This is a genomic window from Geothrix sp. (assembly GCF_020622065.1).
Classification (GTDB): domain Bacteria; phylum Acidobacteriota; class Holophagae; order Holophagales; family Holophagaceae; genus Geothrix.
In genome coordinates this window covers 174,783-286,372 of record NZ_JAHRYQ010000002.1, presented here as the reverse complement: position 1 = coordinate 286,372, position 111,590 = coordinate 174,783, and the positions used below count along the sequence as shown (strand labels likewise).

Genomic DNA, 111,590 nt, shown 5'->3' with positions numbered 1-111,590 from the left:
GCTCTCTGCCTTCCTGAGGGCCATGGGCGATGCCCGGGTGGAGCACTGGGGTCGGTTGGCGGAACGCCTGAACCGCCGCATGAATGATGTCCGGGACGGCAACCGCTACACGACCCTCTTCGCCGCCAGCCTCAACCCCCAGACCGGCGACCTCCGCTTCGTGAACGGCGGCCACAACCCGCCACTGCTGGTGCGGGCCGGCGGCGAGGTCGTGCGGCTCTCCCCCACGGGGCCCATGGTGGGCCTGCTGCCGGGCGTGAAGTTCGCGGAGGGCCGCGCAGCCATGGGGCTGGGCGATGTGCTGGTGACCTTCACGGACGGCCTGGTGGAGGCGGAGAACGCCGCAGGGGAAGAACTGAGCGATGGTCCCCTGGCCGAGGTGGTTCTCCGGCGGCCCCATGCCGGAGCGGACGAGCTGTTCGAGGCCCTGCTGGTGGAGGCCTTCCAGCACCTGGGGGAGGGACGCTTCCGGGACGATGTGACGCTGGTGGTCGTCAAGCGGATGGGTGCTTGATCGAGTCCGTATCCTGGAAGGTGGAGGAAGCTTCATGAACCAGGCGAAAACCCTTCTCATCATCGTGGCCATGACGGGGCTGCTGGTGTGGATCGGCGACTACTTCGGGGGCCAGTCGGGCATGGTGATGGCCCTCGCCATCGGCCTCGTGATGAACGGAATCAGCTACTTCTTCTCGGACAAGATCGTCCTGGCCAGCTACGGCGCGCGGGTGGTGACCCAGGCCGAGGCCCCCGAGCTCTATGCCATCGTGGCGAACCTCGCCCAGCGGGCCGGCCTGCCCATGCCTCGCATCGCCATCATCCCCGAGGACACCCCCAACGCCTTCGCCACGGGCCGGAACCCCGAGCATGCCGTGGTGGCCGTCACCGAGGGCATCATGCGGATTCTGAGTCGGCCTGAGCTGGAGGCTGTCCTCGGCCACGAACTCGGCCATGTGAAGCACCGGGACATCCTCATCGGCAGCATGGCGGCTGTGCTGGCCCAGGCCATCATGTTCCTGTCCCGCATGGCCATGTGGGTGAGTCCCCGGGACGAGGAGGGCCGCTCCAACCCGCTGGCGGGGATCGCCATCATGATCCTCGGGCCCCTGGCGGCCATCCTGCTCCAGATGGCCGTGAGCCGGTCGCGGGAATACCTGGCCGACGACTACAGCGCCCACCTGACGGGCCGCCCCGACATGTTGGCCTCGGCCCTGGAGCGCCTGCAGAGCTACAACGAGCAGCTGCCCATGCAGTCCGCTCAGCCCGCCACGGCCCACATGATGATCGTGAACCCGCTGAGCGCGGGCGGCCTTATGAGCCTGTTCTCCACCCACCCCCCCATGGCCGTCCGGGTGGAGCGCCTGCGGCGCATGCCCATCGAGGCGAGGTAAGCAGCCATCCGGCTTTGCCGGGGGCTGCGCGGGGATCCCGGGGGTGTGCGAGCATCGTGGAACCCCCGGAGAGGATTAGCCCGAACTGAACGCGGACCGGGTGGGTGCCGATAGGAGACCCATGCGGGAACGGCTCGGCAAATTCGAGGTGGTGCGCCTTCTGGGGAAGGGCGCCATGGGTGAGGTCTACCTGGGGCGCGATCCCAAGCTGGGTCGGGAGGTGGCCCTGAAGGTCATCTCCGCCGGTTCGGCCTTCGGCGAGGAGGCCCAGGCGCGGTTCGAGCGGGAGGCGCGGGCCGCCGCCATGCTGAACCACCCCCACATCGTCACGGTCTACGAGTTCGGCGAGGACGAGGGCGTCCACTACCTGGCCATGGAGCACATCCAGGGCGATGAGCTGGAGGCCTTGATCCGGGCGGGTCAGACCCCCAAGGCCGAGCTTCTGGAAGTGCTGATCCAGGTCTGCGAGGGCCTGGGTTATGCCCACGATCGGGGGGTGATCCACCGGGACATCAAGCCCGCGAACATCCTGGTGACCCGGCACGGGAAGCGCCCCCACGCCAAGCTCATGGACTTCGGGGTCGCCCAGATGGGTCCCTCGGGCCTGACCCAGACCGGCACCTGGATGGGCACTGCCAGCTACATGGCGCCGGAATACCTGGACACGGGCAAGTCTTCGACGAGTTCCGACCTCTTCGCCCTGGGCGTGATCCTCTACGAGATCCTCACAGGGGGGCGGAAGCCCTTCCAGGGTGAAACCACCACCTCGGTGCTGAACCGCATCCTCCTCCATCCTCCGGAGCCCCTGCGGCCGACGGACATGAAGGACCTCTCCGGCCGTCTGCTGGCCGTGGTGGAGCGGGCCCTGTCCAAGCAGCCCGGCGACCGGTATCCGGGTGCGGAGGCCCTGGGCATGGCCATCCGCGAGGCCATGAGCGTCCTGGTCGAGCCCCCCCCGGCGTCCGCTCCCGCCGCGGCCCCGGTTCCAGTCTCGGCCCCCGCGCCCGCTGCCGTCCCCCCTCCGCCGGCCGCTGAGACCTCCGGCCACCTGATCCGGGTCGGCAAAGGTGGACAGGGGCAGTGCCTCAGCTTGAAGGTGGCCCTCCGGCAGGCCAAGCCCGGCATGGAGATTCTGATCCTGCCCGGCGCCTACCGGGAATCGGTGGTGGTGGACAAGGCCGTCACGATCCTGGCCCAGGGGGAAGCTGGCGAGGTGGTGCTGGAGGGCGCCACGGGGGCGGCCATGGTGATCCAGGCCCGCGGCGCGGTACTTCGGGGGATCACCCTCCGGGGGATGGAAGGCGAGGCCGCCTTGAAGATCTCGGGAGGCGCGCCCCTCGTGGAGCATTGCATCATCGAAGGCGGCTTGGCGGGCGCGGTGGTGGATGGTGCCGGAACCTCGGCACTGTTCCGGGACTGTATCTTCACCGGTCAGGGGGCCTGGGGCCTGGTGACCGAGCAGGGGGCCCAGGCCCGGGCGGAAGGAGGGACCCTCACGGGGTTCCGGGAGGCCGGCATCCTGGTGAGGCCCGGGGCCCAGGTCTCCCTTTCCGGAGTTCAGGTCGGGCCCGGCGATGGCGTGGCCTTGCGGGTCCAGGGGCGCGGCCAGGCCGAGGTGCAGGACTGCGGACTGACCGCCGCCGCGGGATCGGTGGAGGTGGAACCCGAGGGCCGGGTGCAACTGACCCGGTGCCGCCTGATGGACAGCCGCTACGCGGGCCTGCTGGCCCTGGAACGCAGCCACGCGGTGCTCGATGCCTGCGAGCTGGGCGGCCACGAGTGCTCGGGCGCGCATGTGCTGGCCGGGGCCAATGTCCTGCTCCGCCAGTGCCGGCTGGTGGGGAACGCCGGTTTTGGCCTGTCGGTCATGGACCGGGGGCTGGCGACGCTGGAGGGCTGCACCGTCCAGGCGAATGGGGGTGCGGGTCTGCTCATCCACCACGGAGCCACGATCCAGGCCCGGAACAGTTCATTCTCCGAGGGCCGATCCCTGGGCGTGGACTGTGCCGAAGGAGGCCAGGGCGTGCTCGACGGCTGCGAGATCCTGGGCAATGCCGGGGCCGGAGTGCAGGTGGAGCCCGGTGGCAGCCTGCTGCTGGTGCGCTGCACCCTCAAGGACGGCCTGGACACAGGGCTGCTCCTCCTGGAGGACTCCCAGGCCACGCTGGAGGAGTGCGTGGTGCACCGCAACGCCCGGGGCGGCATCCTGCTGGCGAAGGATGCCGCGGATCCGGTGATGCGCGGGGCCAACCGCATCGAGGACGGTTTCCAGCGCGTGGACGGAAACGGCCAGCTGGTGAAGGTCGCGCCACTTTAAGTGCAGCGCCGGGCGCTGCCCTGGGCGCGGCTACAGACCCGCGAGTTCGTCCAGAAGGGGCAGCCAGGCAGTCTCTCCGCCTCCGGGCCAGGGGAGGGGGCGGATCAGGGGATCCTCGGTCTCGGCGGGCATGCCTCCGGACCGGATGAGCGCCACGGGCAGTTCCCGGAGTTCGCCCAACTCGCGCTGGAGGTTGCGGAGGTCGGTCACCGGGGGCTCGGAGCCCGGGGGAACCTCGAGGACCAGCAGCCGGCTGGCGGCCCCGGAGTCGGTCCGCAGGCGGTCCAGGGCCTGCTCCAGGGTGTCCACCGGATCCAGACGGAGGTAACCCGCAGCCCTCAGGGCAGCCTGGGCCTCCTCGCGGGCCGGCCCGGGGGTCATGGCCAGCACCAGGCAGGTGCCTCGGCGCCCCAACCGGGTCAGGGCATCCGGCGTCTCGGCCCCTGCCGGATTCATGCGGCTTCCAGGTCCCTTGTTCTCCACCCCGGCCTTGGCCTTGGCCTTGGCCTCCCGGCCGCCGGAAGGGGTCGAGGGTGTCGAGCTGGACACGCGCTGCATCTGTTCCCGGATGGTCAGGACATCCTGGATCTGGTTGAGTTCCGAGTCCTTGAGATCCAGGAACTGGACCCCGATGATGATCTCCCCATCCCGCTCCCAGGCATTGGCCACCCGTCCCCGGGCCTCGAAGAGGGGGTGCTTGGGCAGATCCCGGATCTTCAGCATGGGAAGTTCCTTCCCCTTTTCGAAGAAGCCCACGCCCGGGGTGACGCGCATGTGGTCATCCAGCCGCATGACCCGATCCACCCGGAAGGCGAGCCCGCCGAGGGAGAGGTTCACCAGGGGCCCCGCGAAGCCGAAGCCCGGCAGGCCCGAATCCTGGGCCAGCACATAGGCCTTCTCCCGAGGCCGGAAGGGATACCGCTTGTGGGTGCGCCGGTCCGACTGCGTCATTCGGAGGGGAACGGAGAATCGGTACAGGAGATAGGATTCCCGGCCCAGGAAGGTGAGGGGGGCCTCGAAGCGCTGCTCTCCGACCGCGAAGAGCATCTCGAAAGGAGCGCCGCTCACCATCTCGTGGGGGAGGGGGCGGATGAGCTTCAGATGGAGAACGCCCTTCTCGAAGTCCAGGTGCTGGACCCAGGCGGTGTAGGGCAGCGTGTGCGTGCCCTCCACCTTGATGGGGAACTCCGATTCAGCGCGCTGCAGGTCGGTCAGGGCCCGGCGGATCTGCATGGGATCTTCGACGGTCGATTCCCGTCCGGACCCCCCGCTTGACCTGACCAGGCTCATCGATCCTCACCCGTTCCCAAGGCATCGGGAAAAGGCGCCGGAAGAATGAGTTCAGACATTGAACAGGAAGTTCATGAGGTCCCCATCTTTCACCACATAGTCCTTGCCCTCAGTGCGCATCTTCCCGGCATCCTTGGCCCCCTGCTCGCCCCGGTACTGGATGAAGTCCTCGTAGGCGATGACCTGGGCCCGGATGAAGCCCTTCTCGAAGTCGGTGTGGATGACGCCCGCGGCCTGGGGGGCCGTGTCCCCCTTGTGGATGGTCCAGGCCCGCACTTCCTTCACCCCGGCGGTGAAGTAGGTCTGGAGGCCCAGCAGGTCGTAGCTGGCGTGGATGAGGACATTGAGGCCCGGTTCCGACAGGCCGGCCTCCTCCAGGAAGAGGGGACGGTCCTCCTCGGGGAGGTCCTGAATCTCGGCTTCGAGCTTGGAGCAGATGGGGATGCAGGGGGCCTGGCGCTCGGCGGCGAGCGCCAGGAGCTTCTGGTAGTGGGCATTGCCCTCGGGGTTCCGGATGTCCTCCTCCCCGATGTTGCCCACGAAGAGGGTGGGCTTGAGGGTGAGCAGGCCGTAGGACTTGATGAGGGCCTTGTCCTCGGGCGACAGGCCCGCGGTGCGGGCCCACTTGCCGCCGTCCAGGGCCGCGAAGACCCGCTCCAGCACCGCCACCAGGGCCAGGGATTCCTTGTTGCCGGTCTTGGCGACCTTCCGGTGGCGCTCCAGGCCCTTCTCGACGGCGTCCAGGTCCTTGATGACCAGTTCCGTCTCGATGATGCTGAGGTCCCGCTCCGGGTCCACGCCACCCTCCACATGGGTGACATTGCCGTCCTCGAAGCAGCGCACCACCTGGACGATGGCATCGGTCTCCCGGATGTGGCCCAGGAAGGCGTTGCCCAGGCCCTCGCCCTTGCTGGCGCCCCGGACCAGGCCCGCGATATCCACGAATTCCTGGGCCGCCGGCAGGACCCGCTGGGGGTTCACGATCTCGGCCAGGGCCGCCAGGCGGGGATCGGGCACATCCACCACGCCCGTATTGGGCTCGATGGTGCAGAAGGGATAGTTGGCCGAAGCCGCGCCCGCACGGGTGAGAGCGTTGAAAAGGGTGGATTTTCCCACATTGGGGAGCCCCACGATGCCACAAGCCACAGCCATTCCATCCTCCAAGCCTTTCAGTATCTCAGAGAGCAGATGTGACGAAAAGAACGGCTTCCGGGACTTGCGCGGGGCCGCAGGGCGCCATACTCTCCCCGCCAAGGTCGTGGAGCGAAGACGGGGAGGCAGCATGATCGTGCGGGCGGAATGGCCGGGCTATGTGGTGGATGTACTCGTCCGCCCCGGCCAGGAAGTGGAAGAGGACGAGCCCCTCTTGATCCTTGAGGGCACGGACTCCTCCCGCACCTCCTTCTACATCAATGCCCCCGAATGCGGGAAGGTCCGAGAGATCCTCATCGAGGAGGGCGACTTCGCCTACGAGGACGACGACCTGGTGGTCATCGGCGACACCGACAAGGACGAGTAGCCGGGTAGACTGGAGCCATCGTCCTCATGAGGTGACTGAATGGCTGTAGTGCGTGCCGAGATGGCGGGGAAGGTTCTGGAGGTCTGCGTCGCGGCAGGCGATGCGGTGAACGAGGACCAGGACCTGGTCATCATCGAGTCGATGAAGATGCAGATTCCCGTGGGCAGCCCCGAGGAGGGCACGGTCCAGAAGGTCTTCGTGACCCCCGACCAGTTCCTCAACGAAGGGGACCCAATCGTCGAGCTGGGCTGATGGAGGTCCGCCTCGAACACCTGGCAGGGGCGGATGCGGGCATCGTCCTTCTGGGCCTGGACCGCCCCGCTGCCAAGAATGCCCTGGGCCGCCAGCTCATGGCGGAGTTCCGGCAGGCCCTGGCAGACCTGGGCTCTGACGCTTCGGTCCGGGTCGTGGTCCTGCACAGCCTCGTGCCCGGGGTGTTCTGCGCAGGGGCAGACCTGAAAGAGCGGGCCGAGATGACCCCTGCCGAGGTGGCGGTCTTCGTTCAGGGCCTGCGCTCGGCCTTCTCGGGGCTGGCGGATCTGCCCATGCCGGTGGTCGCCGCCCTGGAAGGTGCGGCCTTCGGCGGTGGACTGGAGCTGGCCCTGTGTGCGGATCTCCGCATCGCCGGGGCCGATGCCAGGCTGGGCCTCGTGGAGACGGCCCTGGCCATCATCCCGGGCGCCGGGGGCACTCAGCGCCTGCCTCGGCTCATCGGGGCAGCCCGGGCCAAGGAATTGATCTTCACGGCCCGGCGCCTCGGCGCCGAGGAAGCCGGGCGTCTGGGCATGGTGGACCGGGTGGTCCCCGCGGGGCAAGCCCTGGACTCGGCGCTGGCGCTGGCCCGGGAGATCCTGCCCAACGGCCCGGTGGCCGTCCGCATGGCCAAGCTCGCCGTGAACCGGGGGCAGGGTCTGGACCTGGGCGCCGGCCTTGCATTCGAGCAGGCCTGCTACGCCCAGGTGATCCCCACCCAGGATCGCCTGGAGGGACTGGCCGCCTTCCGCGAGAAGCGCAGGCCCCAGTACCGGGGCCGATGATGGCCGGCTCCCACGAGCATGGGCCCAGCACCACGGGCCGCCTGGCCTGGAGCGCGGCGATCTTCTTCGTGAGCTTCGTCCTTCAGGGCGTGGGCGGCCTCTGGACGGGTTCCATCGGCCTGGTCAGCGACAGCCTGGAGAACCTGAATGATGTGCTGGTGAACAGCCTCGGGATTCTGAGCCTCTGGCTGGCCAACCGGCGGGCTCCCGATGACCGGTGGACCTTCGGCTGGCATCGTCTCGAAGTCTTCAACAGCCTGGTGGGTGTGGGGTTCCTCCTGTTCCTGGCGGGGGCGGTGGGCTGGGAGGCCCTGGCCCGCTTCCGCCATCCTGTGCCCATCCAGACCGGCTGGGTGCTGGTGTTCTCGGGCATCGGCCTCTTATTGAACATCGCGGCCACGGTGGTGCTGGTACCGCGTGATCGCAGCCTGCTGGAGCGCGATGCCAGCCTGCGGGCGGCCTACACGCACGCCTTCGCCGACAGCCTCACCAGCGTCTCCCTGGTGGTGAGCATGATCCTCATCCGCCTCACGGGCTGGCGCTGGGTGGATCCCGCCATCGCCCTGGTGATCCTGGGGGTCATCCTGCGGGGGGCGGTGCTCCTCCTCCGCGACGCGGTGGGCATCCTCATGCACCGCGCCGCCTTCGAGCACGAGGCGGTGAAGGCCGAATTGATGGCGCTCCCGGGCGTCCTCGGAGTGGAGGACTTCCGCAGTTGGAAGATGTGCAGCCACCTCACCATCGCCTCGGCCCACATCATCGTGGCCACTGACCGGCTGGAGGACACGGAGGCGTTCCTGGAGCGCATCGAGCGCCTGCTGTGGGAACGGCACGGCGTCCGCCACCTCACGGTGCACTTCGAGACCCGGGACATGGCGGATCGCCATCACCACCGGTTCATCCACCAGCACGATGCGGAAGCGGACCACCACCACTAAGGGGGGGCTTCAGTCCGAAGCCTTCAGTCTTGAAGAAAGGGCGGCCGAAGCCGCCCTTTCTTCCGTTACCTGAAGACTTAAGACTGGAGTCTCAATTCCCCATGCCGAACTTCTTCATGACCGCGGCGCGCTGGGTGTCGTATTCGGCCTGAGTGATGAGCTGGCCGTCGAAAAGCTCCTTGAGCTCGGTGAGTTCCTCTTTCAAGGACTTCGCGGGAGCCATGGATGCCGCAGGGGCCGCGGGGGCATTGCCCGCCGGGAATCCCTGCTGGCTCATCTGCTGGGCGGCGCCGGTCATCTGCTGCCCCATCATGTTGCCCATGCCAAAGCCCAGGCCCACGCCCATACCCATGCCGGCGACGCCGCCGGGGTTCTGGGCCGCGAGGGGGATGCTGTCGGCCACCTGCATCTGCGTGTAGGCGCCCATGACGGGAGCCATCATGCCCACGCCCGTGCGCTTGTCCATCATGGCTTCCACTTCCTCGGGAAGGCTGATGTTCTCCACGAAGAACTTGGAGAGCTCAAGGCCCATGGTCTTGAACTCGTCCTGCAGCTTCTGCTTCACGAGGTCGGAGATCTCGTCGTACTTCGCGGCCAGGTCCAGGGCGGGAATCTTGGATTCGCCCAGGGTGTCCGTGAAGCGGCTCATGATGGTCTTGCGGAGCTGCTCGCTGATGTCGGGCACGGTGTAGACGCCGTTGGTGCCTACCAGCTGCTTGAGGAAGGTGCCGCTGTCCACCACCTTGATGGAGTAGATCCCGAAGGCCCGGATGCGCAGCATGCCGAAGTCGGCGTCGCGCATCATGATCGGGTTCGAGGTGCCCCACTTCAGGTCGTTGTAGAGCTTGGTGGAGATGAAGTAGACATCGCTCTTGAAGGGGCTCTCGAAGCCGTACTTCCAGCCCTTCAGGGTGGCGAGGATGGGCAGGTTCTGGGTGGTGAGGTTGTGCGTGCCGGGCTTGAACACATCCGCCAGCTGGCCCTCGTTGACGAAGACGGCCTCCTGGCTTTCCCGCACGACGAGCTTGCCGCCGTTCTGGATCTCCTGGCCCCGCATGGGGAAGCGCCAAGCCAGCGTGTCGTTGGAATCGTCAAGCCACTCAAGAATGTCCAGGAATTGGGCTTTGCCCCAGTCCATCAGACCCATGTGTCGTTCTCCTCGCGGCATTGGCCGCAGGTACGATTCTAGGCCGGGCTGTCAAGCAGGGCAGGGCTCCGGGCGGGAAAAACCGGCGAACGGTCGCCGCGGGTCGGGGAGCCTCCTTCAGCGGCTCCCCTTGACCATGCGCACCGGGCCGTCCGCCTTGGATCTGGCGCCTGGCTGGTCGATGCGCGCCTTGCTGTGGACCATGTGCGTGTCCGAGTCGATGATGCACCGCCAGCCGCGGTCCTCGTTCGGCATCCGCAAGTCCACCTCCCAGCCGCTGGAAGCGCCGTTCAGGGAGATGCGGCGGGCATGAACGGCCCTGCCGCCCGTTTCCCGCTCGGCGATGGCCTTGGCTTCCCCGGCAGTCTTCACGGGGCCCCCCGAATGCTTGCGGGATTTAGGAGTGCCGGCGGACAGGATGAGGGCGGGGATCAGCGCCAGGGCGGCGCCGAGGGCCAGGGGGCGGAAACGCATGGGGACTCCGGAGTTTCCAGGATTCTAGCCCTGGCTCGACGGGCGCGCAATCAGGCTTGGTAGAGCGCCGCCCCCCAGTGCAGGCCGGATCCCAGCGCGGTGAAGGCCACCCGCATGCCGGGCTGGATCCGTCCGTCCTCCTGGCACTCATGGAAGAGGATGGGCAGGGTGGCGGCGGTGGTGTTGCCGTAGCGCTCGATGTTGTGCGGCACCCGTTCCGGTGGCAGGCCCAGGGCCTTCTGCACGCCTTCGATGATGCGGAGGTTGGCCTGGTGGACCAGCACCAGGTCCAGAGCCTCCACGGCCATCCCGGCCTCCGCGCAGACCTGGCGCACCGCCTGCGGCATGAGGGTCACGGCGGCCTTGAAGACCTCCTTGCCGGACATGACGGGGAGGGTCTCGCCGGCCTGGATCTGCTCGATGCTCACGAAGGGGCGCCGCTTGAAGCTGACCCCCGTCATGGTGAGCACGCCCGCGCCGGTGCCATCGGTGAAGAGCCGGGTCTTCAGGAGCCCGGCTTGGCCCTCCCGGGCCTCGATCACCACCGCCCCGGCGCCGTCCCCGAAGAGGACGGTGCGGTCGCGGCTGGCGGTGTTCTCCGTCTTCTCCGCTGCGGTGACTTCCCGGGTGGACTGGCCGATCAGGGTGTCCCAACCCAGGTGCCAGGGCATGAAGGCCGTATGCACCTCGGCGCCCACCAGGAGGATGCGGCGGTACCGGCCGCTCTGGATGAGGAGGTCGGCCAGTTCCAGGCCATAGAGGAAGCCGCTGCACTGCTGCCGGAGGTCGAAGGTGGGCAGGGTGGTGCGGAGGCCCAGCGCCGTCTGCAGCAGCGGGCCGTTGCCCGGAAGGAGGTGGTCCGGCGTCATGGTGGCGAAGATGACCGCGTCGATCTCCTCGACGCCCAGGCCCGCCTTGGCGATGGCGGCCCGGGCCGCCAGCACCCCGAGATCGGTGGAGCCCTGGCCCGATTCCGCGTAGCGGCGCTCCTGAATGCCGCTGCGGGTGCGGATCCACTCGTCCGAGGTGTCCATGATCCCGGCCAGGGCGGCGTTGGTGACGACATGGGTGGGCAGGCCGACGCCGGTTCCGGTGATCACGCTGCGCATGAAGGCTCCTGGGGGGTGGGGCCGACAGGATATCCAGAAGCCGCAACCCCGACGAATGCCGCGTGACGCGGGTTATGGCCCCGGGCGGGGGGATCAGGCCTCTGGAAGGCCCAGGTCTCGGAGCATTTCCGCCTGCTCAGTGGGCCGTTCCACCCGCAGGCCGTCCCTCCGGAGGGTGCGGAGGCTGAGCGCGCCATCGGCGAAGCCCACCAGCACGCCATCCCGCGTCAGGCGGAAGTGGCCGGCGGGGCAGACCTCGTGGCTGGGCAGGGCCCAGGCCACCTTGACGGTGCCGCGGCCCGTTTCGAGGAAGGCGTTGGGCCAGGGGTCAGCCACGGCGCGGATCTGGTTGAAGGCCTCCTGCACGCCCATGGTGAACGCCAGCCTGGAATCCGCGGGCTTGCGCCCTCCGAAGTAGGTGGAGGGGCCAAGGGTCTTCTGATCGAGGCGGGCGATGCTCCCGTCCACCAATCCGGGAATGGCTCCGCGCACCAGGTCCCGCCCGGCGTCCGCAGCCTTCAGGGTGAGGCTGAGGGCGGTCTCGTCCCAGTCGATGGGCAACCGGGCCTGGGCCACGATGTGGCCGTCGTCGGGCTTGGGGGTCATGGCGTGGAGGGTGATGCCGGTTTCCGTCTCGCCCTTTACCAGCACCCAGTTGAGTGGGGCTCGGCCCCGGTATTTCGGCAGGAGGCTGCCGTGCAGATTATAGGCACCCAGCCGTGGCAGCTCGAGGAACCGGGCCTGGATCATTTCCCGGAAGTAGAAACTGAACAGGAAATCGGGACTGAGCGCGCGGATGGACTCGAAGACGCCATCGTCGTTGAAGGCGGGGGCCAGGTGGACGGGAATGCCCTGGGCTCGGGCCACGGCCGCGGGGGGGGTGAACCACAGCTCGTCGGGGCCCTGGGCATAGGTGTACAGGGCCTTTACCTCGATGCCGGCCTCGAGCAGCCCCTCGAGCGCGGCGGTCCCCACGCTGGAATAGGCACACACGACGGCGCTTGGATTCGGCATAATCCCTCCGAGCTCATCAGCATCTCATAACCCGTTGAACTTCCTGTCCGTAGACCTATGTTGTGCCGGGAGGTCCCCTGTGCGCCTGCGAATTCTGCCCCTCCTGCTGGGAGCCGCGTTGCTGGTCGGCGGAGAGGATCCCTTCGAGGCGCCTCCGGAGCTGCAGACCTTCGCGCGTCAGCACACCATCGGCCAGATGGGGGTCTCGGCGAAGGTCTCGGCCCTGCTCAAGGCCTTCTTCGCCCCGCCGGAGGAGGGGGGCCTGGGCATCGTCTACGACAATGCCTACACGAGGACGCCTGTCGAGGCCTGGCGGGACCGCAAGGCGAACTGCCTCTCCCTGACCGCGCTCTATGTGGCGGCCTGCCGCTCCATCGGTCTCGAGGCCCGCTACGGCGAGTCGCTCCGGGTCAGCCGCTGGCGGCGGGTGGGCACCACCGTCCGCTACGAACGCCATGTGGTGGCCGTGGTGCCGACCGGCACCATCGGCCAGGAGCTCGTCGCCGATTTCCTGCCGGAAGTCCGCCGGGATTCCCAGCTCATTGCATCCCTCGAGCCCAAGCGGGTGGTGGCCCTCTTCCACAGCAACCGCGCCGTGGAGCTGCTGGCCGAAGGCAAACCGGAGGAGGCCCTGCACTACGCGCACCACTCGATCGAGGTGGACCCTGGCCTTGGCGTGGGCTGGAACATCCTGGGGGTCGTCCAGCGGGCCAAGGATCAGGACAAGGAGGCGGAGGTCTCATTCCGGAAGGCCCTGGAGGTCGATCCCCGGGATGGTGCGCCCTGCGGGAACATGGAAAACCTCATGCGCGCCCAGGGGCGGGAGGAGGAGGCCCGCCGCTTCCGGGAGCGGGGGCTGGAGATCCGCAAGCGCGACCCGTTCTTCAATGCCTTCCTGGCTGAGGAGGCGCTGGCCGATGATCAATGGAGCGAGGCGGAGAAGCGCATCAAGCAGGCCATCAAGCTCCTGCCCCGGGAGCCCGAGTTCTACCTGATCCAGGCCCGGGTGTGCCTGGCCCAGGGACAGACGAAGGATGCCATCAAGGCCCTGGAGAAGGCGCGGAAGTGGTCCCTCCCCGAAGCGCAATCCCGCTACGACAGCAAGCTGGCCCTGCTCAGGAGCCTGAAACCCGTCTGAAGGTTCAGTTGGCCTCCAGCTCGGCCAGCCGTGCCTGCGCGTCCGCGCTGTCGGGGTGGTGCAGCAGGCATTCGCGCAGGTAGCGGCGGGCACCGTCGAGGTCCTCCAGTTCCCGCCGCGCCTCGGCCAGGTGGATGAGGGCCTCCTCGGACCGGCCATCGACTTGCAGGGCCTGGCGCCAGTGGCCCTCGGCACGGTCCCAGTCCCCCAGCTCGGCACAGCCGTGGCCCGCATCCAGCAGGTACCTCAGGTGCTGGGGATCCAGGCGGACGGCGCGCTCGAGATCGAGGCGGGCCGGCAGGTGATCGCCCAGGTTGGCCTGGGCCAGGCCCCGCAGGTGCCAGAAGGCCGGGTATTCCCGGCAGGCCTCGCCCAGGCCGTTCAGGTAGGGCAGCAGGGCTTCCCAGGTCTCCATGCCCGCCAGGCAGTCCGCCTGGAGCAGCAGGAGCTCCGGGTTGCCGGGCTCGGCTTTGAGGAGGTTGATCACCTCGGCGTAGGCGGTTTCGTACTCGCCCAGGGCCACCTCGACCTGCAGGAGGAGGGGCGGGTGGTGAGGGCCCTGCTGTTCTGGCGGAAGCTTCTCGAGAAGCGACTTCGCCAGGTCCGGCTGGTCCTCCCACCAGAAGGCGAACTCGGCTCGCCGGAGCTGCCATTCCTGCCGGAGGGATTCCCCCTCGGCGCCGCCCGGGATGACCTTCCAGGCCCGCTCCAGGCTGCGGAGCGCCTCGTCGTCGCGGCGGAGTTCCAGCGCGATCTGGTGACGCTCCATCCAGAGGCGGAAGGCCTCCGGAAGCTGGCGGACCGCGGCTTCGGCCACCTGCCAGGAACCTTCGAGATCTCCGAGCCGGCGCCGGGAGATGCTCTCCACCAGCCAGTGCTGGGGCTGCGTGCGCCGCTCCGGAGGCAGGGCCTGGATGAGGGCCAGGGCTTCGGCGGGGTGGCCGCTGCGCAGCAGGTGCATGCCGGCGGCCCCGCGATCCCAAGGCAGGCGCGGATCACCGTGGCGGGCCATGAGCACGGCCAGGGCCCGCTCGGCCACATCCTCGCGGCCATGCTGCAGGCCGGCCAGCATCAGATCGTCGAGGACCAGGGGATCGTCCCAGGCCAGCGGCAGGGCGGCTTCGAAGTGGGCCCAGGCCTGGTGCAGCGCCTCGGCCCCGCCAGACCGGAGCAGGAGGATGCCCTGCAGGTGGCGTAGCCGCGCCATGCGGGGAGCCAGCCGGATGAGGCGCTCGCCCCAGGCGAGGCGGCGCGCCGAGGGAAGGTCCGGAACCTTGCGGAAAGCCCGCGCCACCTCGAGGCGCTTCCACCGCGGCACGCGGGACAACTGCCCCTCCAGGAGATCCAGCCAGGCCCGGTCTCGGTAGCCGAGTGCCTGATGGGCGGCGCTGCGGAGGAGGTGGATGCGGTAGCCCAGCTCCCCGGTGGCCAGGGGGGCCCGGTCCAGGCATTCCGCCACGGACGAGGCCGGCTCGCCCGCACTCCACAGAATCTCGGCCCGGGCCAGGACGGTCGGATAGATCCAGACCTGCCGGATGGCCCAGCCCAGCCACACCCCGGCGATGAGGGTTCCCGTCAGGATCCACCCGAACCGGGGCTCCTGCCGGAAGCCTTCCACGGAAAGGACGACCACCAGGAGGATCAGGAGGAGGCCCAGGACCGGGCGGAGGCGCGCAGAGAGCATGGGCCCATGGTACGCGACACGGGTACGCAACGAGCCCCGGCCGGGACCGGGGCTCGGAAAAGGGGCGGGTTCAGATCTTGTTCACATTCGCGGCCTGAGGCCCCTTGGGGCCCTGCACCACCTCGAAGCTGACGCGCTGCTTCTCGTCCAGGGAACGGAATCCCTTGGTCTGCACGGCGGAGTAGTGGACGAAGATGTCGGGCCCACCCTCATCGGGGGTGATGAAGCCGAAACCCTTCTCGGCGTTGAACCACTTGACGGTACCTTCGGACATGTCCTTCTTCCCGGGGGCCAAGCCCCTCGCGCCTGGAGGTTGATCGCGCGACGCGCGCCAGGCGCGCGAGTCGCGGGGGCTTGCGCCCGAGTGAAACCGGGATCCCCGGCGGGAGTCCCACCCCACTTTCACGGCTGTTGGGCTGGTAAAGATGGTTGGTTGAAAGGGATTCTAGGGATGGGCGGGGAGGTCTTCAAGCCCCAAAATCCCCCCGCGGGAAGGGTCCGGTCCCCCAGCGGTAGAGCTTAGGCCGTGGTCGCCTTCAGGCCCATGACCGCCACCATGAGCAGGACGAGAAAGAAGATCCGGCCGGGCGTCACCGGCTCCTTGAAGAGGACCATGCCCAGCACGGCCGCCCCGAAGGCCCCGATGCCCACCCACACCGGGTAGGCGGTGCCGATGGGCAGCTCCTTGGCGGCCAGTCCCAGCAGGACCATGCTCCCCACGATGGCCAGTCCTGTGAGGACCGAGGCCAGGGGCCGCGTGAAGCCCTGGGTGTATTTCAGGCCGATGGCCCAGCCCGTCTCCAGGAGACCGGCCACGAGGAGGAGGATCCAGCTGCGCATGGGGGCTCCAGGAACTCAGAAGGCGGCCAGGGGCCGCCTTCTGAGGATAGGGCGATCTCTGACGATCAGTTCCCCTGCTGGATTTCCTTGGCGATCACCAGCCGCTGGATCTGGTTCGTTCCTTCATAGATCTGCAGGAGCTTGGCGTCGCGCATGCACTTCTCGACCAGGTAGTCGCGGCTGTAGCCGTTGCCGCCGAGGATCTGCACGGCGTCGGTGCTGACTTCCATGGCGGTGTCGGTGGCGAAGGTCTTGGCGATGGCACTCTGCTTGGAGTTCTTGATGCCGTTGTCGGTCATCCAGGCGGCCTGCCAGGTGAGCAGGCGGCTGGCCTCGATCTTCTTGGCCATGTCCGCCAGCATGAAGCTGATGGCCTGGTTCGCGAAGATGGGCTGGCCGAACTGGATGCGGGTCTTGGCGTACTCCAGGGCGATCTCGAAGGCGGCCCGGGCCACGCCCACGCCTCCGGCGGCCACGGCTGCGCGGGTCTGATCCAGGGTCTTCATGGCGATGACGAAGCCCATGCCCTCCTTGCCCAGGAGGTTCTCCACGGGCACTTCGGCGTCGTTGAAGTAGAGCTCCACCTGGTTGGAGGCGCGCTGGCCCATCTTGTCCATGGCCTTGCCCACCACCAGGCCCGGCGTGTCGCGGGGCACCACGATGCAGCTGGTGCCGCGGGCACCCTTGGTGGGATCGGTGCTGGCGAAGAGGGCGTACCAATCCGCGTAACCGCCGTTGGTGCAGTAGCACTTCGTGCCGTTGATGATGTACTTGTCGCCCTTCTTCTCGGCGCGGCAGCTCATGCCGCCGGCATCGGAACCGGCGTTGGGCTCGGACAGGGAGAAGGCCGCGAACTTGGGCTCTTCCGCGAGCATGCCCAGCCACTTCTTCTTCTGTTCGGGGGAGGCCGCGACCAGCAGGGGCGTCATGGCCAGGCCGTTGGCCATGATGGAGGTGTAGAGGCCGGCGCAGCCCCAGGCCAGCTCCTCGCAGACGATGGCTTCCTCGATCTGCTTGGCGCCGGGACCGCCGCAGTCCTCAGGCACCAGGGCCTGGAGGTAGCCCTGGTCCCAGGCCGCCTTGTAGACATCCACGGCCCACTCGCCCGTCTCGTCGTACTTGCGGGCCACGGGGCGCATGATCTTCTCGGCGAAGGTATGGGCCCGTTCTTTTTCGGCCAGCTGTTCAGGGGAAAGCGAGAAACCGAGCATGAAAGCCTCTTCTGAAAAGGAGGGGAGGTGGCGTGACTGTGTGAATCTGGAATCTCCAGTCTATCTGGCCGCCTGTCCCCGCCCAAGGCCGGAGGCCCTGACGCGGAGTAGGATGACGGCGGTCACAGGGCGGGCTGAGGTTAAACTCAAGGGTTGGAGCGCCCATGACCATCCGTTTGACTGACCTCGGGAAAGCCGTCCTCGAAACGGAATACGCCGTGCGGGGCCCCATCGTGGCCCGGGCCGGGGAGCTGGAGAAGCAGGGCCGCGAGATCATCTACTGCAACATCGGGAACCCACAGTCGTTGGGGCAGAAGGCCCTCACCTGGAACCGCCAGATCCTGGCCCTCTGTGAATATCCGGCCCTCCTGGACCTGGCTCCGGGCACCTTCCCCACGGATGTGGTCGAAACGGCCAAGGCCATCCTCGCCGGCACCCGGCACGGGCTCGGCGCCTACAGCGAAAGCCGCGGCGTGCGGTTCATCCGCGAGGCCGTGGCCGAATTCATCCTGGAGCGCGACCACATCGGGGTGGATCCCGATGCCATCTTCCTCACGGACGGCGCCAGCAAAGGCGTGCAGACCATCCTGCGGCTGCTGCTCAGCGGACCCCAGGACGGCATCATGGTGCCCATCCCCCAGTACCCGCTGTATTCAGCCACCATCACCCTCTATGAAGGACGCATGGTGCCCTACTACCTGGACGAGGCGAACGGCTGGAAGCTGAGCCGCCCCATGCTGGAGGCCTCCCTGGCCCAGGCGAAGGCGGAGGGCACACGCGTGAAGGCCATCTGCGTGATCAACCCCGGCAACCCCACAGGGGCAGTGCTGGACGAGGCCAACATCGCGATGGTCATCGACTTCGCGAAGGCCCACGGCCTCTCGATCCTGGCGGACGAGGTCTACCAGGAGAACATCTACCTGCCCGGCGATGAGTTTGTCTCTTTCGCGAAGGTGCTGCACCAGGCGGAGGCGAAGGAGGTCTCCCTCTTCAGCTTCCACTCCTGCTCCAAGGGTTTCCTGGGCGAGTGCGGTGTGCGGGGCGGCTACTTCGAGTACCGCCATGTGCCGGAGGATGTGGCTGCCCAGATCCTCAAGCTCCAGAGCGTGAGCCTTTGTGCCAACCTCGCGGGCCAGGTCGCCACCTATGCCATGGTGCGTCCGCCGAAGCCGGGCATGCCCTCCCACGCCCGGTACACCGCGGAGAAGGGCGCCATCCTCGAAACCCTGAAGCAGCGGGCCATCCTGCTGGCCGAAGGGTTGAACCGCATCGAAGGCATCGCCTGCAACGAGATCGCGGGGGCCATGTACGCCTTCCCCAGCATCACCCTGCCGGCGGGCCGCACGGACTTCGACTACGCCATGGCCCTGCTGGAGGCGACGGGCATCTGCGTGGTGCCTGGGTCTGGCTTCGGACAAGCCGAGGGCACCGCCCACTTCCGCACTACCATCCTGCCGCCCACCGACAAGATCCAGAAAGTGGTGGATGCGCTCGGCGAGTTCCACAGGAATTACCGCTAGACCCATCTCTCCAGGAGTTCTCATGCGCCCCGAGCATCCCATCGTCCTCATCACCGGCGCGTCCAGCGGCTTCGGCGAAGCCATGGCGCGGCTGTTGGCCTCGCAGGGCTGCCACCTGGCCCTGGGCGCCCGTCGCGTGGAGCGCGTGCGGGCCCTGGCGGACGAGCTGACGAAGGCCCACGGCATCAAGGCCTTCGCGGGCACCGTGGACACCTGCCACACGGCCAGTGTGGATACTTTCGTGGCGGAGGCCGCTGCGGCGCTCGGAGGCCTGCATGTGGTGGTGGCCAACGCGGGCCTGGCCAGCGGCACCTACAAGCTGTGGGAGACGCCGGACGAGGATCTCGAAGCCATGATGCGGACCAATGTGGAGGGCGTGGTGAAGACCATCCGCGCGGGCCTCCCCCACCTCCGCAAGGCCGGCTGGGGCCATGTCTTCTTCATCGGCTCCACCGCCGGCCATCAGCCCTATGAGGGCGGCAGCGTCTACTGCGCCTCCAAGTTCGGCGTGAAGGCCATGGCCCAGAGCCTGCGCCTGGAGCTGAACGGCGAACAGATCCGCGTCACTTCCGTGGATCCCGGCATGGCCGTGACCGAGTTCTCCGATGTCCGGCTGAAGGACGGCGACAAGGCCAAGGCCGTCTACCAGGGCGTGAAGCCCCTCACCGCCTTCGATGTGGCCGAGTGCGTGCGGTGGAGCCTCATGGCGCCCGACCATGTGAACATCGACGAGATCCTGGTGAAGTGCGTGGACCAGGCCTCCGTCCACAAGGTCCACCGGCGGGTCTGATCAGTCCCGGCTCAGCTTCAGGGCCAGGGGCAGCGAGACGAGGATGGCGAGGGCGCCCAGGGCCCAGCCGGCGCGGTAGCCGTAGGCGCCGATGGCCCACCCGAGGCTGAAGCTGCCGAGGCCGATGCCGGCGTCGAAGGCGAAGAGGAGAACGCCGAAGGCCGAGCCCCGGCGCTTCGGATCGGCGGAGGCCATCAGCTTCGCGTTGATGAGGGTGTGCATCATGCTGTAGCCCGCGCCGTAGAGCAGGGCCGACAGCACATGGCGTACCGTGCCGCCGGGCAGGGCCGCCAGGAGGGCCATCCCCGCGAAGGCCCCCAGCAGCATGGCCGGCAGCTTGCGGATGGGCCGCTTCCCGAATCCGCGCCGGAGCATGGCCAGGCGCATGAGCACCATGCCCACGGCCATGAAGGAGAGGAAGGCCGAGGGCACGGGCATCCCCAGGGCCAGGGCCTCCTGGGCCGTGTAAGTGCCCAGCGCGCCATAACCCAGGGCCACGCAGAAGAGGACGAGGCTGGGGATCAGCACGGAGGCATCGGGCCACTTGAAGCCCTCGGCGCGGCCGTGCGGATGATCCTTCGGGAGGGTGGTGCCCAGGGCCCCCAGCAGGAGGAAGAGGACCGCCAGATACCACCCGATGGGCGCAAAGCCCCAGCGCTGCTGAATCCACAGGCCCAGCAGAGGACCGACGATGACGCCGCCGGGACTGGCCAAGCCATAGAGACTGAGGCCATCCGCATGGCGGTCGGCGGGCAGCACATGGGCCAGAGAGGCCATGGTGGCTGTCAGCAGGCCGGACCACACGATGCCGTGGGGGAAGGCGAGCAGGTAGAAGCCCCAGCGGGTGGGCATCACAGCGTAGGCCGCGAGGAAGGCCGCGTAGAGCATCGCCGAGCTGATCACCAGTCGGCGGTGCCCCACCCGATCCCCGAGCGGGCCCGTGAACAACGCGCCCAGGGCGCTGCCCAGGGTGAAGAGGCTCATGAAGCGGCCGCTTTCCGCCAGGCTCGCCCCGAGATCCCTCAGGCGCAGGGGCACCGTGGGGAAGAGCTGGAACGCGGCGAAGAAGGTGACGAAGGTCAGCGCCCACACCAGGGCGAATTGCCGGGTGACGAGGCTGGGGCGGGGATTGGAAAGAGCCTTCATGATCCCAGAATGGCAGGGAGCTCCGCCTCGGGTGTCACGGCCGGCCGCTTCCCCACGACGCGTTGGGCCACGGGAATGGCCAGGGTCATCAGGCCGGCCCCGATGGCCCAGCCCCAGCGGAACCCCCCGTGCTGCATGACCCAGCCCAGGCCGAGCGCACCCAAGGCGGTGGCGGCGTCGAAGGCGAAGAAGAAGGCCCCTGCGGCCGATCCGCGCCGCTGGGGCGCCGTGGTCTCCAGCAGGTGGGTCAGCATCAGGGTGTGGACCATCCCGTAGCCGGCGCCGTAGACGAGGCCCGCGGAAAGATGGCGGACGAGCCCCCCCGGCAGGAAGGCCAGCATCCCGTAGCCCACGGCCGTCAGGGCGGCCATGCCCGGCATCAGGGCCACGGGTCGCCGTCCCATGCCGGTGAGGGCGAGCAGGCCGCGCATGGCCATCATCCCCAGGGCGAAGCAGGTCAGGAAGGCGGAAGGCCAGGCCAGGCCCAGGGCCTTGGCCTCCTGGGCGCTGTAGGGCGTCATCGGGCCGAAGCTGAGGCCCACCAGACCCATGACGGCCACGGGCCCCCACACCGACCGATCCGGCCACTGGAACACCGTTCCGGCGATTTCCCGGGGGGTCTCGCGGGGCAGGACACCGATCAGCGAATGCAGCAGCGCGAAGACGCCTGCGAGCAGAACCATCATCCAGGTGAACCCCAGGTGGGGCATCAGCCAGAGGCCCACGAGGGGGCCCACCGCCACGCCGCCTGGCCCCGTGAGGCCGAAGATCGAAAGCCCCTGCGCCCGATGCTCCAGGGGGAGGATGCCCCCCACCTTGGAGATGGAGGCGGTGCGCAAGGCCGACCACAACAGGCCGTGCACCGGCGCCAACAGGTAGAACACCCAACGCACCCTCAGCAGCGCGTAGACCACCAGGATGCCGACCACCGCGAGGGAAGCCACCCGGAGCACGCGGCGGGGCCCCAGGCGGTCGCCCAGGGGCCCCGTGAACAGCGCGCCGAAGCCCGAGCCCAGCATGAAGGCCGTCTGGAATCGCCCGCTTTCCGCCAGGCTCGCGCCCAGGTCCCGCAAGCGCAACGGCACCACGGGGAAGAGTTGGTAGCCGGCCGCGAAGACCAGGAAGTAGAACGAACAGACGATGAGAAAGGGCACCGTCAGGAACCCGGGCCGCTTCGATCCATCCCCGTCCAGCATCCATCCAGGATCGCATATGCTGAAGGATCCATCCGAGGTCCCCATGCAGCTGGAGCACTTTCATTCGGAAGTTGATCGCGTCAAGAAAGGCGGCTCGCCCAAGGCTCACGAGAAGAACGCCGAAGCAGGCAAGCTCTTCGCCCGGGAGCGCATCCGACGGCTGGTGGACGAGGGGAGCTTCGTCGAGGACGGCCTCTTCGCCAATGCCCTGCACAAGGAACTTCCCGCGGATGGCGTCATCACGGGCACGGCCCTGGTGGGTGGCCGCCCGGTGGCCCTGATGGCCAACGACAGCACCATCAAGGCCGGGAGTTGGGGCGCCCGCACGGTGGAGAAGATCATCCGCATCCAGGAAGTGGCCATGCGGATGAAGGTCCCCATGCTCTACCTGGTGGACTCGGCCGGGGCCCGCATCACCGACCAGCTCGACATGTTCCCCGGCCGCCGCCACGCCGGGACCATCTTCCACATGGAGGTGGCGCTGTCGGGCCTGGTGCCGCAGATCTGCCTGCTCTTCGGCCCGTCGGCCGCGGGCGGCGCCTACATTCCGGCCTTCTGCGATGTGGTGATGATGGTGGAGGGCAACGCCAGCATGTACCTGGGGTCGCCCCGCATGGCGGAGATGGTGATCGGCGAGAAAATCTCGCTCGAGGATCTCGGCGGCGCGAAGATGCACTGCTCCGTGAGCGGCTGCGGCGACTTTCTCTGCAAGACCGAGGTGGAGGCCATCGAGCTCTGCCGACAGTACCTGTCCTACTTTCCCCAGCACTGCGAAGATGCCCTGCCCGCGGCCCCGCCGAAGGCGGTCTCGCCCAAAGCGAAGGCTCTGGGTGCGCTCGTCCCCAAGGACATCAACTCCCCCTTCCAAATGAAGGACTTCATCGAGGGCCTGGTGGATGAGGGCAGCTTCCTGGAGGTGAAGAAGCTCTTCGCAGGAGAGATCATCACCGGCCTGGCCCGGTTGGATGGCAAGCCCGTGGGCATCCTGGCCAACCAGCCCCGGGTGAAGGGCGGCGTGCTGTTCGTGGACAGCGCCGACAAGGCCACCCGCTTCATGACCCTCTGCGACGCCTTCGGCATTCCCCTCGTGTTCCTCAGCGATGTGCCGGGCTTCATGATCGGCAGTGCCGTGGAGAAGCAGGGCATCATCCGCCACGGCGCCAAGATGATCAGCGCCATGGCCAGCTGCAGCACGCCGCGCATCTGCGTCGTGGTGCGCAAGGCTTATGGGGCCGGCCTCTACGCCATGAGCGGGCCGGGCTTCGATCCGGATGCCACGCTGGCGCTGCCCACGGCCAGCATCGCCGTCATGGGCGCCGAGGCCGCCGTGAACGCCGTCTTCGCCAACAAGATCGCGGAGAAGCCGGAAGAAGAGCGGGTCGCCTATGTCCAGCAGCTCCGGGACGAATACAACGAGGACATCAACCTGAAGAAGCTGGGTGCGGACCTGCATGTGGACGCCATCGTGGATCCTGCCGATCTCCGCACCGAACTCGTCACCCGACTCGCCCGGGCCCGCCGCCGGGAAGCCTGGCCCACCAAACGCCGCAGCGTCACGCCCGTCTGACCTTCCTCCTCCCGGGCCCCATTGCGCTATGCTTCCGGGGACCTTTCCGGAGGCTGGCATGTTCCGTCGCGTGGATGACTTCAAGACCATCTGGCAGCAGGAGGCGGAGAAGACCCTGGCGGTCTTCGCGGCCATTCCCGATGCGGCGGCCCATCAGGCCGTGGACGACCAGCATCGCGACCTGCGGCGCATGGCCTGGCACCTGGTGGAAACCGTCCTGGAACTGCCCCAGAACCTGGGCCTGAAGGTGAAGGGGCCTGTGGGCCTGGGGCCCGACGGATTCATCGCCACGCCCCCCCCGCCCACCATGGCCGAGGTCGCCGCCGCTTACCGCGCCGTGAGCGAGTCCCTGCTGGATCACATCGGCAGCTGGAGCAACACCGAACTGGGCCGCAACTTCACCCTCTACGGCGAGACTTGGACCGGTGCTTTCGCGCTCTATGTCCTGGTCAGCCACCAGACCCACCATCGGGGTCAGATGACCGTCCTCATGCGCCAGGCCGGCCTGCATGTGCCCAGCATCTACGGCCCCACCAAGGAGGGCTGGGCGGCCTTCGGAATGGACGCTCCGAAAGTCTGATTCCTTTCGCTGACGAGGGGGGAACCCGGGCTCCGCAGCGGCCCGAGGGACACGGTCTGGAGGGCTCCCCAGCAGGCCCTCGGGAAGTCATATCTTAATGTTTTACTGCACTTCAATCACTCGGGTTGAGGGGAAGGAATTTTTTCAAAAAAGATGTTGCAACTCTGGAAATGGCGCCTATTCTTAATTGCATGGTGAAACACCTATTCTTTGGAGGTCACATGCGACACCCCTTCCGCGTCCTTCTCGCGTCCCTCGCCCTCGCGGCCCTGCCCGCCCTGGCCCAGGATGTCTACAAGATCGACCCCGTCCACAGCGAAGTCAGCTTCAAGGTCGGCCACCTTCTGGCCAAGACCAGCGGCCGCTTCACGAAGTTCAACGGGACCATCAAGGTGGACTCCGCGAACATCAGCAAGTCCAGCGTCGAGGTCACCATCGAGTCCGCCAGCATCACCACGGACAATGAGGCCCGCGACAAGCACTTGAAGTCCCCTGACTTCTTCGATGTCGAGAAGTTCCCCACCGTCACCTTCAAGAGCACCTCCGTGAAGGAAGTGGCCAAGGGCAAGCTGGAGGTCACCGGCGACTTCACCATGCACGGGGTCACCAAGCGCATCACCTTCCCCATCACCAATGCGGGAACCCAGCCCGGCATGCAGCCCGGCAGCGTGGTGGCCGGCTTCGTGGACGGCGCCCTCAGCCTCAACCGCAGCGAGTTCGGCATCAAGACCTTCCCCGGTGTCGTCGGCGAGACGGTCGCCATCAGCCTGAATGTCGAAGCCGGCAAGGTTTCCGCTTCCGCCAAGAAGTAAGGCCTGAACCGCGGCCATCCGGGGCCGCCACCGATTCCTCCTGAAGGCCGTCTCCACGGCCTTCGGGAGGCCGGCGGCTTCGGACATCGGCCCCTGACGGAGATCCCATGTCCTCCCCCACTCCTTCCCCTGTTCCTTCGCTGGGCCCCCTCCAGCTGGACCCGGTTTCCGGCCTGTCCTACCGCCTGCGGTTGCCCTCAGCCGCCCGGCCCAAGGCCCTCGTGGTGCTCCTGCACGGGGTGGGCGGCCGGGAGACGGACCTGGCCGATCTGGCGGAGGGGGTGGATGCCGAAACCCTGGTGGTCCTGGTTCGGGGGGGGCTCCAGCTCGGACCCGATCAGTACGGCTGGTTCCGCGTGACCTTCACGGCCGAAGGTCCGAAGATCGCTGCCGCTGAGGCTGAAGCCAGCCGCCACGCGCTCATCCGGTTCATCGATCACATGCAGTCCATCCATGGCGTCGAGGCCCGCCAGACCATCCTCGGCGGGTTCAGCCAGGGCGGCATCATGAGTGCCGGCGTGGCCCTCAGCGCCCCGGAGCGGCTGGGTGGTTTCGCCATCCTCTCCGGCCGGATCCTGCCGGAGCTCGAACCCCGCATCGCCGGCCGGGAGTGGCTGGGACACCTGCGGGGCTTCATCGGCCACGGCGAGCGGGACCGGACCCTGCCGGTGGCCTGGGCGCAGCGGGCCGATCAATGGCTGGAGGATCTGGGCATCCCCCACATCACTCGCCTCTACCCGGTGGATCACCGGCTGAGCCCGGAGATGCGGGCCGATGTCCTGGCCTGGATCGAAGGCCTCGCCGGAGCGGCCTGAATCCAGAGGGGGCGATCCGCCCAGTCCGGGCCCGCTCCGCACGGAGTGCCTCTAAACGAACCCCACAAAGGCAGCGTATGGTAGGGGACATCCCCATCGGAGGAGGACCCGCATGTACCTGCCCCAGCGCCTATCCGCGCTCCTGCCCCTGCTGTGCCTGAGCCTGGCCGCCCAGACGGCTCCCAACGGAGGCAAGGCCGCCACACCGGCGCCCGCCGCCGCACCGGCCCCCGGCGCCCTGAAGCCCTTCGCCGAGGTCGTGAAGGAGGCCAAGGAGCACAAGGGGCTCTTCACCCTCTGGACGAAGGACGAAAAGGTCTGGATCGAGGTGAAGCCCGAGCAGCTGGACATGCCCTTCTTCTTCGCCATCAGCAGCACCCGGGGCACCGGCGAGCGCGGCATCTACGGCGGCATGATGGATGACAGCCACCTGGTGAGCTTCCGCCGCGTGGGGAACAGCCTCCAGCTCCTGGCGAAGAACACGACCTTCACCGCGCCCGAGGGTTCTCCGGCAGCCCGGGCCGTGGCGGAGGGCTTCAGCGACAGCCTGCTGTCCAGCGCCCCGGTGCTGAGCCAGCCCCATCCCGAGCGGAAATCCTTCCTGGTGGAGGCCAACGCCCTGCTGCTGAAGGACATCCCCATGGGGGCCACGCGGCTGGAGGCCACCTACCGCCAGCCCTACGGATTCGACGCGTCCAACAGCTTCTTCGAGAAGGTCCGCAGCAGCGAGGACCAGGCCGCCTTCCGGGTCCAGGCCCACTACGCGCTCTCGCGCATCATGCTGCCGCCCATCCAGATGCCCGGGGCGCCCCCCATGCCCTTCGTGCCGCCCCCGGGCACGCTGGAGGACATCCGCAGCCTGTTCCTCGGTTGGCACTTCTCCTTCGCGAAGCTGCCGGAGCAGCCCATGGCCCCCCGCCTCGCCGATGACCGGCTGGGCTACTTCGCCACCACGCGCTGGGACTTCGGCGATGACACGCGGGTGGATCCCAAGGTGCACTACATCCACCGCTGGCGCCTGGAGAAGAAGGACCCCGCGGCCGCCCTCTCCGAGCCCAAGCAGCCCATCGTGTTCTGGCTGGACCGGAACATCCCGGAGAAATACCGGCCGGCCATCACCGAAGGCGTGCTGGCCTGGAACCAGGCCTTCGAGGAGCAGGGTTTCAAGAACGCCGTCCAGGTCAAGGTCCAGCCCGCCGATGCGGACTGGGATACCCACGATGCCCGCCACGCCTCCCTGCGCTGGCTCACGGGCACCGACATCGGCTTCGCCATCGGACCCAGCCAGGTGGATCCCCGCACCGGGGAGATCCTGGACGCCGATATCGGCATCGGGGAGGTCTGGGCTCGCGGCAGCCGCACGGAGGCCCGGGAGACCCTGCCGCCCAAGGCCCAGGACGCCTTCCTGTCCAGGCACGACCACAGCCTGTGCACCTATGCGGCGGAAGCCCACCAGGAGATGGGTTTCGCCCTCGACCTGCTGGAAACCCGGGGTGAGATCACTCCAGGCAGCCCCGAGGAGGATGCCTATGTGGCCGCCGTGCTCAAGGATGTGATCACCCACGAGGTGGGCCACACGCTCGGCCTGCGCCACAACTTCCGGGCCTCGACGATCTACTCCATGGAGCAGATCTCGAATCCGGAATTCACCAAGACCCACGGCCTGACGGGCTCCGTCATGGACTACAACGCGCTGAACCTGGCGCTCAAGGGCCAGCGTCAGGGCGAGTATGTGATGAGCACCCTGGGGCCCTACGACCACTGGGCCATCGAATACGGCTACAAGCCCCTGGCGGCTTCGGAGGAGAAGGGGGCCCTGGCCAAGATCGCCGCCCGCAGCTCCGAGCCCCAGCTGGCCTACGGTACGGACGAGGAGGCCCTCGGCTTCATGGGGCTCGAGGGCATGGATCCCGAAGTGAACCGCCGGGATCTGGGCTCCGACCCGCTGGCCTTCTACCAGAAGCGCCTGAGCCTCTCGAAGGAGCTCTGGGAGCGCCTGCAGGCCAAGACCTTCCGGGATGGCGAGGAATACCAGCCTCTGCGCCGCGGCCTGTTGAGGGCCCTGGGCCAGGTGGGGCTCTCGGCCAACCTGAGCGCCAAGTACATCGGCGGCGTGGTGCACCTGCGCGACCACGCGGGTACGGGCCGGGCCCCCATCACGCCGGTTCCCGCCGCCCGTCAGCGCCAGGCCTTGAAGCTGCTGGAGACCGGCATCTTCTCCGTCGACGCCTTCCGCTTCAAGCCCGAGTTCCTCTCCCGCCTCACCACCGACCGGTTCGGCGGCCCCCTGAACGCGGATCCCTCGCCCGCCCAGTGGGTGCTGCGCACCCAGGCCCAGGTGCTGGCCCAGCTGTTCCAACCCGCCGTGGCCCAGCGGGTCCTCGATGCGCCGGACAAGCTGGCGAACCCCAAGGAGGCCTTCCGTCTCTCGGAGCTCTATGACGCCTTGCAGAGCGCCATCTGGACGGAGCTGAAGAGCGGGCGCGAGGTCTCGGTCATGCGGCGCAACCTGCAGCGGGAGCACCTGCGCCAGCTGAGTGCCCAGGTGCTGCGGGCGAACCCCCTCACGCCCGCCGACGCGCGGGCCCTGGCCCGGGAGGCGCTGCGCGCCCTGCAGCCTTCGCTCAAGGCCGCTCCGACCAAGGCGGGCTTCAGCAAGGAGACCAAGGCGCACTTCGCCGACTGTCTCGCCATCATCGACGAGAGTCTGAAGGCCGGTCTGCAGCGCATGACGCTCTGATCCAGCGCCGGGAAGCAGGTTCGACGCCCCGGGGGTCCTCCTCCGGGGCGTTGTTCCGTTCGCTCTGGGCTAGAACTTCCGCCCGATGCCCAGCCAGGCGTTGGGTCCCGTGGAATCCGTATCGGCCCGGACGGTGCCTGGCGTCAGGGCACCGCTTGCCGCGACATCATGTTTGAGGCGGGCCCAGGAATAGCTGACGCCGACTTCGGCGTACCAGGTGCGCTGATGCGAGAAGTAGACATCGACACCCGCTCCGACCGTGAACATGGGGAACCAGCCGCTGTTATCGACCTGGATCAGGGTCTCGTCCAGGAAGTCGTTGCGCAGGGTCAGGAGGGTCCGGTCCTTTTCATAGGCCAGGCCGATCCCCGCCTGGAGGAAGGGAATCCAGCGACCGTTCCCCCCCAGGGGCCGGAACTGGGCGAGGGCCAGGAGATCCGCGTAGACCGTGTACTTCTGCTCGAAAGCAAGCGTGGCAGGACCGGCGGGCGTGTCCAGGGTGGTCGCCCCGTCGATCTTCCCGCGGGAGTAGTCCAGCTCGAGCCCCACCTTCCAGCGCGGATTCAGGTCGCGGAAAGCCTGCACGCCGAGGTTGAGGTTCGCCACATCGTCCCAGGTCTTGAAGGAGGAACCCAGGGCCGCGTTGACCTCCTTGATCTGGCGGTTGGTCTCCGTCTGCTTCGGCCAGCTCTGTTGGAGGTAGACCGTCATGGACCAGGGGGTTGCCGCGTCCTGGGCCCGGCCCGGGGCACCGGCCAGGAGAAGGCCCGCCGCGAGCAGGCCGGAAGCGGGTAGGCGGAGACCTGCGGAACGCATCGTCATGGCAGCACCGGAAAGGTTGCCCCAGGGATAGTCCTGCCGCCACGCGGTGTCAACGCGAAAAGATGATCCCCGGGTGTTCTTGACAGTGCCGGTCCACCGCGCCGACCCTGATCCATGCCCCTCTTCTCCCGTTCCGATGGCGATCTGATCCGCGGCGAGGCCCCGGTGCGGCGCATCATGCCCTATCTCATGCGGGGCCGGAACGAGAGCTGCGTCTACCAGGAGTCCCTCTACCGCATCGCCGCCGCGCGCATCTGGCTCAAGGCCTACAATCGCGCCCACCACCCCCGGGCCACGCTCTTCCACCTGGTGGCCTACGCCACCGCCGTGGCGCTGGAAACCCGGCCGCGCCTGAACCGCTTCGTCTCGGGAGGGCGGCTCTATCAGCGGCGGGGCGTGTCGGTTTCCTTCGTCGCCAAGAAGGCCTTCACGGATGAGGCCCCCGGGGCCACCGTGAAGCTGGCGGCCTTCGAGGGTGAGAGCTTCCCGGCCTTTTCCGCCCGGATCTCCACCCAGGTGGAGGAGGCCCGGGAGACGGACCGGTCCGTGGACAAGGAAGTCACCCTGATCATGCGGCTGCCCGGGCCGGTGGTACGCCTGCTGGTGGGGCTCGCCCGGGGACTGGATCACTGGAACCTCTACCCGGGCTTCATGATCCGCGACGATCCCATGTACGCGAGCATCTTCCTGGCCAACCTCGGCTCCGTGGGCGTCTCCGATGTCTTCCACCACCTCTACGAGTACGGCACCGTCTCCATCTTCGGCGCCGTCTCCGCCCCGCGTCGCTCGACCTTCGCGACCCGGGATGGCGTGAGCGCGGAGGAGGCCCTTTCCGTGCGCTGGACCTTCGACGAGCGCATCGACGATGCCTTCTCCTGTGCCCGCGCCCTCGTCCTCGTCCAGAAGGTCCTTGAGGATCCCGGCCGGTGGCTGGGGTCGCCGGAGGGAACGCCCGCATGGCTGGGGACGGAAGCGGAGACGCAGGAGCCATGAGGGCCGGGGCAGCCTCGGCCCTGCGGCCCTCAGAGCGCCTCACGGTCCTGGTGCTGGCCATCCTGTTGGCCCTGGCGCTGCTGGCGCGGCCCGAGGGCTGGCTGCTCCGGACCTTCACTTTCGCCGGGCTCCTCGCGTTCAGCCTGGGGCTCGGCCGGGCCCGGGGGCAGGTCGCCCTCCTCCTCCGGGACTTCGTTCCGGTGCTGGTGGTGCTTCTCGTCTTCCTGCTGCTCCAGCCCTTGGTGGTGGCCGTGAATGCCCACCGCTGGGATGCCGTCCTCGCCGAGCTGGACCGGCGTTGGTTCGGATCGCTCGCCGCGGCCTGGCGCGGGGCCCTTGGCCGGCCCGCGGCCTTCACGGATGTGGTCTACCTCGCCTACGCCAGCTTCTACTTCCTGCCCCTGTCGGTGGGGGTGCTGGCCCGTGTCCGCCTGGGCCCGGCGCGGTTCGAGCGGGTGGCGTTCGCGATCCTCCTCGGGTTCTACCTCTCGTTCCTGGGATATTTCCTGTGGCCCGCGGAAGGCCCCCGGGTGCCGGAGGCCCTGGCCCCGGTCCAGCTGGGTGGCGGGGCGATCTCGCAGGCCATCCGCGCCTTCCTGCGCGGCGCGGAAGCCACCACGCTGGATGCGTTTCCCAGCGGCCACACGGCGCTCTCGGTACTGCCCGCCCTCCTGGTCACGCGATGCTTCCCCCGCCTGGCGCCCCTGTTCTGGGCCTGGGCCGGCGCCATCGTGTTCGCCACCGTCTACATCGGCGTCCACTACCTCACGGATGTGGCGGCGGGCCTGCTGCTGGCGGGACTGGCCCTGGCCTTGGCGCGGCCCCTCTCGTGCTGGCTCAGCGCTCCAGAATGAAGGTCACGGGCCCATCGTTGAGAAGCTCGACCGCCATGTGCTCCTGGAAGAAGCCGGATTTCACGCGGGGGTGCTGGGCCTTCAGCAGATCCAGGAACTTCCGGAAGAGCACCCGGGCCGCGTCGGGGCTCATGGCCGCGTCGAAGGAAGGGCGTCGGCCCTTGGCGATGCTGCCCGCCAGGGTGAACTGGCTGATGGCGAGGATCTCGCCGCCCACATCCTGAAGGCCGAGGTTCATCTTCCCGTCGCCGTCCTCGAAGATGCGCAGCGAGGCGATCTTGGCGGCGGCCCAGGCACAGGCCTCCTCCGTGTCGCCGGCTTCGAGGCCCACCAGCACCAGCAGGCCCGGGCCGATGCTCGCCTCCAGGTCCCCGGATCGCACCGAGGCCCGCGTCACGCGCTGGATGACTGCCTTCATCGAGGGCCTCCGCTTCGACTCTGCCAGATCCAGAGGCCAGGTCCGCATCGCCTCGGCAATAATCGCCCCTCCCAGAAGGGGCCGATTGAAGTCTAAAATAATGAACATCGACAAGTTAAGCGATGTGAGTTGAGCAGATGGCCGCTCCCCGGAACGGCCCGGCAGGGAAGGTGGATCCGTGGAACCAGAACAGGTGTGGTGGGCAGGTTATCCCGAGGGCGTGGGACGCGAGGCCCAGCCCTTTCCCTTCGAGAACCTGGGTCAGCTCGTGCGCGCGGCCGCGGTGCGTTACGGCGACCGGAAGGCCGAGACCCTCGTCCTCCCCAACGGCATGGAAGCCTCCCTCAGCTTCAGGGAAGTGGACCGCCTCTCGGACGCTTTCGCCGCCTACCTGCAGCGCGGCCTCCAGCTTCAGCCAGGCACCCGCATCGCCATTCTGCTGCCCAACTCGCTGGCCTATCCCGTGTGCGCTTTCGGCGCCCTCAAGGCCGGGTGCATCGTCGTCAACACCAACCCCCTCTACACGCCCCGCGAGCTGGAGCTTCAGCTTCAGGACAGCGGCGCCGAGGTGCTGGTGGTGCTCGACCACTTCGGCGACAAGGTGGCCGCCGTCGCTCCCAAGACCCAGGTGAAGACCATCGTGGTGACGGGCATCGCCGACTTCTTCCCCCTGCTCACCCGCACCCTCATCCAGGCGAAGCTCAAGCTCTCGCGCCAGATCCCCGCCCTGGACAGGCCGTTCACGCGCCTGCCCCGGGCCCTGCACCAGGGCGCCCTGTACCTGGCGAAGGAGCACCTCCTTCCCGAGGCGGTGAAACCCCCGAGCCCGACGCGCGCGAGCCTGGCCCTGCTCCAGTACACCGGGGGCACCACGGGCACCAGCAAGGGCGCCATGCTGAGCCACGGCAACCTGCTGGCCAACCTCGAGCAGATTGCCGAGATCACCAAGGTCTACCTCACCCACGGGGAGGAGACCGTGCTGACGGTGCTGCCGATGTACCATGTCATCGCCTTCACCATCAACCTGTGCTTCGGCTTCCACACCGGCAGCCACAACATCCTGGTGCCCAACCCGCGGCCCCTCAAGAACCTGCACCCGGCCTTCAAGAACCACGAGATCACCTGGATGACGGCCGTGAACACGCTGCTCAAGGCGCTTCCCGACGAAAGCTGGTTCCAGCCGGCCATGACCCGGAAGATGCTGGGCGCCTTCGCCGGGGGCATGCAGACCCACCCGGCGGTGCTCCAGCGCTGGGAGGCCTTCACAGGCTGCCTGGTGATCGAGGGCTTCGGCCTCAGCGAGACCAGCCCGCTGGTCACCTACAATGCCGCCATCCGCGAGGGGAAGCGCCTCCGCCGCACCATGGCGCAGGTGGGCGGGGTGGGGCTGCCCCTGCCGGGCACCGATGTCCGCATCGTGGATGACGAGGGGCTTCCGGTGGCGGCCGGCAACCACGGCGAGATCGTGGTGCGCGGCCCCCAGGTCATGCAGGGCTACTGGAACCAGCCCGACGAGACCGCCAGGACCCTGCGCGGCGGGTGGCTGCACACCGGCGACATCGGCCGCTTCGACGCCGAGGGCTACCTGGAGATCACGGACCGCAAGAAGGACATGATCATCGTCAGCGGCTTCAATGTGTTCCCCAACGAGGTGGAGGCCTGCATCGCGCTGCACCCCGATGTGGCCGATGTGGCGGTGGTGGGCGTTCCCGACGAGGGCACCGGCGAGGCCGTGCGCGCCTTCGTCGTCTCCCGGAAGGACCTCAGCGTCGACGAGATCCGCGCCCACTGCCGGACCCTCCTGGCCAACTACAAGGTGCCGACCCGCTTCAGCTTCCTGACGGAAATCCCCAAGAACGCCGTGGGCAAAGCCCTCCGCCGCGAACTCCGCACCGCCGCGGGCGCCGAAGGGTGAGCCTGCGGTCAGGGTGCTGAGAGCTTCTTAACAACGCTTAACAAAACTACACAACACTTAACAGCGATGCCCTCCAGGGCAGAGGTAGCCTGGGCCGAAACAATCGACTCGGAGTTTCTGTGTTCCCTGGTGCATCCGCGCTTTGCCGTGATCTTGTCCGTCTTCTGCTGAAGGCTCCCTGCTGGACCCGGCGTGGGTGGGGCCGCCTTCGCCGGCCGGACGCACTTCGCGAAAGCGGACTTGGCGTTGGATGGATGGTGGTTTTGGCCTGCCTCCAGGCCTTCGCGGGAGCTGAGGGTGATCCACTCCACGAGACGCCATCGTCCCATCGGACGATCAAGCTCGGGATTGGCTCTGTCGACGCCGTGAGCGGGAGCCTGAATCTGCGCGTCCCCCTGGGGCCGAGACTTCCGGGCCGAATTCCCATCGGGTTCACCTGGTCCTTCGATAACCAGGATGGTCTGCAGTCGGCCTATGGTCCATCAGGCGGGGCCGGGAGCGCCCTCGGCGGGAATGTCCGGCCCGTGGTCTGGCCGTCGATGACGAATTTTGGCGACAGTCCGCTTCAATGCACCGTCCTGGTGGATGGCCATCCGATGGTTTTTCATCGGCGGTACGAGGCCGGAAGGATGCCCCGTCTAGTGGATCTTCAGAGCCGCATGCAGGAGCGTGGGGTGAACCCGGTTCCACCGAGGACGCCGCCACCTGGCTATCTTCTCGATGATCCCGGGTCTCTGCAGGTGACCGGGGCGCTCCCGTCCAGCGATGGAACCAAATTCCTGGTGGCCTTCTCCTACCTGGCGACGGTCGAGCACTACGACAAGAACACGCAGGAGACCATCGTCTCAACGCGGGCCTTGGCCCCGGGCTACGCGATCATCGATGGCCCCAATGCCATCTGGACCCAGCGGGGAAATGGCATCGTTCCCTTCGGACATGCACGGACGCACTTCAGCAATCGCTGGGGAGATCACATCACTGTGGATGAATCCGAAACGACAGTAGCACCTGATTTCCAGGTTCTCACCACCATCGTGATCCAGGATCAGGTGGCGCCGGGCAACACCTTGACCCTGTCCGTGACCCCGTCGGGCCTGCCGGTCACCCATCGGAAATCCGGTACCGATGCTCGCAGCGGTCTGCCATACGACTACCCCGTCGACCTCCGCTCGACCGGCCAGATGGAAGTGACGAACACGCTCGGCCTGCCCAAAGCAACCCTTCCGGGGGACTATGCCTCCAAGCAGCGCTTTGTTCCGAAACCGGCCAGCGCCTGCCCTGGGTACGATCCGCAGGCGGCCCCTGAGCCTGAATACACCTGGGACTACGGGTTCGTGCCTCTTGCGATTACGCACACCGCCGAGGACCAGTCCTCCCAGAGGCTCGGCTTCGATTGGGGCGAGGGTCCCTGGCCCATGGGCAACCTGAAACAAATCGACTACCCCAACGGGCTTCGGGAGACCTTTCAATACGATTCCGCGGTCCACCTCTCGGCCCTGAGCTTCAGCGAATGCGATGGTGCCTGGATGGGGTTCCGGCATGTGCGGGGAGTCTACGCCCAGGAGGAAGAACTCGGCGCCTTCGTTTCGCGCAGCGTGGCCCGGATCTCCCGGCAGGACATGGTCGGATCCACCCCGGGGGAATGCTATCAAATCCTGCGGGTGCGCCCCTGGTGGGATGGGACGCCACTCGGCCAGACCCGCACACTCTGGACATGCAAGGAATACGAGAGCTCGACCGCCATCCTGCACTATCCCGTGGCACAGCCGGATTCGGGGTCACCCTATCGGGCGGTTCGGCTGACCCACCCCTCCTATCGGGAGGATCTGGACTTGAACGGCCTTCAGGGCTATCTGTTCGCCACGATGGCCGTCATTTTCGAAGAGAACCTGGCGGGCACGGGTCTGTCCGTGCTCCGGCCTTCAGACCTGGGCTCTGCCCCGTTCCAAGTGGTCGTCTACGATGGCTTCGATCTGCGGAGCTGGGCCAACCCGTCGGGATCTTTGGCCAACGGCCTGCCCGTCAATGCCGTGCCGCTGCGCACGGCCATTCATACCAAGGACCTCCCCACCCGTATGACTCTGGCTGGAAACCCCAACACGCCCGGAGCCCGGGATGAATACGGGCCCGTGATCACCGACGAATATACCGATGTGCCGTCTCAGGCCCTGCCAACGCCGGATGGCACATCTGTGCCGATCTGGAGCCATGCCCTCCCGTCAATGGAATCCTCCCGGCCCACCTGGCGGCGCGGCGAGATCCAGCGGGGTTTCGATTGGTCCCGGATGGCCCTGCAGGTCAAGTCGGACCGGAAGAGCCTGACGCTGGATTCAGCCCAGACCCACACAGCGCGCTTCGCCTCGGCGAACTTGGCACTCCCGGCGGCTCCACCGGCCAGCCGAGTGGGCCAAGCGGATTTCGGGACGACGACCTACGACTACGACGACTTCGGCAGGGTCATTCGGCAGCAGGGGGATCGGGCCGGATTCTCGGCGGTTGAGGCTCGAAGCTATGTGCCTGGGCTCCCCCTGATCCTGGATCTTCGGAAAGAACCGTTGTCAGGGCCTGGTGGCCCGTACCTTCCCAACCCAGATCGACCCGAAGTCACGGCAGGGAAGGTCCACACCTGGCTGGATACCCATGTCCAGGCAGGTCCATCCACCGTCCTGGACAAGATCGACGGGCGCGTGGAGTCGTTCACCTACGAGGCCCAACTGGGCCGCGAGATTTCCCACACAGATGTCCTTGGCATCACCACCCGGACGGATTACAACGCCTGGGGTCGCAAGTGGCGGGTGGCGCGACAGCAGAAGGGCGTCGTCGGCTCGGTCACCACCGAGAGCACCTATGATGTCAATGGCCGCTGGAAGGAGGAATCGGTGGCCGCCGACGGCAAGACGCTGCGCACCCGCACGGAATGGGATGCCTTTGGCCGAATCGTGAAGGTGATCACCTTCGATGCGGCCGGGTCGAGGGTTGGAGAGCAGGCCTTCGAATACGATGGCTTCGGACAGAAGACGGCACAAAGCCCCAACCTGAAACCCACCCAGCAGTCTTGGGGCATGGAGCGGTGGGCCTACGATGATCGCGGCCGGATGACGGACCACTGGGATACCCAGGGTCGGCTGCTCCAGCACACGGTTCAGCAGCCCTCGTGGACCTCGATCAGCGGCCTGGCGGCCGTGTGGACCTCCATTCAGGATGACCGGGGGTATATGCGGTCGGAAGGAGTCGATCTCCTGGGTCAGAAACGCGCCCTGGTGGATCAAGCGGGGCAGCTCAGTGAGTATTTCTACGATCAGGATGGTCACCTTCTGCAGACGCTCCAGGGTTATGGAGCGGCCAAGCAGCAGCGCAGCTATGCCTACAACCCCATGGGATGGCTCATCAGCCGGACGGAGCCGGAGGAAGGGACCACCGTCTATTCGAAGTTCACGATGTTGGGCATCCCACTCGTCAGTGAGCAGTACGGCCGCGAAGGCGCCACCGTACGGAACACCTTCACGACCACGCTCGATGGCCACAATCAACCTAGCTCTGTCGTGGCGGCAGGCCCTGAGGGATCTGTCGTGCGCCGCTTCGGGTACGATCCCGCCTCCCGCCTGCCCCTGCTGCTATCCGAAACCCAGGACCTTCCAGACATCTGGGGGGCCCCGCAAACCGTGACCGAGACCTATGGATACGACGACCTTTTCCGATTGAATTGGAAATCCGTTTCTGACGGGCAACAGAGTTTCGTCGTCTCTCAGACGCTCAATGCCCTCGGGCAGGTGACGAGCCTTACCTACCCAGAAGGGGGAGGTCGACCGGCTTCGACCGTCACGGTGGATTACGACAACCAGAACCGGTCTCGAAGCGTTAGAGCCGATGGCAATCTCCGGGGGGTGATGATCTACGACCAGATTGCAGGTACCGCGGTGACGAACACCTTGATCCTCGGCAACGGCGCCACCACGCTCTCGACCTTGGACAAGGATGAGCTGGCTCTGACGCAGCATGCGGCTCCCGGTGGCGTGGTCGAAACGAACGCCATCACATGGTCGGCGGGGGGGCTGATGCTCAGCCGCGGGGATGATGTCTTCAGCTATGACGAACTCCAACGGCTCAGCGCCAGTCGCGTGGTAGGGATCCATGGAGAACGGGTCGACCAGTGGTTCGGTTACGATCCATTCGGGAACCGAATCCAGTCCAATTTCGTCTATGCGGAGGGTGAACCGGGCAGCCTCCAGCCTTCGGAGCTTCGCGCCTGGCGGGCCGATTCCATGGTTGGCAACGATCTCCCGGGTGCCCTCGTGGCCCTGAGCCAGGGGAGTCCCGCGATGGCCACGACCATGGGCACCTACGATACGGGGCGTCAGTACGATGTGCTGGGGCGCCTAAGCCAGGTGTTTGCCTATCCGGGTACCGCCAATGCGCTGGCCTCCTGGCTCTACGATCCTTCGGGGCGGGTGGTGAAGGAGAATGGAACCTCCTATCTGCTAGAGGCATCAGGCCTTCGCTTCAAGCGCATGCGCGCCGACGGGAGCATCGATTACACGGTCTATGGTTTCGGCCGGGAGCCCTTGGCTCAATTTTCCGTGCCCGCACCGATTAGCCCTCCCAAATACCTATCGACAACGACTTTGGGGCGCACCCGTCACCCAGCGGCCGGCGCCACCATCCTGCAACCTTCCACGACCATCACCGTGGCGCCCGGAAGCAGCGTGGCCTTCACGGGAGAGACGACCTTCGGCACTGCCTGCAGTTGGGACTTCGGCGATCACAGCCGAGCGGTTGGCACGAGGACAAGCCATGCCTTCACCCAGGCTGGCAGCTACACCGTGATATTCAGGGCGCGAGCCGCTGGATATCGGGCTTCCGCCGATTCTGTCGTGGTCAGGGTGCTGGCTCAGCCCTCTATCACCCGCCTCGCCGCCAGTCCGGCCAGCATCCTTCCGGGAGAAGGCGCATCCCTGAGTTGGAAATCGAGCGGAGCCACCCGCCTTTCCATCGACCAGGGTGTGGGCGCGGTGGCAGGGAAGGGGCATCTCAAGGTGTTCCCGAAGGTGACCACGACCTACACGCTGACGGCCACGAATGCTGCAGGGAGCGTCACCGCGCAGGTGACCGTGGCGGTCAATGCGCCAGCGCCCCCAAGCATCACCGAGTTTTCAGCGACGGCCAGCACCATCGCTTTGGGACAGAGTACGACCCTGACTTGGAGCGTCACAAACGCCACCTCGCTCACCCTTGAGGGGATCGGGCCGGTTGCGGGGAACAGCCTGGTGGTGTCTCCCGCAGCGACAACGACCTATGTCCTGAGGGCCGCCAATGGCGTGGGCTCGGTCAGTACCTCGGTCACCGTGGTGGTGGAGGCCGGATTGCCCATGATCGAGGACTTCTACGCGGACCCGCAGGAAGTCTTGCCGGGAGGGCTCACCACCCTGGGGTGGTCCGTGAGCCAAGCCGATGGCCTTGAGATCAACGGTGTGCCCGTGACGGGGAACAGCTTCGAGCAGTCGCCCGCGGCGACGACCACCTACACGCTGACCGCCAGGAATCTGGTTGGAGCCGTGACCGCCACCGTAACGGTCATGGCGCGAGCTCCCGGAGCCCTGGTCTGGAGGCGAACCATCGTCTATGGTTTCGGGCAGGAACTATCGGAGGATTCACCCGGCGTGGGAACGATGTTCATCCAGTCGGACCAGGTGGGGAGCCCCTCGGTGATGACCGATGCCTTGGGGGCGATCGTGGGCCGATCCAAGAATCTTCCTTTCGGCGAGCGGATGGTCGGCTGGGGGAAAACGGCCCTTCGTCGCTTCACCAACCACGAGGAGGATCCTGACAGTGAGGCGATCTACATGCAGGCTAGGGAATACCTTCCCGTCTACGGGAAATTCGCCCAAGTGGACCCCGTCTACGACCAGACCAAAGATGATCCCGAATCCTGGAACCTCTACAACTATGTGACGAACAATCCCGTGACGAAGACAGACCCGGATGGACGGGCCGCATTCGGGTCAGATTTGAAGGCAGCACAAGACCAGCTGATGTCCATGCAGTCAAACCCCATGGACTGGGACATCTTTGGCGTGTCGGGCGGCACCGCCATTGGCGGCGGGTCCGGAATCATGGGATACCTGGCGGATGCAATTTCAACCGATAGCGAGACTCGGGGGACGAATGGTGCCGGGAGCGAAGGGGCGAGTAATGCCGCGGAGGGGCAGGAAGCGAGAAAACCTGAAACCCATACGGCACAAACAAATAATGGCGACCTCGGACCCATACCTGACACTCATGGCTCCGATAGGGATATCTCTTTCACCCCTAGGTGGAGGCAGGCGTTGGATGGGGATTTCAAGACAACCGGCAAAGTTCCAACCCCTCTACCGGATAACCTGGATGGATTCATTAGGGAGTTTGTGAAGCAATCAGGTGATAACTTCCCGAAAGGTGTGACAGTCACAGCGACTACCAATGGGGTCCATTCCACCAGGAGTCCACACTATGAGGGACTTGCGGTGGATATAAGATACAATGCAAAAGATCCGAAAAAGGCAATGGCTGATGGGGCGAGGGCAGGTGCCCAGTTTGGCCTGGATGAGAAACTTCATCCGTCTTCATCGTCGAGTGGTCCACACTTCCACTTCCAATTGCGACCTGGCAGAGGTGGAAGTATGGGAGATCTACCATTCAGAGGAGGTGTTCCAAATCGTCCGCGCACTAATCCCAGTATGGGTTTTGTGGGACATTTCGGTATTGCCCTACAGACTTGGATGTTTGGTGGAATTATTCTATAAGGGAGATCGTCTTGATGTTTGCTCCATTAGCTTTTTCAGTCCTGTTAGCTATAGCATCTACTCAAAGAGAGCCAACCCTCCAGCAGGCGCACCATAAAATTATAAAAAATTGGCTAAAGAGCCACCCTGGCTATAGACTTGCGACTGAACAGGATTGCGGTGATTGCATGGAGCAAATCCAATCCATTAGGCGCGGGATGGGTGGACCATGGAAGCCGGTCTCAAATTATTCTCCTTACTACATGGTCGGAGATTTCAATGGTGATGGGAAGAAGGACTTCGCTGTTGCTGTGATTATACCTAGCCACACGCCGAAGAAATTTATTCTCCTTATTTTCAATGGCCCATTTAACAAATCTGAGGCTCAGAATCCTGTTTTCATTTCCGAACCATTGGATCTAATGGAACAAGGGTTGTTTTATGGGCCGCCTCGCCCGAAGCCATTTCGACTTCTTGTAGGTGGATTCGAGTCCGAGGGGACAAAGCTAGTACCTAAGGGGAAGGGCTATGCGTGGAGTCACTCCTCGCATGAGGAATAAAATTATCTATAATTATTGATTAGTAAAGTTTGAAGGTGTTGCAAATTGATTTAAATAAATTTTATTCCAATTATTTGTACATAATCATGATAATCGGTTTGGTTCAGCCTTGAAATTGGGCGAGAGCCAACCACTGAATCAGCGGAACCCCTAATGCTTAGCCTTATCTAGGACATCTTGAAGCTCTGGAATCACACGCGGAAGCCTAGATGCTTGCTCTCTGATTCGTCTGTGCCAACTTGGACCTCGATTACACGCATCTTCGGCTGCTATTGTGATGTCTCCAGGTCTCTCTTCTTCCAAAAAACTGAGAACCAAGTACGCCTGTAACCTATCCTTTTCTATTTTCGAGAAAGATTCCTTTGTTCGGTTACTTGCAACAAGAAGTTTGTGGATAGCAAATCGTGCTGGTTCTGGAACCCTCACAAGGGTTGAACCGCCATTGACTATAATGGCGTTCATGGTTTTATCCAGACAATACTCCATGAAAGCCAAAGGCTGAGCGTGTGTTTTGAAACGAGGAATGAATACGGGAGTATCTCGATCAGCGCCTTGAGGTGTCGTCAACAGATCAATTCTCCAGTCTTTCCCAAGAACGACAAAAGATGTTGGTTTCACATCATTGTGAATATGAATGCGTGGAATGAATCCCATAGCTAGCGATTCAACAGTTGTGGGTAAATCAGCAAGAAGTTGTGGGGTTTGAGGAATGCCGAAATCAATTTGTCTTGGAGTCCCAAAATCGACATCTTGAGTGCTGACTGAAGATGGCCAATTAACGCCCAATGAGTTCCCGATCGCAACAAAAGCATGTGTACCTATCAATACACCACCAAGCTTGAATACGCCTGCCGCTCCGAACCCCTTAATGATCTTTGCAGAGGCGGCGTCTGTCATGGCTAGACCACCGCTACGGAGCATGGAGGTCAAGCGTATCGAGCGGGACTCACTATCTATGACCGCAGTTCTTCCTTCTTTATATGTTGCCATCAGCAGCCGAGTAGCGTCGTTGTCTGGACCGAGATAAAACTCCGAGGGACGACTTTCAGGGCCTTCTGAGGTTCGGAAGTACCAGTATTGACCTTCTCCACGCTCTCTGATGAGAAAGTTCCCACTCAAAGCCGAAAATGACCGCATGAAATCGGCGACCTGAAGATGTTCCAAAAGTTCATTATAAAGGGTTTGCGTTTCGACGGGCAGGCGTTTTATCATGGGTTTAGCCGATTTACCGCTCGCAGCAAAAGTCGCGCTTGATTCGGAAACCAACTCCACATCTTTGGCCTCGCTCTGATCGGTAAATAGGATGGACTCTGTTTCGTTCTTTGATGAAGTGAGATCCCTGACAGGTGACCGCTTGTTGTCCTTAGGTGTTTTGGGAGTCATAACCATCCTCCATCATTTCTAAATATAGCTGACTGCCACAAGTATCGCAATACCTCTTGTGGCAATTATTATTGCTGATATTAATGATTTTGACCATTCGGCTATCGAGATGGCCACCAACCTTTGTGGCCGGGTTGGAGTCCTGGCCGCAGCGGTCAGCAGGCGAGGCAGAATCGACTTCATGTCGAAGCGCCGGTTGAAGCGGCACCGGAACTCCGCCAAGTAGCGGCCCAGATGGACTCTGCTTACCCAGCGGGTCACGCTCTAGATGTTGCCCTTCAGATTCCTAGGAACCGTGTTCACCCAGCGGAAAGTAGGGACCTGGACGCTCGGCCAGCCTCCCGGAGCCTCTAGGCATCGTGACCGTAGTCCGGTTCCAGGAAGTTATAGATCCACCATCCGTTCGTCAGGATCAGGGTGCCCGGCTCAATGAACCTGCGGAACCAGGGATCCAGCTCCTTGGTCGAGACTGACTCTAGCTCCTTCATCTTCATGAGCAGCACTTTCTCAGGGTGTCCCATGTACATCTGGACGGCCACGACGAAGGGCGTTTTCCCCTCGGCTCTCCGCCTTCGCCTCGCCTACCGCCATGGTGCTCGCTGCCCATGTTGGCGTCGCCCATCTCCACCTGGCCACTCAGAGTGGTCCCTTCCTCCCACTCGATCATCACCTGGAGGAGCTTCTGTCTCATCATCCAGGCCGTCTCGTAACGGACTCCAAGCTGGAGCTCTAATTCCATGGCCGAGGCCGAGTGCTTGCCCAGGGCCAGAAGGGTATGGCCTAGAACCAGACCGTCAGCGGGAGCTTGGTTCCCTGAAAGATGGTTCCCGTTGTGGGACTGGTCTGCTTTCGATAGTCCTGGCATTGGGATTGACCACGGACGAGGCAATAGTGCCCGGTGGAGCCGCACTCAGGGCATACGAACCCCTCCGGATAGCGGGCACGGATCAGGGCATTCCCACAGGTGTCCTCTCTGCCGCAGTCCTCAAGAAACTCTCGAAGGCTGAATTCCTTCTGGAGCTGAACATCATAATTGGTCATGTGGAGCCTCGCGTCTCCCCCCGCCTTCATGATGGCTCCGGAGGCTGGACACATTTTTATCTGCTGACGCTTAGCATAATAAAAGCATGAAGTCCGGACAGCCAATACCCCTGACACTTCAGGCTGAGGCTGGCGGATAATCAGGTATTTAATTGGTGATTATTTTAATATGAACCCGAACTTCCCTCTGATTTTCCTTAGGAGTTCCTTTGCTTCGGGGTGTCCGAATCCCGCGGCAGTCGCCCCGTAAACCACCGCGCAGAGGGCGACGAGGGGCAGGACCCTCAGCGCCAGGGTGGCGCGGGTGAAGGTGTGGGGGGCGTCGAGGGTGAGGAGGCGCGCGCCGCCCCAGGCAAGCAGGCCCATGAGGAGGCAGGCGGCGAGGGCGCGGGCGGTGGCGTCCAGGAGGGGGCGCAGGTCCAGGCCGGGCAGGCGGGGGCGCAGGCGCAGCAGCAGGCCCGCGAGGCCCGCGAGGCTGGCGAGACCGTTGGCCAGGGCCAGGCCGCCGGTGCCGAGGGGCTTCAGCAGCGCGAGGCTGAGGGCCACATTCACCACCAGGGTGGCGCCCGCCAGGGCGGCGGGGCCGCGGTAGTCCTTGAGGGCGTAGAGGGCCTGGTTGCCCAGGCGCTGGGCGGCCACGAAGACCAGGCCCACGGACTGGAACACCAGGGTGAGGGCGGTCCAGTCGGCGGCGGCGGGATTGTAGGCGCCGGTGCGGAAGAGCAGGGCACAGATGGGCCGCGCCAGCACGGCGAGCCCCACGGAGGCCGGCAGCACCAGCAGGACTGAGGCCGAGATGGACTGCATGAGGCTGCGGTTCAGGGCGGGCCAGTCGCGGGCCTCGGCCTGGCGGGAGAGGGTGGGCAGTCCGGCGGTGGCGAGGCTCATGGCGAAGAGCCCGAGCACCATCTCGCCCATCATGCCGCTGTTGTAGAGCACCATCTGGGCGCCGTTGGGGAGCATCGAGGCCAGCATGGCGCTGATCAGGGCGTTGATGGGGTAGATGCCGGCGGCCAGGAGGCCCGGCCCCATGCGCTTGAGGGCCTTGCGGACCCAGGGATCGCGCAGGTGCAGGCCAAGGGCGAGGCCGAAGCCCTCCTTCCGCACGGCGGGCAGGATGACCAGCAGCTGGAGTACGCCCCCCGCCAGCACGGCCAGGGCGCACACCACCGAGACGGTCTCGAGGGGCACGGGGCCGCCCCGTCCCAGCAGGCGCAGCGAGAGCCAGCCGAAGGCGATGAAGGCCAGGTTCCAGAACACCGAGACCGAGGCCGCCAGGGCGAAGCGGTGGCGCAGGTTCAGCAGGCCCGCGAAGCCCGCCGTGAGGCTCACCAGGGCCAGGTAGGGGAACATGATGCGGCCCAGCCGGGTGGTGAGCTCGCTCTGGGCCTCGGGGCGCCCCAGCATCAGCAGGCCCGCCAGGGGCCCCATGAACAGGAGGACGAGGACCACGCCCAGCAGCAGGATCACCAGCAGGGTGCCCAGGAACCGCGCGGCCACGGCCTTCACCGCGGCCTCGCCCTCGGCGGCCTCGGCCTCGGCCAGGGTGGGCAGGAAGGCGGCGGTCATGGTGCCTTCGGCGGTGAAGCGGCGCAGCAGGTTGGGCAGGCGGAAGGCCACGGCGTAGGCATCCGCGGCGGCTCCCGCCCCCAGCACATGGCTGAGGAAGAAGGTCTGGAGCAGCCCCGTGAGGCGGCTCAGCAGCGTCATCAGCCCGACGACCCCGGCGGAGCGGAGCAGGCTGGGACGGGCGCGGGGGGACTCGCTCACGGTCGGGTCTGGGCGGAATGGTCCATGAGGTTCCCCGGCATTGGAGCCGCCTGCCGGAATCGAACCGGCGACCTCCAGATTACAAAGCTGGAGCTCTACCAACTGAGCTAAGGCGGCGCAGGGTCCAGTCTATCGGATCAGGCCCTACCGTGGATCCCCTGTCGGATCGCGCTTCAACTCCTCAAGGTAGCCTTCCAGCCACTTGGTGGAGAAGGTGCCGGCGATGAAGTCAGGCTGGTCCATGATGCGGCGGTGCAGGGGGGCGGTGGTCTTGATGCCCTCGATCACCAGGGTGTCCAAGGCCCGGCGCATGCGGGCGATGGCCTCGGTGCGGTTGGCACCGAAGGCGATGAGCTTGGCCACCATGGAGTCGTAGTGGGGCGGGATGACCGCATCCTGGTGCATGGCAGTATCCACGCGGATGCCGGGGCCGCCGGGGAAGTGCAGGGCGGTGATGCGGCCGGGGCAGGGCGTGAACTTGAAGGGATCCTCGGCATTGATGCGGCACTCGATGGCGTGGCCCTTCTGGACCACATCCTCCTGGCGGAAGCTGAGCTTCTGGCCGGCGGCGATGCGGATCTGCTCTTTCACGATGTCGATGCCCGTGACCAGCTCCGTGACGGGGTGCTCCACCTGGACGCGGGTGTTCATCTCCATGAAGAAGAAGTCGCCGCGCTTGTCGAGGAGGAACTCGATGGTGCCCGCATTGTAGTAGCCGACGGCCTTGGCCGCGCGCACGGCCGTGTCGCAGATGCGCTGGCGCAGGGCCGGATCGAGGACCGCACTGGGGCTCTCCTCGATGAGCTTCTGGTGGCGGCGCTGGATGGAGCACTCGCGCTCGCCCAGGTGCACCACATTGCCGAAGAGGTCGCCCATGATCTGGACTTCGATGTGGCGCGGCTCCAGGAGGTATTTCTCCATGTAGACGCCATCGTCGCCGAAGGCGTTCTTGGCCTCGCTGCGGGCGGTGTTGTAGAGATCCGGCAGTTCCTCGGCGTTGTTGCAGATGCGCATGCCGCGCCCGCCGCCTCCGGCACTGGCCTTGACGATGACGGGATAGCCGATCTGCTCGGCCACCACCAGGGCCTCCTCGACCGTCTCCACGAGGCCGTCGCTGCCCGGCATGAGGGGCACGCCGGCCTCCAGCATGGTGGCCTTGGCCTGGGCCTTGTTGCCCATCTTGCGGATGATCTCGCCGCTGGGCCCGATGAAGGTGATGCCGCAGGCCTGGCAGACTTCGACGAAGTGGGCGTTCTCGCTGAGGAAGCCGTACCCCGGGTGGATGGCCTCGGCGCCGGTGACTTCGGCGGCGGCGATGACCTGGGGGATGTTCAGGTAGGACTTCGAGGAGGGCGGGGGGCCGATGCAGACTTCCTCGTCGGCGAAACGCACATGCAGGGCATTGCGATCCGCTTCCGAATAGACGGCCACGGTCTGGATGCCCATCTCCTTGCAGGCCAGGATCACGCGCAGCGCGATCTCGCCCCGGTTGGCGATGAGGATCTTCTTGAAGGGCGGCGCGTCGGCGGGGGCCGCCGCAGCCGGGGTTGACTTGCGTCGAATGGCTGCGCCCATGGCTAGCCGATCCGGACCGCGTAGAGGCGCTCGCCGTACTCGACGGGAGTGCCGTTCTCCACCAGCACCTTCACGACTTCGCCGGCCACATCGCTTTCGATCTCGTTCATGAGCTTCATGGCTTCGACGATGCACAGGGTCTGGCCGGGCTTCACATAATCACCGGGAGACACATAGGGCGCGGCGCTGGGATTGGAGGCGCGGTAGAAGGTGCCCACGATGGGGCTGGTGACATAGTGGATGCCGGGCTCGTCCACCGGCCCGACGGGCTGCGGGGCGGGGGCGGAAGGCATGGCCGCTGGGGCCAGGGGGGCGGCGACCACCATCGGGGCCGCGTGGACCACGGGGGCGGGGCCGTCCTTGCGGATGCGGAACCGCATGTCGCCGGCTTCGAACTCGAATTCCTGGAAGGGTTCGCGGCCCACGAGCGCGATGAGGCTCTTGATCTCCTCAAGGCCGATGGCGGTGGGGGTGGTGCGGGAGGCGGCGGGCCTGGGGGCGGCGGTGGCCTTGGAGGCCTGGGGGGTCTTCTTGTCGGCAGCGGGCTTCTTGCGTGAAGTGCTCATCAAAGCTCCAACGATCGGATCGGGCTGGGGAAGGGATCGAGCATAGCAAACCAGCCGGGGCGGATCAGGTCATGATTCTTCAGGAGGTTCTGCAGCCCCGACCTTCTTCTTGATCCGGGGGCCGTTTTCTTCTGGGCGGAACTCTTTGCGGGCGGCATCCAGGATGCCGTTGAGGAATTGCGTGCCTTCCTGGTCGCTGAATTCCTTCACGATCTCCAGGGCTTCGTTGATGACGATGGGGAAGGGGACTTCCTTCACATAGATCAGCTCGAACAGCCCCAGGCGGAGCAGGTTGCGATCCACGGCGGCCATGCGGTGGATCTTCCAGTGCTCGGCGTACTTCGCCAGCACCCCGTCGATCTCGTCGAGATGGCCGTGCACGCCGTCCACCAGGCGCCGGGCATAGTAGAACGCATCCCGGTTCAGATCCTGGATGGCGTAGAAGCCGGCGAACACCTGGTCCGGCTGATAGCCGGTCAGGTCCATGGCATACAGCATTTGAAGGGCGTACTCGCGCCCCCGGCGACGGACACCCATCTACTTGCGCCCCTTCGCAGCAGCTTTGAGGGCATGGGCGAGGTCGGTCATCTCGAGGACGCTCTGGGCGGCCTCCCAGCCCTTGTTGCCCATCTTCGCGCCGGCCCGGTCGATGGCCTGCTCCACGCTGTCGGTCGTCAGTACGCCGAAGGCCAGCGGCAGGCCGGTGTCCAGGGCCACCTGGGCGGCGCCCTTGGTGACTTCGGCGGCGATCATGTCGAAGTGCGGCGTACCGCCCCGGATGACCGAACCCAGCACGATGACGCCCGCATAGCGGCCGCTCTGGGCCGCCAGCTTGGCCGCCTGGGGCAGCTCGAAGCTTCCCGGGACGCGGATGAGGTCCAGCTGGTCTTCCCGTCCGCCGTGGCGGAGGATGCAGTCCTTCGCGCCGTCGATGAGGCGTTCGACGATGAAGTCATTCCAGCGCGAGGCGACCAGGGCGAAGCGATCGCCCTCGTGCACGCGGATGTGGCCCTCAAAGATCCCCATGGGAACCCCCCGAAAGGTGGTGTAAGAACTGATGAGGCTAACACAAACCACGCGGACGGTCACTGGGAAACGGCCCGGGGCGATGTCCCGGGCCGCTTCCCAGATGGGGGGAGCCTAGACCTGGACGGTATCGGCCACTTCGCGGAAATCCGCGATCTGATCGAAGTTCATGTAGCGGTAGATGTCGCCGGCCTTGGTTCCGACGATGCCGATCTGGGCCATGTACTCGGCCACGGTGGGGATCCTGCCGAGCAGGGCGCAGATGGCGGCCAGTTCAGCCGATCCCAGGTAGACCCGGGTGTCCAGCCCCAGCCGGTTGGGGAAGTTGCGGGTGGAGGTGGACATGGCCGTGCTGCCCTTGCGGATCTGCGCCTGGTTGCCCATGCACAGCGAGCAGCCGGGCATCTCCATGCGGGCCCCGGTGCGGCCGAGGATGCCGTAGTAGCCCTCCTGGGTGAGGACATACTCGTCCATCTTGGTGGGCGGGGCGATCCAGAGGCGCGTGGGAATGTCGCTCTTGCCGTCCAGCAGCTTCCCGGCGGCGCGGAAGTGGCCGATGTTGGTCATGCAGGAACCGATGAAGACTTCGTCGATCTTGTCGCCGGCCACCGTGGACAGGAGCTTCACATCGTCGGGATCGTTGGGGCAGGCCAGCAGGGGCTCCTTCACCTCGGCCAGATCGATCTCGATGACGGCGGCGTAATCCGCATCCGCATCGGGGGCCAGCAGCTCCGGCTGGGCGATCCAGGCCTGCATGGCGCGGATGCGGTTCTCCAGCGTTTCGCGGTGCTCGTAGCCGTTGGCGATCATCCACTTCATGAGCACGATGTTGGAGTTCATGTACTCGATGATCGGTTCCTTGTCCAAGCGCACGGTGCAGCCGGCGGCGGACCGTTCGGCGGAGGCGTCGGAGAGCTCGAAGGCCTGTTCCACCTTGAGCTTGGGCAGGCCCTCGATCTCGAGGATGCGGCCGCTGAAGATGTTCTTCTTGCCCTTCTTCTCGACGGTGAGCAGGCCCTGCTGGATGGCGTAGTAGGGGATGGCGTTCACCAGGTCGCGCAGGGTGACGCCGGGCTGCAGGTCGCCCTTGAAGCGCACCAGCACGGATTCCGGCATGTCCAGGGGCATGACGCCCGTGGCGGCGGCGAAGGCCACCAGGCCCGAACCCGCGGGGAAGGAGATGCCGATGGGGAAGCGGGTGTGCGAATCGCCGCCGGTGCCGACGGTGTCAGGCAGCAGCAGGCGGTTCAGCCAGCTGTGGATGACGCCGTCGCCGGGCTTCAGCGAGACGCCGCCGCGGTTGGTGATGAAGGGCGGCAGCTCTCGGTGGGTCTTCACATCCACGGGCTTGGGGTAGGGGGCGGTGTGGCAGAAGGACTGCATCACCATGTCGGCGGAGAACTGCAGGCAGGCCAGATCCTTCAGCTCGTCGCGGGTCATGGGGCCCGTGGTGTCCTGGGAGCCCACGGTGGTCATGCGCGGCTCGCAGTAGGTGCCGGGGCGGATGCCCTTCACGCCGCAGGCGCGACCCACCATCTTCTGCGCGAGCGAGAACCCCTTGCCCGTGTCCTTGGGCACGGCCGGCAGGCGGAAGGCCGTGGAGGCGGGCAGGCCCAGGGCGGCACGGGCCTTGGCCGTGAGGCCCCGGCCGATGATGAGCGGGATGCGGCCACCCGCGCGGACCTCATCGAAGATGACCTCGGACTTCACCTTGAACTCGGCGATGACCTGGCCGTTCTTCAGGGCCTTGCCCTCGTGGGGGCGCAGCTCGATGACATCGCCCATGTCCATGCCGTTGACATCCAGCTCGATGGGCAGGGCGCCGGCGTCTTCCATGGTGTTGTAGAAGATCGGCGCGATCTTGGAGCCCAGGCAGACACCGCCGAAGCGCTTGTTGGGCACGAAGGGGATGTCCTCGCCCGTGAACCAGAGCACGGAGTTGGTGGCGGACTTGCGGCTGGAGCCGGTGCCCACCACATCGCCCACATAAGCCACGAGGTGGCCCTTGGCCTTGAGGGCCTCCAGCTGCTTGAGGGGGCCGATCTTGCCGGGCTCGTCCGGCTGAATGCCGGGGCGGGCGTTCTTCAGCATGGCCACGGCGTGGAGCGGGATGTCGGGGCGGCTCCAGGCGTCGGGCGCCGGGGAGAGGTCATCGGTGTTGGTCTCGCCAGTCACCTTGAACACGGTGAGTGTGAGGCTCTGGGGCACTTCGGGGCGGCTGGTGAACCACTCGGCCTCGGCCCAGGACTTCAGCACGGCCTGGGCGTGGGCGTTGCCGGCATCGGCCTTGGCCTTGACCTCGGCAAAGGCATCAAAGACCAGCAGGGTCTTCTTCAGGCCCTCGGCGGCGATTCCGCCCACAGCGGCATCATCCAGCAGGTCGATGAGGGGCTTCACATTGAAGCCGCCGAGCATGGTGCCCAGCAGTTCCGTGGCCTTCTCTCGCGGCACCAGGGCCACGGTCTCAGTGCCCTTGGCCACGGCGGCCAGGAAGCCGGCCTTCACCCGCGCGGCATCGTCCACACCGGCGGGCACGCGGTGGGTCAGCAGGTCCAGGAGGAAGGCCTCTTCGCCCTTGGGGGGATGGGCCAGCAGGTGGGTGAGTTCGGAGGTCTGCGCCTCGGTGAGGGGCAGGGGGGGGATGCCCAGGGCGGCCCGTTCGGCGACATGTTGGCGATAGGCTTGCAGCACGGTCAACTCCCCATCAGAACGCCGCTGGGCGCGGTGCGAACCTTCATTCTACATCCCGTCCGGCGCTGGGCGGGAGGCTGCTTCCCCGATGGCGCGCGGGTTGCCGCCCCGGCGCCCGGTCGGGTATCCCCGAATTCTGGACAGAGGGGGAGGCCGCCCATACCCGACTCATTCTCCGGGCCTTCGGGACCGATTCAGGGGAGAAGGGGAGCGCACGAAGCATGACCATCAAACGGGTGAAGGTGGAGGACCTCAAGGCGGGCATGTATGTCCACGACCTCAATTGTAGCTGGCTTGAACATGGATTTATCCGGCAGCGTTTCGTGTTGAAGCATGCCGATCAGATTCAGAAGATGAGGGACCAGGGGCTGAATGAAATCTACATCGACACCGCCCGTGGGGACGATGTGGCGGGCGCCCTCACCCAGGCGGAGATCGAACAGGGCCTGGAGCAGCGGCTCAGGGCTTCGGCCGCGGGTGGGGCCGCACTCGCCCCGGCCCGCGTCTCCCAGCGGGAGGAGGCGATCGCCGCGCGGAGCATCCTGGGCGAAGCGGCCGATGTGGTGCAGGGGCTGCTCCAGGATGTGCGGCTTGGAAAGCAGCTGGATCCGGCCAAGGCCCTGCCCCTGGTGAAGGCGATGCGCTCCTCCGTGCTGCGGAACCCCGGGGCGCTGATCAGCCTGTCCCGCATCAAGGATGCCGATACTTACACCTTCCAGCACTCGGTGAGCATCTGCGCCCTGCTGGTGTCCTTCGCCCAGGCCCTGGGCATGGATGCCGCCACGGTGGAGGAGGCGGGTCTGGGCGGGCTGCTCCACGATGTGGGGAAGATGAAGGTCCCGAACGAGATCCTCAACAAGCCGGGAAAGCTGACGGAGGACGAGTTCGCCGTCATGAAGTCCCATGCCGACCTCGGCGAGGCGATCCTCAAGGGCGTGCCCGGGATCTCCAGCCTGGTCATCCGCATCGCCGGGGAGCATCACGAGAAGGTGTCCGGCGGCGGCTACCCCCGGGGGATCGCCGCCGGGGAGATCTCCCAGATCGGCCGCATGGCCGCCATCGTGGATGTCTACGACGCGCTTACCTCCAACCGCGTCTATCACAAGGGGAAGGAGCCCTCCGAGGTGCTGAAGCGGCTCCTGGAATGGAGCGGTTCGCACCTGGATGGCGACCTGGTGCAGCACTTCATCCGGGCCCTGGGCATCTACCCGGTGGGGTCGCTGGTGCGCCTGTCCGGGGGCCGGCTGGCCGTGGTGGTGGAGCAGGGGGAAGATCTGCTCCGGCCCACCGTGCGGGTGATCTTCGATGCGAGCCGCAAGGTGCGGCTGCATCCCAGGGATCTCGATCTGGCCCGCGGGAGCGAAGAGATCGTGGATTACGAGGAGCCCCTGGCCTGGGGCCTGGATCCGGTGATGTTTCTTTAGAATCCCGCCGCCTGTCCGTCCTTCCGCGATTCGGAGGCCCCGAAGTAGACCTTCTGCTTGGGGTCCCAGCGGATGGCCTGGTAGCCGCCGTAGCCCCCGAACATCCAGCCCACCCCATGGCCGCGGTTCATGAGCTCCCGCACGGTTTCGTAGGGGAAGCCGCTCTCCAGCTGGATGGTGCCGGGGAGCTTCCCCTTCTCTCCGGTGGGCTCCGGCGAGCCGTCGTGGCTCATGCGGGGCGCGTCGCCGGCCTCCTGGGCGTTCATGCCGAAATCGACCATGTTCATCACGATCTGGGCGTGGCCGATGGGCTGGAACTCGCCGCCCATGACGCCGTAGCTGAGGAAGGGCTGGCCGTCCTTGGTGATGAAGCCCGGGATGATGGTGTGGAAGGGGCGCTTGCCCGGCGCGTAGGTGTTGGCATTGCCTTCTTCCAGGTTGAACAGCTCGCCGCGGTCCTGGAGGCAGAAGCCCAGGTCGCCGGGCGTCATGCCGCTGCCCATGCCGCGGTAGTTGCTCTGGATGAGGCTCACCATGTTGCCCTCGCCATCGGCGGTGGTCAGGTAGACCGTGTCGCCTTCCTTCAGGGGCGGGTGGCCCGCCTCCAGGCGGCGCGAGGCGCGGTCGCCGATGAGGGTCCGGCGCTGGGCGGCATAGTCCTTCGAGAGCAGCCAGGAGAGGGGCACCTTCATGAAGGCGGCGTCCGCATAGAACTTGGCCCGGTCCTCGAAGGCCAGCTTCTTGGCTTCGGTGAACAGGTGCACATGCTGAGGGCTGCCGAAGGGGATCTTCGAGAAGTCGTAGCCTTCAAGGATGTTCAGCATCTGCAGGGCGGCGATGCCCTGGCCGTTGGGGGGCAGCTCCCACACCTCGTAGCCGCGGTAGGTGACGCTGACCGGCTCGACCCAGTCCGAATGGTGGGCGGCCAGATCCTCGTAGCTGAGGAAGCCGCCCTGGGCCTTCATGTAGGCGTCGATCTTGCGGGCGATCTCGCCCTTGTAGAAGGCGTCGCGGCCTTCTTTCCCGAGGATCTCCAGCGTCTTCGCCAGGCGCGGATTGCGGAAGACTTCGCCGCTCTTCGGCCCGCGCTTGCCGTCCACCGTGAAGGTGTCGAGGAAGCCCGGGTACTTGCCCAGCACGGGCACGCTGCGGTCCCAGTAGTAGGCGATGAGCTCGCTGACGGGGAAGCCCTCCTTGGCGTAGCGGATGGCGGGCGCCAGCACCTGGGTCATGGGCAGCTTGCCGAATTTCCGGTGCAGCTCGAACCAGCCGTCCACGCAGCCCGGCACGCTCACGGGCAGGGGGCCGTGGGGCGGAATGTGCTTGAGGCCCAGCTTCTTGAAGTGCTCGAGGCCGAGCGATTTCGGGGAGCGTCCGCTGGCGTTGAGGCCGTGCAGCTTCTTGGTTTTCGCGTCCCACACGATGGCGTAGAGGTCGCCGCCCATGCCGCTGCCCGTGGGTTCCATGAGGCCCAGGGCCGCATCCGCGGCGATGGCCGCGTCCACAGCGGAGCCGCCCTGCTTGAGGACATCCAGGGCAATCTGGGTCACCAGGGCCTGGCTGGTGCAGGCCATGCCGTGCTGGGCCGCCACTTCGGAGCGCGTGGCGAAGGCCCGGCCCGTGACGCGGTCGCCGGCCCGCAGGGGCAGGGCCGCCAGGGACAGGGCGACCAGAGATGGGGCGAGGCATGCCGTCGGGATGCGCATGGGACCTCCGGGGGAGGCCCCCATGAAAACACGATTGCCTCGCAAATTGAGGCTTCAATTTCACTGCCCCCGCGCCAAATTTCATCGCCACCGCGCCATGCTGGGGGTGAGGTGTCCCATGCCCTTCGACGCTGCTGCCCGGGAATCCTTCCTCCGCCGCTACGCGGAGGGGCCCGCCCTCCTCCGGCGGGCCTGGGAGGAGGTGCCCAGAGAGGCCCGGATCTGGCGGCCGGGGGAGGGGCGTTGGAGCGCCCAGGAGGTCCTGATCCACTGCGCGGATTCGGAAACCTACGCGGCCATCCGCATCCGCCTCCTGCTGGCGGAGTCGGAGCCCCTGATCGTGGGCTATGACGAGAACGCCTGGGCCCGACGGTTCGACTACCATGCGGCGGATCCGGAGCTGGCCCTGACCCTGATCGGGGCCGTCCGCGCCCACACGGCGTCCATGCTGGCCGGGCTTCCAGAGGAAGCCTGGGGGCGCATGGGGCGGCACACCCAAAGCGGCCCGTACGGCACCGATGACTGGCTCCGCAGCTACGGGGCGCACCTGGAGATCCACGCCGCCCAGATCCGGCGGAACCTGGCCGCATGGGAGGCCGGACATGGCCGCTGACCTCGACCTGGACGCCTACCTGCAACGGATCGGGTTCGGTGGCGAGACGACCCCGCGCCTGGACACCCTGTGTGGCCTCCACTTCGCCCACGCCACCGCCATCCCCTTCGAGAACCTGGACATCCAGATGGGCCTGCCCATCCGGCTCGACCTGGCCTCGCTCCAGGACAAGTTGGTGCGGCGCCGCCGGGGGGGCTACTGCTTCGAGCACAACACGCTGTTCCTCGCCGTGCTGAAGACCCTCGGCTTCGAGGCCATCCCCTGCGAGGCCCGGGTGCGGCTGGGCGCGCCCGGGGTGCTGCCCCGCACCCATATGCTGCTGGTGATCCGCCTGGAGGGGGACTTCTGGCTCTGCGATGTGGGCTTCGGCGGCGAGGGCCTGCTCTGGCCCGTGGCCATGGATGGTGAGCAGCACGGCCAGTTCCAGAATGCCTACCGGGTGGCCGAGGAGGGCGGGCTCCGCGTGCTCCAGTCCCGCCACGAAGAGGCCTGGACCGACCTCTACGCCTTCCAGTCAGAACCCCAGTTCCCCGTGGATTTTGAAATGGCGAACCACTACACCTCCACGCACCCGGAGTCCCGCTTCGTCCGCACCCTCACCGCCCAGCTGCCGGGCCCGGAGGTCCGACGCATCCTCCGCAACCGCGCCTACGCCGAGATTCGCGGCCCCCGCGTGGAGGGCCGCGAACTGACGCCGGAGGAAGTGATCCCCACCCTCCGGGAGACCTTCGGGATCGAGGTGCCTGACGGCACGCGGTTCCGGGCCTTCGAAGGGGCGTGATCGCTCAGACGAGCGCGGGCATCGAGCGGTCGGCTTCCGCAGCACTTACTGGAGCAGGGTCAGCGGGAAGGTAGGCGGGGTTCCACATCGCCTCGGCGATGGCCCCGGGAATCCGGGCGTCCTCCAGGATGCGGTTCGCCACGCCCGCTTCGCGGGCCTCGCGGACCACGGCCGCCGCCACCTGGGCCGTCACCTCGCGGATCCGGCTCGCGGGCGGGAAGAGGCTCCCGGCCTCGAGGTCGTCGGCGCGGGCCTCCTGCGCGAGCTGCCGGGCGGCGGCGGTGAACATGCCATCGGTCACCTCCCGGGCCTCGGCGACCATGATCCCCAGGCCCACGCCTGGGAAGACGAAGACATTGTTGCTCTGGCCGATGCGATGCTCCCGGCCGGCATGGATCACCGGGTCGAAGGGGCTCCCCGTGGCCACCAGGGCGCGGCCATCCGTCCAGGCCAGCACATCCTTCGGCTTGGCCTCGCACTTGCTCGTGGGGTTCGACATGGGCAGCACGATGGGGCGCTCGGCATGGCAGGCCATTTCCCGGATGGCCTCCTCGGTGAAGGCCCCTGCGGTTCCCGAGGTCCCGATCAACATGGTGGGCTTGAAGGCGCGGACCACCGACAGCAGGTCCCGCTTCTGACCCCGGCCCAGGCCCATCTTCTCAGCCAGGTCCACCGGCCAGGCGAACTCCCGCTGGAGGGGATCGAGCCCCGGATCGTCCTCCACGAGGAGGCCCTGGACATCGAGGTTGGCCATGGCCGCAGTCAAGTCCTCCCCATCAAGGCCTTCGCGCCGGAGCGTCGTGCGCATGAGCCGGGCGATGCCGATCCCGGCGGCGCCGGAGCCGAGGAAGAGAATGCGGTGCTGGCGGAGGGGGATCCCCGTGGCCCGGGCCCCGGCGATCAGGGCGGCCACGCCCACGGCGGCAGTGCCCTGGATGTCGTCGTTGAAGGAGGTGAGGGTTTTTCGGTAGCGCTCGAGCAGGCGGAAGGCGTTGAACTTCTTGAAGTCCTCCCACTGGAGGAGGGCCTTCGGGAAGCAGAGCTTCACCGCATGGACGAACTCGTCCACCAGCGTGTCGTATTCCGGGCCCCGGAGTCGCGGCGCCCGCCAGCCCAGGTAGAACTCGTCCTCCAGCAGGTCGAGGTTGTCCGTGCCCACATCCAGGCTCACGGGCAGGGTCTGCCAGGGCGGGATGCCCGCCGCCGCCGTGTAGAGCGCGAGCTTCCCGATGGGGATGCCCATGCCACCCACGCCCTGGTCGCCGAGGCCCAGGATGCGCTCGTTGTCCGTGACGACGATCAGCCGGATGTCCTCGAAGGGCGCGTTCCGGAGCACCTCGGCGATGTGACCGCGGTGCTCCGGCGTGATCCAGATGCCCCGGGCCCGTCGGAAGATGTGGCTGAATTCCTGGCAGGCCCGGCCCACTGTGGGCGTGTAGACGATGGGGAGGAACTCCTGGATGTGGTCGATCAGGACCCGGTAGAACAGGTGCTCATTGCGATCTTGCAGAGCTGCCAGGCCGATGTACTTCTCCAGGGGATCGGGCTTGCACTGGATGCTGGCATAGACCCGCCGGGCCTGCTGGTCGAGGGTGGTGACGGCGTGGGGCAGCAAGCCTTCGAGGCCGAGGGCCAGGCGCTCCTCCTGGGTGAAGGCGGTGCCCTTGGTGTACATGGGATTCCGCAGGAGGCGTACGCCCCGGAAGGGCACATTCACCCGCTTCCTGCCACTGGGTTCGAGCTTTTGGCCGTAGCGTTCCATGCGGATGCCTCCCTGGGTGGATGACCAGCCGCTTCACGGCAGAGGCCGTGAAGCTCACAAGGCACCCTCCTCTGGAACCGATGCAGCGCATGGGACGGGGCGGGTGCCGGGGAAACCAAGCACGCCCCAATATGCGTTCCGGGAGGGGGCCTGTCCAGCTTGCGGGTTCCAAAACCCCAGCAGGTCCATAAGGATAGGAGCGATTGCCCCGGGCTTTACCAGGCGATCCGCTCCCCATCTCGCCAGAACCCGCCCGTGAGGTCGGGGCCGGCCTGGAGGAGCAGCCACAGGATGCTGTTTGCGCCTTCCTCGAGGCTGCGGGGCGCCTCGGCGCCGCCCATGTCGGTGCGCACCCAGCCGGGGCAGACGGCGTTCACGGCGATGCCGCGGGGCTTGAGGGCCTCGGCCAGCTGGACCGTGACGGCGTTGAGGGCGGTCTTGGAGATGCAGTAGCCCGGAGCCCAGGCGGCGGGGGCGGATAGGGAGCCGCCCTCGCTGCTCACATTCACGATGCGTCCCCCCTTGGCATGAGCGGCGCGAAGGCCTGGGCCATGCGCAGCGGACCCAGGGCATTGGTCTCCAGGGTGCGGCGGAGGGTGTCGGCCTCCAGCTCCATCACCCCCGTGGCGCCATCCAACAGGATGCCGGCGTTGTTCACCAGGGCGTCCAGGTGCCCGTGGTGGGCCTTCACTTCGGCCGCCGCGGCCAGGATCGAGGCCTCGTCCGCCACATTCAAAGCCAGCACTTCCAGGTCATGGAGCGGCTCTGGCCGCCGCATGCCCGTGATCACGGTGAACCCCCGGGCGGCCAGTCTCAGGGCCACCTCCCGGCCCAGCCCGCGGCCCGCGCCGGTCACGAGGATGGTGCCGCCACGAAGTCCTGCATCGCTCATGCCGCCTCCAGCGCAGGAGACGGTCGCCGCCTGCCGAGTCGTGGAATCATGGAGCCATGTCCAAGGCCCCGTCAACGAATGCCACCCGGCTCCTGAAGCAGGCAGGCATCGCCTACACCGAGCACCTCTACCGCTACGAGGACCACGGCGGTACGGCGGTGAGCGCCCGGGAGCTGGGCGTGGCGGAACACGCGGTCATCAAGACCCTCGTGATGGAGGACGACCGCGCGGCACCGCTCATCATCCTCATGCACGGCGACCGCGAGGTGAGCACCAAGGAACTGGCGCGCCAGATCGGCGCGAAGGCCGTGCAGCCCTGCAAGCCCGAGGTGGCCAACCGCCACAGCGGCTACCTGGTGGGTGGCACCAGCCCTCTCGGCACGAAAAAGGCCATGCCCATCCATGCCGAGGCCACGATCTTCGACCTGGACCGCATCTACCTCAACGGTGGCAGCCGGGGTTTCCTGGTGGGGTTGGCCCCGGAGGACCTGGGCCGTGTGCTGAAGATCGTCCGCGTGAATGTGGCGATTCCCTAGGCGCCGACCGCCTGGGCCGCGTTCCTCCGGTTGAGCCTAATCTGTCCCATATCCGCCTCGCCCTTCGGCGCGGACCTTCGGAGGTTTCCATGACGCACGCCAAGCGACCCCTGGGCCGGACCGGCCTCTCGATCTCGCCGCTGGTCTTCGGCGGCAATGTGTTCGGCTGGACCGCCGACAGGCAAACCTCCTTCGACATCCTTGATCGCTTCACCGGTGCGGGCTTCGAGACGGTCGACACCGCCGATGTGTACTCGATCTGGAAGCCCGGGAACCAAGGCGGCGAATCCGAGACGATCATCGGCGAGTGGATGCGGACCCGCGGCTGCCGCGACCGGATCACCCTGATCACCAAGGTCGGCATGGAGATGGCGCCAGGCCGGAAGGGGCTGTCGGCGGCCTGGATCGAGCGCGCGGTGGAGGATTCCCTGCGCCGCCTCCAGACCGACCACCTCGATGTCTACCTGTCCCACAAATACGACCCGGAGGCGCCGCACGAGGAGACGCTTGCGGCCTATCAGAAGCTGATCGCGGCGGGCAAGGTGCGGGCCATCGGCGCCTCGAACTTCGACGCGACCCAGCTGCGCGCGGCCCTGGAGGTGGCCGAGGAGAAGGGCCTGCCGCGCTACGAGATCCTGCAGCCGGAATACAACCTGTACGACCGCAAGAGCTACGACGGCGCCCTGCGCGACCTGTCGATGGCCAAGGGGCTCGGGATCATCACCTACTACAGCCTCGCCCGGGGGTTCCTCAGCGGCAAATACCGGAGTGAAGCCGATCTGGGGCTGAGCCCGCGGGGGGGCGGGGTCAAGGCCTACCTCAACGAGCGGGGCTTCCGCATCCTCCGGGCGCTTGATGAAGTGGCCTCCCGGCACGGGGCGAAGCCTGCGGAAGTCTCGCTGGCCTGGCTCATGGCCCGGCCCGGGGTCACCGCCCCCATCGCCAGCGCCACCTCCCTGGACCAGCTGGGCAGCCTGCTCCGGGCCGCGTCGCTGACCTTGTCAGGAGAAGATGTCGCGGCCCTGGAGCTCGCAAGCCGGTATTGAAGCCCTCCGCGGGCTACTTCCCGTCCCGCTCGAAGGCCTTCACCAGCCAGGGCAGGGCCACGGCCAGATCGGCTTCCGACGAGAGCTCGAGCTTGTGGGTGAGGCGGTCCTTCTTCTTGAAGCCGCCGGTGTCCTTGAGGCGGCCGGAGGGATCCCTCACGGTGGCGGGATCGCCCAGGGCGAGACCCAGGTCCAGGCGGGAGACGAAGGGCCTGATCTCGGCGAAGACATGGTTCCGGTAGAAGGGGACGAGGGTCTCGCAGGGACAGACCCTCACCTCCTTCCCGAGGCTCCGGACCAGCGCGACGGCCTGCTCGAACAGGGGACGGAGGTGCGCCTTCTTCCCGCCGTACTGGGCATCCACATACCCGGGCGCCGCGGCCAGGTAGCCTTCCGGCGTGTCGTCAAAGGCGTGGCCCGGCGCGGCCGCGGCCCGCTGGGCCACGAACCCGGCTTGATTGGTGCCGAGGCCCTGCGCCTTCAGCCAGGCCAGACGGGCCTTGGCCTCGGCCGGACCTTCGGCCCTCACCCGCGCCACCCAGGCCTCCAGGGTGTGCCCGGTCTTCGCCTCCAGGTTGGCCAGGATGCTCTGGACATAGGCCACGCTCGGATGCAGGTCGTAGGAGGCGGAGGTGCTCGCGGGCTTGGACATGGGGAACTCCGGGGCAAGTGTAGCTGTGATCACCGTCATCGTTTCCCATCCTCCGGTCCCGGGGCCGTGCTACCTTCCCTCCCAACCTATCCAATCCAATCCACCTCACCCCGTTCTCGGAGTCTTCCATGAGCGATGTGGAAATCAGCATTACCCAGCAGAAGACCATCGAGGCGCTGCAGAAGGGCGAGGCGGCGATTCCCATGCGGGGTTGGCTGGCCAAGCAGGCCGCCATCAACTACGAGGTGGAGCGCGCCCTGGCCGAGGAGGATCCCGCGGCCTTCTGGGGCGACAAGGCCAGGGCCCTGGATTGGCATGAACCCTGGACGGAAGTCTTCCAGTTCAAGGCGCCCGACCACGCCTGGTTCATCGGCGGAAAGCTCAACGCCACGGTGAACTGCATTGATCGCCATGTGCACAGCGACCGCCGCAACAAGGCCGCGCTGCTGTGGGTGGGGGAGGACGGCGACGAGCGGGCCTACACCTACAACCGGCTCTACCGGGAGATGAACCGCTTTGCGAACACGCTCAAACGCCTGGGCGTGAAGAAGGGGGATCGCGTGATCCTCTACATGCCCCTCACGCCCGAGGGCATCATCTCCATGCTGGCCTGCGCCCGCATCGGTGCCATCCACAGCGTGGTCTACGCGGGCATGGGGGCGCTGGCCCTGCGCACCCGCATCGAGGATGCCGGGGCCAAGGTGGTGGTCTGCTCGGACTTCACCTATCGCCGGGGCAAGGCCATCGCCCTCAAGCCCATCGTCGATGAGGCTGTGCGCGACCTGTCCTCGGTGGACCATGTCATCGTGCACCGGCGGGGCTCCCGCCCCGGCGACGCCCCCGTGACCTTCGCCAGCGAGCGCGAGAAGGACTTCTACGACATCCAGCAGGGGCGCGAGATTCACTGCGACCCGGAAATGGTGGATTCCGAGCATCCCCTGTTCATCCTCTACACCAGTGGGACGACGGGGAAGCCGAAGGGCGTCGTCCACACCACGGGGGGCTACCTGGTGGGGGTGAACTACCTGAGCAGGGCCTTCTACCAGATCCAGGAACGCGACATCTACTGGAGCACTTCGGACATCGGCTGGGTGGTGGGCCACAGCTTCATCGTCTACGGCCCCATGAGCATCGGCGCCACGATCCTCTGCCGTGAGGGCGCGCCGGACTACCCCAGCCCCGAGGTCACCTGGGAGATCTGCGAGCGCTTCGGGGTCAATGTGATGTTCACCGCCCCCACCGCCGTCCGCATGTGGATGAGCCACGGATCGGAAGCTCCCGGGAAGTTCGATCTCAGCAAGCTCCGGCTCATGGCCTGCGCCGGCGAGCCCCTGAACCCGGAAGCCCACCGCTGGGCCCAGAAGCACCTGGTGGGGCAGGGGAATGGCCAGGTGGTGGACAACTGGTGGCAGACCGAAATCGCGGGGCCGGTCATCGGCACCCTGCCCACCTTCGAGGCCCGGCCCGGCAAGGCCGGCAAGGCCCTTCCCGGCGCGCAGCTCGCGGTGGTGAACCGGGACGGTTCGCCCGTGCCCGACGGCCAGGGCGGCCTGCTGGTGGTGAAGTTCCCGCTGCCCTACATGCTCCGCACGATCTGGAACGACCACAAGCGCTACGAGGACTACTGGAAGGACATTCCCGGCTGCTACAGCGCGGGCGATGTCGCGGTGAAGGATGCCGACGGCTACATCGCCGTGCTGGGCCGGGCCGACGATGTGCTGAATGTGGCGGGCCACCGCATTGGCACCGCCGATGTGGAAGGTTCGCTCATCCGCCACCCCGCCGTGGCCGAGAGTGCCGTGGTGGGTCTGCCCGATCCCATCAAGGGCGAGCGCATCATGGCCTTCGTGGTCGTGAAGGCGGGTGTATCCACAGGGCCGGGCCTCATCGCCAGCCTCAAGGATCATGTCCGTGAAGACCTGGGCGGCATCGCCATGCCCAGCGAGATCGAGATCCGGGCCAGCCTGCCCAAGACCCGCTCCGGCAAGATCGTCCGCCGCGCCCTCCGGGCCGAGGCCCTGGGCCAGGATCCGGGAGATCTCAGCACCCTCGCGGATTGATGCTGTCCGGGGGGCCTCGCTCCGCTTCGCTGCAAGGAGCCCCTTCCTGGGCCGGATGAACAATCCCGAACCTCGGATCTGGCCCCCTCCCCTCTGATGAGTCCATGCTCGGGAGAGGCCCGGGGACGCCGCCGATGGATCCCGGCCGGGCCTCCTCCCCCGGAGCCGCCATGCCTCCCCTGAATCACCTCCACCCTGCGATCGTGCACTTTCCCATCGCCCTGCTGGCGACCGCTCCGTTGCTCTTCGTGCTGGGGGGCCTCCGGCCGGCCCAGCGCCGGGGAATCCATGCCTCGGCGCTGCTCCTGCTCCTGCTGGGCCTCCTGGGGGCGCTGGCGGCCCTGGCGACAGGGGAGGCCGCGGAGAACCTCGCCCACCGGACGCCGGAACTGAGGGCGGCCCTGGAGCAGCACCAGGTGTCGGCGCAGTGGACCGTGGCCATCTTCGGCTGCCTGATGGCCACCTGGCTCGGGTATCACGGGCTGGTCCGGTTCCGTCACTGGAGCCTTTCCCCGGCCCTGGCCCGGTTCCTGTTCCTGCTCTGGCTGCTGGTCAGCGCCCTGGGGGTGGCCGCGCTGTTCCGCACGGGGCACCAGGGCGGCCATATGGTCCACGACCTGCACACCCACGGGGGCGAGGCGCCTTGAGCGCCGCTCCGGTTAGGCTGGTGGAATGAAGCCCCGCCAATACGCCGTCCTCCTGCTCCTCGGCTTCGCGTCGGGCCTTCCGCTCTTCCTCACGGGCTCGACGCTGAAGGCCTGGATGACGGATGAAGGACTGAGTCTCGCCACCATCGGGCTCTTCAGTTTCGTGACGCTGCCCTACAGCCTGAAGGTGTTCTGGGCGCCCTTCCTGGATCGCTACGCCCTGCCGGGATTCGGCCGGCGGCGGGGCTGGATGCTGGCCATGCAGGGGGCCATGGCGGTGGCCCTGGCCCTGCTGGCGCTCAGCGAGCCGCACCTGGACCTCCTGCGCGTGGTGATCCTGGCCCTGGCCGTGGCCGTCACCAGCGCCACCTTCGACATCGCCGTGGATGCCTGGCGGGCCGAGGCCCTGGACCAGAAGCACCTGGGGCTGGGCAACAGCATCCACATCGCCGCCTACCGCGTGGCCATGCTGGTGAGCGGAGGCCTGGCCATGATCCTGGCCCAGGTCTTCGGCTGGCGCGTGACCTACCTGGGCATGGCCGGTCTCACCTTGCTGGGGATGGTCGGCACCTGGCTGGCCATGAACACGGATGCGGTGGCCCAGGCGCCCCGCTCCTTGCAGGAGGCCGTCTCCGGCCCCCTCCGGGACCTGCTTCAGCGCAAGGGCATCGGCTACCTCCTGGCCTTTGCGGTGTTCTACAAACTGGGAGACTGGCTGGCGGAAGCCATGACCATGCCCTTCCTGATGCGGGGCATGGGCTTCACCAAGATGCAGATCGGCACGGTGCAGAAGACCACCGCCATGGTGGCCATCATCCTGGGCGGCTTGATCGGCGGGTGGATGCTCATGCGCATGAGCCTTCGCAAAGCCCTCTGGATCTGCGGCTTCGTCCAGGCGGGCAGCATCCTGGGCTTCTGGGCCATCTCCATGTTGGGCCGGCACCTGCCCCTGCTGGTGGCGGCGAACACCCTGGAGAATCTGGCCTACGGCATGGGTGGCAGCGCGCTGGTGGCGCTGCTCATGGGCAGCTGCAACCGTTCATACACGGGCACCCAATACGCCCTCTTCAGCGCCCTGACGGCCCTGCCCCGCACGGTCTTCGGCGGCCTCACGGGCTTCATGGCGGAGTCCTATGGCTGGAAGCTCTACTTCCCCGTCTGCGCCGCGGCGGCCATTCCAGGCCTGCTGCTGCTGCTGCTGTGGGATCGCTGGGGGCTCCCTGAAACCGACGAGGCATGACACAGTCGTCTCCACGGGAGGTTCCATGATCCGCTTCGTCCTGTGCCTCGGCGCCTTGGTCCTCGGTGCTCCATCCCTGCCGGCCCAGGGGCCGCTGCCCAAGCCGCTGCCCAAACCGACGGCCGAGCCCGCCAAGCCCGCGCCCCGCAGCTCGAATCCCATCAAGGAGGTGGTCCGGGCGGACCTGGGTCCGGCCGAGGTCGGGACCCCCGAGGCGCTCACGGCTTCGCTCTACGCCTTCATCTCGGGGCCGAAGGACCAGAAGCGGGACATCGAGAAGATCCGGGCGCTGTTCCATCCCCAGGCCCGCCTGATGGTGGCGGCCCGGCACCCGGAGCACGGGGCCTTCCTGCGCCCCCTGGAACTGGAGGCCTTCCTGTCCTTTGCCATTCCCCAGTGGGAGAAGGGGTTCTTTGAACGGAGCACGGCCGTGTCCGTCCAGAAGCAGGACGGAGTCGCCCAGGTCTGGTCTCCCTATGACATCCGTCTCACCGCCGACGGGCCCGCGATGTACACGGGCATCAACGCGCTGCAGTGCGCCTGGGACGGGAAGCGGTGGTGGATCACCCACCTCGCGTTCCAGAGCCAGGCCACGGCGGCCCTGGCGGGCGATTCGGGGAAGTGACTACTTCGCCAGGGGCCGGCTGTCGCCGCGCCAGGCCTTCAGGCCGCCCTTGAGGACATAGATCCAGCGGAACCCCCGGGCCAGGAGGAGGTCGAGGGCCTGGTGGGAGAGGACATCGGTCTCGTCCACCAGGACGAGCGCCCGCTTGGCGGCCGGATCCGGGACTTCGAAGCGCCGGGTGAGGTCCGGGAAGGGGACATGCAGGCTGCCCCGGATGTGGCCCCCGCGGAAGGCCTCGGGACTCCGCAGGTCCACGATCAGGACGCCCGGGCCCTGCAGCAGTTCTTCGACCTGTACGGGGGTCAGCACCGGGCGGTTCCGACCGCGATGCCAGGACTGGATCCGCGGCAGGGCCACCACGATCAATACGATCAGGCAAAGGCCGGCAAACACCGCGCCCGGCAGGAAGGGGTAGGTCTTCATCCACCGTTCCAGGACGGACGGATCGGCGAAGCAGGCGGTGGCAAACATGGGGTCCTCGGGATTCACCGCGAGGATGCGCCCGCCTCAGTACCCTGGCAAGCCCAAAGAGGCGGCCAGGGCCCGGAAGGCCTCGGGAATGGGGGCTTCCGCGTGGATGCGCACCCCGGTTTCCGGGTGATCCACGGAGAGCTTCCAGGCGTGCAGGGCCGGGTGGGGCAGCAGCAGGGCTTCGCCGTCCACATCCTTCCAGCGGCCCGGGCCGCCGTAGAGGGGATCGCCCATGAGCGGGGCCCTCAGGTGGGCGAGGTGGACGCGGATCTGGTGGGTGCGGCCCGTGAGCAGCTCGCACTCCACGAGGGCGATGCTCGTGGTGCGGGCCAGCACGCGGATGCGGGTCTGGGCGGGGCGCCCGCCCTCGGCCACCACCATGCGGAGGCGGTCCTGCTTGTGGCGGGCGATGGGCTCATCGATGAGCAGGCTGCCCAGCTGGGGCAGGCGCGGGGAATGGCGTACCAGGGCCAGGTAGCGCTTCTCCACGGTGCGGTCCTTGAACTGGGCCTGGATGGCGCGCTGGGCCTCGGCGGTCTTGGCCAGGCAGAGGCAGCCCGTGGTGTAGCGGTCGAGGCGGTGGACGAGGCCCGGCCAGCCCGTGGCCACATCTTCGGCCAGTTCCCCGGTTTCTTCTTCGGTCTCCTCTGATTTCCCCTCAATGGCCTCGAGCAGCACCGGCGTCTTGAGGCGATGGAGCAGGGCGTTCACGATGGTGCCTCCGGCATGACCGGGGCCCGGATGCACGACCATGCCCGCGGGCTTGTCGACGATCCAGAGGTGGGCGTCCTCGAACAGGGAGGGCAGGTCGATGGCCTCGGCCTCCAGGTGCGCGGCCGGCACCGGGATCACCGGAAGCTCGGTCTCGACCCGGTCGCCCGGTCGCAGCCTCACGCCGCCCTTGGTCACCGGCTCTCCGTTCACCTTGATCCCGCCCAGCCGGACATGGGCATCCCAACGGGCGCGGGGGATCTCGGGGAAGCGGTCCGCGAGGAAGCGGTCCAGGCGTGGCGCGCCGTCCTCGGCGATGAGCTGCATCATGTCGTCCCCTTGCGGCGGTTCCAGAAGATCCACAGGCCCAGGCCCAGCATCATGAAGGCAACCCCCGTGAGGCGCCCCGTGCTGAGCCAGGCCCAGCCCAGCCAGCCCGTGCCACGGTCGATGTCGCCCCGCCAGGTCTCGGTGATGACACGGCCCAGGCCCTCCACCAGGAAGTACAGGGCGAAGATCTGGCCCTGGAAGGCCCGCTTCGGACGGGCCAGCAGCAGGACGGCCATGACCGCCAGATTGGCGGCGGTGTTGTAGAGCTGAACCGGATGGAGCGGAATGCCGAGGGGCGTGCCGCTGAAGGCGTGGGCCAGGGGATCCGTGAAGGTCGTGGCCCAGGAGGCGTGGCTTTCGGTGCCGTAGCAGCAGCCGGCGGAGAAGCAGCCCAGGCGCCCGATGGCCTGCCCCAGGGCAACGCCGGGCACCAGGGCATCGCCCGTGATCCGCAGGGGGAGGCCCTGGCCCTTCCGGAGCTTCCAGAAGAACACGGCCGTGGCGGCGATGATGCCACCATGGATGGCGCCGCCGGCGCGCAGCGTGCCCAGGGAGAAGACCTCGCGCAGCGGCGCGCCGTTGATCAGATCCACCACGACCATGAGCAGCTTGGACCCGACGATGGCCGCGATGAGCATGGCGATGGCCAGGTCCGTGATGGCGGCGGGGGCCAGGCCGTCGAGCCTGCCCTGCCGCTTGGCCAGGGCCGTGCCGGCGAAAAAGGCGATGGCCAGTAGCAGCCCGTAGGTGCCCAGGGGGAACGAACCTATCTCAAAAAGAACTGGATGCATGATGGATTCCGCACGGATGACTGGAAACTGAAGACTGAAGACTGAAGACTGAAGACTGAAGACTGAAGACTGAATAGGAGAGCGCCATGCCGATCATCACAGCCCAGGACTTGGCAGGGCGTCTGGATGGCCACCTCGACCATTGTCCCCCGGATCGCGTCATTTCCGAAGTGAAGCCCCTGGAAGAGGCCGGCGCGGGCTCCGTGTCCTTCCTCGCCAACCCCAAATACGCTGCCAAAGCCAAGGGGAGCGCCGCGGGCCTGATCTTCGCCGACGCGACGGCGGAGCTGGGCGATCTCCCGGTGCTGCGGGTGAAGCATCCCTACTGGGCCTTCGCCCAGGCCATCGGCTGGCTGCATCCCGAACCGGCCCCCGAATGGGGTGATGCGCCGGTGCATCCCACGGCGGTGGCGGGACCGGGCTGCCGCATCGCCCCTGGCGCCACGGTGGGCGCGCGCACGGTGCTGGGAAAGGGCTGCATCGTTCACCCGGGCGCCCACCTCGGCGATGACTGCGTGCTGGGCGACGGCTGCGAGCTGTTCCCCGGTGTGGTGCTCTACCGCCGGACGCGGTTGGGGAACCGCGTGGTCGTCCACGCCAATTCGGTGGTGGGCAGCGACGGCTATGGGTATGTGCTGGTGGAGGGCCGGCACGCCAAGATCCCCCAGGTGGGCTGGGTGGAGCTGGGCGACGATGTGGAGGTCGGCGCCTGCGTCTGCATCGACCGCGGGGTGCTGGGCCCCACACGCATCGGGACGGGCACCAAGATCGATAACCAGGTGCAGGTGGGCCACAATGTGCAGGTGGGGAACCACTGCCTGCTGGTGAGCCAGACGGGCATCAGCGGTTCCACGAAGCTGGGCGACTTCGTCACGCTGGCGGGCAAGGTGGGCGTGGTGGGCCACATCGAGATCGGCAGCCGCAGCGTGGTGGGCGGCAACAGCGTGGTGGCCAAGAGCCTGCCGGAGGGCAGCTTCGTCACGGGCTTCCCGGCGCGTCCCCACCGGGAATGGACCGAGGCCCAGGCCGCCCTGAACCGCCTGCCGAGGCTGATGAAGCAGCTGCGGAAGGGCTGACGCCGGTCAACCCGCGTCAATCCAACCTCAATCCAACCTCAATCCAACATCAGCCCAGGGCCGAGAGCGGCGTTCCTCCCGCGAGGGCCCGCAGGTCCGGGGCCGGATCGGGCAGGGGCAGGATCTGGAGGTCGACGGGACGGCCCAGGGTGGCTAACGCTGCCTCCAGGGCTGGACGGAGGGCGGCGAGTTTGGTGGGATCTTGCAGCCAGAGCCGGGCCCGCAGGCCCGCCGCTCGCTGCTCGAGTCCCAGGCGCACATCTCCCAGGGCGCTGAAGGGGACGCTGAGGAAGACGCGATGGACCGGCTCCTTCCCCTCCTCGGGGCCGGCGTCTCGATCGGCCTCGATCCAGAGACGCAGCGGTTCGGCGCCCACGGCCCAGGGCAGGGGCAGCTCGAACCAGCCGGTGCCCTCCCGGGCCTGGAGGCGGTGGAAGGTGGCCTCGGCCGGCGAGGCGGCGGGATCGGACAGGGCGCGCAGCGCCTCCTTCAGCCAGCCGGACCAGCTCTCGGGTTGGTCGGCGGCCCCGGCCGGCATCAGGGCGCGGAACAGGGCGGCGAGGGGCTCCAGGGCCGCGCCAGGCGCCTGAAGGCGGGCCAGCAGGGGGGCGGCCTCCCCCTGAGTGAGGGGATGCAGCAGCGGCGAGGCCGGCGGCGGCGTGGCGCGGACCACCTGGAGCCGGATGCCCGCACCGCTGGGCAGGGGAAGGGCCTTCAGGGCGAGGGCGCTGCCGGCGGGAAAGGGCAGGTTGCCTTCGGCCACCAGCTCCTTGCCGTCCGCCAGGCGGAGGTGTAACCCCTCCGGTCCGGTGGATTCCAGGGTGGCTTCGAGGGTCTGTCCCACCAGGGCCTTCAGCAGCGCGACGGCGGAAGGGGCCGTGGCGGCCGGGATCCTCAGGGAGGCGAGGACCGCCGGGGTGAGGGGAATGGAGCCGGTCATCAGATCCGGAAGTGGCGCCGGATGTGGCCGGCGATGTCGGGGAGGGGTGCCACGAGATCCACGCAGCCCCGCTCCACGGCGGCGCGCGGCATGCCGTACACCACGCAGGATTCCTCGGCCTCGGCCAGCGTATGGGCACCCTTGCGCTTGAGCTGCTCCATGCCCTTGGCGCCGTCCGCGCCCATGCCCGTGAGGATGGTGGCGAGGGCCTGCCCGTGGAAGAGCTCGGCCACGCTCATGAAGAGCACATCCACGCTGGGCCGGTGCAGGGAGGATACGGGCTCGGAGCTCAGCTCGATGCAGCCCTTGGGGGTCCTGGTCCCGTAGGTCATGTGGAGGCCGCCCGGGGCGATGTAGACCGTGCCGGCCTTGAGGGGCTCGCCCTGCTCGGCTTCCTTGACATGCACCTGGCAGAGGCCGTCCAGGCGGTCTGCGAAGGGCTTGGTGAAGGTGCTGGGCATGTGCTGGACGATGAGGCAGGGGACCGGAAGGCTGGCCGGAAGGGCCGGTAGGATGTCCTGCAGGGCTTTGGGGCCGCCGGTGGAACTGCCGAGCACCAGCAGGTCGGCCTGGGGGGTGCCCGGAAGGGAGGTGCCGGCGGGTACCGCTGCCCGCACGGGAGGGGCCGCGACCGGTTTCACCGGGGCCGGGGCGGCCGCGGGAGAGGCCGGGTGGGGTGCTCCGCCGGGGGGCCGGTGGAACCGGGGGCTGGTGGCCAGCCGGCGCACCTTCTCCTGCAGATCGTGCTGGATCTGAAGGATGCTCATGCTGGCGAAGCTGCTCTCCTTGGGGATGAAGTCGAGGGCCCCGATGGAGAGGGCATCCAGGGTGGCCTGGGCGCCCTCCTGGGTGAGGCTCGAGACCATCAGCACGGGCATGGGATGGTCCGCCATGATCTTCTTCAAGCAGGTGAGGCCGTCCATGCGCGGCATCTCGATGTCGAGGGTGACGATGTCGGGTTTGTGCTCCTGGATCTTCTCCAGGGCATCGACGCCATCGCGCGCGGTGGCCACCACCCGCAGGTCGGGGGCCTCCTCCAGCATCTTCTGCAGGGATTTCCGCATGAACGGGCTGTCGTCCACCACCAGGATCCGGATCGTCGCAGTCATGGTCGTCCCTCAGGCCTGGAATGCCGCTTCGACGAAGGCCAGGGCGTGATCCACCTCGTCGTCGATGGAGAAGGTCAGCCGCTCCACATCCAGATCCTTGTGCAGGGCACCGGCAAGGACGGCCTTGAAGGCGGGCAGCTCGTCCAGGCTGATCATCAGGCGCGCGTCCGCAGGGCCCATGGGGATGCGCGTCCGCACGAGCAGATCCGCCAGGTGGATGAGGTTGGGGAGGAAGTCTTCGGGCTTGGGTTCGTGGTGGTCGCGGATGACCTCCACGATGGTCTGGGGGAAGGACCATTCCGCCGCGAGGAGGGCGCCGGCCTCGGCGTGGTCGAGGCCGAGCACTGCCCGCTCCGCATCCACGAAATGGGCGCCTTCGGCAACCTTCTGGAGCACCTCCGCATAGATCTCGGGGAAGCAGGTGTCCAGGGCGATCTTCCCTATGTCGTGCAGCAGGCCGGTCAGGAAGGCGGTCTCCGCCTGGCCATGCCGCTTGGCGAGCACGCACACGCCTTTGGCCGTCAGGCCCACGGCGACGCTGTGCTGCCAAAGCCGGACGGCATCCAGGTGAGCACCGCCCTTGAGGGTGCGGATGACCGCGGCGCCGGTGCCCAGGTTGGAGACGGCGTCAAAGCCCAGCCGCAATACGGCCGTGCGCAGGTCCATGACCGAGTCGGTTCCGGCATAGAGGGCGGAGTTGGCCATGCGCAGCAGGGCCGCGGAAAGGGGCGGATCTTTCGACAGGATGCTGAGGATGCGGTCCACGGTGCAGCGCTCGTCCTGGACGGCCTCGCCCAGCGCCACCACCGTGAGGGGGAGGCTCGGCAGGGCTTTGGCCTTCAGTCGCGAGGCAAACTGCTCCCGGGTGATCATTCAGAACTCCGCGATCTTCATTTAAAACTCCGCGATCATCGTCTTGTCCTGCTCGATGGCGCTGCGGACCCCTTCCTTGAGACCGGCCAGGGCTTCGGGGCCGAGCTTGAGGATCTCCATGGCCTGCTGGGAGGCACCTTCCAGGTGGGCGGGATCGCCGATGCCCACCTTCTCTTCCAAGGCCAGGTGGTTGGCCAGGGCGACGATGGCCGCCAGGGGCTGATGGTCGGCGCCGGCCTGGATGGGGTCGTGGTGCCAGCGCACGGCAGCCTGCAGGCTGGGGGCCAGGTTCCACTGGGTCACCAGGGCCTCGCCCACCATGGCGTGGTCGAACCCGAAGGTGTCCAGTTCCAGCTGAATGCAGACGCCATTTTCGTTGTAGACGGTCCGGAGCAGGGACGAGTAGCGCTCGGGAAACTTCACGCCCATGACGGATTTTCCGATGTCATGCAGCAGGCCGCCGATGAAAGCCTCCTCGACCCGGGCGAAGCGCAGGCTCTTGGCGAAGGCCCGACTGGCGATGGCGGAAACGAGGGCGTGCTCCCAGATCAGGCGCTCCTGGAGGCCCACGGTGCCGCGGTGGTACAGGTTCTTGGCCGAGCTGGCGATGACCACGCTCTTGATGGTGGAGAACCCCAGGGTCATGATCGCCTGGGTCAGGGTGGTGACCTCGCGCATCATGCCGAACATGGCGGAGTTCGAGATCTTGAGGATCTGGCTGGTGAGGGCCTGATCCATGGAGATGACCTTGCGGAGGTCCTCGGCCGTGGCATCGGGGTCGGCGGATACGCGCAGCACCTGGGAGGCCACCTGCGGAAGGGGCGGCAGGTCTCCGAGGTTCGCGATGAGTTCTTGGGGGGTGATGGGCATGATCGCTCCTGGCCGCTCAGGTCCGCTTCCGGTATCCCATGGCCTTGCTGAAGTGCAGCAGCTCGAAACCGGTGTTGAAAGCATGGATGCTTTCGCTGTGTCCGACCAGCAGGTAGGCCCGGGGATGAAGCAGTTCGTGGAAGCCCTTCAAGACCTGGGCCTTGACCACCTCGTCGAAATAGATGAGCACATTCCGGCAGAAGATGACATCGAAGGAGCCCAGCTGGCGATAGGCCGCGTAATCGACCAGGTTGAAATGGCGGAGGCTGGTGAAGCGCTGGACCTCGGGCTTCACCTGGTAGAGATCCTTGCCCAACGGGATGAAGTGACGCAGGAGCTGTTCCGGCGTGAGGTTCCGCAGGGTGTAGCTGTTGTAGACCCCGTCCTGGGCCTGGGACAGCACCTTCTCGCTGATGTCCGTGCCCAGGATCTCCACAGTGATCCCGCGGAGGACGGTGTCCTTCAGCTCCTGGCAGATCATGGCCAGGGTGTAGGGCTCCTCGCCGCTGGAGCAGGCCGCCGACCAGATGCGCAGGCGGCTCTGGCCCCGTTCGCGCGCCTGCTTGGCGGCCTCGGGGAGCACGATGTTCTGGAAGGCTTCGATCTGGGGCGGATTGCGCCAGAAGCTGGTCTCGTTGGTGGTGATCTCCACGAAGAGCCGCTTCAACTCCACGGGCCCCTGGATGCCCTGCAGCAGGGACAGGTAGTCGCTGTAGCTCCTCAGCTTGAGCTCGCCGATGCGCTTGTTGAGGCGATTTTCCAAGAAGTACTGCTTGGACTCGCTGAAAAAGATGCCTGATTTTGCATAGATGAAGTCCCGGAGGCTCCGGAACTCGGCGAGGGTCATCTGTTGCTTGGCCTGGAGGGGATCCATCGGGTCGTCCTTTCCGAGGGATCGGCGGGGGGGACTGATCCTTGAGTTTCCGCCGGGTCAATCTTCCAGGATGACCACGGCCAAAGCCAGGTCCCCGTCATGGGTGAGGCTGCCGTGGAGTTTCTGAACGCCCCGGGCTGCCAGCAGCTCCGCCAGGGCCCCCACGGCCCAGAGCCGCCCATTCACATAGCGCAGCTCCTTCCAGGACCAGCCGTCGAGCCCGGTGCCCAAGGCCTTGCCGAAGGCCTCCCGCAGGGCCCAGCGGCCCGCCAGGCGCTCCGGCAGGCGCTGCCGGTTGCCGTGGAGCAGGTAGTCCGCCTCCTCCGGGTGAAGGATGCGTCCCGCGCACTTCTCCGCCCCGAAGCGCTCGACCAGGTGCCGCCAGCGGCTGGGGGGGCAGAGGTCGGTTCCGAGGCCCCGGATCATGCCGACTCCCCGGCCAGGTCTTTGGCGAACCACCGGTCGCAGCCGCCGTGGCCCGTGTTCCCCATGGGGCTGCAGAGGGGGCGGAAGCCCAGCTTCCCGTAGAGTTTCTGCGCCTGATCCATGCCCGTGAGGGTCTCCAGGTAGCAGGTGCGGTAACCCAGCCCCATGGCCACCTCGAGGCAGTGGCGCAGCAGAGCCTCGCCCATGCCCATCCCGCGGGCTTCCGGCAGGAAGTACATCTTCCGCAGCTCGCAGACGCCCTCGGGGCCGCCTTCCAGCTTCGCGATGCCCCCTCCGCCCACCAGGCGGCCGGAGGGATCCTCGACCACGAAGTAGGCGGCGCCCGGGGCCGCGTAGGCCCGGCTCATGTGGTCCACCTCGGGGTCGTGGATGGCGAAGCCCGGTCCGTCCGCTCCGAATTCCGGCATCACGGCGCGGATGATGGCGGCCATGGCGGCGTCGTCCGGGGGCTGGATGGGGCGGAAGGTCAGCATGGTTCCAAAGTAGCTCGAAAGCCTCCCTCCGGGATCCGGTCCAGTTCAAGCTGGCAGGGAGGTATGCCATGGCCCGCCCCCCCTTTCACGACCGCCTCCGCGCCGGCGAGCGCCTGCTGGGCACCCTCGTCCAGATTCCCCGGCCCGAGGTGGCCCTGCGCCTGGCCGGCCAGGGCTTCGACTGGCTGTTCCTCGACGGTGAGCACGGTGGCTTCGGCCCGGCTGAGACCTCGCGCACCCTGGCCGCCCTTGCCCGGGCCGGGGCTGGCGCTGGCGCCGTGCCCTGCCTGCTGCGGGTGCCCTCCCTGGAGCCGGAAGTCCTCGCCGATGCGGCCTCCTGCGGGGCGGCCGGCCTCATCGTGCCCCATGTGGACACGGCGGCCCAGGCGGAAGCCGCCGTCCGCGCCGTGCGCGGCCGCGGCCTGGTGGTGGTGCAGGCCGAATCCCGGGAGGCGCTGGCGAACATCCAGGCCATCGTGGGAGTGGCGGGAGTGGACGCCGTCTTCGTGGGCCCCTACGACTTGAGCGCCAGCCTGGGGATCGCCGAGCAGTTCGACCATCCCGACTTCCGGGGCGCCGTGGCCACCCTGGCCCGCACCTGCCGGGAGGCCCGCATGCCCCTCGGCATCTTCCGCATGACCGCAGCGGAGATTCGGACCCATGAGGCCGCGGGCTTCACGCTGCTGGCGGCGGGCCTGGACGGCACCCTGCTGGAGGCCGGAGCGCGGGAGCTGCTGGCGGAACTCCGGGGCTGAAGCTACTCCGGCCAATGATGCTTGGGGTACCGCCGCGACAGGCCCGGTCGCAGTTCCTTGTAGACCCGCTGCCAGAAGCCCGCGAGATCGGTGGTGACCTGCACGGCCCGCATGTTGGGGGCCAGCAGATGCAGCACCAGGGGCACGGCACCCCCGGCCACGGCGGGGCTCTTCTTCAGGCCCCAGAAATCCTGGAGCCGGGAGGCGATCCAGGGCGGGTCATCCTCGTAGTGGACCTTGGTAGGCCGGCCCCTGGGCAGCTGGATGGCTTCGGGCGCCCAGGCGTCCAGAAGGCGCAGGGTTTCCGCCGGAAAGGCCTGGCGGAGGGCCCTGGGCCAATCCACATCCTGGACCTCGCGCAGGGTGGTCCGTCCCGCGCAGGCGCCCGCCAGCAAGGGGCCCAGCAGATCTTCGGGCAGATCAAGATCCGCGCGATGCCGGCGCAGGAAGGCCAGCCGGGCCAGGAGGCGCGCCGGAACTTCATCGAGGGGCCGCTCCCGGAGGGCCTCGGCCAGCAGGAGGGCCACCCGGGCATCCGAGGGATCGGCGGGACCGCGGCTCGCGTCGATGGCCAGGCCGTCGTAGCGGATCTCTGAGCGCCGCTCCACGCGGCCGGCCGCCGCGTTGAACAGGACCTCGTCCGTGTCCTCCAGGCGCTCGGGGAAGGCCTCCAGCAGCCAGTCGGCCTCGCAGCGGGAGGCGAGGCGGATGAGGGTCTGCCCCCCGGTGCCCTGCTTCACGGCCTCGGCCTCCAGGGCGAGGATCAGGCCCGGTCGCCGGATGCGGGAGGCCGGATCCAGCTTCGCGCCCCCACCCCCCGCAAAAGCGCAGGTGCCATTGGCGGAGAGCTGCCCCACGCGGTCCGGGTAGGCCCAAAGCAGCGCCTTCAGCAGGCGCGCCTCGGCGTCTGCCGGCTCGGCAGGCGAGGGCAGGAAGCGCGACAGGGACTGCACGGCCCGCTTGGCGCGGTGGATGGCCGAGGCATCCAGCCCCGCGGCCCGGCAGGCGCCTGCCCCGAAGCCCGCGGCCTCCGCCTCCTCGAACTGGTCGAGGCGCAACAGCAGGTCCGAGTCCGCGCCGTGGCCGGTCTTCACGGGTGTTCGATCGAGCCCCTGCCGCGCGGAGAGGTTGCCGGTCTCCAGCAGAGCCGAGGCGCGCAGGGCCAGCTGCGGGATGTTGAGGTCGCTTCCGGCGATGGCCAGCCGGGCCAGGCGAGGGTGCAGGGGCAGGTCGGCCATGCGCCGGCCGATGGCGCTGAGGTGTCCGTGCTCCAGCGCACCAAGGCGGGTGAGCAGGGTTTCCGCCGAGGCCACGGCGGCCTCCGGCGGCGCCTCGAACCAGTCCAGGTCCCGCGGCTCGGCGAGGCCCAGGCCGTGCAGGGCGAGCAGGGGCTCCGCCAGATCCGAGCGCTGCAGTTCTGGCGCGTCGAAGGCAGGCCGGGCGCCGAAGTCGGCTTCGGTGTAGAGGCGCAGGCAGCGGCCGGGCCCGGTGCGGCCCGCGCGCCCCGTGCGCTGGGTGCAGCGGGCCTGGCTGATGCGGACGGTGCGCAGGCCCGAGATGCCCGACCAGGGCGAGTGGGAGGCTTCCCGGCCCAGCCCCGAATCCACCACGGCGTCGATGCCGTCCAGCGTCACAGAGCTCTCTGCCACATTGGTGCTGAGGATGACCTTGGGCGCGCTGCTGACTTCCAGCGCATGGGCTTGGGCGTCCGGTGACAGCTCGCCGTGGAGGGGGCGCAGGCTCAGCCCCCGCCGCGCAGCCACGGCCTCGCAACCCCTCAGGCAGGCCCGGATCTCCGCGGCTCCCGGGAGAAAGACCAGCGTGTGGCCGCGGAGTCCTTCGCCATAGAGACAGTCCAGGGCCTCGGCCACCTGTTGCTCGAGGGGGCGATCATCGGGCCGCGGCAGGAAGGTCGTGGTCACGGGGAAGGCCCGGCCCTCGCTCTTCATCACGGGCGAATTGAGGTAGACGGCTACCGGGCCCGGATCCAGCGTGGCGGACATGACCAGCAGCTTCAGGTCGGGGCGCGCGGTACGCTGGAGACGCCGCAGCAGCGTGAGACCCAGGTCCGTATGCAGGTGCCGCTCGTGGAACTCGTCCAGCACGACGGCGGCGATGCCCTTCAGGAACGGGTCGCCGTGCAGGCGGCGCAGCAGGAGGCCTTCGGTGACGAAGCGCAGGCGCGTGGTCTTCGAGACCTTCTGCTCGAAGCGCACCGCGTAGCCTGCCCGTTGTCCCAGGGGCTCGCCCAGTTCCTCGGCCACCCGGGTGGCGGCGAGACGGGCCGCCAGACGGCGGGGCTCGAGAATCCAGCACTCGCCATTCCCCAGCAGGCCGGCCTCCAGCAGGGCCGGGGGCACCCGCGTGGTCTTGCCTGCGCCGGGGTCCGCCTGTAGCACCAGATTCGGGTTTCCGTGCAGGCTGTCCACGATCTGGGGTAGCAGAGGGTCGATGGGGAGGGCTGAACGCATCCATTCAGCCTATCGGATATGGCAGACCGCCCTTGACGATCTGCCATGCGGCGCAAGGCAGCGGCGGTGACCTTCCTTCGCGTAGAATGGAGGCTTCGACGGGAGTGATCATGGCGGGTGCGGAAACGGCGGGCGTGGGCGGCAGGGCGGGTGGGGTGATGGACAGCCTGCGGGACGCCTACGGCGACACCCTGGTGGAACTGGGGAACGAGGGTGCCAACCTCGTGGTCTTTGACGCCGATCTGGCCGGCTCCACCCGCACCAGCAAGTTCGCCAAGGCTTTTCCCGAACGCTTTTTCAACATGGGCGCCGCTGAGCAGGGCATGGTGGCCGCTGCGGCCGGGGCCAGCACCACGGGCGTGGTGCCCTTTGTGAGCACCTTCGCCATGTTCGCCACGGGTCGGGCCTATGAATTCGTGCGCCAGGCCGTGGGCGTGGGTCACCAGAATGTGAAGATTGTGGCCACCCACGCAGGGCTCACCGTGGGCGAAGACGGCGGTACCCACCAGTGCCTGGAGGACCTGGCCCTCATGCGCATGATCCCCGGCATGACTGTCATCTCTCCGGCCGACGCCCTCGAGACCCGGCAGGCAATCCGTGCGGCCTATGCCCACCACGGGCCCGTCTATGTCCGCCTCACCCGGGACAAGTTCCCCCGCATCCACTCCGAGGACTACCGCTTCCAGATCGGCAAGGCCGTGGTGATGCGGCCCAGCACCGGCAAGGATGTGCTGCTGGTGGGCTGCGGCCTGGGCACCTCCATCTGCCTCGACGCCGCGGACCTGCTGGCCGCCGAAGGCATCGAGGCCACCGTGCTGCACAGCCCCACGATCAAGCCCTTCGACCGCGAGACCCTGTTGGACCTGGCGAGGACCCACAAGGCCGTCGTCACCTGCGAGGAGCACCAGTCCCACGGCGGCCTGGGCGGCGTGGTGGCGGAGATCCTCTCCGAGGCCCATCCCATGCCTTTGCGCCGGGTGGGTGTGCAGGATCAGTTCGGCCAGAGCGGCAAGCCCGAGAAGCTGCTGGAGGCCTACGGCATCACGCCCCAGGCCGTGGCCGCCGCTGCGAAGGGGGCCCTCTGATGGCCACCGAGACCTTCAAGGCCAGCCGCTGGACCCAGGGCAACCACCTGTTCACAACCGTCATCGAGGTGACGGACACCGCCGTGGTCCGCCGCAAGCGCGCCTGGTTCACGGTGAACGAGATCAGCATCCACCTGTCGAAGGTGGCCAGCGTCCGCATCGAGACCGGTCTGCTCTGGTCCGACATCACCGTCGAGAGCACCGGCGGCAGCGACCCCCTCACCAGCCATGGCCACACCAAGGCCGATGCCCGCCGCATCAAGGAACTCATCGAAGCGGCCCAAAGCCGGGGCATGAGGTAAGGGGAGACCGGCACCCTTCCCACCGGCCCCTTCCTTCAGGCCCGACCATGCAGATCGCGACGCCATCGCCCTCGGATTCGGAGCTTCCAAGGCCTCTCAGGGCCGGTACGCTCGCCCCCGGGGCCCAGGTCGGCCGCTTCCATGTGCAAGCGCTCCTCGGCCAGGGGGGCATGGGGGCGGTGTATCTGGCCTGGGATCCGGTGCTCGAGCGGAAGGTGGCCCTCAAGTCGATCCGTCTGGGAGACCACGGGAAGGCGGCCGCCACGGCGCGCTTCCGCCGGGAGGCCATGGCCCTGGCCCAGCTCAACCACCGGAATGTCTGCCAGGTGCACGATTGGGTGGAAGCGCGGGGAAGCGCCTTCATCGCCATGGAGTTCATCGAGGGGGAGACCCTCTCCAAGCTGGCGGCGGGGCTGGACCTCCGCCGGAAGCTGCAGATTCTCAGGGCCATCGCTTATGCCCTGGAGGCGGCCCACGCCAAGGGGATCGTCCACCGCGACCTGAAGCCCAGCAATGTGATGGTCGATGCCGCGGGACAGGTGAAGGTCCTGGACTTCGGCCTTGCGAGGCTGGTGGATTCCACCACGGTCCAGGGGAATGATCCGACCGGGAATGTCCCGAACCTCTCAGGCCTGGCGGAGGCTTCGGGAGACGGCCCCACCCTGGTCGTTTCCCCCTCCGAGGGCGAAGGAGGGAGGACCCGGGTGGAGGCCTCACAGGATTCGCCCTCTCCTTCTCCCTCCTCCTGGGGCGAGATGACGGAGGCGGGTGTCTTCATGGGCAGCCCCACCTATGCGTCGCCCGAGCAGATGCGGGGGAAGCGCGTCGGCCCGCCCAGCGATGTGTTCTCCCTGGGCGTGGTGGCCTGGGAGCTGCTGCTGGGGGACTACCCCTTTCCGGGCGAAGGCCAGGCCAGGATGGCGGCCACCATCGAGGGGCAGATCAGGTCGCTGCGGGGTCGAGGGCTTCCCCGGCAGGTGGGGGCCCTGCTGCGGGCAATGCTTCACAAGGATCCGGATCAGCGGCCGACGAGCCGTCAGGTGGCGGAGAATCTCGGCCGGCAGCTGGCCGGGAATCCAGCGGCCTGGTGGGTGGGAGGCGCCCTGGCGGCGCTCGGCCTGGTGCTTGGGCTGGGCTACTACCTGTTCGGCCGCAGCATCATCGCGGACCTCGTGAAGGAACATCCCCCCCGCATGGCGGTCATGCCGATCCGCAACGATACGGGAGATCCGGCCCTGGACGCCCAAGTGGGCGTGGGCATGACGGAACTGCTCTCCACGGCGCTGCAGGGATCGCCCCACATGGCCGTGGTGGAGCCCGAGTCCGTGGCCCGGGTGATGTCCAACCTGCGGATCTCCCCGGCGGAGGCCATGGATCCGGCCAGCCAGCCCCGGATCGCGAATGCCCTGGGCGCCCACCTCTTCCTCAGGGGGGCGCTGAGCCGGGATCCTGCGGCGGGCGTGAACCTGCTGACCTATGAGCTGGTGGATGGCGCGGGGCGGACCCGGTTCTCGGGTGTCGCGAAGGCTCCCCAGCAGGGAGCCTTCGCCCCCTACGCCCTGGTGGATCCGGCGGCTCACGACCTGCTCCACAAGGTGGATCCCCTCCGCTCCAGTGCGGTGCAGAACGAGCCGGTCCCCCCGGAAGTCTTCGCTCTCTATGCCGAGGGGAAGGCGCGCTTCCTGAAGGGGGACTTCAAGGGCAGTGAAGCCTACCTCCGGGAGGCCTCCCTGAAGGCGCCCTCCTTCTCCAGCGCCGTGTCGGGTTACGCCGCGTGCCTGCGCCGCTTGGGCCGGGACCAGGCACCGGCGGTTGCCAACTGGGCCCTCATGTCCGCCAAGGCCACGGGGGACCGCTGGGCCGAGGGGCGCGCCCTGGGCCTGAAGGCCTACCTGGCCAAGGATCTCGGGCACCTCGATGAATCCCAGAAACTGCGGGAGGCCACCCTGGCCCTGGCCCAGGCCATCGGCGACCGGGATGGGGAGACCATCGCCTACAACCACCTGGGCCTCATCGCCGCCGAACGAGGCAAGTACGCGGAGGCCGCTGAGTTCTATGACCGCTCGCTCAGGCTCAGCCAGCAGACCGGGGACAAGGTGTATCTGTCGCTGGCCCAGAACAACCTGGCGAACCTCGCCCTCAAGCGGGGCGATCTTGGGCGGGCGGAGGCCCTCTACCGGAACAACCTCAACCTTCAGCAGGGACTCGGGAATCGGTGGGGCGAGGCCCTGGCGCTGAACAACCTGGGAGTGGTGGCCCTCATGGCCCGGGATCTCCCAGCGGCCGAGGGGCGCCTGACGGCGGCCCTGGCGATCCGGCAGTCGGTGGGCGACCAGGGTGGGCAGGTCACCTGCCTGAGGAACCTCGGGATCCTGGCCTTGATGAAGGGCGATTCGTCCGCCTCCGCCTCCTTCCACGGCCGGGCTCTGGATCTCGCGCAGGCCTCGGGCCTGCGGACCGTCGAGGCTGAATGCCGGTTCTACGGCGCGGAAGTGGATCGGCTCCAGCAGCGGTTCAGCCAGGCCCTGGCGGGCTACCAGAAGGTACTGGAGCTCCTGCCGGCAGGTGTGACGCCGGAGATCCGCGCGAACGCCCAGGCCGCCAGCGCCGAGTGCCTGATCCGCAAGCCCAGGCCTGAGGTGGCGGAGGCCGAGAAGCGCCTTTCGTCGCTCACCGCCGAAGAAGCGAACTCACCCTATGTCCACCGCGCCAAGGCCTGGCAGGCGTTCCGGTCCGGTCAGCGCGAGGCCGCCTTGGCGGAACTGGCCCGGGCGACGGAGGATCCGCGCCGTCAGGCCCCGGAACTCCGGACGGAACTCGAGGCCACCCGGGCGCTCTTCCTCGCGGACGGTGGCCGCTAGGACCTGTCGTCTGACCTCAGCTCCTGCTTGCCCGGGCCGTGCCCGTGAGCTTGGCGGCCACGGCATCGAGGTCATCACCGGGCGCCAGGTGGTGCCGGACCTCCCGCTCACCGCGGGCCAAGGCCACGCAGATCTTTCCGAAGGGACAATTCCGAAGGCAGGTCACCCGGGCCACCTGGAGACCCTGGAGGTGCTTCCGGCCGAGGAGGAGTCTGGTGAGGCAGGTCAACGCCTCGGCCACGGCCTTGCCCCGCTTGGGGTGCCGGAGGGCCTGGCGCTCGCAGTCGGCGCAGATCGTGAGGACGGTCGGCATGGATCCCACCATGCCACACCTCCGGGAGGTTTTTCCCAAGGACGGCGGTCCGTCCAGATTTGCCTTCAGGCGAACCTGGGGGCGCGCTTCTCCAGGAAGGCGGCCAGGCCCTCGCCGGCATCGGCGTGGCGCATGGCCGCCTTCATCTGGGCGCCCTCGGCCATGAGACGGGCGCGCAGGCCCTCGGCATCCAGTCCCTGGTTCCGCAGGAGGGTGGCCTTGATGCGGGCGAAGGTCTCGGAAGGCCCGGCGGCGAGGCGCTGGCCCAGGGCCGTCACCGCCGCCTCGAGCTGGTCCGGGGGCACCACGCGGTTCACGAGCCCCAGGGCCAGGGCGCGCTCGGCGGTCAGGGTCTCGCCGAGCAGCATGAGTTCCCCAGCCTGGGCGGGGTTCACCAGGCGCGACAGCATGACGCTGCCGCCCCAGTCCGGGTGCAGGCCGATCTTCACGAAGGCCATGCTGAACGCGGCGTCCGATGAGGCGAGGCGCAGATCCGCGCCGAGCGCCAGGCTCATGCCGGCCCCGGCGGCCGGCCCCTGCACGACAGCCACGACAGGCTTCGGCAGCGTGGCCAGGCCATGTGCCACCGTGGCGCCCAGATCCAGCAGAGCCTCCATCTCGGTCCAGCGGCCCTCGGCGAGGGCCCGGGCCATCCACCCGATGTCGCCCCCGGCGCAGAACGCGCGCCCGGCGCCCCTCAGCAGCAGCACCTTCACGCCGGGCTCGGCGGCCTTCGCCAAGGCCTCCTCGAAGCCCTCCTTCATCTCCGGAATCAGCGCGTTCAGCTTGTCCGGGCGGTCCAGCGTGAGGGTGGCGATCCGGTCGCGGACCTCGAAGCGGATGGGAGCTGACATGGGGACTCCAGGGGGAAAGCGGAGACAGGATGAGCAGAGCTAGAAGGATGGACAGAACCTAAGACAATCCAACCATTCATCCGGTCAATCCCGTCCCTGCCTTGCGATCTGCACGAATGCCGTGAAGAGGTCCCGGGCCGCATCGCCCGCGGGGCCCTTCAGGCCGACGAGATTTTCGGGATGCCACTGGACGCCGAAGACCCAGCGGCCGGGATCGATGGCTTCCACGGCCTCGATGAGGGGGCCGGTATCGGCATGCACCGTGTCCAGATGCCAGCCCACGGCCACCAGGGGCGGCGCCACGCGCCGGACGGCCTGGTGGTGGCGGCTGTTCACCAGGAACACATCTTCGCCCAGCAGGGCCCGCAGGCGCGATCCCGGCGCCAGCTGCACCCGGTGGTGCATGTCGGGATGCTCGGGTGTGCCGTGCTGATGGCGCGAGGGCTCGCAGCCGTAGTGGTCGGGCACATCCTGGATCATGCTGCCGCCCAGGGCCACATTGAGGATCTGCTCGCCGCGGCAGATGCCGAGGATGGGCAGGTTCCGGTCCCAGGCCGCGCGGATGAGGGGGACTTCGAAGGCGTCACGGTCTTCATCCACCTCGGCCTTGCGATGCACGGCCTCAGCGGCGTCCCAGTGCCGGGGATGGATGTCGGCCCCCCCGGTGAGCAGCAGGCCCGAGACACCCGCCAAGTCCGGCAGGGGGTCGCCGGGAGCCACCAGGAGGGTGGGGCCTGTCCAACCCGCGGCCGCTATGGCCGGAAGGTAATGCTTCTCGGCGCCGGACTTGTTTTTGCAGCTCACCAGAATGCTTGACATGGAAGGGCCCCAGGGGAATGGTGATTACCCTACCACCCCCTCAGATGGTCTGAGTCGACGGTGAGGCGGAGAGCTCCGCCGATACATGAAGGAGGACACATGTCCGGATCCTTGAACAAAGTGCTGCTCATCGGCAACCTCGGGCGCGATCCCGAGCTGAAGGCCACCCCCTCGGGGCAGAGCGTCGCCCGGTTCTCCGTGGCCACCACGGAAACCTGGAAGAACCAGGCGGGTGAGAAGCAAAGCAAGACCGAGTGGCACAACATCGTCGTGTGGGGCAAGCAGGCCGAGATCGCCGAGAAGTACCTGCGCAAGGGCAAGCAGGTGATGATCGAGGGCCGCATCCAGTACCGCGAATACACCGACCAGGCCGGCGTGAAGAAGACCGCCTGCGACATCCGCTGCGACAACTTCGTCATGCTTGGCCGCATGGAGGATGGCGGCACCCGCGATTCCGGCGGCTACGGTGGCCGCGCCTCGGGCGGCGGTTCCCAGGACTTCGAGGATCACGGCGCCCCCAGCCCGGCGGGTGGCGGCAGCTTCCCCGATGACGACATTCCGTTCTAGATCTCGACCGTCGGTCTTTGCAGAAGGAAACGGCGCCCGGATGGGCGCCGTTTCCTGTTCGGGATCAAGGCCGGGGTGGCGGTGGGGGCGGTGGGGGCGAGGGCCGGGCCCCAAACTGGTTTACCCGGTTGACCTCAGGCAGGGTTTCGTTAGGACGCTGCCAGGGATACGCCGTCCGCCAGTGGATCACGCGGTCCTTGTCCACGAGGACGGTGTAGGACGAGCGGGGGGATGAGGAGGCCTTCTGCTCGTCGATCGGTTCAGGGCGGAAGGTGATTTCCCAGCCTTCCAGATCGGGAATGCCCTGGATGACCGGCGCCTTCCTCTCCTCCTCCTTCTTCGGGAAATGATCGGTGAATGCGCCGTTCCACCGGGTGGCTTCCCCGATCTTCAGGATCAGGACATTCGAGGTCGCGCCCCAGGAGGTCCTCTCGGCGAGGCGCTGGACGAGCTGGTGGGCCTCTTCCAGGGAGGGCTTGCCTGCGGCCCCTTGGCTGGACCCTGTCTCGGGGGCCCGGGGCGCGGCCACCCGGGGGGCGAGCGCCGCCGCCACATGGACGCGGATCTTCCCATTGCCCGGATACCCCTTGGTGGTCCGGACGAAGAAGATGACGGAGACGGGCTGTTCGGAATCATTGGCGAACGACGCCCAGGGTGTCCCCATGGAACCCTTCATGCCCCGCAGCGGGTTCCCCCACTTGTCCGCCACGCCCACCCGGAAATAGGCTTCTCCCGATTCGCAGGTGATGCGGAGCGAGACGGTGGTGTGGCCAGGGACATCGACGGCGTAGCCCTTGTTGGGCCAGGTGAGCAGCTCATCCACGATGACCGCCGGATACTGGGGGACCTTGAGGGTCCGGATGGCGAGGCCCGGAACGATGTCGAGGTCCCTGGCCTGGAAGACCGGGATTGAGGCTGGGGCGAGGGCGGGAGCTGCCTTCGGAGCGGAGCCCTGGACTGGCGCAGATTGGGATTCCGGTGAAGGCGTGGCGGCAGGGGACCAAGGCGCGGTGGTCAGCAGAATCTCGATCTTCCCGTCCCCCGGGTATCCGGGATTCGCGGATACGACAAAGCAGACGATCGTGGATGCGTCACTGGTGTTGAGGAAAGAAGCCTCCGGGGTTCCGAGGCCTTGGCGGCTGCCTTCGAGCGGGGCGCCCCACTTGTTGAGGGCCCTGACCTGTAAGTAGGCCACGCTCGACTCGCTCCGGAGGGTGGCCCTGGCCAGAGACCGGCCGGGCACCTGCACCGCAAAGCCCTTCGTTGACCATCTGGGCGATGTGACCTTGATGAGGACTGGGCAAGGGGGTGCCTGGAAGGTCCGGACTCTCATTCCCGGCAGGATGGACAGGCTCTCCGCGTCGACCATCGGAATGGCCATGGGCGCAGGGTGGGCCTGGGTGGGCGTGGGATAGAAGGTCTCCTTGACAGGCGGCTGTGTGAGGCCGGGGCCCGACTCAGCACTCGCTGGAGTCGAGGAGGGCGTCATCACTGGCTCCTGTGCGATCGGAAGGGTGCCGGCAGGTCCTGCTGTTCCAGGAAGCGTTATGGAACCGAAGGATGGGATGACCCCTGGGTTCGAGGCAAAGGGATCGTGGGGAATCTCCGCCGGCATTGGGGCCGCAACGGGCTGATGGGATACGATCTCCTCGATCCGAGTCAGGACGGTTTCGAGTTTTTCCGCCTGGGCGGGCAGTGATGAGACCAGGGCGAGGGCGGCGGCGAGGAGTAGGCTGGGCGTGGCGAAGCGCAGCTGGGGTGGGTCGGCGAGGAGCAGGCGGCGCAGGCGTTCCATGAGGTTGCCTCCTCTGGCGCGGAGCGCCAGGGACGGGGGCCGGTCGCGGAATTCATCGAGGCGGCTCAGGGTTTCGGCATAGAAGACGGCGTCTCCGCAGGCCAAGACGGCGGCATCGTCACAGCAGTGTTCCCGTTCGGTCCGGATCCGGCGGGAGATCCACCACACGGCGGGGTGGAAGAAGAAGAGCACCTCGATCACGCACTGGAGGCCGTTGACGAGGCCATCCAGGCGCTTGATGTGGGCGAGTTCGTGGGCCAGCACCGCCTCGGCGGCCAGAGGATCCAGGTTCGCGAAGAAGCCCAGGGGCAGGAGGACCACGGGACGGAGCAGCCCCATGCACATGGGCGTGAGCACGCGGGCCGACTCGAGAAAGCGCACCGCGCGGCGCAGGCCTGCGTTGCGGACCAGGCGCTCCAGCCACTCGGGTTCGGTCATGGGCGTGGCCGCGGCCTTCAGACGGCGCAGCCAGAGCCACCCCCCCGCGGCCCGCAGGCTGAGGATGAGGACGCCGGCAGCCCAGGCGGCCAGGATCCAGGGCAGGTACGGTTGCAGGCGAGCGTGCCAGGGAAGGGCGGCCCCCGAGACAGCGGCTTCCGGCAGGGCGATGGGTCCGGTCGGGGTGTCCAGCACCCCGGGGGCGACAGTGGCGAGATTCATGGGCTGGCCCGCAGCCTGGAGGGGCGGGGCCAGCAGTCCGTAGGTGAGGATCGCGCTTCCGAGACAAGCCAGCAGGAAGGCGCATCCCACCAGGTAGCGGAGCTGCGGGCGCCGGTGGCGGAGGAGCGCGAAGGTTGCCCAGGCCGCCAAGCCCAGCAGGGCGCCCTGCCAGAGGAAGTGGAGCAGGGTCCAGGCGAGGCGCTGGGCCGCGGGGGATTCGAGCAGGGGGATCATGGCCGCTTCTCCTTGGCCTTGGCCAGCAGCTGGGCGATCTCCTCGCGCTCGCTGGAACCCAGCTTGCGGCTCGACAGGGTGGTGGCGAGCAGATCCAGGGCGCTCCCTCCGAAGGCCCGCTCCAGCAGGTCGTCCACGAGGTGCTTCAGGGTGTGCTCCCGGGCCTGGGAAGGCCGGTAGATGTGGGAGCGGCCCGATTCGTCCCGGAGCAGCAAGCCCTTGTCCACCATGGTCTGCATCATCTTCAGCACGGCCGTGTAGGCCAGGTCGCGGTCCGAGGTCAGCACCTCATGGACCTGCCGCACGGTGGCAGGGCCGAGGCCCCAGAGGGCGCGGAGGATGGAGAGTTCCACATCCGTGGGGCGGTTCAGGGGGTGGCGCATGGGGGTTCCTGGGGTTACACCGGAAAGTCTACGAATGAAAGTGTATGTGTCAAGGCGGCCCGCTCCTTTTTTTTGACGGGCCGGGGCAGGCAAGGATCCCTGCGGCTTCGGAGTGGCTCTTCTCTCGGGGGACCTCCGACGGAGATCCCTCCTCGGAGAACGCCTGTCCCCGCGCTACAATCACCGGTTCGGGAGTCTCCATGCTTGCAGTGCAGAATGTCACCATGCGCTACGGCGCGAAGATCCTGTTCGAGGATGTCACCACGACCTTCAACCCGGGGCGGCGCTATGGCTTGACCGGGCCCAACGGGGCGGGCAAGTCCACCTTCATGAAGATCCTCGCGGGCGAACTGGAGCAGCAGACCGGGAATGTGATCCGCCCCCGCAAGATGGGCATCCTTCGCCAGGACCAGTTCGCCTTCGACCAGTTCCGGGTCATCGACACGGTGATCATGGGCAATGCGGGCCTCTGGAAGGCGCTGCAGGAGCGGGACGCCATCTACGAGAAGGCGGAGATGACGGATGAGGACGGCATGCGCGTGGCCGAACTCGAGGGGGTGGTGGCTGACGAGGATGGCTACACGGCCGAGGCCGACGCGGCCGTGCTGCTGGACGGCCTGGGCATCCCCGAGTCCCTGCATGAGCGCAAGATGGGCGAGCTGCAGGGCGGCCAGAAGGTGCGCGTGCTGTTGTCCCAGGCCCTCTTCGGCAATCCCGAGGCCCTGCTGCTGGACGAGCCCACCAACCACCTGGACCTCGACTCCATCCACTGGCTGGAGGAATTTCTGGACCGCTACAAAGGCACGGTGGTGGTGATCTCCCACGACCGGCACTTCCTGAACAATGTCTGCACCCACATCGCCGACATCGACTATCAGACGATCATCCAGTACACCGGCGGCTACGACGACATGGTCATGGCCAAGATCCAGGTGCGCTCACGCATTGAATCAGACAACGCCCAGCGCGAGAAGAAGATCGCCCAGTTGAACGAGTTCATCCAGCGCTTCGCCGCGGGCACCCGCAGCAGCCAGGTGAACAGCCGGCGCAAGGAGGTGGAACGCCTCCAGCCCAGCGACCTGGCCCGCAGCAACATCCAGCGCCCCTTCATCAAGTTCAACCTCGGCAAGCCCGGCGGCCGCTACGCGCTGGAATTCGAGGGGGTGAAGAAAGGCTATGACACCAGCAAGGATGGGACGGGAGGCCGCCACGAAGTGATCAAGGGCTTCTCGGCCATGGTGCAGCGGGGCGAAAAAGTGGCCGTCATGGGCCGCAACGGCATCGGCAAGACCACGCTGCTGAACGCGCTGCTGGCCAACGCACCCCAGGTGACGGAGCTGGGCCTGAAGCTGGACGGCGGCGAGGTGAAGTGGGGCCACGAGGCCAATGTGGGCTACTTCTCCCAGGACTTCGCCGAGAGCATCCCCAAGGGCTACGAGCTGGTCACCTGGCTGCACCAGTTCGATCCCGAAGCCACCAAGGAGCAGATCCGCGGCGTCATGGGCCAGATGCTCTTCCGGGGCGAGGAAGGCAACAAGATGACCGATGTCCTCAGCGGCGGCGAATCCTGCCGGCTGCTGTTCTGCAAGCTCATGCTGCAGAAACCCAACATCCTGGTGCTGGACGAACCCACCAACCACCTGGACCTGGAAGCGGTCATCGCCCTGAACGACGCGCTCCAGCGCTACGAAGGCACCATCCTCTTCGTGACCCACGACGAGGACATCATCGACGAGGTGGCCACCCGCATCTGGCACCTCACCGACGACGGCATCGAGGACTTCCAGGGGACTTACGCGGAGTACGGCGCGCCAACCGGCCACTGAGCCTTCCTGGCCGGGCGGCGGAATGGTGGCCTCTGGGCAGCGTCTACCCGCCTCAATTTATTTGTTTTCACAGTTTTTGGATCCCTCCTTGTTCGAGGGAGGTGAATATCTATACTGAGTCCTGTTCCGGATGACCCTGAACCTGGAAAGAGAGCAATCCGTGACGCTTCGGCAGGGGAACAAGGACGACGCACCGGGGGGAGACGAGGCTCCCGGGCGGCCCGGCCGGCCCCTCCGGCGCATGGCGCAAGCCCTCCGCGAACTGGAGGACTTCAAGCGGGCCCTGGATGAGCACGCGATCGTGGCCGTCACCGATGCCCGCGGCCGGATCACCTATGTGAACGAGAAGTTCTGCGACATCTCGAAGTACTCCCGCGAGGAACTGCTGGGCCAGGACCACCGCATCATCAACTCGGGCCACCACCCCAAAACCTTCATGACCCAACTCTGGAAGACGATCCTGGCGGGAAAGATCTGGAAGGGGGAGATCCGCAACAAGGCCAAGGACGGCCGTTTCTACTGGGTGGACACCACCATCGTGCCCTTCCTCGATGACGACGGGAAACCCGCACGGTTCGTGACCATCCGGGCGGACATCACTCAGCGCAAGGACGCGGAGGATGTCCTGCGGCAGTCCCAGAAGCTGGAAAGCCTCGGAGTGCTCGCCGGAGGCATCGCCCATGATTTCAACAACCTGCTCACCGCCATCCTGGGCAACGCGAACCTGGGTGCCATGCAGCTTCCGCCGGAGAGCCCGGCGCTGCCCTACCTGAACCAGGTCGAGCAGGCCACGCTCCGGGCCGCCGATCTGACGCGGCAGTTGCTGGCCTACGCCGGGAAGGGCCGCCTGCAGATGATCGAAGTGGACCTGAACCGCCTGGTGGTGGAGATGACCCAGCTCCTCACCGTCTCCATTTCCAAGAAAGCGGTGGTCCGGTACGACCTCGCCCCGGGGCTGCCCTACCTGGCCGCCGATCCCTCGCAGATCCAGCAGCTGGTGATGAACCTCGTCACCAACGCGTCGGAGGCCATCGGCGAGGAGACCAGCGGGCTCATCACGGTGCGGACCGGCGTGCAGGCGGTGGACGAGGCCACCCATGGAGGCCTGCTTCCCGGCCTGCCCTTGGCCGATGGGACCTATGTGACGCTGGAGGTGAGTGATACCGGCTGCGGCATGACGCCGGAAGTGCGGGAGCGGATCTTCGATCCCTTCTTCACCACCAAGTTCACCGGCCGCGGACTGGGCCTGTCCGCCATGCTGGGCATTCTCCGGAGCCACCACGGCAGCCTCAAGGTCTACAGCGAGCTGGGGCGGGGCACGGTCTTCAAGCTCTTCCTCCCCGCTTTGGCGCTTGGGGCAGGTCTGGGCCTTCCCCGTCAGCAGGGGGCGGGTTGGCGGGGCCATGGCCTCCTGCTGCTGGTGGATGACGAACCCAGCGCCCGGGCCGTGGCGCGGGAACTTGCCGAGTCGCTGGGGTTCCAGGTGCTGGAAGCGGCGGATGGACAGGAGGCCGTGTCGATGTTTGAGCTGCGCCACGCGGAGATCACGGTGGTCCTGATGGACCTGACCATGCCCCACATGGATGGGCGCCAGGCTTTCCAACACATGCACGCGGTGGATCCGCAGGTCCCCGTGGTGCTCTCGAGCGGCTACAACGAGCAGGATGTCCTCGCGGACTTCCTCGGCCGGGGGCTGGCCGGGTTTCTTCCGAAGCCCTATCAGAGTAGCCAGTTCCAGACCGTCCTCCGGGAGGCGATGGAAAAGGCCTAGGAACGCCCCTCGAGCAGGAGCCGCAGCACTTCCTCGGCCACCTTCAGCCCCACGATGCCGGGCATGTACGAGATGGTGCCCACGGGGCGGCGTTGCCGCCCCGGCCCGCGGTGGGGCTCGATGTCGATGGGGTTGGCGGGGCGCTTGTTGTCGGCGGGCTCCAGGGAATAGACGCAGCGGATGCCCTGCGTGATGCCCACTTTCCGCAGCTCTTTGCGGACCCGTGCGGCCAGGGGGCAGAGACGGGTCTCGCTGAGATCGCCCACGAACAGCCGGCTGCTGTCCGTGCGCCCTCCGGCCCCCATGGCCGTGATGATGGGGATGCCCTGCTCGTGGGCGGTGCGCATGAGCGCCACCTTGCAGGTCATGGAATCAATGGCATCGACCATGACCTCGGGCCGGGGCGTGAGCAGGTCCGGAAGCGTGTCCGTGTGGATGAAGGTCACCCGAGGTTCCACGGCGCAATCGGGGTTGATGTCGCGCACGCGGGCCGCGGCGACCTCGGCCTTGGGTTGGCCGAGGGTGGAGCGCAGGGCGATGAGCTGGCGGTTGAGGTTGCTGGGACCCACCACATCGTGATCCACCAGCCGCAGGTGACCCACGCCCGCCCGGGCCAGGGCCTCCACCGCGAAGGACCCCACGCCGCCCAGGCCGAACACCGTCACACGCGCACCGCGCAGCCGCTCCAGCGCCGCCTCGCCAAGCAGCAGCTCGCTGCGGGAAAACCACCTCATGCCATCAGCTCCTTGAAACACCGCTGCCCATTCTCCCAGGTCCGGGCGGCGAGGTCTTCGGCCGTCACCCCGCGCAGGCTGGCGGCCATCTCGATCACGCGGACCAGATCCGCCGTGCCGTCGGTTTCCAGGAGCAGGTGGCCGTCGTCCACGGCCCGCAGTGATTCCCGGGCCTTCAGGCGATCCGGTTTCAGAAGCGCGCCCGAGAAGGACAGGAACACGCCCATGGATTGAAGGGCGTCGGCGGTCTCGGGACTGCCGCCATAGGCGTGGACCAGGGCCCCGGCCGGTGGTACGCCCTCTTCCCGCAGGAGGTCGAGGAGGGGCCCCCAGGCCCGCACCACATGGATCGCCACGGGGCGCCGGAGGGCGTGCGCCAGACGCAACTGGACGCGGAAGGCCGAGGTCTGGGCCGCCCAATCCTCATCCTTCCGGGCAAAATCCAATCCGCATTCTCCCACGCCGGTGCGGCTGCCGCGCAGCAGGGATTCCAGCCGGGACGCCCAGTCCGGCGAGGCCTCGGCCACCTGCCAGGGGTGCAGGCCCAGCATGGGGAGGATCTGGCCGTCGGAGGCGGCATGGGCGAGGACGGCCTCCCAATCGGCTTCGCAGGTGCCGCAGACGACCCGGTGACGCGAGTGGCCCGGCTCCGCCGAAGGCAGTGCTTCGGCCGTGGGGAGGTGGCTATGGGCGTCGAAGAGGGCGTGCATGGGGGGCGGAACCAGGTGACCAGGATCCCCCATTCCCGGGGGAAACCCAGGATAAACAAGACCACGCCTTACGGGCGAGGCGGACGGGCGCCCCGAGGGATCAGGACCGGCCCCGGATGTGCGAAACTGGAGGCTCAGGGTCCCGTAGCTCAGCTGGATAGAGCAGCTCCCTCCTAAGGAGCAGGTCGTGCGTTCGAATCGCATCGGGGCCACCAATCCGTCCGCTCGTCCCGCTCGTCCCGTTCGTCCACCCATCCGCCTCAGTGGATGGGTGCGTAAGCCAGCCCGCCGCCGGGGGCCAGGAAGACAGCCTCGTGATCCAGGAGGCCGACCAGCCGATGACCCTCGGCCAGGGGGGTGGGCAGCCAGTCGAGGGTGCCCTTGAGGAGGTCGAAGCGGGCGAGCACGAGGCCCTGGGACTCCGGTGCGCCGCAGGACTTCACCTGGGCGGGCGTGAAGACCCCGAAGACCACCTCCCGGCCGGCCCAGGGCAGGATGGGACCTCGCCCCTGGCGGCCCAGGAGGGCGCGGGCGGGGAGATCCTCTCGGCAGGTGAAGAAGGTCTGGCCGGGCTGCTTCGGCCCCCTGGCCGGATCCAGCACGGTGAAGGCCAGGCTGGCGCCTTCCGCCAGGAGCACGGTTCCGTCGGCGCCCAGGGCCATGCGGTTGAGGGGCACCAGCAGGGGCTGGGCGGCGGCCTCCCTGAGCTGGACCCGGTCTCCGTAGGACCACAGCACCGCGCCGCTCTTCAGATCGCGCTTCTCCAGGTAGGGCTTGAGGGTCCGGTAAAGCAGGAAGAGGCCGTCGCGACCCAGGGCCATGTCCTCGACCTGGCCGGGCAGGGGCCACAGGGTTTCGGTCCGGCCGTCCTTCCCGAGGACGGCCAGCTGCCCGTCGCACACCATCCAGATCCGATTGTAGGCGTCCAGCACCCAGCGCTCGGGCTGAGCCTCGCATGGGGCCTCGGCGGACGCTTCGGCCTTGGCCCCGGCCGATTTCGAGGGGGTGCGCTGATAGGTGGGGATGCCGTAGAGCAGGGCCCCGGCCGCATCGTAGTCCGTGGCGCCCTTCACCACGGGCGCCACCCGCGGGGACTTGACGGCAGGTTTCCGGACCTCAGGCAGGGTAAGCGTCAGGCTCGCCAGGAGCCCGGCCTCCTTCATCCAGGTCTTGAGGGCGCGGGAGGCGGGATCGAAGAAGATCAGCGATCCGTCCACCTCCTGGAAGGCCCACCCGTGGGTGGACCGGTTGGGATCCCAGGCCTGGCCTCTGAGGGGGGCGAGACCGGAGGCCAAGGTGGCGGCGAGGAGGAATGCGGCGCGGAAGCTCATTTATCACCTGCCTATATTTTATTATTCTCATTTGCGACTTCGATTGAATATTGAAGGCTGTGACGGGAAGCACGACTCAGACCGGAGACCCGCGTGTCTGTTGAATGTCCAGGGCCCGCTCCCGGAGACCCCCGGTTCTTGCGATGATGGATCCTCCCCATGAGGTCCGCATGACGCGCTCCCAACTCAAGGACGAAGTCTTCATGAACATGGCGCTGGAACTCAGCCGCCTGGGAACCTGCTGCCGCCTGAAGGTCGGAGCGGTGCTCCTGCGGGGGGATGGGGGCATCGCCGCCGCGGGCTTCAATGGGGCGCTTCCGGGCATGGCCCACTGCACGCCGGAGACCTGTCAGCCGGGTCAGCGCTGCCTGCACACGAGCCACGCTGAGGAGAACGCCCTGGGCTTCTGCGACGGTCCCGTGGCCACGGCCTATGTGACCCACGAACCCTGCCTCACCTGCTGCCGTGCCTTGGTGCGGCGGGGCGTCCGACGGGTGCTCTACCGCCATCCCTACGCCAGCATCGCCGAGCAGGAACGCGCGGAACGGCAGGCGATCCTCGATCATTTCGGGGTGAGCTGGGTGCAGCTCGGCGAGGCTTGAAGTCCCGGGGCGGCGGCGCATACTGCTTGGCACCACCCCTGCCCAGGAGACAGCTCGATGCCCGGTGCCCTCATCCGCCTGCGGGTGAACGGCCGCGATGTCGCGGCGGCCGCGGGGACCATGCTGCTGGAGGCCTGCCGGCAGAACGGCATCGAGATCCCCACCCTCTGTTCGGAGCCACGCCTGAAACCGGCCTCCAGCTGCCGGCTGTGCGAAGTCGAAGTGGCAGGCCGGGAGCGTCCTCCCTGCGCCTGCGCGACTCCCGTGGAAGACGGGATGGTGGTGGCCACGCACACCCCCGCCCTCGAAGCCTTTCGCCGCACCATGCTGGAACGGCTGGCCGCGGACCTTCCGGCGGAAGATCCGGCCCGCATGGCCGGGAAACCCTTCCAGAAACTCCTGGAGGCCTATGGTGTGGTCCCCTTGGGGAAGCGGCGGGTGGACCGGAAGCAGCCCGATCACCCCTACCTGGATGTGGACCTGTCCTGGTGCGTGGCCTGTGGGCGCTGCGTGCGGATCTGCGCTGAACTCCAAGGCCAGGACATCTGGACTTTCATGGGCCGTGGAGCCGACCTGGGCGTGTCGCCCGGAGGCGCGGCTGGCCTGATGGGAACCGCCTGCGTGAGCTGCGGGGCCTGCGCCGACACCTGCCCCACCGGCGCCATCGAGGATGGGGCGCGCCTGGCGGAGGGCCTTCCGGACCACTGGGTCCGCACCGTCTGCCCCTACTGCGGAACCGGCTGCGAGATGGACATGGGCGTGAAGGGCGGGCGCATCACGGAGGCCAGGCCCGTACTGTCCTCTCCGGTGAGCCGGGGACATCTCTGCGCGAAGGGCCGCTACGGCTTCGGCTTCAACGAGGCTCCGGACCGGATCACCGAGCCGATGATCCGGCGGAACGGCGCCTGGGAAACCGCGACCTGGGAGGAGGCACTGACCGCCGCCGCCGCCGAGCTCCAGCAGGCACTGAACGCCGGAGGGCCGGGCACCGTGGGTGTGCTGGCCTCCAGCCGGGCCACCAACGAAGAGAACTACCTGGCCCAGAAATTCGCCCGGCTGGCGCTGGGCACCCCCAATGTCGACTGCTGCGCCCGGGTCTGCCACGCTCCCAGCGCCGCGGGCCTGGGGTCGACCTTTGGCACCGGCGCGGCCACCAACGGCTATGCCGACATCGAGCGGGCAGGGCTGCTGATGGTGGTGGGCGCCAATCCCACGGAGAACCACCCCATCGTGGGGGCCCGCATCCGCCAGCGGGCCCGGGCGGGGGTGCCGCTCATCGTGGTGGATCCGCGGCGCACCGAGCTGGCGGAGCTGGCCACGGTGCACCTGGCCCCGCGGCCCGGCACGAACCTGCCCCTGCTCCAGGCGATGGCCCAGGTGATCCTCGGCGAGGGGCTGGCGGACGGAGACTTCCTCGCGGCCCGCACGGAAGGGGTCGAAGCCTTCGCGGCCTCCGTTCAGGCCTGGACGCCGGAACGGGCCGCGGATCTCTGCGGCATCGCGGCCGACGGCATCCGCCGGGCGGCCCGCCTCTACGCCACCCTGCGCCCCGCCATGGCCTTCCACGGCCTGGGTCTCACCGAACACCGTCAGGGGACGGATGGCGTGACGGCCCTGGCCCACCTGGCCCTCCTCACGGGGAATGTGGGCCTTCCGGGAGGCGGCGTGAATCCCCTGCGCGGGCAGAACAATGTCCAGGGCAGCGCCCAGATGGGGTGCGAGCCCTCCCGGCTCACGGGCTATCAGAAGCTGGCCGAGGCCCGGGAGATCCACGCGCAGGTCTGGGGCGCGGAGCCGCCGCAGGGGCCCGGTCTGAATGCCCTGGAGATGATCGACGCCGCCGGCGAGGGCCGGATGAAGGCGCTGCTGGTGATCGGCTACGATCCCCTGCTGAGCCATCCCAATGCGCTGGAAACCGCCGAGAATCTGAACGGACTGGAGGCCCTCATCGTGGTGGACCTCTTCCTCACGGAAACGGCCCGGGCCTTCGGTACGGTCTTCCTGCCGGCGGCCAGCCCCTTCGAGAAGGAGGGCACCTACATGAACGGCGAGCGCCGGGTCCAACGCGTGCGGCAGGTGGTGCCGCCGAGGGGCGGCAGCCGCACCGACGGGGCGATCCTCAGCCAGCTGGCGGAACGGCTGGGCGCCGGGTCGCACTTCCGTTTTTCCGACGCCGCGGCGGTGTGGGATGAGGCCCGGCGCACCTGGCCCGCCATCGCCGGGATCAGCCACGCCCGCCTGGATCGGGAAGGCGGGCTCCAGTGGCCCTGTCCCACCGAGGGCCACCCCGGCACCGCCGTGCTGCATGCAGAGGGGTTTCCGCGAGGGGAGCGGGCCCGCTTCCGGCCCCTCGCCTGGCGGCCCAGCCTGGAGTCGCCGGATGACGAGTACCCCTTCCTGCTGAACACGGGGAGGAGCCTCTTCCACTTCAACGCCGCCACCATGACCCACCGGACCCGCCTCGGGGAGCTGGCGGCGGATGACCGGCTCGAGATCCATCCCGCCGATGCCGAGGGCCTGGCGCTCACCGAGGGGGATCCGGTCCGCGTGGAAAGCCGGCATGGGGCTTTCATCCTCCGGGCCCATCCCACGGATCGGGTCCGGCCGGGGGAACCCTTCGCCACCTTCCATGCCGCGGCCGCTTTCGTGAACCGCGCCACCGGGCTAGGCCGGGATGCCGTCACCGGCACGCCCGAATACAAGGTGACGGCCGTGCGGCTCCAGAAAAGGTGAGCCCTCAGATCCCGCCGTGCTCCCAGGCGGGGATGGCGGACGCCGACTCCAGCGCCACCTCCGTGCCGTCATCCAGCACGAGCAGGGTGGGGTCGCCGGGGCGCACATCTACGATGGTGCGGCCGAGCAGCCGCTCGCGGGGATCCCGGTGCCAGGGGATGCCCACGGGGTAGGTGCGCCGATAGGCGTCCAGGGGGCCCTCCAACTGGTGGCAGAGGTGGTGGAGGGCCGCCTCGAAGGCGGGCTCGAAGCCCTTGGGCGGCTCCGGATCCAGGCCGGCGGCCAGCAGGAAGGCTTCGGCCTTGGGCCTTTCTCCCAGACCTTCGGGAACCCAGTGCCGGGCGGGGTAACGGGAAGGGGCCGGCCCTTCCAGCACCACGGCCCGCTCGCGGTGGATGCCGAGCCAGAGGGAGGCCCGGCCGGTGGGACCGATGCCTTCGAAATCCAGGGGCAGCTGGGCGTCGTCGTGGAAGACCACGGCCCGGAGGGGCAGCCACTCGAAGGTTTCGGCCACCTTGGCGCCCACGGGTCCGAGGCTCTGCCGTCGCAGGTCGGCCACAGCCTCTGCGAAGGTCTGGCGCAGGCCGGCGAGGCTGAGGACGCCCACCGGAAGCCCCAGGGCATCCAGGTCGAGGGGCGGTTCGTGCCAGTCCGCGGCGAGGGCGGGAACCACTTGATGGAAGAGGATCAGGGCCGGATCCCAGTCCCAGTGGTGGGCCGGCTCGTAGCCCAGCTCCCGGCAAAGGTCGAACCAGGCCCGGTCCGGGGCGGGGGCGCCCGGCAGGAAGATCGACCGCCCATCCAGGAAGATCTCGCAGCCGGGCTGCGCGGAGGCGGTCTGGCGGCGGCAGAGCCCCAGCTCATGGCGGCCCAGGGTCGCCAGGGTGGTCTCGTGATACGGATGATCCTCCCGGCGCAGGACCTTCAGCGGCGCTCCGAGGACCCACGCATCCAGAGACATGCCCACCTCCCGGGGAGGGAAGGCTGGGGCCGATCCCCAACCCCGTCAATGCCCGAATGGGATTTACGGGTGGGAAATCAATCCACCCGGCGGAGCTCGGTGCCCGGGTAGTAGTGCGTCAGGATCTGTTGGAACGAAGCCCCCTCAAGGGCCATGCCGTAGGCGCCGGTCTGGCACATGCCCACGCCGTGACCCCAGCCGCGGCCGTAGAAGATCCAATGGCGCTGGGCACCCTGGCCCACGGTGAGGAATCGGAAGACATTGTCCTTGAGCCCCAGCAGCCCCCGGATGTGCATGCCGCGCACACGATGGGGTGCCCCCTGGCTATCGACGAGGGTCAGGTCCAGCACGCGGCCCTGGTCGTTGTGCTGAGCCCGCAGCTCGCGGATGCCGGAGACCTTGATGCGCTTGCGGACCAGCGCCAGCAGGTCGGCCTCCGCATAGTCCACCCGCCAGTGGGCGGTGGGGTTGTAGCGGTCCCAGGCGGCGCCGTCGGGATCCAGGCGGCGCACCAGCACCGCGGCCGAGCCGTCCTCGCCGGGGATCCACTTCAGGCGGTCGCCCACCTGGATGTCGGCCTTCTCCACCAGCCGCAGAGCGCCATCCGGACTCTCCTCCGCGAGGAGGAGCCGGGGCGACAGGGACAGGGGCTCGGGGCCCCCCCGCTTGCGGCGCACCTGGCGGTCCATCAGCAGCGAGCCTTCCCCCGGGGTGAGGGGGTCGAGGTCCTGCCACAGGCGCCCCAGGGTCACCAGGGCCTGCCGCAGGGTGGGGGGAGCCTGGGTGGCCCAGGCCGCGGCGGGGACGATGCCGCGGCGCGTGAGGAAGGTGGCCAGGAGGCGATCCCCGGCGGGCAGGTTCCCCGGCAGGAAGTAGGCGGCATCCTGGGGCCGCTCCTGGCCGTCCACCACCCGGTGGAAGCCGAGGGCCTGGGCCAGGGCGAGGAGCAGGTTCCCGTCCCGGGCCAGGGGCTCCGGATCAAGGGCGAGGCGCTGCTGGAGGGCCCGCACCGGAGCCGCGAGATCCTCGGCCCGCGCGGGGCGGGCGAGCCGTTCGCCGCTGAGCCAGTCGGGGGGCAGGATGCCTGCCGCCAGCCTCAGCAGCTCCCAGTTGAGCCAGGGCTGCTGGGCCTCGGCGGTGACCGGCAGGCCCGAGGCGTAGGGCAGGGTCATGGGTTTGGCTGGGTAGCAGGGCGCCGCCTTGAGGTAGGGGGCATCGCCGCCGAAGACATGGGCCACATCCACGGTGTGACCGCCGCAGTTGGCCATGAACAGGGCCTGGATGGGCTTGCCGCCGTAGGTCGCGAAGAGTCCCTCGGTCTCCTGGATGGCGCGGTCCGTGAGCGACTGTTCGCCGTCACGACCGCCGTAGACCTGATCGGCCACGGTGTCGCCCATGTCGAAGCCGTCCACCATGCGCTTGCCCCGGTTGGCCACGGCATAGGTGCGGGCCGCCACGGCCTGGGCCTTGAGGGCCTCCAGGGACGGGAACTCCCAGGCGCCCATCTCCTTGGGCACCACGCCGCGCAGGTAGGTCTCCAGATCCAGGGTGTTCACCACGGTGAGTCGGCCCTGGGCATTGGGGAAGATTTCCACCTTGCCGCGGTAGCGGCCCTTGCCCTGCAGTGAGGTCAGTTCGCCCGTGGGCTTCAGCCACACGCCGGCCGCGGGGAGGGCCCGGCGCTCGTAGCGGTCGCTGACGGCATAGAGGGCCCGGCCCTTGCGGGGCACGGTGTCGCGGGATTCCGTCGCCACCCACAGCTCGTCGAAGCCCAGATCCTGAAGCTTCTGGAGCACGGGTTCAGCCTCGGGCGCAGTCTTGAAGTGGCCGGTCAGCACGCGCCAGGTATCGGCGTCGGGAACCTTCACGCGGTCCGGGGCCTCGCCCAGGTCCTTCAGGCGCTTCATGAGGGCCGCCGCCTGCTGGGCAGTGTGGGGCGGGCCCACCTGGACGCGGTATTCGCTGGTGGGATCGGCCGCGCCCCGGCTATCCCACCAGATCCGCAGTTTCTCGTCCGGCGCCAGCTTCAGCAGGGGCGTTCCGGCGCGGTCGCAGACCTGGCCTCCGCCTTCCAGCGACACGATCCATTCCGTGGCCTGCGTGTCGAGGCCGATCTTCAGCGGGGGCTGGGCGGCGCTGACCGGAAGGACCGAGAGGATCAGGGCAGGGACCAGAAAGGGCTTCATCCCTCGCATTGTCCCACGAATCGCGCGAGGGCCGCCCAACGCCGGGCCCGCAGCGCCTCCACCTCCAGCAGGCCTCCCGCGGGGCCCTGCCGATGGACAAGCAGGGCGAGGCAGCTCTGGTCCGAGGGCCGGTAGAACAGGGCGGGGCCGGTGTAGCCGAGGTGGAACCACCAGCCCGAAGGCGGGCCAGGATCGGGATCCTGAAGGGGGGCCGCAGGAGGGAGCGCTTCCGTGGAATCCTCGAGGACGCGGAGACCGAAACCCTGGGGGAGGTTGGACAGCAGCTGTCCGAACCACCCACCGCCGGAGAACATTACCTGGAGGCCCAGCCCCCAGCGGGTTCGCGGCCCGTCGACAGCCGCATCCACGGCCATGCGCCCGGGCCAGCCCGCGGCCACCCACCGGGCCAGGGCCGCTTGCAGCTGCGGGGCGGTGGTGCCGAAACCGGCATGGCCCGGCATGCCGGCCCGGGCGTTGGCATCATGGGGCAGGCGGAGATCCCGCTCCGGAAGGGGCCGGTCCGTGGCCAGCCGCCAGGCCTCGGCATCAGCCGCATCGGGAATCACCACGGGCGGCACGGCCCAGGGAGCGGGGCTGAGACCCGAGGCCGAGCCGAGCTTCGGAAACGGAACACCCGTTTCCATCTCCAGCAGCTCAGCCAGCAGGCGGTAGTTCAGGTCCGAGTAGGTGACCGGTCCCGGCGTGGCAGAGCGCAGCAGCGGGTGGTCCGGGACCTCCCGCCGCAACTGCGCGGCCACGGGTTCACCCGTGAAGGGCCGCCAGGGCGGGAGCCCCGAGCTGTGCGACAGCAGCTGGCGCACCGTGAGGGGCGACTTGCGGTCATGGAATCCGAGGGCCCACCGCCGGTCCGCTTCGAGGTCCAGGAAGGCCAAGGCCAGCGGCGCCGTCACCAGGGGCTTGGTGAGGGAGGCGAGGTCGTAGAACCCGCTCACGCCTGGCTCATCTCCGCCAAGCTCTTCGCCACGGCCTTCTGAACCTGGTCCGCCACGCGCATGGCTTCCTGGCCCTCTTCCCAGGTGACGCCCTCCTGGCTGTGCCCAAGGCAGGCGGCGTGGAAGGCTTCGATCTCCAGGCGGAGCGGTTCGCCCTCCTCGATGTCGGCGGTTTCCGGCTGGACCTCGGGGCCGTCGGGGCCCATGACGAGGCGCAGCAGCTCCAGCTTCTGGGCGGCGAAGTCGAGGCTGGCGTATTCCTTGTCACCGAAGGCGCGAAGGGTGCGCTCCTTCTTCCGGGCGACTCGGCTGGCGGTGACGGTGGCGAAGGCGCCGCCCTCGAACTTCAGGCGGGCATTCACCAGGTCGGCGTAGGGCGTCAGCACGGGCACACCCACGGCCTCCACATCGATCACCGGCCGGCCCACCAGGGCGCGCAGCAGGTCCAGGTCGTGGATCATCACATCCATGACCACATCGACCTCCAGGCTTCGGGCCGGGAAGGGCGAGACGCGCACGGCTTCGAGGAAGCGGGGCCTGAAACCGCGATCGCGGAGGGCCGTGACGGCCGGGTTGAAGCGCTCCAGATGGCCCACCTGGGCGACGATCCCGGGCGCCGCGGCGCGGGCCGCGGCCAGGGCCTTGAGCAGGGCCACGCCTTCCTCGAGGGTGGCGGCCAGGGGCTTCTCCATGAGCACATGCTTGCCGGCCTTCAGCGCCTGCAGGCCGAGGGCGTGGTGGAAGCCGGTGGGCGCGGCGATCTGCACGGCGTCCACTTCGGCCAGGATCTGGTCCAGGGAGGCGGCCCAGGGCGCCTTGAACTTGGCGGCGATCTCCGGGCCGCGGCTCGGGTCGGGATCCACCACCGCCGTCAGGATGGCCTCCGGGGCGGAGGCCGCGATGCGGGCATGATGCTGACCCAGGTGACCCACACCCACGACGGCGACGCGCAGCTTGGCCATGACTTCCTCCTGACCAATCGAGCCTAGCAGGGCTGCTACCCTGGGGTTCTTCTTCACGAGGCCACCATGAATCTCAAGCTCGAAGCCGTGAACCTTGTCCGCTGGCTGCATTTCGTGACCCTCGCCGTGGGCGGAGGCGCCGCCGTGGTGGCCCTGCTCCTGTCGGGCTTCGAGGAGGGCCGTGAGGACCTCCGCGGGCTGGCCGCCACGGTGTGGTCCAAGGTGGTGGCCTGGTCCTTCCGGCTGGCGCTCATCGCAGGCATCCTCATGCTGGTGCTGATGATGCAGGGCGGCCAGAACCCCCTGAAGAACGGCCATTACTTCCACATCAAGCTGCTGCTGGTCTTCGTGCTGGTGGGCCTGTCTGAGATGACGCCCAAGGCCCTGGCCGCCGGGAAGCGCGGCTCCGCGCTGCTGGCCCTGGTGCTGTTCCTGGCTTCCAGCTTCACGGTCTACAACAAGGCGCTTTTCGGTGGCCGGCCCCAGTCCGGCCTCGTGATGCCGGTGACCGCGGACACCACCTTCACCGCCCGCTGAGCCATGCGAAACCTGATGTTGGCCCTGGCGGGGACGGGCCTCCTCGCCGGGTGGCCCGAGACCGTTCCGGAGCGCACGCATCTCCAGCGCACCTCCACCGTGGCCGAGGTGCGGGCCTTCATGGAGGAGCTGTGCCAGCGGGCGCCCGGCCTGGAGCCCTACCGGCCCAAGGGCGCGCCCCGCGCCACGGAAACCGGCAAGCCCCTGCTGGCCTGGCGCCTGAAGGGGAGGGGCCCGGATCCGCTGCGGGTCTATGTGAACGCCAACATCCACGCGGGTGAAGTGGAGGGCAAGGAAGCCATCCAGCAGATCATCCGCGAGCTGCTCCAGGGGAAGCACCCGGCCCTCCGGCGGAACCTGGACCTGGTGGTGATGCCCGCCTACAACGCCGACGGCACGGATGCCCTGGATCCCGCCATCCGCCCCTGGCAGCCCAACCCCTCGGAAAGCGGCGTGGGCCGGCGCGAGAGCGCGCTGGGGCTCGACCTCAACCGCGACCTCATGAAGGCCGCCGCCCCCAACACGCGCTGGCTGCTGGCCATGCTGCAGGACTTCGATCCCGCCGCCGTGCTGGACCTGCACACCACCAACGGCAGCACCCACGGCTTCCACCTCACCCACGGACCCGCCTGCACCCTGGGCGCGGATGAGGCCCTGCTGGCCTTCAACCGGAAGCTGCTGGTGGAGGTGCGCGAGCGGCTGAAAGCCGAAGGCATGCCCACCTACGACTACGGCAACTTCGTGCCTTATGGGCCCACGCCGGAGAAACCGCCCACGGCCTGGGAGACCTACGACGCCCACCCCCGGCTGCTGACGAACTACCCGGCCCTGCGCCACCGCCTGGCGGTGTTGTCGGAGAGCTATGTCTACCGCAGCTGGCCGGATCGCATCTCCGACACCCGACGCTTCGTGCTGGCCTGCCTGGGCTGGATGGCCGAGCACCGGAGCGAGATCCGTACCCAGATCCGCGATGCCCAGACGCGCTGGGCCGGCGCATGGGCGAAGGGCTCCGTGACCTTGCCCCTTTCCGCGAAGCTCAAGCTGGTCGAACGGGCCGCCTTCGACTGGGTGGACCCCATCCGGGACGAGAGGGGCCGCCTGACGGGTGAGAAGAGCCGCACCCACCTGGAGCTGCCCAGCTTCGTGGGCTTCGAGGGCCAGGACTTCGTGACGGCCCCCGCCGGCTACCTGGTGGACCCGGCCTTCGCGCCCACGGTGCTGCCCCTGCTCCAGGCCCACGGCCTGAAGGTCCTGAAGGGGGATGCCCGACCCGGAGGGCTGGCGGTCCTCCACTTTCAGGAAACGGGCCGGAAGGTGTCTCCCTCGGCCTACCAGGGGGTCTTCACGCTGGAACTCCAGGGAAGCTGGAAGACCGAACCCGTGCTGAAGAAGCTGCAACAGGGTTGGACGCCCGCCGACCTGGACCGGGCCCTTTACATCCCGCTGGATCAGCCTCTGGGCCGCCTGGCCTTCTACCTGCTGGATCCGCGCAGCACTGACAGCCTGGCCTACTGGGGCCTGTTCCACAGCGCCCTGATCCGCGGGAACGGCATGTGGGGCGAACCACCGCGCTTCCCCATCCTCGCCGTCGGCCTCGCGGCTTCCCCGGCCCCGGCGTCGGCCGCGACCCAGCTGCCGGAGCCCCGCACCCAGGAATAGGCGGGGCCCCTCAGGGGCGCACCCCGACCTGCCGGGTCAGCTCGCCCAGAGCTGCCTCCAGCACCGTGTCGCGGCCCTGGCGGAAGTCCTCCACCCGGGGTTGCACCAGACGGTCGGGCTGGACGCCCACGCCGACGAAGGGTTTGCCGTCGGGGAAGGTGTCCCGCTTGGTGCAGATCCGGGCACTGCCTCCGCCCGGTAGCCGGATGAAGAGAGGCTGACCGGTGCTCCCGCCGGTGGGTTCCCCAATGACGAGGCCGCGCTTCATGGCCACGAAGGCCACGGAGAAGTCCTCGGCGGCGGAGTAGGTGGCCGGGCTGGTGAGCACTGCGACGGGGCCGGGGAAATGCCGGGCCCCATCGGGCGGCATGGGGCTCGGGCTCTGGCGGTAGACCTGCCGGGGTCGTTCCCAGGCCCGGAAGGCCGGCTTGTAGTCGCGGGTGGCCCAGGTGGTGCCGAAGAAGGGCTCTTTCGCGAGGGTGGCGAGGATCCGGTAGCCCACGCTGGAATTGCCGCCGCCGTTGGCGCGCACATCCAGGATCAGGGCCTTGGCCTTCGAGATCCCGGGGAAGGCCTCCATGAACTGGTCGGCCGCCTCGCTGGTGCCGAAGGTGCCGAGGGTCACGAGGGCCACATCTCCAGGCAGCATGCGGAAGGAGAAGGGCGGCTCCAAGGGCATCGCCTTGCGGCGGATGGCGCCGGCGACCCGGGGCACGGGTAGTTCGAAGGCACGGCCCGATTCATCCCGGAAGCCCACCTTCGGCGTCTCCCCGAGGGGGCCCGCCAGGAAGGCGTAGGTGTAAGTCCGAGTCTCCAGGTCCTGAGGCGTGGACGCGCTCTGGAAGGGGGCGAGGGCGCTCTCCGCGTAGGCCTTCACCGGTTGTCCATCCACGGTGACCACCTCGACCCCGGGTTTGACGCCCCGGGCCTTGAGGGCGGCATCCTCCACCTGGGTGACCAGGACGCGGCCTTCCACAAGCCGGGTGCGCAGGAGGGGCTGGGCGCTGTGGGCCTCCCGGATCTCGGGGGCCGGGTAGACATTGGTGTGGCCGTCCTTCAGCTGGGCGCAAAGTCCGGCGAGGAGCCGGTAGTAGGCGGCGGTGCTGGTGGTGGATCGGACTTTCGGCAGGTAGCGGAGGTAGAGCCCGTCCCAGTCGAGGGCATCCAGCCGGTCCGTATCCACGAAGTTGAACTTCACCTCCGACCAGAAGCGGGAGAGCCCGGCGATGCGCTCGTCTTCGCTGAGGGTTTCCCGGTAGCCCGTGGCCATGGCGGAGGAATCCCAGAAGGCGCGCTCCCGCAGGCCCCGGTCGCGCATCCGCGCCAGGAGCCCGTCCCAGCGCGCATCCGTGCGAAGAGGGGCGAGGTCGGTGTCGCGGGCGGCGCCGTCGGCATTGGCGAAGCCCGCCGCGACGGCACGCTCCAGGCTCTGGAAGGCCGCGTCGGCCCGGCCCAGCAGCGCCTGGCAGCAGGCGGCGTTGTAGGCGAAGCTGGGCTCTGCCGGGTCCAGTTCAAAGACCCGAAGGTAGGTCGTGGCGGCCTGGGCGTACCGCTTCGCGGCATAATCCCGGTCTGCTTCGGCGATCAGGGCCTGGGGGGACTGGGCCCATGCGCAGGTTACGGCGGAGGCTGCGGCGAATACGGCCAGAGGCGCGATTCGAAGGGACATGGTTACTCCAGGACGACGGGTCCCTCGGGACGCGGCCATCGGTTCAGGTCCAGATGAGGACGGGTTCCTGGAATCAAACGGATGAACTGACCGGCGGCTTAGTACGGCCAGAGACGCGAGCGGCCGGGAGGACCCGGCCGCTCAGCGTTCACCCGGAGGGTGGGTGGCCGGTATCTCAGTCTTCGGGTTCCTCGTAGTCGGCGTTGTGCCACACATTCTGCACATCGTCATTGTCTTCCAGGAGATCCACGAGCTTGAGGAAGCTGGTGAGCTTGGAGCCCTCGAGGGCGGTGCTGGTGCTGGGGTCCATGATGATCTTGGCCTCGATGACGGGCAGCTTCGCGGCGTCCACGGCATCCTTGACGGCCTGGTAGGACTCGGGGCTGGTCTTGATGACCCAGGCCTCCCCCTCGTTGATCACATCATCAGCGCCGGCCTCCAGGGCCACTTCCATGATCTTGTCTTCGGAAACTTCGGGCTCGACGACGATCTGGCCCTGCTTGCTGAACAGGTAGGCCACCGAGCCCTGGGCGCCCAGTTCCCCGCCGAACTTGGTGAAGTAGCTGCGGACTTCGGGCGTGGTGCGGTTCTTGTTGTCGGTCATGGCCTCGACCATGATGGCCACGCCGCCGGGACCGTAGGCCTCGTAGACCACTTCCTCGTAGGTCACGCCTTCGAGTTCGCCGGTGCCCTTCTTGATGGCGCGTTCCCAGTTGTCCTTGGGCATGTTGCTGCCCTTGGCCTGATCCACCGCCAGGCGGAGGCGCGGATTGCTGGCCACATCGCCGCCGCCGAGGCGGGCGGCCACGGTGATCTCCTTGAGGATCTTCGTGAAGACCTTGCCCCGCTTGGCATCCGCGGCGCCTTTCTTGTGCTTGATGGTGGACCATTTGCTGTGGCCTGACATGGGGTGTGCTCCTTCAGTCGTTCGTGTCGTCCCGTGCAGCAATCGCTTCGCGTTTGCTGAAAAGTTAAAAGAGTCGTTTCAATGCTGCGGAATCGACGCTGGAGGCGATTCCGTGGGCAGGCCTCAACCTCGCAGCGCCCGGCGCGAGACCCGGGCGAAGGGCGGGGCCTCCTGCCGGAGCATGGGGCGCTCGAGGAGGAACTGGTACCACTGCTCGCCGTAGACCTTCATCTTGAGGGCCTTGCCGTTCTGCAGCAGGTTCCGGTTGGTGATGAGGCGCTCGTCGCCCTTGCAGATGCCGAGCCCCTGGTTGAGGATCTCGATGGCCCGGTCGCGTTCGCCCATCTCCACCAGCATGTAGGCGTAGACGGCGTACAGGAGGCTCTCCTTCTTGCCGGATTTGAGGGCCAGGTTGAAGGTCTCCTTGGCCTTCTTCTTTTCGCCGCGCTTCCACTGGAGGATGCCCAGCATGGCCTTGGCGATGTAGTGCTGCATGGAGGCCGAGGTCAGGAGCGGCTCGGCCTCCTCGTTCTTCTTGCGGAGGTACTGCACCACGCCGATCTGGCCGTCGATGCTGCCCTTCACCAGGAACTGCTTGGAGGAGAACCGGTAACCCTCCTTCATGACCTCGATGGCCTTCTCGAACTGCTGCTTCTTCAGCAGCTCACCGGCGCGGGTGAAGATCTTCTCAAGCTCCTGCTGGACTTTGCGCCCCTGCCAGATGAAGAGACCGGCGCCCGCGAGGATGCCGATGGGCACACTGATCCAGAGCTTGATGCTCAGCAGGCTGGACAGCAGGATCACGGCAAGGGCGGCGCCCAGGCCGAGCAGGAGATTGATCACGAAGACTCCGATGGCGCGGCCCGTGGCCGGGCCAAAGGGCCATTTTATCGGCCTTCGGGCCCGTTTTCCATGCGGAGCTTTCCGCGATTTACGAGATCACGCCGCTGCGCGACGGGGCCGCCTTCCGCCGGCGGACCATCCGCTTCACGGGAGGCGGGGCGACGGCCTCCTTCCGGGGTCGGCCGGGTCCGCGCTTCGCCGCGACCTCCTTGGGCTTGACCGTCTTGCGGACCTTGACCTTCTTCTCCTTCTTCACCCGTTCGCGGCGGACCAGGGCCGCGGCGGCCCGACCGGTGACCACCACGCGGCTGCCATCCTTGAGCTTCTTGACCTTGCTGCCGGGCTTGCGGCCCCGCTTGAGGCTCATGGCCAGGGGCTCGACTTCGAGGAGTTCCCGTTCGAGCTGTGCTTGAAGCTCCATCATCTCGCCGTGATCTTTTTCGTGATCGTAGCCGCAGAGATGGAGGAAGCCGTGGATCACCAGCGTCTCCACCTCGCGGCGGCGGCTCACTCCGAATTTCTTGGCCATTTTCTCGGCGGTGGGCAGGCTGATGACGATGTCGCCAAGGTGCGGGAAGGCGCCCTTCTCCACGCTGGAGGGGAAGCTCAGCACATCGGTGGTCATGTTTTTTCCGCGGTGTTCGCGGTTGAGTTTTCTCATGCCGCGATCATCGACATAAGTCAGTGATACGCCTTGGGACTCCGGAGCGAGGCGATCTCGAAGGCTTTGAAGGAGCTTGCCGAGAGACTGCTCGCCGGGCCCGCGCATTTTGCTCCGGCTCGACCAGTCGACCAGAAAGGGCGGATGGTTCTGATTCATAGCCGGCTCCTGTGGAAGATCAATCAAAGGGGAATCATCATCGGATCTATTGCTCGATCCGTCAATGTCATAATTCTAGATGCAGGAAATGCATCGATGTTGACACCTCAGACAATAGAGTGTTTTTCGCATGAAACAAGTTCTAAAAATTTCAAAAAGTATTGAATACAAAGAAGAAATAATTCAAATGATAAGAATTCAAGCGGAGGTCTACCGCTTCCCTGGCATCCTTGGAGCATGGAGCCTCGCCTTCCTGCAGCCCTCAATGCCCCCCTGGGGCGTTTCCTGGTCCTCCTGGACCGTTGGAACCGGACCCATGCCCTGACGGCCCTTCCCCCGGGGGAGCGCCGGGAGGAACTGCTGCTGGACGCGGCGATTCTCCTGCCCTTCCTGGAGGGCCTGCCTCCGGGGGCCCGGGTGGCGGACCTGGGAACGGGCATGGGTTGCCCGGCGGTCGTCCTGGCCTTGGCCCGCCCCGATCTGGAGATCCTCGCCGTCGACGCTTCGACCAAGAAGCTGGCCTTCGTCCGGCAGGCGGCCCTGGAATTGCCCGTTCCCAACCTGAAAGCCATCCATGGTCGCTTGGAGGAACTCCCCCCCCTGGGCGCGGACCTGGGCACGGCCAAGGCCCTGGGAGCCCTGGGCCAGCTGGCGGGTTGGTGGGGGCGGCACGGGAAGGCCGGGAGCCCCTTCCTGGCCCTCAAGGGACCCGAATGGGCCCACGAGCCCCTGCCGATGGGATGGATGGCCACCCCCCATCCCTACGCCCTTCCCACCCGGGGGCAGCGGGTCGTGGTGGAGCTGAGGCAGACGGTCCAGCCCTCTTGATGCTGAAAGGCCCCCGATCCGGGGGCCTTTCAGGTTTGCAGTGCAGGTCAGCGGGTGAGGGTGTCGCCCATCCGGATCTCTTCATTGGAGCGCAGCACCCGGCAGGTGGCCGTCTGCGCCTCGGTGCGGACCACGATGGCCTGGCCCAGGTAGTGGGTGGTGGTCTCCGTGGCGCCCTTCTTGTCGTCGTCGGGGCCCACGGGGAAGGTCTTCACGCGGACCGCGAGCAGCACATCGCCCACCTTCAGCCCATCGTTGCCACCCTTGTCCACGATGATCATGTCGCCAGCGGCGGTGTGCTGATGCTCATCCCGGGCGAACACCACGACAGCCGCGCCGGAGGCCACCTTCACAGGGTCGCCCGTATCCGTCCGGAGCTGAAGGGGGATGTTCGCCGGTTCCGTGAAGCGGACGAGATGGTCGCCCACTTCCACGCCGTCGAGGCAGCGCTCGATGGTGGCCACGGAACCCTTATTCTGGGCGGTGATCACGCGGATGACGCCCACCTGCTGCACCACATCCCCCAGGTGCCGCTTGGCGGTGGGGTGCACGAGCTTGCGGGCCACGGTCTTGAGGACGAGGAAGCGGTCGCCGACCTTGACGCCCTGCTCGCTGCCGCCATTCATGTAGACGGTCTCCCCCTCGAGGAGGAGACGCCGGTCTTCGCGGCGGTTCGAGGTCAGGGTGAAAGCGCCCTGGCTCTTGTAGTGGGCTTCGGCACCCTGCGGAGCCAGGAAGGGCAGCTGGATGAAGTCCTGGAAGGCGAAGGCCAGCTCGGGCCGGCGGTGGGCGCTGGGGTCCAGGCGCCGCTGGTCGGGCTGGAGGTTCGAGACGGCATCCGGCACCGAGCCCGCCGTGGCGACGGCCCGGGTCAGGTCGATGATCAGCGGGTCGCCAGGGTAGATCCAGTGCGGATCCTTGATCCACTGGTTCAGTTCCCAGATCTGCGGCCAAGCGTAGGGGTTGCCCAGGTACTTGCCAGACAGGTCCCACAGGGTGTCGCCCTTCTGGACAATGTGGGTCCGGGATCCTTCGGGAACCTTGAGCTCCTTGGGATAATCCCATTTCGAGCTGTGGGCCTCGACCTTGATTGTGCCAGGGGTGGCTTCCTGGGCATGGAGGCCCGGGGCGAGGGCCAAGGCCACGGCGAGCCCAGGCGCGGCCAAGAGGAAGCGCAGCCGACCGACATGCAGGCGATAGGGCTGGTGCATCAGGTACCCCCGGAGGATTAGGTGGTGCTGATTATAGGTCTTCGACGCGGATCATATCTGAAAATAATGCCAAGCGGTTGCGGACTTCGTCCTGTGTGATCTGCTCCAGGCGCTCAGTGGAGAACTGCTCCACGGTGAAGCTGGCCATGACCGATCCCACCAGGGAGGCATGTTTCAGGGCCGTCACATCCGTCCGCTCGATCCAGGCCAGATAGCCCAGGAAACCGCCGGCAAAGGTGTCCCCGGCCCCGGTGGGATCGAAGACATTCTCCAGGGGGTAGGCGGGGGCGGCGAAGTGGCCCTCGGGGGTGAACAGGGCCATGCCGTACTCGCCGCGCTTGACCACGAGGATGCGGGGACCCAGGGCCTGGATCTTCCTGTAGGCCTTGAGGAGGCTGTGCTCCCGGGTCAGTTCCCGCACCTCGGCATCGTTGACCAGAAGGATGTCCACTTCCTTCAGGACCGCCTCCAGGGCCGGGCGGGCGCCCCGGATCCAGTAGTTCATGGTGTCCAGGGCGATCCAGCGGGGGCGCTTCGCCATCTGGCGCACCACATCCAGCTGCAGGGCCGGGTCGATGTTCCCCAGGAACAGGTATTGGGATTCCCGGTAGGCCTCAGGCAGATCGGGGCGGAAATCCGCGAAGACATTGAGATCCGTGGCGAGGGTCTTGGCCTCGTTCAGGTCATAGCCGTAGGCGCCCTTCCAGTGGAAGCTGAGGCCCTTGACCTTCGAAAGCCCAGCCAGGTCGATGGGCCGGCCGCTGAAGACCCGCATCTGCTCCGGGCCGAAGTCTTCGCCCACCACGGCGACCATGCGCACGGGGTGGAAGCGGCTGGCGCTCAGGGAGAAGTAGGTCGCCGAGCCCCCGAGGGCATGCTCGCGGCGCCCGAAGGGCGTCTCCAGATCATCAAAAGCCACACTGCCGACGACCAGCAAGCTCATCAGAAACACTCCATGTGCGCAGTTCAGGTGCCTGGATCAGGATTGGGGCTGGGAAGGGGTGAAATACAGCAGCCAGGCTTGGCTCCCACCCATGGGGACCGGGGCCTGGGCATAGCGGGCCACCATGGGAACCTGGCCCGAGGCGAGCAGGTCGAGCAGGCCCTCATGAAGCTTCGGATCGGGTCCCAGGGTGACCTGGAGGCTGCGCCAGCCCAGCACCAGGCCATCTCCCAGCCGGTCCTTCAGGCGCTCCACGGCGTCCGGGACCGAATGCCCACGCAGATCCAGCACGCCGTCCACCTCCAGGGCCATGCCCGCCGCCAACTGGAACCGGACCGGGGCCGAGGTGGAACTGGCCACGGGAAGAGCCGCGGGAACAGCCATGGGAACGGGGGCAGCGGTCTTTCCGGGCCCAGGGGAGGGCACCGCAACCAGCAGGGTCGGGGGGGCGGGCGGCTGAGGCTGGGGCGGGAGGGGCGGCGGCGGGACCTGGCTCTGAGCCGGGACGGGTGCGGGTGTCGGCACCCGAACCGGCGGCTCCCGGTCCAGCTGTCCCTGGAGCGACCGGGCCATGGGCTTCAGGCCCTTCAAGTCCTTCAGGGCCTCCTGGAAGGTTTCGGGGACGGGCGGAGGGGGCGGGGGCGCCTCTGCCGTCGGGGCGGGGGCCAGAGGGGCCTTGGCCGGAGGCCGGGGGGCGGCTGGCTTCAGACCC

The 111,590-nt window shown here is 67.5% G+C and carries 96 protein-coding genes, 2 tRNA genes and 3 pseudogenes (2 of these 101 cut by a window edge); 42 read left to right on the top strand and 59 right to left on the bottom strand.

Going from position 1 to position 111,590, the window contains the following annotated elements:
* The 3 genes from QZ647_RS10820 to QZ647_RS10810 form a co-directional block, all read left to right on the top strand.
* Positions 1-514: the end of a PP2C family protein-serine/threonine phosphatase gene (locus tag QZ647_RS10820; RefSeq protein WP_291272176.1), read on the top strand. The gene continues 1,058 nt to the left of window position 1, outside the view; only the last 514 of its 1,572 coding nucleotides appear in the window; its start codon lies beyond the left edge, outside the window; its stop codon occupies positions 512-514.
* A gap of 34 nt (positions 515-548) precedes the next feature.
* Positions 549-1,388 carry a zinc metalloprotease HtpX gene (gene htpX / locus QZ647_RS10815; protein ID WP_286355252.1) on the top strand — a complete coding sequence of 280 codons (840 nt, stop codon included), beginning with the start codon at positions 549-551 and terminating at the stop codon, positions 1,386-1,388.
* Between the two features lie 121 nt (positions 1,389-1,509).
* A complete protein-coding gene (locus tag QZ647_RS10810) occupies positions 1,510-3,705 on the top strand; it encodes a protein kinase (protein ID WP_291272175.1) in 2,196 nt (731 codons plus the stop codon).
* Between the two features lie 30 nt (positions 3,706-3,735).
* Here the strand turns inward: QZ647_RS10810 and QZ647_RS10805 are convergent, their stop codons facing one another.
* Positions 3,736-4,938 carry a PilZ domain-containing protein gene (locus QZ647_RS10805; protein WP_291272174.1) on the bottom strand — a complete coding sequence of 401 codons (1,203 nt, stop codon included), beginning with the start codon at positions 4,936-4,938 and terminating at the stop codon, positions 3,736-3,738.
* 108 nt (positions 4,939-5,046) lie between these two features.
* Positions 5,047-6,147 carry a redox-regulated ATPase YchF gene (gene ychF / locus QZ647_RS10800; protein WP_291272173.1) on the bottom strand — a complete coding sequence of 367 codons (1,101 nt, stop codon included), beginning with the start codon at positions 6,145-6,147 and terminating at the stop codon, positions 5,047-5,049.
* Between the two features lie 130 nt (positions 6,148-6,277).
* On the opposite strand from ychF, the gene QZ647_RS10795 reads away from it, so the two are divergent.
* From QZ647_RS10795 to QZ647_RS10780, 4 genes are read left to right on the top strand one after another with little or no spacing between them, the layout of a single operon-like run.
* Positions 6,278-6,514, top strand: coding sequence for an acetyl-CoA carboxylase biotin carboxyl carrier protein subunit (locus tag QZ647_RS10795; RefSeq protein ID WP_286355256.1), 237 nt, complete (start codon positions 6,278-6,280; stop codon positions 6,512-6,514).
* A gap of 39 nt (positions 6,515-6,553) precedes the next feature.
* Positions 6,554-6,766, top strand: coding sequence for an acetyl-CoA carboxylase biotin carboxyl carrier protein subunit (locus QZ647_RS10790; protein ID WP_291272172.1), 213 nt, complete (start codon positions 6,554-6,556; stop codon positions 6,764-6,766).
* Positions 6,766-7,551, top strand: a complete 786-nt coding sequence (locus QZ647_RS10785) for an enoyl-CoA hydratase-related protein (protein WP_291272171.1) — start codon at positions 6,766-6,768, stop codon at positions 7,549-7,551. Before QZ647_RS10790 ends, QZ647_RS10785 begins: the two co-directional genes overlap by 1 nt.
* Complete coding sequence (locus QZ647_RS10780) at positions 7,551-8,489, top strand: cation diffusion facilitator family transporter (protein WP_291272170.1); 939 nt, start codon at positions 7,551-7,553, stop codon at positions 8,487-8,489. Before QZ647_RS10785 ends, QZ647_RS10780 begins: the two co-directional genes overlap by 1 nt.
* A 91-nt stretch (positions 8,490-8,580) precedes the next feature.
* On the opposite strand, the gene QZ647_RS10775 is transcribed toward QZ647_RS10780, so the two are convergent.
* From QZ647_RS10775 to QZ647_RS10760, 4 genes are all read right to left on the bottom strand, one after another.
* Complete coding sequence (locus tag QZ647_RS10775) at positions 8,581-9,636, bottom strand: SPFH domain-containing protein (RefSeq protein ID WP_291272169.1); 1,056 nt, start codon at positions 9,634-9,636, stop codon at positions 8,581-8,583.
* Between the two features lie 117 nt (positions 9,637-9,753).
* Positions 9,754-10,110 (bottom strand): hypothetical protein, encoded by a 357-nt coding sequence (locus tag QZ647_RS10770; protein WP_291272168.1) that lies wholly within the window; start codon positions 10,108-10,110, stop codon positions 9,754-9,756.
* 50 nt (positions 10,111-10,160) lie between these two features.
* Positions 10,161-11,219, bottom strand: a complete 1,059-nt coding sequence (locus QZ647_RS10765; RefSeq protein WP_291272167.1) for a 3-oxoacyl-[acyl-carrier-protein] synthase III C-terminal domain-containing protein — start codon at positions 11,217-11,219, stop codon at positions 10,161-10,163.
* A 93-nt stretch (positions 11,220-11,312) separates the two neighbouring features.
* The gene (locus tag QZ647_RS10760; protein WP_291272166.1) at positions 11,313-12,233 is read right to left on the bottom strand and encodes a formyltransferase family protein; all 921 of its coding nucleotides are present in this window, start codon (positions 12,231-12,233) and stop codon (positions 11,313-11,315) included.
* A 79-nt stretch (positions 12,234-12,312) separates the two neighbouring features.
* On the opposite strand from QZ647_RS10760, the gene QZ647_RS10755 reads away from it, so the two are divergent.
* Positions 12,313-13,371 carry a tetratricopeptide repeat protein gene (locus QZ647_RS10755; protein ID WP_291272165.1) on the top strand — a complete coding sequence of 353 codons (1,059 nt, stop codon included), beginning with the start codon at positions 12,313-12,315 and terminating at the stop codon, positions 13,369-13,371.
* 4 nt (positions 13,372-13,375) lie between these two features.
* On the opposite strand, the gene QZ647_RS10750 is transcribed toward QZ647_RS10755, so the two are convergent.
* The 4 genes from QZ647_RS10750 to QZ647_RS10735 form a co-directional block, all read right to left on the bottom strand.
* Positions 13,376-15,055, bottom strand: coding sequence for a tetratricopeptide repeat protein (locus QZ647_RS10750; protein ID WP_291272164.1), 1,680 nt, complete (start codon positions 15,053-15,055; stop codon positions 13,376-13,378).
* A gap of 70 nt (positions 15,056-15,125) precedes the next feature.
* Positions 15,126-15,329: a cold-shock protein gene (locus tag QZ647_RS10745; RefSeq protein WP_291272163.1), complete on the bottom strand. Its 204-nt coding sequence runs from the start codon at positions 15,327-15,329 to the stop codon at positions 15,126-15,128.
* Between the two features lie 245 nt (positions 15,330-15,574).
* Entirely contained in the window at positions 15,575-15,895 is a 321-nt protein-coding gene (locus tag QZ647_RS10740; RefSeq protein WP_291272162.1) for a multidrug efflux SMR transporter, read from the bottom strand.
* A 65-nt stretch (positions 15,896-15,960) separates the two neighbouring features.
* On the bottom strand, positions 15,961-17,106 hold the full coding sequence (locus tag QZ647_RS10735; RefSeq protein WP_291272161.1) for an acyl-CoA dehydrogenase family protein: 1,146 nt from the start codon (positions 17,104-17,106) through the stop codon (positions 15,961-15,963).
* A 164-nt stretch (positions 17,107-17,270) separates the two neighbouring features.
* Here QZ647_RS10735 and QZ647_RS10730 point away from each other — a divergent pair, with 164 nt between their 5' ends.
* Together QZ647_RS10730 and QZ647_RS10725 are read left to right on the top strand one after the other, a co-directional pair.
* Positions 17,271-18,626: an aminotransferase class I/II-fold pyridoxal phosphate-dependent enzyme gene (locus tag QZ647_RS10730; protein WP_291272160.1), complete on the top strand. Its 1,356-nt coding sequence runs from the start codon at positions 17,271-17,273 to the stop codon at positions 18,624-18,626.
* A 22-nt stretch (positions 18,627-18,648) separates the two neighbouring features.
* Positions 18,649-19,416: an SDR family NAD(P)-dependent oxidoreductase gene (locus QZ647_RS10725; RefSeq protein WP_291272159.1), complete on the top strand. Its 768-nt coding sequence runs from the start codon at positions 18,649-18,651 to the stop codon at positions 19,414-19,416.
* Here QZ647_RS10725 and QZ647_RS10720 read toward each other — a convergent pair whose 3' ends face one another.
* Positions 19,417-20,562, bottom strand: coding sequence for an MFS transporter (locus tag QZ647_RS10720; RefSeq protein WP_291272158.1), 1,146 nt, complete (start codon positions 20,560-20,562; stop codon positions 19,417-19,419).
* Positions 20,559-21,758: an MFS transporter gene (locus QZ647_RS10715; RefSeq protein WP_291272157.1), complete on the bottom strand. Its 1,200-nt coding sequence runs from the start codon at positions 21,756-21,758 to the stop codon at positions 20,559-20,561. The genes QZ647_RS10720 and QZ647_RS10715 overlap by 4 nt, the downstream gene beginning before the upstream one ends.
* Between QZ647_RS10715 and QZ647_RS10710 the strand changes: the two genes are divergently transcribed.
* The 5 genes from QZ647_RS10710 (at position 21,703) to QZ647_RS10690 (ending at position 28,272) form a co-directional block, all read left to right on the top strand.
* Entirely contained in the window at positions 21,703-23,325 is a 1,623-nt protein-coding gene (locus QZ647_RS10710; protein ID WP_366526168.1) for an acyl-CoA carboxylase subunit beta, read from the top strand. The two genes, QZ647_RS10715 and QZ647_RS10710, sit on opposite strands and share 56 nt — an antisense overlap.
* Before the next feature lie 58 nt (positions 23,326-23,383).
* The gene (locus tag QZ647_RS10705; protein WP_291272155.1) at positions 23,384-23,905 is read left to right on the top strand and encodes a DinB family protein; all 522 of its coding nucleotides are present in this window, start codon (positions 23,384-23,386) and stop codon (positions 23,903-23,905) included.
* A gap of 221 nt (positions 23,906-24,126) precedes the next feature.
* Positions 24,127-24,717 (top strand): YceI family protein, encoded by a 591-nt coding sequence (locus tag QZ647_RS10700; RefSeq protein WP_291272154.1) that lies wholly within the window; start codon positions 24,127-24,129, stop codon positions 24,715-24,717.
* A gap of 107 nt (positions 24,718-24,824) precedes the next feature.
* Positions 24,825-25,532 (top strand): hypothetical protein, encoded by a 708-nt coding sequence (locus QZ647_RS10695; protein WP_291272153.1) that lies wholly within the window; start codon positions 24,825-24,827, stop codon positions 25,530-25,532.
* Positions 25,533-25,644: 112 nt separating this feature from the next.
* Positions 25,645-28,272 (top strand): zinc-dependent metalloprotease, encoded by a 2,628-nt coding sequence (locus QZ647_RS10690; protein WP_291272152.1) that lies wholly within the window; start codon positions 25,645-25,647, stop codon positions 28,270-28,272.
* 69 nt (positions 28,273-28,341) lie between these two features.
* On the opposite strand, the gene QZ647_RS10685 is transcribed toward QZ647_RS10690, so the two are convergent.
* Positions 28,342-29,094, bottom strand: a complete 753-nt coding sequence (locus tag QZ647_RS10685; protein ID WP_291272151.1) for a hypothetical protein — start codon at positions 29,092-29,094, stop codon at positions 28,342-28,344.
* Between the two features lie 114 nt (positions 29,095-29,208).
* On the opposite strand from QZ647_RS10685, the gene QZ647_RS10680 reads away from it, so the two are divergent.
* On the top strand, positions 29,209-30,087 hold the full coding sequence (locus tag QZ647_RS10680; RefSeq protein WP_291272150.1) for a 2-oxo acid dehydrogenase subunit E2: 879 nt from the start codon (positions 29,209-29,211) through the stop codon (positions 30,085-30,087).
* Complete coding sequence (locus tag QZ647_RS10675) at positions 30,084-30,941, top strand: phosphatase PAP2 family protein (RefSeq protein ID WP_291272149.1); 858 nt, start codon at positions 30,084-30,086, stop codon at positions 30,939-30,941. Before QZ647_RS10680 ends, QZ647_RS10675 begins: the two co-directional genes overlap by 4 nt.
* Here the strand turns inward: QZ647_RS10675 and dtd are convergent.
* Complete coding sequence (gene dtd, locus QZ647_RS10670) at positions 30,925-31,359, bottom strand: D-aminoacyl-tRNA deacylase (RefSeq protein WP_291272148.1); 435 nt, start codon at positions 31,357-31,359, stop codon at positions 30,925-30,927. The genes QZ647_RS10675 and dtd overlap by 17 nt on opposite strands.
* 178 nt (positions 31,360-31,537) lie before the next feature.
* On the opposite strand from dtd, the gene QZ647_RS10665 reads away from it, so the two are divergent.
* Both QZ647_RS10665 and QZ647_RS10660 read left to right on the top strand, forming a co-directional pair.
* A complete protein-coding gene (locus tag QZ647_RS10665; RefSeq protein WP_291272147.1) occupies positions 31,538-33,274 on the top strand; it encodes an AMP-binding protein in 1,737 nt (578 codons plus the stop codon).
* A 641-nt stretch (positions 33,275-33,915) separates the two neighbouring features.
* Positions 33,916-40,053, top strand: a complete 6,138-nt coding sequence (locus tag QZ647_RS10660; protein ID WP_291272146.1) for an RHS repeat-associated core domain-containing protein — start codon at positions 33,916-33,918, stop codon at positions 40,051-40,053.
* 689 nt (positions 40,054-40,742) lie between these two features.
* On the opposite strand, the gene QZ647_RS10655 is transcribed toward QZ647_RS10660, so the two are convergent.
* The 11 genes and pseudogenes from QZ647_RS10655 to acnB form a co-directional block, all read right to left on the bottom strand.
* On the bottom strand, positions 40,743-41,975 hold the full coding sequence (locus QZ647_RS10655; protein ID WP_291272145.1) for a GSU2403 family nucleotidyltransferase fold protein: 1,233 nt from the start codon (positions 41,973-41,975) through the stop codon (positions 40,743-40,745).
* A 105-nt stretch (positions 41,976-42,080) separates the two neighbouring features.
* Positions 42,081-42,203, bottom strand: a pseudogene (locus QZ647_RS10650) (IS1595 family transposase); the annotation flags it as partial.
* Positions 42,204-42,325: 122 nt separating this feature from the next.
* Positions 42,326-42,541 (bottom strand): annotated as a pseudogene (locus QZ647_RS10645) (transposase); the annotation flags it as partial.
* A gap of 214 nt (positions 42,542-42,755) precedes the next feature.
* Complete coding sequence (locus QZ647_RS15605; RefSeq protein ID WP_366526167.1) at positions 42,756-43,016, bottom strand: transposase; 261 nt, start codon at positions 43,014-43,016, stop codon at positions 42,756-42,758.
* A gap of 159 nt (positions 43,017-43,175) precedes the next feature.
* Entirely contained in the window at positions 43,176-44,786 is a 1,611-nt protein-coding gene (gene murJ, locus QZ647_RS10640) for a murein biosynthesis integral membrane protein MurJ (protein ID WP_291272144.1), read from the bottom strand.
* A 41-nt stretch (positions 44,787-44,827) separates the two neighbouring features.
* Positions 44,828-44,903, bottom strand: a tRNA-Thr gene (locus QZ647_RS10635).
* Between the two features lie 27 nt (positions 44,904-44,930).
* Positions 44,931-46,361 (bottom strand): acetyl-CoA carboxylase biotin carboxylase subunit, encoded by a 1,431-nt coding sequence (accC, locus tag QZ647_RS10630; RefSeq protein ID WP_291272143.1) that lies wholly within the window; start codon positions 46,359-46,361, stop codon positions 44,931-44,933.
* Between the two features lie 2 nt (positions 46,362-46,363).
* Entirely contained in the window at positions 46,364-46,927 is a 564-nt protein-coding gene (gene accB / locus QZ647_RS10625) for an acetyl-CoA carboxylase biotin carboxyl carrier protein (protein WP_291272142.1), read from the bottom strand.
* 69 nt (positions 46,928-46,996) lie between these two features.
* On the bottom strand, positions 46,997-47,464 hold the full coding sequence (gene nusB / locus QZ647_RS10620; protein WP_286355289.1) for a transcription antitermination factor NusB: 468 nt from the start codon (positions 47,462-47,464) through the stop codon (positions 46,997-46,999).
* Complete coding sequence (gene ribH / locus QZ647_RS10615; protein ID WP_291272141.1) at positions 47,465-47,953, bottom strand: 6,7-dimethyl-8-ribityllumazine synthase; 489 nt, start codon at positions 47,951-47,953, stop codon at positions 47,465-47,467.
* Between the two features lie 114 nt (positions 47,954-48,067).
* Positions 48,068-50,644: a bifunctional aconitate hydratase 2/2-methylisocitrate dehydratase gene (gene acnB, locus QZ647_RS10610; RefSeq protein WP_291272140.1), complete on the bottom strand. Its 2,577-nt coding sequence runs from the start codon at positions 50,642-50,644 to the stop codon at positions 48,068-48,070.
* Between the two features lie 221 nt (positions 50,645-50,865).
* Between acnB and QZ647_RS10605 the strand changes: the two genes are divergently transcribed.
* On the top strand, positions 50,866-52,068 hold the full coding sequence (locus QZ647_RS10605) for an HD-GYP domain-containing protein (RefSeq protein ID WP_291272139.1): 1,203 nt from the start codon (positions 50,866-50,868) through the stop codon (positions 52,066-52,068).
* Here QZ647_RS10605 and ggt read toward each other — a convergent pair.
* Positions 52,065-53,774, bottom strand: coding sequence for a gamma-glutamyltransferase (ggt, locus tag QZ647_RS10600; protein WP_291272138.1), 1,710 nt, complete (start codon positions 53,772-53,774; stop codon positions 52,065-52,067). The genes QZ647_RS10605 and ggt overlap by 4 nt on opposite strands.
* Before the next feature lie 118 nt (positions 53,775-53,892).
* Between ggt and QZ647_RS10595 the strand changes: the two genes are divergently transcribed.
* A complete protein-coding gene (locus QZ647_RS10595) occupies positions 53,893-54,387 on the top strand; it encodes a DinB family protein (protein ID WP_291272137.1) in 495 nt (164 codons plus the stop codon).
* Positions 54,377-55,168 carry an arylamine N-acetyltransferase gene (locus QZ647_RS10590; protein ID WP_291272136.1) on the top strand — a complete coding sequence of 264 codons (792 nt, stop codon included), beginning with the start codon at positions 54,377-54,379 and terminating at the stop codon, positions 55,166-55,168. The genes QZ647_RS10595 and QZ647_RS10590 overlap by 11 nt, the downstream gene beginning before the upstream one ends.
* Before the next feature lie 4 nt (positions 55,169-55,172).
* Here the strand turns inward: QZ647_RS10590 and QZ647_RS10585 are convergent, their stop codons facing one another.
* Both QZ647_RS10585 and QZ647_RS10580 read right to left on the bottom strand, forming a co-directional pair.
* Positions 55,173-56,930, bottom strand: coding sequence for an NAD-dependent malic enzyme (locus tag QZ647_RS10585; protein WP_291272135.1), 1,758 nt, complete (start codon positions 56,928-56,930; stop codon positions 55,173-55,175).
* A gap of 215 nt (positions 56,931-57,145) precedes the next feature.
* A pseudogene (locus QZ647_RS10580) lies at positions 57,146-57,822 on the bottom strand (SDR family NAD(P)-dependent oxidoreductase).
* A gap of 56 nt (positions 57,823-57,878) precedes the next feature.
* Here QZ647_RS10580 and ybaK point away from each other — a divergent pair.
* Positions 57,879-58,358 carry a Cys-tRNA(Pro) deacylase gene (ybaK, locus tag QZ647_RS10575; RefSeq protein ID WP_291272134.1) on the top strand — a complete coding sequence of 160 codons (480 nt, stop codon included), beginning with the start codon at positions 57,879-57,881 and terminating at the stop codon, positions 58,356-58,358.
* Positions 58,359-58,447: 89 nt separating this feature from the next.
* Positions 58,448-59,404, top strand: a complete 957-nt coding sequence (locus QZ647_RS10570; protein WP_291272133.1) for an aldo/keto reductase — start codon at positions 58,448-58,450, stop codon at positions 59,402-59,404.
* Positions 59,405-59,417: 13 nt separating this feature from the next.
* Here QZ647_RS10570 and QZ647_RS10565 read toward each other — a convergent pair whose 3' ends face one another.
* Entirely contained in the window at positions 59,418-60,056 is a 639-nt protein-coding gene (locus QZ647_RS10565) for a DUF5655 domain-containing protein (protein WP_291272132.1), read from the bottom strand.
* 203 nt (positions 60,057-60,259) lie between these two features.
* On the opposite strand from QZ647_RS10565, the gene acs reads away from it, so the two are divergent.
* The 4 genes from acs (at position 60,260) to QZ647_RS10545 (ending at position 64,628) form a co-directional block, all read left to right on the top strand.
* Positions 60,260-62,116 (top strand): acetate--CoA ligase, encoded by a 1,857-nt coding sequence (gene acs, locus QZ647_RS10560; protein ID WP_366526182.1) that lies wholly within the window; start codon positions 60,260-60,262, stop codon positions 62,114-62,116.
* Positions 62,117-62,286: 170 nt separating this feature from the next.
* Positions 62,287-62,763 carry a DUF2231 domain-containing protein gene (locus tag QZ647_RS10555; RefSeq protein WP_291272130.1) on the top strand — a complete coding sequence of 159 codons (477 nt, stop codon included), beginning with the start codon at positions 62,287-62,289 and terminating at the stop codon, positions 62,761-62,763.
* A 25-nt stretch (positions 62,764-62,788) separates the two neighbouring features.
* Complete coding sequence (locus QZ647_RS10550) at positions 62,789-64,003, top strand: AmpG family muropeptide MFS transporter (RefSeq protein ID WP_291272129.1); 1,215 nt, start codon at positions 62,789-62,791, stop codon at positions 64,001-64,003.
* Between the two features lie 25 nt (positions 64,004-64,028).
* Complete coding sequence (locus tag QZ647_RS10545) at positions 64,029-64,628, top strand: hypothetical protein (protein WP_291272128.1); 600 nt, start codon at positions 64,029-64,031, stop codon at positions 64,626-64,628.
* Here QZ647_RS10545 and QZ647_RS10540 read toward each other — a convergent pair whose 3' ends face one another.
* The 3 genes from QZ647_RS10540 to QZ647_RS10530 are packed head-to-tail and all read right to left on the bottom strand — an operon-like array spanning position 64,629 to position 66,931.
* A complete protein-coding gene (locus QZ647_RS10540) occupies positions 64,629-65,099 on the bottom strand; it encodes a rhodanese-like domain-containing protein (protein WP_291272127.1) in 471 nt (156 codons plus the stop codon). It abuts the gene before it with no gap.
* A 36-nt stretch (positions 65,100-65,135) separates the two neighbouring features.
* On the bottom strand, positions 65,136-66,140 hold the full coding sequence (locus QZ647_RS10535) for an RluA family pseudouridine synthase (RefSeq protein ID WP_291272126.1): 1,005 nt from the start codon (positions 66,138-66,140) through the stop codon (positions 65,136-65,138).
* Positions 66,137-66,931: a prolipoprotein diacylglyceryl transferase gene (locus QZ647_RS10530; RefSeq protein ID WP_291272125.1), complete on the bottom strand. Its 795-nt coding sequence runs from the start codon at positions 66,929-66,931 to the stop codon at positions 66,137-66,139. The genes QZ647_RS10535 and QZ647_RS10530 overlap by 4 nt, the downstream gene beginning before the upstream one ends.
* 86 nt (positions 66,932-67,017) lie before the next feature.
* Here QZ647_RS10530 and lpxD point away from each other — a divergent pair, with 86 nt between their 5' ends.
* Complete coding sequence (gene lpxD, locus QZ647_RS10525; protein WP_291272124.1) at positions 67,018-68,007, top strand: UDP-3-O-(3-hydroxymyristoyl)glucosamine N-acyltransferase; 990 nt, start codon at positions 67,018-67,020, stop codon at positions 68,005-68,007.
* Between the two features lie 49 nt (positions 68,008-68,056).
* Here the strand turns inward: lpxD and QZ647_RS10520 are convergent, their stop codons facing one another.
* From QZ647_RS10520 to QZ647_RS10490, 7 genes are read right to left on the bottom strand one after another with little or no spacing between them, the layout of a single operon-like run.
* Positions 68,057-68,947, bottom strand: coding sequence for a hypothetical protein (locus QZ647_RS10520; protein WP_291272123.1), 891 nt, complete (start codon positions 68,945-68,947; stop codon positions 68,057-68,059).
* The gene (locus tag QZ647_RS10515; protein WP_291272122.1) at positions 68,947-70,056 is read right to left on the bottom strand and encodes a chemotaxis response regulator protein-glutamate methylesterase; all 1,110 of its coding nucleotides are present in this window, start codon (positions 70,054-70,056) and stop codon (positions 68,947-68,949) included. The genes QZ647_RS10520 and QZ647_RS10515 overlap by 1 nt, the downstream gene beginning before the upstream one ends.
* Before the next feature lie 9 nt (positions 70,057-70,065).
* A complete protein-coding gene (locus tag QZ647_RS10510) occupies positions 70,066-70,929 on the bottom strand; it encodes an HDOD domain-containing protein (RefSeq protein ID WP_291272121.1) in 864 nt (287 codons plus the stop codon).
* A gap of 21 nt (positions 70,930-70,950) precedes the next feature.
* Positions 70,951-71,799: an HDOD domain-containing protein gene (locus QZ647_RS10505; protein ID WP_286355313.1), complete on the bottom strand. Its 849-nt coding sequence runs from the start codon at positions 71,797-71,799 to the stop codon at positions 70,951-70,953.
* Positions 71,800-71,815: 16 nt separating this feature from the next.
* On the bottom strand, positions 71,816-72,673 hold the full coding sequence (locus QZ647_RS10500) for a protein-glutamate O-methyltransferase CheR (RefSeq protein WP_291272120.1): 858 nt from the start codon (positions 72,671-72,673) through the stop codon (positions 71,816-71,818).
* A 57-nt stretch (positions 72,674-72,730) separates the two neighbouring features.
* On the bottom strand, positions 72,731-73,099 hold the full coding sequence (locus QZ647_RS10495; RefSeq protein WP_291272119.1) for a holo-ACP synthase: 369 nt from the start codon (positions 73,097-73,099) through the stop codon (positions 72,731-72,733).
* The gene (locus QZ647_RS10490) at positions 73,096-73,593 is read right to left on the bottom strand and encodes a GNAT family N-acetyltransferase (RefSeq protein ID WP_291272118.1); all 498 of its coding nucleotides are present in this window, start codon (positions 73,591-73,593) and stop codon (positions 73,096-73,098) included. Before QZ647_RS10490 ends, QZ647_RS10495 begins: the two co-directional genes overlap by 4 nt.
* Before the next feature lie 68 nt (positions 73,594-73,661).
* On the opposite strand from QZ647_RS10490, the gene QZ647_RS10485 reads away from it, so the two are divergent.
* Positions 73,662-74,348 carry an aldolase/citrate lyase family protein gene (locus QZ647_RS10485; RefSeq protein WP_291272117.1) on the top strand — a complete coding sequence of 229 codons (687 nt, stop codon included), beginning with the start codon at positions 73,662-73,664 and terminating at the stop codon, positions 74,346-74,348.
* A 2-nt stretch (positions 74,349-74,350) separates the two neighbouring features.
* Here the strand turns inward: QZ647_RS10485 and hrpB are convergent, their stop codons facing one another.
* Positions 74,351-76,819 carry an ATP-dependent helicase HrpB gene (gene hrpB / locus QZ647_RS10480; protein ID WP_291272116.1) on the bottom strand — a complete coding sequence of 823 codons (2,469 nt, stop codon included), beginning with the start codon at positions 76,817-76,819 and terminating at the stop codon, positions 74,351-74,353.
* 155 nt (positions 76,820-76,974) lie between these two features.
* Here hrpB and QZ647_RS10475 point away from each other — a divergent pair, with 155 nt between their 5' ends.
* The 3 genes from QZ647_RS10475 to QZ647_RS10465 are packed head-to-tail and all read left to right on the top strand — an operon-like array spanning position 76,975 to position 81,067.
* Positions 76,975-77,904 carry a transketolase C-terminal domain-containing protein gene (locus QZ647_RS10475; protein ID WP_366526181.1) on the top strand — a complete coding sequence of 310 codons (930 nt, stop codon included), beginning with the start codon at positions 76,975-76,977 and terminating at the stop codon, positions 77,902-77,904.
* Entirely contained in the window at positions 77,904-78,206 is a 303-nt protein-coding gene (locus QZ647_RS10470) for a PH domain-containing protein (RefSeq protein WP_291272114.1), read from the top strand. Before QZ647_RS10475 ends, QZ647_RS10470 begins: the two co-directional genes overlap by 1 nt.
* A 47-nt stretch (positions 78,207-78,253) precedes the next feature.
* Positions 78,254-81,067 (top strand): serine/threonine-protein kinase, encoded by a 2,814-nt coding sequence (locus tag QZ647_RS10465; RefSeq protein ID WP_291272113.1) that lies wholly within the window; start codon positions 78,254-78,256, stop codon positions 81,065-81,067.
* A 16-nt stretch (positions 81,068-81,083) separates the two neighbouring features.
* Here the strand turns inward: QZ647_RS10465 and QZ647_RS10460 are convergent, their stop codons facing one another.
* The 3 genes from QZ647_RS10460 to QZ647_RS10450 all read right to left on the bottom strand — a co-directional run bounded on the left by QZ647_RS10460 (position 81,084) and on the right by QZ647_RS10450 (position 83,053).
* A complete protein-coding gene (locus tag QZ647_RS10460; protein ID WP_291272112.1) occupies positions 81,084-81,380 on the bottom strand; it encodes a hypothetical protein in 297 nt (98 codons plus the stop codon).
* Positions 81,381-81,445: 65 nt separating this feature from the next.
* A complete protein-coding gene (locus tag QZ647_RS10455; RefSeq protein WP_291272111.1) occupies positions 81,446-82,234 on the bottom strand; it encodes an enoyl-CoA hydratase-related protein in 789 nt (262 codons plus the stop codon).
* Positions 82,235-82,318: 84 nt separating this feature from the next.
* Complete coding sequence (locus tag QZ647_RS10450; RefSeq protein ID WP_291272110.1) at positions 82,319-83,053, bottom strand: gamma-glutamyl-gamma-aminobutyrate hydrolase family protein; 735 nt, start codon at positions 83,051-83,053, stop codon at positions 82,319-82,321.
* 99 nt (positions 83,054-83,152) lie between these two features.
* Here QZ647_RS10450 and QZ647_RS10445 point away from each other — a divergent pair, with 99 nt between their 5' ends.
* Complete coding sequence (locus QZ647_RS10445) at positions 83,153-83,620, top strand: single-stranded DNA-binding protein (protein WP_291272109.1); 468 nt, start codon at positions 83,153-83,155, stop codon at positions 83,618-83,620.
* Positions 83,621-83,684: 64 nt separating this feature from the next.
* Here QZ647_RS10445 and QZ647_RS10440 read toward each other — a convergent pair whose 3' ends face one another.
* Together QZ647_RS10440 and QZ647_RS10435 are read right to left on the bottom strand one after the other, a co-directional pair.
* Entirely contained in the window at positions 83,685-86,309 is a 2,625-nt protein-coding gene (locus tag QZ647_RS10440; RefSeq protein WP_291272108.1) for a M56 family metallopeptidase, read from the bottom strand.
* Positions 86,306-86,692 carry a BlaI/MecI/CopY family transcriptional regulator gene (locus QZ647_RS10435; RefSeq protein ID WP_291272107.1) on the bottom strand — a complete coding sequence of 129 codons (387 nt, stop codon included), beginning with the start codon at positions 86,690-86,692 and terminating at the stop codon, positions 86,306-86,308. Before QZ647_RS10435 ends, QZ647_RS10440 begins: the two co-directional genes overlap by 4 nt.
* Before the next feature lie 200 nt (positions 86,693-86,892).
* On the opposite strand from QZ647_RS10435, the gene QZ647_RS10430 reads away from it, so the two are divergent.
* Positions 86,893-88,518, top strand: a complete 1,626-nt coding sequence (locus QZ647_RS10430) for an ATP-binding cassette domain-containing protein (RefSeq protein ID WP_291272106.1) — start codon at positions 86,893-86,895, stop codon at positions 88,516-88,518.
* A gap of 160 nt (positions 88,519-88,678) precedes the next feature.
* Positions 88,679-90,289, top strand: a complete 1,611-nt coding sequence (locus QZ647_RS10425) for an ATP-binding protein (RefSeq protein WP_291272105.1) — start codon at positions 88,679-88,681, stop codon at positions 90,287-90,289.
* Here the strand turns inward: QZ647_RS10425 and QZ647_RS10420 are convergent.
* Together QZ647_RS10420 and QZ647_RS10415 are read right to left on the bottom strand one after the other, a co-directional pair.
* Positions 90,286-91,023 carry a tRNA threonylcarbamoyladenosine dehydratase gene (locus QZ647_RS10420; protein WP_291272104.1) on the bottom strand — a complete coding sequence of 246 codons (738 nt, stop codon included), beginning with the start codon at positions 91,021-91,023 and terminating at the stop codon, positions 90,286-90,288. The genes QZ647_RS10425 and QZ647_RS10420 overlap by 4 nt on opposite strands.
* Positions 91,020-91,733 (bottom strand): TatD family hydrolase, encoded by a 714-nt coding sequence (locus QZ647_RS10415; RefSeq protein WP_291272103.1) that lies wholly within the window; start codon positions 91,731-91,733, stop codon positions 91,020-91,022. Before QZ647_RS10415 ends, QZ647_RS10420 begins: the two co-directional genes overlap by 4 nt.
* Positions 91,734-91,871: 138 nt before the next feature.
* On the opposite strand from QZ647_RS10415, the gene QZ647_RS10410 reads away from it, so the two are divergent.
* Positions 91,872-91,948, top strand: a tRNA-Arg gene (locus QZ647_RS10410).
* A gap of 45 nt (positions 91,949-91,993) precedes the next feature.
* Here the strand turns inward: QZ647_RS10410 and QZ647_RS10405 are convergent.
* Entirely contained in the window at positions 91,994-93,064 is a 1,071-nt protein-coding gene (locus QZ647_RS10405; RefSeq protein ID WP_291272102.1) for a hypothetical protein, read from the bottom strand.
* A gap of 170 nt (positions 93,065-93,234) precedes the next feature.
* Between QZ647_RS10405 and QZ647_RS10400 the strand changes: the two genes are divergently transcribed.
* Both QZ647_RS10400 and fdhF read left to right on the top strand, forming a co-directional pair.
* The gene (locus QZ647_RS10400; RefSeq protein WP_291272101.1) at positions 93,235-93,666 is read left to right on the top strand and encodes a deaminase; all 432 of its coding nucleotides are present in this window, start codon (positions 93,235-93,237) and stop codon (positions 93,664-93,666) included.
* A 57-nt stretch (positions 93,667-93,723) separates the two neighbouring features.
* Entirely contained in the window at positions 93,724-96,399 is a 2,676-nt protein-coding gene (gene fdhF / locus QZ647_RS10395) for a formate dehydrogenase subunit alpha (protein ID WP_291272100.1), read from the top strand.
* A gap of 4 nt (positions 96,400-96,403) precedes the next feature.
* Here the strand turns inward: fdhF and QZ647_RS10390 are convergent, their stop codons facing one another.
* The 4 genes from QZ647_RS10390 to QZ647_RS10375 all read right to left on the bottom strand — a co-directional run bounded on the left by QZ647_RS10390 (position 96,404) and on the right by QZ647_RS10375 (position 101,461).
* Positions 96,404-97,360 carry a hypothetical protein gene (locus tag QZ647_RS10390; protein ID WP_291272099.1) on the bottom strand — a complete coding sequence of 319 codons (957 nt, stop codon included), beginning with the start codon at positions 97,358-97,360 and terminating at the stop codon, positions 96,404-96,406.
* 77 nt (positions 97,361-97,437) lie between these two features.
* The gene (locus QZ647_RS10385; protein WP_291272098.1) at positions 97,438-99,546 is read right to left on the bottom strand and encodes a SpoIID/LytB domain-containing protein; all 2,109 of its coding nucleotides are present in this window, start codon (positions 99,544-99,546) and stop codon (positions 97,438-97,440) included.
* Positions 99,543-100,499, bottom strand: a complete 957-nt coding sequence (locus QZ647_RS10380; protein WP_291272097.1) for a serine hydrolase domain-containing protein — start codon at positions 100,497-100,499, stop codon at positions 99,543-99,545. The genes QZ647_RS10385 and QZ647_RS10380 overlap by 4 nt, the downstream gene beginning before the upstream one ends.
* Positions 100,496-101,461 (bottom strand): Gfo/Idh/MocA family oxidoreductase, encoded by a 966-nt coding sequence (locus QZ647_RS10375; protein WP_291272096.1) that lies wholly within the window; start codon positions 101,459-101,461, stop codon positions 100,496-100,498. Before QZ647_RS10375 ends, QZ647_RS10380 begins: the two co-directional genes overlap by 4 nt.
* A 66-nt stretch (positions 101,462-101,527) precedes the next feature.
* Between QZ647_RS10375 and QZ647_RS10370 the strand changes: the two genes are divergently transcribed.
* Both QZ647_RS10370 and QZ647_RS10365 read left to right on the top strand, forming a co-directional pair.
* On the top strand, positions 101,528-101,998 hold the full coding sequence (locus tag QZ647_RS10370) for a hypothetical protein (RefSeq protein WP_291272095.1): 471 nt from the start codon (positions 101,528-101,530) through the stop codon (positions 101,996-101,998).
* Positions 101,999-102,001: 3 nt separating this feature from the next.
* The gene (locus QZ647_RS10365) at positions 102,002-103,657 is read left to right on the top strand and encodes a M14 family zinc carboxypeptidase (RefSeq protein WP_291272094.1); all 1,656 of its coding nucleotides are present in this window, start codon (positions 102,002-102,004) and stop codon (positions 103,655-103,657) included.
* 10 nt (positions 103,658-103,667) lie between these two features.
* On the opposite strand, the gene QZ647_RS10360 is transcribed toward QZ647_RS10365, so the two are convergent.
* From QZ647_RS10360 to ybeY, 4 genes are all read right to left on the bottom strand, one after another.
* Positions 103,668-105,326, bottom strand: a complete 1,659-nt coding sequence (locus tag QZ647_RS10360; RefSeq protein ID WP_291272093.1) for a S41 family peptidase — start codon at positions 105,324-105,326, stop codon at positions 103,668-103,670.
* 175 nt (positions 105,327-105,501) lie between these two features.
* Complete coding sequence (locus QZ647_RS10355; RefSeq protein WP_291272092.1) at positions 105,502-106,233, bottom strand: YebC/PmpR family DNA-binding transcriptional regulator; 732 nt, start codon at positions 106,231-106,233, stop codon at positions 105,502-105,504.
* 123 nt (positions 106,234-106,356) lie between these two features.
* On the bottom strand, positions 106,357-107,076 hold the full coding sequence (locus QZ647_RS10350) for a hypothetical protein (protein ID WP_291272091.1): 720 nt from the start codon (positions 107,074-107,076) through the stop codon (positions 106,357-106,359).
* Positions 107,077-107,164: 88 nt separating this feature from the next.
* Positions 107,165-107,845 (bottom strand): rRNA maturation RNase YbeY, encoded by a 681-nt coding sequence (gene ybeY, locus QZ647_RS10345; RefSeq protein ID WP_286355984.1) that lies wholly within the window; start codon positions 107,843-107,845, stop codon positions 107,165-107,167.
* 288 nt (positions 107,846-108,133) lie between these two features.
* On the opposite strand from ybeY, the gene QZ647_RS10340 reads away from it, so the two are divergent.
* Entirely contained in the window at positions 108,134-108,724 is a 591-nt protein-coding gene (locus QZ647_RS10340) for an RsmG family class I SAM-dependent methyltransferase (protein ID WP_291272090.1), read from the top strand.
* A 47-nt stretch (positions 108,725-108,771) separates the two neighbouring features.
* Here the strand turns inward: QZ647_RS10340 and QZ647_RS10335 are convergent, their stop codons facing one another.
* The 3 genes in view from QZ647_RS10335 to QZ647_RS10325 are tightly spaced (at most 36 nt apart) and all read right to left on the bottom strand, a layout consistent with a single transcriptional unit that may run on beyond the window.
* Positions 108,772-109,935, bottom strand: coding sequence for a LysM peptidoglycan-binding domain-containing protein (locus QZ647_RS10335; protein ID WP_291272089.1), 1,164 nt, complete (start codon positions 109,933-109,935; stop codon positions 108,772-108,774).
* A 31-nt stretch (positions 109,936-109,966) separates the two neighbouring features.
* Positions 109,967-110,878 (bottom strand): PfkB family carbohydrate kinase, encoded by a 912-nt coding sequence (locus tag QZ647_RS10330; protein WP_291272088.1) that lies wholly within the window; start codon positions 110,876-110,878, stop codon positions 109,967-109,969.
* Positions 110,879-110,914: 36 nt separating this feature from the next.
* Positions 110,915-111,590, bottom strand: partial view of a Smr/MutS family protein gene (locus QZ647_RS10325; protein WP_291272087.1) — the 3' portion only. 152 nt of this gene lie beyond the right edge of the window; only the last 676 of its 828 coding nucleotides appear in the window; its start codon lies off the right edge, out of view; the stop codon is at positions 110,915-110,917.

Excerpts from the sequence above, each read along its gene's own strand:
- htpX (WP_286355252.1), top strand. The coding sequence starts at position 549 with ATGAACCAGGCGAAAACCCTTCTCATCATCGTGGCCATGACGGGGCTG.
- QZ647_RS10810 (WP_291272175.1), top strand. The coding sequence starts at position 1,510 with ATGCGGGAACGGCTCGGCAAATTCGAGGTGGTGCGCCTTCTGGGGAAG.
- QZ647_RS10805 (WP_291272174.1), bottom strand. The coding sequence starts at position 4,938 with ATGCAGATCCGCCGGGCCCTGACCGACCTGCAGCGCGCTGAATCGGAG.
- ychF (WP_291272173.1), bottom strand. The coding sequence starts at position 6,147 with ATGGCTGTGGCTTGTGGCATCGTGGGGCTCCCCAATGTGGGAAAATCC.
- QZ647_RS10795 (WP_286355256.1), top strand. The coding sequence starts at position 6,278 with ATGATCGTGCGGGCGGAATGGCCGGGCTATGTGGTGGATGTACTCGTC.
- QZ647_RS10790 (WP_291272172.1), top strand. The coding sequence starts at position 6,554 with ATGGCTGTAGTGCGTGCCGAGATGGCGGGGAAGGTTCTGGAGGTCTGC.
- QZ647_RS10785 (WP_291272171.1), top strand. The coding sequence starts at position 6,766 with ATGGAGGTCCGCCTCGAACACCTGGCAGGGGCGGATGCGGGCATCGTC.
- QZ647_RS10780 (WP_291272170.1), top strand. The coding sequence starts at position 7,551 with ATGGCCGGCTCCCACGAGCATGGGCCCAGCACCACGGGCCGCCTGGCC.
- QZ647_RS10775 (WP_291272169.1), bottom strand. The coding sequence starts at position 9,636 with ATGGGTCTGATGGACTGGGGCAAAGCCCAATTCCTGGACATTCTTGAG.
- QZ647_RS10770 (WP_291272168.1), bottom strand. The coding sequence starts at position 10,110 with ATGCGTTTCCGCCCCCTGGCCCTCGGCGCCGCCCTGGCGCTGATCCCC.
- QZ647_RS10765 (WP_291272167.1), bottom strand. The coding sequence starts at position 11,219 with ATGCGCAGCGTGATCACCGGAACCGGCGTCGGCCTGCCCACCCATGTC.
- QZ647_RS10760 (WP_291272166.1), bottom strand. The coding sequence starts at position 12,233 with ATGCCGAATCCAAGCGCCGTCGTGTGTGCCTATTCCAGCGTGGGGACC.
- QZ647_RS10750 (WP_291272164.1), bottom strand. The coding sequence starts at position 15,055 with ATGCTCTCTGCGCGCCTCCGCCCGGTCCTGGGCCTCCTCCTGATCCTC.
- QZ647_RS10745 (WP_291272163.1), bottom strand. The coding sequence starts at position 15,329 with ATGTCCGAAGGTACCGTCAAGTGGTTCAACGCCGAGAAGGGTTTCGGC.
- QZ647_RS10740 (WP_291272162.1), bottom strand. The coding sequence starts at position 15,895 with ATGCGCAGCTGGATCCTCCTCCTCGTGGCCGGTCTCCTGGAGACGGGC.
- QZ647_RS10735 (WP_291272161.1), bottom strand. The coding sequence starts at position 17,106 with ATGCTCGGTTTCTCGCTTTCCCCTGAACAGCTGGCCGAAAAAGAACGG.
- QZ647_RS10730 (WP_291272160.1), top strand. The coding sequence starts at position 17,271 with ATGACCATCCGTTTGACTGACCTCGGGAAAGCCGTCCTCGAAACGGAA.
- QZ647_RS10725 (WP_291272159.1), top strand. The coding sequence starts at position 18,649 with ATGCGCCCCGAGCATCCCATCGTCCTCATCACCGGCGCGTCCAGCGGC.
- QZ647_RS10720 (WP_291272158.1), bottom strand. The coding sequence starts at position 20,562 with ATGAAGGCTCTTTCCAATCCCCGCCCCAGCCTCGTCACCCGGCAATTC.
- QZ647_RS10710 (WP_366526168.1), top strand. The coding sequence starts at position 21,703 with ATGAGAAAGGGCACCGTCAGGAACCCGGGCCGCTTCGATCCATCCCCG.
- QZ647_RS10715 (WP_291272157.1), bottom strand. The coding sequence starts at position 21,758 with ATGCTGGACGGGGATGGATCGAAGCGGCCCGGGTTCCTGACGGTGCCC.
- QZ647_RS10705 (WP_291272155.1), top strand. The coding sequence starts at position 23,384 with ATGTTCCGTCGCGTGGATGACTTCAAGACCATCTGGCAGCAGGAGGCG.
- QZ647_RS10700 (WP_291272154.1), top strand. The coding sequence starts at position 24,127 with ATGCGACACCCCTTCCGCGTCCTTCTCGCGTCCCTCGCCCTCGCGGCC.
- QZ647_RS10695 (WP_291272153.1), top strand. The coding sequence starts at position 24,825 with ATGTCCTCCCCCACTCCTTCCCCTGTTCCTTCGCTGGGCCCCCTCCAG.
- QZ647_RS10690 (WP_291272152.1), top strand. The coding sequence starts at position 25,645 with ATGTACCTGCCCCAGCGCCTATCCGCGCTCCTGCCCCTGCTGTGCCTG.
- QZ647_RS10685 (WP_291272151.1), bottom strand. The coding sequence starts at position 29,094 with ATGACGATGCGTTCCGCAGGTCTCCGCCTACCCGCTTCCGGCCTGCTC.
- QZ647_RS10680 (WP_291272150.1), top strand. The coding sequence starts at position 29,209 with ATGCCCCTCTTCTCCCGTTCCGATGGCGATCTGATCCGCGGCGAGGCC.
- QZ647_RS10675 (WP_291272149.1), top strand. The coding sequence starts at position 30,084 with ATGAGGGCCGGGGCAGCCTCGGCCCTGCGGCCCTCAGAGCGCCTCACG.
- dtd (WP_291272148.1), bottom strand. The coding sequence starts at position 31,359 with ATGAAGGCAGTCATCCAGCGCGTGACGCGGGCCTCGGTGCGATCCGGG.
- QZ647_RS10655 (WP_291272145.1), bottom strand. The coding sequence starts at position 41,975 with ATGACTCCCAAAACACCTAAGGACAACAAGCGGTCACCTGTCAGGGAT.
- QZ647_RS15605 (WP_366526167.1), bottom strand. The coding sequence starts at position 43,016 with ATGACCAATTATGATGTTCAGCTCCAGAAGGAATTCAGCCTTCGAGAG.
- accC (WP_291272143.1), bottom strand. The coding sequence starts at position 46,361 with ATGGGCGCAGCCATTCGACGCAAGTCAACCCCGGCTGCGGCGGCCCCC.
- accB (WP_291272142.1), bottom strand. The coding sequence starts at position 46,927 with ATGAGCACTTCACGCAAGAAGCCCGCTGCCGACAAGAAGACCCCCCAG.
- nusB (WP_286355289.1), bottom strand. The coding sequence starts at position 47,464 with ATGGGTGTCCGTCGCCGGGGGCGCGAGTACGCCCTTCAAATGCTGTAT.
- ribH (WP_291272141.1), bottom strand. The coding sequence starts at position 47,953 with ATGGGGATCTTTGAGGGCCACATCCGCGTGCACGAGGGCGATCGCTTC.
- QZ647_RS10605 (WP_291272139.1), top strand. The coding sequence starts at position 50,866 with ATGACCATCAAACGGGTGAAGGTGGAGGACCTCAAGGCGGGCATGTAT.
- ggt (WP_291272138.1), bottom strand. The coding sequence starts at position 53,774 with ATGCGCATCCCGACGGCATGCCTCGCCCCATCTCTGGTCGCCCTGTCC.
- QZ647_RS10595 (WP_291272137.1), top strand. The coding sequence starts at position 53,893 with ATGCCCTTCGACGCTGCTGCCCGGGAATCCTTCCTCCGCCGCTACGCG.
- QZ647_RS10590 (WP_291272136.1), top strand. The coding sequence starts at position 54,377 with ATGGCCGCTGACCTCGACCTGGACGCCTACCTGCAACGGATCGGGTTC.
- QZ647_RS10585 (WP_291272135.1), bottom strand. The coding sequence starts at position 56,930 with ATGGAACGCTACGGCCAAAAGCTCGAACCCAGTGGCAGGAAGCGGGTG.
- ybaK (WP_291272134.1), top strand. The coding sequence starts at position 57,879 with ATGTCCAAGGCCCCGTCAACGAATGCCACCCGGCTCCTGAAGCAGGCA.
- QZ647_RS10570 (WP_291272133.1), top strand. The coding sequence starts at position 58,448 with ATGACGCACGCCAAGCGACCCCTGGGCCGGACCGGCCTCTCGATCTCG.
- QZ647_RS10565 (WP_291272132.1), bottom strand. The coding sequence starts at position 60,056 with ATGTCCAAGCCCGCGAGCACCTCCGCCTCCTACGACCTGCATCCGAGC.
- acs (WP_366526182.1), top strand. The coding sequence starts at position 60,260 with ATGCGGGGTTGGCTGGCCAAGCAGGCCGCCATCAACTACGAGGTGGAG.
- QZ647_RS10555 (WP_291272130.1), top strand. The coding sequence starts at position 62,287 with ATGCCTCCCCTGAATCACCTCCACCCTGCGATCGTGCACTTTCCCATC.
- QZ647_RS10550 (WP_291272129.1), top strand. The coding sequence starts at position 62,789 with ATGAAGCCCCGCCAATACGCCGTCCTCCTGCTCCTCGGCTTCGCGTCG.
- QZ647_RS10545 (WP_291272128.1), top strand. The coding sequence starts at position 64,029 with ATGATCCGCTTCGTCCTGTGCCTCGGCGCCTTGGTCCTCGGTGCTCCA.
- QZ647_RS10540 (WP_291272127.1), bottom strand. The coding sequence starts at position 65,099 with ATGTTTGCCACCGCCTGCTTCGCCGATCCGTCCGTCCTGGAACGGTGG.
- QZ647_RS10535 (WP_291272126.1), bottom strand. The coding sequence starts at position 66,140 with ATGATGCAGCTCATCGCCGAGGACGGCGCGCCACGCCTGGACCGCTTC.
- QZ647_RS10530 (WP_291272125.1), bottom strand. The coding sequence starts at position 66,931 with ATGCATCCAGTTCTTTTTGAGATAGGTTCGTTCCCCCTGGGCACCTAC.
- lpxD (WP_291272124.1), top strand. The coding sequence starts at position 67,018 with ATGCCGATCATCACAGCCCAGGACTTGGCAGGGCGTCTGGATGGCCAC.
- QZ647_RS10520 (WP_291272123.1), bottom strand. The coding sequence starts at position 68,947 with ATGACCGGCTCCATTCCCCTCACCCCGGCGGTCCTCGCCTCCCTGAGG.
- QZ647_RS10515 (WP_291272122.1), bottom strand. The coding sequence starts at position 70,056 with ATGACTGCGACGATCCGGATCCTGGTGGTGGACGACAGCCCGTTCATG.
- QZ647_RS10510 (WP_291272121.1), bottom strand. The coding sequence starts at position 70,929 with ATGATCACCCGGGAGCAGTTTGCCTCGCGACTGAAGGCCAAAGCCCTG.
- QZ647_RS10505 (WP_286355313.1), bottom strand. The coding sequence starts at position 71,799 with ATGCCCATCACCCCCCAAGAACTCATCGCGAACCTCGGAGACCTGCCG.
- QZ647_RS10500 (WP_291272120.1), bottom strand. The coding sequence starts at position 72,673 with ATGGATCCCCTCCAGGCCAAGCAACAGATGACCCTCGCCGAGTTCCGG.
- QZ647_RS10495 (WP_291272119.1), bottom strand. The coding sequence starts at position 73,099 with ATGATCCGGGGCCTCGGAACCGACCTCTGCCCCCCCAGCCGCTGGCGG.
- QZ647_RS10490 (WP_291272118.1), bottom strand. The coding sequence starts at position 73,593 with ATGCTGACCTTCCGCCCCATCCAGCCCCCGGACGACGCCGCCATGGCC.
- QZ647_RS10485 (WP_291272117.1), top strand. The coding sequence starts at position 73,662 with ATGGCCCGCCCCCCCTTTCACGACCGCCTCCGCGCCGGCGAGCGCCTG.
- hrpB (WP_291272116.1), bottom strand. The coding sequence starts at position 76,819 with ATGCGTTCAGCCCTCCCCATCGACCCTCTGCTACCCCAGATCGTGGAC.
- QZ647_RS10470 (WP_291272114.1), top strand. The coding sequence starts at position 77,904 with ATGGCCACCGAGACCTTCAAGGCCAGCCGCTGGACCCAGGGCAACCAC.
- QZ647_RS10465 (WP_291272113.1), top strand. The coding sequence starts at position 78,254 with ATGCAGATCGCGACGCCATCGCCCTCGGATTCGGAGCTTCCAAGGCCT.
- QZ647_RS10460 (WP_291272112.1), bottom strand. The coding sequence starts at position 81,380 with ATGCCGACCGTCCTCACGATCTGCGCCGACTGCGAGCGCCAGGCCCTC.
- QZ647_RS10455 (WP_291272111.1), bottom strand. The coding sequence starts at position 82,234 with ATGTCAGCTCCCATCCGCTTCGAGGTCCGCGACCGGATCGCCACCCTC.
- QZ647_RS10450 (WP_291272110.1), bottom strand. The coding sequence starts at position 83,053 with ATGTCAAGCATTCTGGTGAGCTGCAAAAACAAGTCCGGCGCCGAGAAG.
- QZ647_RS10445 (WP_291272109.1), top strand. The coding sequence starts at position 83,153 with ATGTCCGGATCCTTGAACAAAGTGCTGCTCATCGGCAACCTCGGGCGC.
- QZ647_RS10440 (WP_291272108.1), bottom strand. The coding sequence starts at position 86,309 with ATGATCCCCCTGCTCGAATCCCCCGCGGCCCAGCGCCTCGCCTGGACC.
- QZ647_RS10435 (WP_291272107.1), bottom strand. The coding sequence starts at position 86,692 with ATGCGCCACCCCCTGAACCGCCCCACGGATGTGGAACTCTCCATCCTC.
- QZ647_RS10430 (WP_291272106.1), top strand. The coding sequence starts at position 86,893 with ATGCTTGCAGTGCAGAATGTCACCATGCGCTACGGCGCGAAGATCCTG.
- QZ647_RS10420 (WP_291272104.1), bottom strand. The coding sequence starts at position 91,023 with ATGAGGTGGTTTTCCCGCAGCGAGCTGCTGCTTGGCGAGGCGGCGCTG.
- QZ647_RS10415 (WP_291272103.1), bottom strand. The coding sequence starts at position 91,733 with ATGCACGCCCTCTTCGACGCCCATAGCCACCTCCCCACGGCCGAAGCA.
- QZ647_RS10405 (WP_291272102.1), bottom strand. The coding sequence starts at position 93,064 with ATGAGCTTCCGCGCCGCATTCCTCCTCGCCGCCACCTTGGCCTCCGGT.
- QZ647_RS10400 (WP_291272101.1), top strand. The coding sequence starts at position 93,235 with ATGACGCGCTCCCAACTCAAGGACGAAGTCTTCATGAACATGGCGCTG.
- fdhF (WP_291272100.1), top strand. The coding sequence starts at position 93,724 with ATGCCCGGTGCCCTCATCCGCCTGCGGGTGAACGGCCGCGATGTCGCG.
- QZ647_RS10390 (WP_291272099.1), bottom strand. The coding sequence starts at position 97,360 with ATGTCTCTGGATGCGTGGGTCCTCGGAGCGCCGCTGAAGGTCCTGCGC.
- QZ647_RS10385 (WP_291272098.1), bottom strand. The coding sequence starts at position 99,546 with ATGAAGCCCTTTCTGGTCCCTGCCCTGATCCTCTCGGTCCTTCCGGTC.
- QZ647_RS10375 (WP_291272096.1), bottom strand. The coding sequence starts at position 101,461 with ATGGCCAAGCTGCGCGTCGCCGTCGTGGGTGTGGGTCACCTGGGTCAG.
- QZ647_RS10370 (WP_291272095.1), top strand. The coding sequence starts at position 101,528 with ATGAATCTCAAGCTCGAAGCCGTGAACCTTGTCCGCTGGCTGCATTTC.
- QZ647_RS10365 (WP_291272094.1), top strand. The coding sequence starts at position 102,002 with ATGCGAAACCTGATGTTGGCCCTGGCGGGGACGGGCCTCCTCGCCGGG.
- QZ647_RS10360 (WP_291272093.1), bottom strand. The coding sequence starts at position 105,326 with ATGTCCCTTCGAATCGCGCCTCTGGCCGTATTCGCCGCAGCCTCCGCC.
- QZ647_RS10355 (WP_291272092.1), bottom strand. The coding sequence starts at position 106,233 with ATGTCAGGCCACAGCAAATGGTCCACCATCAAGCACAAGAAAGGCGCC.
- ybeY (WP_286355984.1), bottom strand. The coding sequence starts at position 107,845 with ATGCGCGGGCCCGGCGAGCAGTCTCTCGGCAAGCTCCTTCAAAGCCTT.
- QZ647_RS10340 (WP_291272090.1), top strand. The coding sequence starts at position 108,134 with ATGGAGCCTCGCCTTCCTGCAGCCCTCAATGCCCCCCTGGGGCGTTTC.
- QZ647_RS10335 (WP_291272089.1), bottom strand. The coding sequence starts at position 109,935 with ATGCACCAGCCCTATCGCCTGCATGTCGGTCGGCTGCGCTTCCTCTTG.
- QZ647_RS10330 (WP_291272088.1), bottom strand. The coding sequence starts at position 110,878 with ATGAGCTTGCTGGTCGTCGGCAGTGTGGCTTTTGATGATCTGGAGACG.